Origin of the sequence: Planktophila warneckei (SeqCode) (assembly GCF_965234675.1) — a bacterium.
GTDB classification, from domain to species: Bacteria; Actinomycetota; Actinomycetes; order Nanopelagicales; family Nanopelagicaceae; genus Planktophila; species Planktophila warneckei.
Genome location: NZ_OZ248350.1, coordinates 856,880 through 972,222 on the forward strand (window position 1 = coordinate 856,880; position 115,343 = coordinate 972,222).

General features: G+C 46.7%; 114 protein-coding genes and 3 tRNA genes (2 of these 117 running past the window's edge). 24 read left to right on the forward strand and 93 right to left on the reverse strand.

The window, feature by feature from the left end; genetic code table 11:
* The 4 genes from AC8GFU_RS04500 to leuC form a co-directional block, all read right to left on the reverse strand.
* On the reverse strand, positions 1–290 hold the start of the coding sequence (locus AC8GFU_RS04500; RefSeq protein ID WP_506625954.1) for a lysophospholipid acyltransferase family protein. It extends 493 nt beyond the left edge of the window; only the first 290 of its 783 coding nucleotides appear in the window; it begins with the start codon at positions 288–290; its stop codon lies off the left edge, out of view.
* 75 nt (positions 291–365) lie between these two features.
* Positions 366–830 (reverse strand): HU family DNA-binding protein, encoded by a 465-nt coding sequence (locus tag AC8GFU_RS04505; protein WP_506625955.1) that lies wholly within the window; start codon positions 828–830, stop codon positions 366–368.
* 238 nt (positions 831–1,068) lie between these two features.
* On the reverse strand, positions 1,069–1,668 hold the full coding sequence (gene leuD / locus AC8GFU_RS04510; protein WP_506625956.1) for a 3-isopropylmalate dehydratase small subunit: 600 nt from the start codon (positions 1,666–1,668) through the stop codon (positions 1,069–1,071).
* Positions 1,669–1,680: 12 nt separating this feature from the next.
* Positions 1,681–3,072, reverse strand: coding sequence for a 3-isopropylmalate dehydratase large subunit (leuC, locus tag AC8GFU_RS04515; RefSeq protein ID WP_506625957.1), 1,392 nt, complete (start codon positions 3,070–3,072; stop codon positions 1,681–1,683).
* A gap of 64 nt (positions 3,073–3,136) precedes the next feature.
* On the opposite strand from leuC, the gene AC8GFU_RS04520 reads away from it, so the two are divergent.
* A complete protein-coding gene (locus AC8GFU_RS04520) occupies positions 3,137–3,853 on the forward strand; it encodes an IclR family transcriptional regulator (RefSeq protein WP_506625958.1) in 717 nt (238 codons plus the stop codon).
* Here AC8GFU_RS04520 and AC8GFU_RS04525 read toward each other — a convergent pair.
* Complete coding sequence (locus AC8GFU_RS04525) at positions 3,813–4,319, reverse strand: regulatory protein RecX (RefSeq protein WP_506625959.1); 507 nt, start codon at positions 4,317–4,319, stop codon at positions 3,813–3,815. The two genes, AC8GFU_RS04520 and AC8GFU_RS04525, sit on opposite strands and share 41 nt — an antisense overlap.
* Before the next feature lie 6 nt (positions 4,320–4,325).
* The gene (gene recA, locus AC8GFU_RS04530) at positions 4,326–5,420 is read right to left on the reverse strand and encodes a recombinase RecA (RefSeq protein ID WP_506625960.1); all 1,095 of its coding nucleotides are present in this window, start codon (positions 5,418–5,420) and stop codon (positions 4,326–4,328) included.
* A gap of 233 nt (positions 5,421–5,653) precedes the next feature.
* Between recA and yaaA the strand changes: the two genes are divergently transcribed.
* Positions 5,654–6,199: a peroxide stress protein YaaA gene (gene yaaA, locus AC8GFU_RS04535; RefSeq protein WP_506625961.1), complete on the forward strand. Its 546-nt coding sequence runs from the start codon at positions 5,654–5,656 to the stop codon at positions 6,197–6,199.
* Here yaaA and AC8GFU_RS04540 read toward each other — a convergent pair.
* The 13 genes from AC8GFU_RS04540 to thyX form a co-directional block, all read right to left on the reverse strand.
* Positions 6,182–7,093, reverse strand: coding sequence for a DMT family transporter (locus AC8GFU_RS04540; protein WP_506625962.1), 912 nt, complete (start codon positions 7,091–7,093; stop codon positions 6,182–6,184). The genes yaaA and AC8GFU_RS04540 overlap by 18 nt on opposite strands.
* Positions 7,094–7,095: 2 nt before the next feature.
* Positions 7,096–7,890, reverse strand: coding sequence for an alpha/beta fold hydrolase (locus tag AC8GFU_RS04545; RefSeq protein ID WP_506625963.1), 795 nt, complete (start codon positions 7,888–7,890; stop codon positions 7,096–7,098).
* Complete coding sequence (locus AC8GFU_RS04550) at positions 7,890–8,090, reverse strand: DUF3046 domain-containing protein (RefSeq protein WP_506625964.1); 201 nt, start codon at positions 8,088–8,090, stop codon at positions 7,890–7,892. The genes AC8GFU_RS04545 and AC8GFU_RS04550 overlap by 1 nt, the downstream gene beginning before the upstream one ends.
* Positions 8,077–8,598, reverse strand: coding sequence for a TetR/AcrR family transcriptional regulator (locus AC8GFU_RS04555; RefSeq protein WP_506625965.1), 522 nt, complete (start codon positions 8,596–8,598; stop codon positions 8,077–8,079). Before AC8GFU_RS04555 ends, AC8GFU_RS04550 begins: the two co-directional genes overlap by 14 nt.
* A complete protein-coding gene (locus tag AC8GFU_RS04560; protein ID WP_506627169.1) occupies positions 8,588–8,854 on the reverse strand; it encodes a helix-turn-helix domain-containing protein in 267 nt (88 codons plus the stop codon). The genes AC8GFU_RS04555 and AC8GFU_RS04560 overlap by 11 nt, the downstream gene beginning before the upstream one ends.
* Before the next feature lie 40 nt (positions 8,855–8,894).
* Complete coding sequence (locus AC8GFU_RS04565; RefSeq protein WP_506625966.1) at positions 8,895–9,386, reverse strand: CinA family protein; 492 nt, start codon at positions 9,384–9,386, stop codon at positions 8,895–8,897.
* Between the two features lie 18 nt (positions 9,387–9,404).
* Positions 9,405–9,950, reverse strand: coding sequence for a CDP-diacylglycerol--glycerol-3-phosphate 3-phosphatidyltransferase (gene pgsA / locus AC8GFU_RS04570; protein ID WP_506625967.1), 546 nt, complete (start codon positions 9,948–9,950; stop codon positions 9,405–9,407).
* Entirely contained in the window at positions 9,947–11,302 is a 1,356-nt protein-coding gene (rimO, locus tag AC8GFU_RS04575; RefSeq protein WP_506625968.1) for a 30S ribosomal protein S12 methylthiotransferase RimO, read from the reverse strand. The genes pgsA and rimO overlap by 4 nt, the downstream gene beginning before the upstream one ends.
* A gap of 28 nt (positions 11,303–11,330) precedes the next feature.
* A complete protein-coding gene (locus AC8GFU_RS04580) occupies positions 11,331–12,059 on the reverse strand; it encodes a helix-turn-helix domain-containing protein (RefSeq protein WP_506625969.1) in 729 nt (242 codons plus the stop codon).
* A gap of 127 nt (positions 12,060–12,186) precedes the next feature.
* Complete coding sequence (locus tag AC8GFU_RS04585) at positions 12,187–14,520, reverse strand: FtsK/SpoIIIE family DNA translocase (protein WP_506625970.1); 2,334 nt, start codon at positions 14,518–14,520, stop codon at positions 12,187–12,189.
* A gap of 52 nt (positions 14,521–14,572) precedes the next feature.
* Positions 14,573–16,255 carry a ribonuclease J gene (locus tag AC8GFU_RS04590; RefSeq protein WP_506625971.1) on the reverse strand — a complete coding sequence of 561 codons (1,683 nt, stop codon included), beginning with the start codon at positions 16,253–16,255 and terminating at the stop codon, positions 14,573–14,575.
* Positions 16,255–17,145 carry a 4-hydroxy-tetrahydrodipicolinate synthase gene (gene dapA / locus AC8GFU_RS04595; RefSeq protein ID WP_506625972.1) on the reverse strand — a complete coding sequence of 297 codons (891 nt, stop codon included), beginning with the start codon at positions 17,143–17,145 and terminating at the stop codon, positions 16,255–16,257. Before dapA ends, AC8GFU_RS04590 begins: the two co-directional genes overlap by 1 nt.
* Before the next feature lie 19 nt (positions 17,146–17,164).
* The gene (gene thyX / locus AC8GFU_RS04600) at positions 17,165–17,884 is read right to left on the reverse strand and encodes an FAD-dependent thymidylate synthase (protein WP_506625973.1); all 720 of its coding nucleotides are present in this window, start codon (positions 17,882–17,884) and stop codon (positions 17,165–17,167) included.
* A gap of 95 nt (positions 17,885–17,979) precedes the next feature.
* On the opposite strand from thyX, the gene AC8GFU_RS04605 reads away from it, so the two are divergent.
* Both AC8GFU_RS04605 and AC8GFU_RS04610 read left to right on the forward strand, forming a co-directional pair.
* Positions 17,980–18,606 carry an AzlC family ABC transporter permease gene (locus AC8GFU_RS04605; RefSeq protein WP_506625974.1) on the forward strand — a complete coding sequence of 209 codons (627 nt, stop codon included), beginning with the start codon at positions 17,980–17,982 and terminating at the stop codon, positions 18,604–18,606.
* Positions 18,603–18,911 (forward strand): AzlD domain-containing protein, encoded by a 309-nt coding sequence (locus AC8GFU_RS04610; protein WP_506625975.1) that lies wholly within the window; start codon positions 18,603–18,605, stop codon positions 18,909–18,911. Before AC8GFU_RS04605 ends, AC8GFU_RS04610 begins: the two co-directional genes overlap by 4 nt.
* Here AC8GFU_RS04610 and AC8GFU_RS04615 read toward each other — a convergent pair.
* The 38 genes from AC8GFU_RS04615 to ilvD form a co-directional block, all read right to left on the reverse strand.
* On the reverse strand, positions 18,908–19,165 hold the full coding sequence (locus tag AC8GFU_RS04615; protein WP_506625976.1) for a glutaredoxin domain-containing protein: 258 nt from the start codon (positions 19,163–19,165) through the stop codon (positions 18,908–18,910). The genes AC8GFU_RS04610 and AC8GFU_RS04615 overlap by 4 nt on opposite strands.
* Positions 19,166–19,174: 9 nt before the next feature.
* Complete coding sequence (dapB, locus tag AC8GFU_RS04620; protein WP_506625977.1) at positions 19,175–19,912, reverse strand: 4-hydroxy-tetrahydrodipicolinate reductase; 738 nt, start codon at positions 19,910–19,912, stop codon at positions 19,175–19,177.
* A complete protein-coding gene (locus AC8GFU_RS04625; RefSeq protein WP_506625978.1) occupies positions 19,909–21,186 on the reverse strand; it encodes a M16 family metallopeptidase in 1,278 nt (425 codons plus the stop codon). Before AC8GFU_RS04625 ends, dapB begins: the two co-directional genes overlap by 4 nt.
* Positions 21,187–23,382 carry a polyribonucleotide nucleotidyltransferase gene (locus tag AC8GFU_RS04630; protein ID WP_506625979.1) on the reverse strand — a complete coding sequence of 732 codons (2,196 nt, stop codon included), beginning with the start codon at positions 23,380–23,382 and terminating at the stop codon, positions 21,187–21,189.
* A 172-nt stretch (positions 23,383–23,554) separates the two neighbouring features.
* On the reverse strand, positions 23,555–23,824 hold the full coding sequence (gene rpsO, locus AC8GFU_RS04635) for a 30S ribosomal protein S15 (protein WP_506625980.1): 270 nt from the start codon (positions 23,822–23,824) through the stop codon (positions 23,555–23,557).
* A gap of 128 nt (positions 23,825–23,952) precedes the next feature.
* Positions 23,953–24,825 (reverse strand): bifunctional riboflavin kinase/FAD synthetase, encoded by an 873-nt coding sequence (locus AC8GFU_RS04640; protein ID WP_506625981.1) that lies wholly within the window; start codon positions 24,823–24,825, stop codon positions 23,953–23,955.
* A gap of 18 nt (positions 24,826–24,843) precedes the next feature.
* Positions 24,844–25,680 carry a tRNA pseudouridine(55) synthase TruB gene (gene truB / locus AC8GFU_RS04645; RefSeq protein WP_506625982.1) on the reverse strand — a complete coding sequence of 279 codons (837 nt, stop codon included), beginning with the start codon at positions 25,678–25,680 and terminating at the stop codon, positions 24,844–24,846.
* 44 nt (positions 25,681–25,724) lie between these two features.
* Positions 25,725–26,156 (reverse strand): 30S ribosome-binding factor RbfA, encoded by a 432-nt coding sequence (gene rbfA, locus AC8GFU_RS04650; protein ID WP_506625983.1) that lies wholly within the window; start codon positions 26,154–26,156, stop codon positions 25,725–25,727.
* Positions 26,157–26,159: 3 nt separating this feature from the next.
* The gene (infB, locus tag AC8GFU_RS04655) at positions 26,160–28,853 is read right to left on the reverse strand and encodes a translation initiation factor IF-2 (protein WP_506625984.1); all 2,694 of its coding nucleotides are present in this window, start codon (positions 28,851–28,853) and stop codon (positions 26,160–26,162) included.
* A 122-nt stretch (positions 28,854–28,975) separates the two neighbouring features.
* Positions 28,976–29,242 carry a YlxR family protein gene (locus AC8GFU_RS04660; protein ID WP_506625985.1) on the reverse strand — a complete coding sequence of 89 codons (267 nt, stop codon included), beginning with the start codon at positions 29,240–29,242 and terminating at the stop codon, positions 28,976–28,978.
* A gap of 14 nt (positions 29,243–29,256) precedes the next feature.
* Complete coding sequence (nusA, locus tag AC8GFU_RS04665) at positions 29,257–30,249, reverse strand: transcription termination factor NusA (RefSeq protein WP_506625986.1); 993 nt, start codon at positions 30,247–30,249, stop codon at positions 29,257–29,259.
* On the reverse strand, positions 30,249–30,719 hold the full coding sequence (rimP, locus tag AC8GFU_RS04670; RefSeq protein ID WP_506625987.1) for a ribosome maturation factor RimP: 471 nt from the start codon (positions 30,717–30,719) through the stop codon (positions 30,249–30,251). Before rimP ends, nusA begins: the two co-directional genes overlap by 1 nt.
* A gap of 47 nt (positions 30,720–30,766) precedes the next feature.
* On the reverse strand, positions 30,767–31,540 hold the full coding sequence (locus tag AC8GFU_RS04675; protein ID WP_506625988.1) for a TSUP family transporter: 774 nt from the start codon (positions 31,538–31,540) through the stop codon (positions 30,767–30,769).
* Positions 31,541–31,542: 2 nt separating this feature from the next.
* Positions 31,543–33,267: a proline--tRNA ligase gene (locus AC8GFU_RS04680; protein ID WP_506625989.1), complete on the reverse strand. Its 1,725-nt coding sequence runs from the start codon at positions 33,265–33,267 to the stop codon at positions 31,543–31,545.
* Between the two features lie 9 nt (positions 33,268–33,276).
* The gene (gene ispG, locus AC8GFU_RS04685) at positions 33,277–34,428 is read right to left on the reverse strand and encodes a flavodoxin-dependent (E)-4-hydroxy-3-methylbut-2-enyl-diphosphate synthase (protein WP_506625990.1); all 1,152 of its coding nucleotides are present in this window, start codon (positions 34,426–34,428) and stop codon (positions 33,277–33,279) included.
* A gap of 56 nt (positions 34,429–34,484) precedes the next feature.
* The gene (locus AC8GFU_RS04690) at positions 34,485–35,630 is read right to left on the reverse strand and encodes a M50 family metallopeptidase (RefSeq protein ID WP_506625991.1); all 1,146 of its coding nucleotides are present in this window, start codon (positions 35,628–35,630) and stop codon (positions 34,485–34,487) included.
* 68 nt (positions 35,631–35,698) lie between these two features.
* Positions 35,699–36,697, reverse strand: a complete 999-nt coding sequence (gene speB / locus AC8GFU_RS04695) for an agmatinase (protein WP_506625992.1) — start codon at positions 36,695–36,697, stop codon at positions 35,699–35,701.
* Positions 36,694–37,533, reverse strand: coding sequence for an ABC transporter permease (locus AC8GFU_RS04700; protein WP_506625993.1), 840 nt, complete (start codon positions 37,531–37,533; stop codon positions 36,694–36,696). The genes speB and AC8GFU_RS04700 overlap by 4 nt, the downstream gene beginning before the upstream one ends.
* Positions 37,530–38,390: an ABC transporter permease gene (locus AC8GFU_RS04705; protein WP_506625994.1), complete on the reverse strand. Its 861-nt coding sequence runs from the start codon at positions 38,388–38,390 to the stop codon at positions 37,530–37,532. Before AC8GFU_RS04705 ends, AC8GFU_RS04700 begins: the two co-directional genes overlap by 4 nt.
* Positions 38,387–39,535, reverse strand: a complete 1,149-nt coding sequence (locus tag AC8GFU_RS04710) for an ABC transporter ATP-binding protein (RefSeq protein WP_506625995.1) — start codon at positions 39,533–39,535, stop codon at positions 38,387–38,389. The genes AC8GFU_RS04705 and AC8GFU_RS04710 overlap by 4 nt, the downstream gene beginning before the upstream one ends.
* Positions 39,535–40,713, reverse strand: coding sequence for an ABC transporter substrate-binding protein (locus tag AC8GFU_RS04715; protein WP_506625996.1), 1,179 nt, complete (start codon positions 40,711–40,713; stop codon positions 39,535–39,537). The genes AC8GFU_RS04710 and AC8GFU_RS04715 overlap by 1 nt, the downstream gene beginning before the upstream one ends.
* Positions 40,714–40,818: 105 nt before the next feature.
* Complete coding sequence (locus AC8GFU_RS04720; protein ID WP_506625997.1) at positions 40,819–42,246, reverse strand: gamma-aminobutyraldehyde dehydrogenase; 1,428 nt, start codon at positions 42,244–42,246, stop codon at positions 40,819–40,821.
* A 44-nt stretch (positions 42,247–42,290) separates the two neighbouring features.
* On the reverse strand, positions 42,291–43,421 hold the full coding sequence (gene rlmN, locus AC8GFU_RS04725) for a dual-specificity RNA methyltransferase RlmN (RefSeq protein WP_506625998.1): 1,131 nt from the start codon (positions 43,419–43,421) through the stop codon (positions 42,291–42,293).
* The gene (locus AC8GFU_RS04730) at positions 43,418–44,263 is read right to left on the reverse strand and encodes a phosphatidate cytidylyltransferase (RefSeq protein ID WP_506625999.1); all 846 of its coding nucleotides are present in this window, start codon (positions 44,261–44,263) and stop codon (positions 43,418–43,420) included. Before AC8GFU_RS04730 ends, rlmN begins: the two co-directional genes overlap by 4 nt.
* A gap of 11 nt (positions 44,264–44,274) precedes the next feature.
* Positions 44,275–44,838: a ribosome recycling factor gene (gene frr, locus AC8GFU_RS04735; RefSeq protein ID WP_506626000.1), complete on the reverse strand. Its 564-nt coding sequence runs from the start codon at positions 44,836–44,838 to the stop codon at positions 44,275–44,277.
* 43 nt (positions 44,839–44,881) lie between these two features.
* Positions 44,882–45,604 carry a UMP kinase gene (pyrH, locus tag AC8GFU_RS04740; protein WP_506626001.1) on the reverse strand — a complete coding sequence of 241 codons (723 nt, stop codon included), beginning with the start codon at positions 45,602–45,604 and terminating at the stop codon, positions 44,882–44,884.
* 76 nt (positions 45,605–45,680) lie between these two features.
* A complete protein-coding gene (gene tsf, locus AC8GFU_RS04745) occupies positions 45,681–46,511 on the reverse strand; it encodes a translation elongation factor Ts (protein ID WP_506626002.1) in 831 nt (276 codons plus the stop codon).
* A gap of 1 nt (position 46,512) precedes the next feature.
* Positions 46,513–47,319: a 30S ribosomal protein S2 gene (gene rpsB / locus AC8GFU_RS04750; protein WP_506626003.1), complete on the reverse strand. Its 807-nt coding sequence runs from the start codon at positions 47,317–47,319 to the stop codon at positions 46,513–46,515.
* A gap of 232 nt (positions 47,320–47,551) precedes the next feature.
* Positions 47,552–48,244, reverse strand: a complete 693-nt coding sequence (locus tag AC8GFU_RS04755; protein ID WP_506626004.1) for a polyprenol monophosphomannose synthase — start codon at positions 48,242–48,244, stop codon at positions 47,552–47,554.
* Positions 48,241–49,155: a tyrosine recombinase XerC gene (locus AC8GFU_RS04760; protein ID WP_506626005.1), complete on the reverse strand. Its 915-nt coding sequence runs from the start codon at positions 49,153–49,155 to the stop codon at positions 48,241–48,243. Before AC8GFU_RS04760 ends, AC8GFU_RS04755 begins: the two co-directional genes overlap by 4 nt.
* A 9-nt stretch (positions 49,156–49,164) precedes the next feature.
* Positions 49,165–50,754: a citramalate synthase gene (gene cimA, locus AC8GFU_RS04765; RefSeq protein WP_506626006.1), complete on the reverse strand. Its 1,590-nt coding sequence runs from the start codon at positions 50,752–50,754 to the stop codon at positions 49,165–49,167.
* Entirely contained in the window at positions 50,754–51,833 is a 1,080-nt protein-coding gene (locus AC8GFU_RS04770; protein ID WP_506626007.1) for a branched-chain amino acid aminotransferase, read from the reverse strand. The genes cimA and AC8GFU_RS04770 overlap by 1 nt, the downstream gene beginning before the upstream one ends.
* 2 nt (positions 51,834–51,835) lie before the next feature.
* Entirely contained in the window at positions 51,836–52,870 is a 1,035-nt protein-coding gene (locus tag AC8GFU_RS04775) for a 3-isopropylmalate dehydrogenase (protein ID WP_506626008.1), read from the reverse strand.
* The gene (gene serA / locus AC8GFU_RS04780; RefSeq protein WP_506626009.1) at positions 52,870–54,462 is read right to left on the reverse strand and encodes a phosphoglycerate dehydrogenase; all 1,593 of its coding nucleotides are present in this window, start codon (positions 54,460–54,462) and stop codon (positions 52,870–52,872) included. The genes AC8GFU_RS04775 and serA overlap by 1 nt, the downstream gene beginning before the upstream one ends.
* Entirely contained in the window at positions 54,455–55,480 is a 1,026-nt protein-coding gene (gene ilvC, locus AC8GFU_RS04785; RefSeq protein WP_506627170.1) for a ketol-acid reductoisomerase, read from the reverse strand. Before ilvC ends, serA begins: the two co-directional genes overlap by 8 nt.
* Before the next feature lie 48 nt (positions 55,481–55,528).
* Positions 55,529–56,083, reverse strand: coding sequence for an acetolactate synthase small subunit (gene ilvN, locus AC8GFU_RS04790; RefSeq protein ID WP_506626010.1), 555 nt, complete (start codon positions 56,081–56,083; stop codon positions 55,529–55,531).
* Entirely contained in the window at positions 56,083–57,822 is a 1,740-nt protein-coding gene (locus tag AC8GFU_RS04795; protein ID WP_506626011.1) for an acetolactate synthase large subunit, read from the reverse strand. The genes ilvN and AC8GFU_RS04795 overlap by 1 nt, the downstream gene beginning before the upstream one ends.
* Positions 57,823–58,016: 194 nt before the next feature.
* Entirely contained in the window at positions 58,017–59,690 is a 1,674-nt protein-coding gene (ilvD, locus tag AC8GFU_RS04800) for a dihydroxy-acid dehydratase (RefSeq protein WP_506626012.1), read from the reverse strand.
* Between the two features lie 55 nt (positions 59,691–59,745).
* On the opposite strand from ilvD, the gene AC8GFU_RS04805 reads away from it, so the two are divergent.
* On the forward strand, positions 59,746–61,209 hold the full coding sequence (locus AC8GFU_RS04805) for an MFS transporter (RefSeq protein WP_506626013.1): 1,464 nt from the start codon (positions 59,746–59,748) through the stop codon (positions 61,207–61,209).
* On the opposite strand, the gene gatB is transcribed toward AC8GFU_RS04805, so the two are convergent.
* From gatB to AC8GFU_RS04825, 4 genes are read right to left on the reverse strand one after another with little or no spacing between them, the layout of a single operon-like run.
* Positions 61,210–62,718, reverse strand: a complete 1,509-nt coding sequence (gene gatB, locus AC8GFU_RS04810) for an Asp-tRNA(Asn)/Glu-tRNA(Gln) amidotransferase subunit GatB (protein WP_506626014.1) — start codon at positions 62,716–62,718, stop codon at positions 61,210–61,212.
* Entirely contained in the window at positions 62,715–64,211 is a 1,497-nt protein-coding gene (gene gatA, locus AC8GFU_RS04815) for an Asp-tRNA(Asn)/Glu-tRNA(Gln) amidotransferase subunit GatA (RefSeq protein ID WP_506626015.1), read from the reverse strand. The genes gatB and gatA overlap by 4 nt, the downstream gene beginning before the upstream one ends.
* Positions 64,208–64,504: an Asp-tRNA(Asn)/Glu-tRNA(Gln) amidotransferase subunit GatC gene (gene gatC, locus AC8GFU_RS04820; protein ID WP_506626016.1), complete on the reverse strand. Its 297-nt coding sequence runs from the start codon at positions 64,502–64,504 to the stop codon at positions 64,208–64,210. The genes gatA and gatC overlap by 4 nt, the downstream gene beginning before the upstream one ends.
* Positions 64,505–64,530: 26 nt before the next feature.
* The gene (locus tag AC8GFU_RS04825; protein WP_506626017.1) at positions 64,531–65,799 is read right to left on the reverse strand and encodes a glutamate-5-semialdehyde dehydrogenase; all 1,269 of its coding nucleotides are present in this window, start codon (positions 65,797–65,799) and stop codon (positions 64,531–64,533) included.
* A 33-nt stretch (positions 65,800–65,832) separates the two neighbouring features.
* On the opposite strand from AC8GFU_RS04825, the gene AC8GFU_RS04830 reads away from it, so the two are divergent.
* Positions 65,833–66,969 (forward strand): serine hydrolase domain-containing protein, encoded by a 1,137-nt coding sequence (locus AC8GFU_RS04830; protein WP_506626018.1) that lies wholly within the window; start codon positions 65,833–65,835, stop codon positions 66,967–66,969.
* Here AC8GFU_RS04830 and proB read toward each other — a convergent pair whose 3' ends face one another.
* The 18 genes from proB to AC8GFU_RS04920 form a co-directional block, all read right to left on the reverse strand.
* The gene (gene proB, locus AC8GFU_RS04835; protein WP_506626019.1) at positions 66,970–68,085 is read right to left on the reverse strand and encodes a glutamate 5-kinase; all 1,116 of its coding nucleotides are present in this window, start codon (positions 68,083–68,085) and stop codon (positions 66,970–66,972) included.
* Complete coding sequence (gene obgE / locus AC8GFU_RS04840; protein ID WP_506626020.1) at positions 68,082–69,590, reverse strand: GTPase ObgE; 1,509 nt, start codon at positions 69,588–69,590, stop codon at positions 68,082–68,084. Before obgE ends, proB begins: the two co-directional genes overlap by 4 nt.
* A gap of 93 nt (positions 69,591–69,683) precedes the next feature.
* A complete protein-coding gene (gene rpmA, locus AC8GFU_RS04845) occupies positions 69,684–69,938 on the reverse strand; it encodes a 50S ribosomal protein L27 (protein WP_445821026.1) in 255 nt (84 codons plus the stop codon).
* 14 nt (positions 69,939–69,952) lie between these two features.
* Entirely contained in the window at positions 69,953–70,267 is a 315-nt protein-coding gene (rplU, locus tag AC8GFU_RS04850) for a 50S ribosomal protein L21 (RefSeq protein WP_506626021.1), read from the reverse strand.
* Between the two features lie 78 nt (positions 70,268–70,345).
* Complete coding sequence (gene holA, locus AC8GFU_RS04855; protein ID WP_506626022.1) at positions 70,346–71,296, reverse strand: DNA polymerase III subunit delta; 951 nt, start codon at positions 71,294–71,296, stop codon at positions 70,346–70,348.
* Positions 71,297–71,307: 11 nt separating this feature from the next.
* Positions 71,308–73,467: a DNA internalization-related competence protein ComEC/Rec2 gene (locus AC8GFU_RS04860; RefSeq protein ID WP_506626023.1), complete on the reverse strand. Its 2,160-nt coding sequence runs from the start codon at positions 73,465–73,467 to the stop codon at positions 71,308–71,310.
* A 62-nt stretch (positions 73,468–73,529) separates the two neighbouring features.
* Positions 73,530–74,138, reverse strand: coding sequence for a ComEA family DNA-binding protein (locus tag AC8GFU_RS04865; protein ID WP_506626024.1), 609 nt, complete (start codon positions 74,136–74,138; stop codon positions 73,530–73,532).
* 45 nt (positions 74,139–74,183) lie between these two features.
* Entirely contained in the window at positions 74,184–76,673 is a 2,490-nt protein-coding gene (gene leuS / locus AC8GFU_RS04870) for a leucine--tRNA ligase (protein ID WP_506626025.1), read from the reverse strand.
* Positions 76,674–76,676: 3 nt separating this feature from the next.
* A tRNA-Ala gene (locus AC8GFU_RS04875) sits at positions 76,677–76,749 on the reverse strand.
* Between the two features lie 46 nt (positions 76,750–76,795).
* Positions 76,796–77,446 carry a histidine phosphatase family protein gene (locus tag AC8GFU_RS04880; protein ID WP_506626026.1) on the reverse strand — a complete coding sequence of 217 codons (651 nt, stop codon included), beginning with the start codon at positions 77,444–77,446 and terminating at the stop codon, positions 76,796–76,798.
* Entirely contained in the window at positions 77,436–77,813 is a 378-nt protein-coding gene (gene rsfS / locus AC8GFU_RS04885) for a ribosome silencing factor (protein WP_506626027.1), read from the reverse strand. Before rsfS ends, AC8GFU_RS04880 begins: the two co-directional genes overlap by 11 nt.
* Positions 77,803–78,351, reverse strand: coding sequence for a nicotinate (nicotinamide) nucleotide adenylyltransferase (gene nadD / locus AC8GFU_RS04890; protein WP_506626028.1), 549 nt, complete (start codon positions 78,349–78,351; stop codon positions 77,803–77,805). The genes rsfS and nadD overlap by 11 nt, the downstream gene beginning before the upstream one ends.
* A gap of 1 nt (position 78,352) precedes the next feature.
* Positions 78,353–78,475: a hypothetical protein gene (locus AC8GFU_RS04895; RefSeq protein ID WP_506626029.1), complete on the reverse strand. Its 123-nt coding sequence runs from the start codon at positions 78,473–78,475 to the stop codon at positions 78,353–78,355.
* 13 nt (positions 78,476–78,488) lie between these two features.
* Positions 78,489–80,510: an NAD-dependent DNA ligase LigA gene (gene ligA / locus AC8GFU_RS04900; protein WP_506626030.1), complete on the reverse strand. Its 2,022-nt coding sequence runs from the start codon at positions 80,508–80,510 to the stop codon at positions 78,489–78,491.
* Positions 80,507–81,580: a tRNA 2-thiouridine(34) synthase MnmA gene (gene mnmA, locus AC8GFU_RS04905; RefSeq protein ID WP_506626031.1), complete on the reverse strand. Its 1,074-nt coding sequence runs from the start codon at positions 81,578–81,580 to the stop codon at positions 80,507–80,509. Before mnmA ends, ligA begins: the two co-directional genes overlap by 4 nt.
* The gene (locus tag AC8GFU_RS04910; protein ID WP_506626032.1) at positions 81,577–82,719 is read right to left on the reverse strand and encodes a cysteine desulfurase family protein; all 1,143 of its coding nucleotides are present in this window, start codon (positions 82,717–82,719) and stop codon (positions 81,577–81,579) included. Before AC8GFU_RS04910 ends, mnmA begins: the two co-directional genes overlap by 4 nt.
* A 10-nt stretch (positions 82,720–82,729) precedes the next feature.
* Positions 82,730–83,683, reverse strand: coding sequence for an electron transfer flavoprotein subunit alpha/FixB family protein (locus AC8GFU_RS04915; RefSeq protein WP_506626033.1), 954 nt, complete (start codon positions 83,681–83,683; stop codon positions 82,730–82,732).
* Positions 83,680–84,465 (reverse strand): electron transfer flavoprotein subunit beta/FixA family protein, encoded by a 786-nt coding sequence (locus AC8GFU_RS04920; protein WP_506626034.1) that lies wholly within the window; start codon positions 84,463–84,465, stop codon positions 83,680–83,682. Before AC8GFU_RS04920 ends, AC8GFU_RS04915 begins: the two co-directional genes overlap by 4 nt.
* Positions 84,466–84,556: 91 nt before the next feature.
* Here AC8GFU_RS04920 and glgX point away from each other — a divergent pair, with 91 nt between their 5' ends.
* The 6 genes from glgX (at position 84,557) to AC8GFU_RS04950 (ending at position 91,620) form a co-directional block, all read left to right on the forward strand.
* Positions 84,557–86,665: a glycogen debranching protein GlgX gene (glgX, locus tag AC8GFU_RS04925; protein WP_506626035.1), complete on the forward strand. Its 2,109-nt coding sequence runs from the start codon at positions 84,557–84,559 to the stop codon at positions 86,663–86,665.
* Positions 86,666–86,694: 29 nt separating this feature from the next.
* The gene (locus tag AC8GFU_RS04930; protein WP_506626036.1) at positions 86,695–87,603 is read left to right on the forward strand and encodes an ACP S-malonyltransferase; all 909 of its coding nucleotides are present in this window, start codon (positions 86,695–86,697) and stop codon (positions 87,601–87,603) included.
* Positions 87,600–88,619 carry a beta-ketoacyl-ACP synthase III gene (locus AC8GFU_RS04935; protein ID WP_506626037.1) on the forward strand — a complete coding sequence of 340 codons (1,020 nt, stop codon included), beginning with the start codon at positions 87,600–87,602 and terminating at the stop codon, positions 88,617–88,619. The genes AC8GFU_RS04930 and AC8GFU_RS04935 overlap by 4 nt, the downstream gene beginning before the upstream one ends.
* Before the next feature lie 114 nt (positions 88,620–88,733).
* Positions 88,734–88,982 carry an acyl carrier protein gene (locus tag AC8GFU_RS04940; protein WP_506626038.1) on the forward strand — a complete coding sequence of 83 codons (249 nt, stop codon included), beginning with the start codon at positions 88,734–88,736 and terminating at the stop codon, positions 88,980–88,982.
* Between the two features lie 10 nt (positions 88,983–88,992).
* On the forward strand, positions 88,993–90,228 hold the full coding sequence (gene fabF / locus AC8GFU_RS04945; RefSeq protein WP_506626039.1) for a beta-ketoacyl-ACP synthase II: 1,236 nt from the start codon (positions 88,993–88,995) through the stop codon (positions 90,226–90,228).
* Complete coding sequence (locus AC8GFU_RS04950; RefSeq protein WP_506626040.1) at positions 90,229–91,620, forward strand: acyl-CoA carboxylase subunit beta; 1,392 nt, start codon at positions 90,229–90,231, stop codon at positions 91,618–91,620.
* Here AC8GFU_RS04950 and AC8GFU_RS04955 read toward each other — a convergent pair.
* Together AC8GFU_RS04955 and AC8GFU_RS04960 are read right to left on the reverse strand one after the other, a co-directional pair.
* Positions 91,617–92,375, reverse strand: coding sequence for an SIMPL domain-containing protein (locus AC8GFU_RS04955; RefSeq protein ID WP_506626041.1), 759 nt, complete (start codon positions 92,373–92,375; stop codon positions 91,617–91,619). The genes AC8GFU_RS04950 and AC8GFU_RS04955 overlap by 4 nt on opposite strands.
* A 16-nt stretch (positions 92,376–92,391) precedes the next feature.
* Positions 92,392–92,901 carry a DUF3145 family protein gene (locus tag AC8GFU_RS04960; protein WP_506626042.1) on the reverse strand — a complete coding sequence of 170 codons (510 nt, stop codon included), beginning with the start codon at positions 92,899–92,901 and terminating at the stop codon, positions 92,392–92,394.
* A gap of 271 nt (positions 92,902–93,172) precedes the next feature.
* On the opposite strand from AC8GFU_RS04960, the gene AC8GFU_RS04965 reads away from it, so the two are divergent.
* A complete protein-coding gene (locus AC8GFU_RS04965; protein WP_017956305.1) occupies positions 93,173–93,376 on the forward strand; it encodes a cold-shock protein in 204 nt (67 codons plus the stop codon).
* A 53-nt stretch (positions 93,377–93,429) separates the two neighbouring features.
* On the opposite strand, the gene AC8GFU_RS04970 is transcribed toward AC8GFU_RS04965, so the two are convergent.
* Together AC8GFU_RS04970 and AC8GFU_RS04975 are read right to left on the reverse strand one after the other, a co-directional pair.
* Complete coding sequence (locus AC8GFU_RS04970) at positions 93,430–94,020, reverse strand: M23 family metallopeptidase (protein ID WP_506626043.1); 591 nt, start codon at positions 94,018–94,020, stop codon at positions 93,430–93,432.
* Positions 94,021–94,024: 4 nt separating this feature from the next.
* Positions 94,025–94,858, reverse strand: a complete 834-nt coding sequence (locus AC8GFU_RS04975) for a Brp/Blh family beta-carotene 15,15'-dioxygenase (protein ID WP_506626044.1) — start codon at positions 94,856–94,858, stop codon at positions 94,025–94,027.
* Between AC8GFU_RS04975 and AC8GFU_RS04980 the strand changes: the two genes are divergently transcribed.
* The 3 genes from AC8GFU_RS04980 (at position 94,833) to AC8GFU_RS04990 (ending at position 95,789) form a co-directional block, all read left to right on the forward strand.
* Positions 94,833–95,369, forward strand: coding sequence for a lycopene cyclase domain-containing protein (locus tag AC8GFU_RS04980; protein WP_506626045.1), 537 nt, complete (start codon positions 94,833–94,835; stop codon positions 95,367–95,369). The two genes, AC8GFU_RS04975 and AC8GFU_RS04980, sit on opposite strands and share 26 nt — an antisense overlap.
* Complete coding sequence (locus tag AC8GFU_RS04985; RefSeq protein WP_506626046.1) at positions 95,369–95,701, forward strand: lycopene cyclase domain-containing protein; 333 nt, start codon at positions 95,369–95,371, stop codon at positions 95,699–95,701. The genes AC8GFU_RS04980 and AC8GFU_RS04985 overlap by 1 nt, the downstream gene beginning before the upstream one ends.
* Positions 95,702–95,715: 14 nt before the next feature.
* Positions 95,716–95,789, forward strand: a tRNA-Ile gene (locus AC8GFU_RS04990).
* A gap of 14 nt (positions 95,790–95,803) precedes the next feature.
* On the opposite strand, the gene katG is transcribed toward AC8GFU_RS04990, so the two are convergent.
* Positions 95,804–97,957 (reverse strand): catalase/peroxidase HPI, encoded by a 2,154-nt coding sequence (katG, locus tag AC8GFU_RS04995; RefSeq protein WP_506626047.1) that lies wholly within the window; start codon positions 97,955–97,957, stop codon positions 95,804–95,806.
* Positions 97,958–98,042: 85 nt separating this feature from the next.
* On the opposite strand from katG, the gene AC8GFU_RS05000 reads away from it, so the two are divergent.
* The 4 genes from AC8GFU_RS05000 to AC8GFU_RS05015 all read left to right on the forward strand — a co-directional run bounded on the left by AC8GFU_RS05000 (position 98,043) and on the right by AC8GFU_RS05015 (position 101,557).
* A complete protein-coding gene (locus AC8GFU_RS05000) occupies positions 98,043–98,888 on the forward strand; it encodes an ADP-dependent NAD(P)H-hydrate dehydratase (RefSeq protein WP_506626048.1) in 846 nt (281 codons plus the stop codon).
* Between the two features lie 91 nt (positions 98,889–98,979).
* Positions 98,980–99,645, forward strand: a complete 666-nt coding sequence (locus tag AC8GFU_RS05005) for a response regulator transcription factor (protein WP_506626049.1) — start codon at positions 98,980–98,982, stop codon at positions 99,643–99,645.
* Between the two features lie 41 nt (positions 99,646–99,686).
* Positions 99,687–99,944 carry a hypothetical protein gene (locus AC8GFU_RS05010; RefSeq protein ID WP_506626050.1) on the forward strand — a complete coding sequence of 86 codons (258 nt, stop codon included), beginning with the start codon at positions 99,687–99,689 and terminating at the stop codon, positions 99,942–99,944.
* The gene (locus tag AC8GFU_RS05015) at positions 99,941–101,557 is read left to right on the forward strand and encodes a glycoside hydrolase family 25 protein (RefSeq protein WP_506626051.1); all 1,617 of its coding nucleotides are present in this window, start codon (positions 99,941–99,943) and stop codon (positions 101,555–101,557) included. Before AC8GFU_RS05010 ends, AC8GFU_RS05015 begins: the two co-directional genes overlap by 4 nt.
* Here AC8GFU_RS05015 and AC8GFU_RS05020 read toward each other — a convergent pair.
* A complete protein-coding gene (locus tag AC8GFU_RS05020; RefSeq protein WP_506626052.1) occupies positions 101,547–103,208 on the reverse strand; it encodes a glycerol-3-phosphate dehydrogenase/oxidase in 1,662 nt (553 codons plus the stop codon). The genes AC8GFU_RS05015 and AC8GFU_RS05020 overlap by 11 nt on opposite strands.
* Positions 103,209–103,271: 63 nt before the next feature.
* On the opposite strand from AC8GFU_RS05020, the gene glpK reads away from it, so the two are divergent.
* Positions 103,272–104,762, forward strand: coding sequence for a glycerol kinase GlpK (glpK, locus tag AC8GFU_RS05025; protein ID WP_506627171.1), 1,491 nt, complete (start codon positions 103,272–103,274; stop codon positions 104,760–104,762).
* Here glpK and AC8GFU_RS05030 read toward each other — a convergent pair.
* Positions 104,759–106,861 carry an alpha-galactosidase gene (locus AC8GFU_RS05030; RefSeq protein WP_506626053.1) on the reverse strand — a complete coding sequence of 701 codons (2,103 nt, stop codon included), beginning with the start codon at positions 106,859–106,861 and terminating at the stop codon, positions 104,759–104,761. The two genes, glpK and AC8GFU_RS05030, sit on opposite strands and share 4 nt — an antisense overlap.
* A 20-nt stretch (positions 106,862–106,881) precedes the next feature.
* Here AC8GFU_RS05030 and galT point away from each other — a divergent pair, with 20 nt between their 5' ends.
* The 3 genes from galT to galK are packed head-to-tail and all read left to right on the forward strand — an operon-like array spanning position 106,882 to position 110,087.
* Positions 106,882–107,994, forward strand: coding sequence for a galactose-1-phosphate uridylyltransferase (gene galT, locus AC8GFU_RS05035; protein ID WP_506626054.1), 1,113 nt, complete (start codon positions 106,882–106,884; stop codon positions 107,992–107,994).
* Positions 107,994–108,947: a UDP-glucose 4-epimerase GalE gene (galE, locus tag AC8GFU_RS05040; RefSeq protein WP_506626055.1), complete on the forward strand. Its 954-nt coding sequence runs from the start codon at positions 107,994–107,996 to the stop codon at positions 108,945–108,947. The genes galT and galE overlap by 1 nt, the downstream gene beginning before the upstream one ends.
* Positions 108,948–108,950: 3 nt before the next feature.
* A complete protein-coding gene (galK, locus tag AC8GFU_RS05045; RefSeq protein ID WP_506626056.1) occupies positions 108,951–110,087 on the forward strand; it encodes a galactokinase in 1,137 nt (378 codons plus the stop codon).
* Position 110,088: 1 nt separating this feature from the next.
* On the opposite strand, the gene AC8GFU_RS05050 is transcribed toward galK, so the two are convergent.
* The 7 genes from AC8GFU_RS05050 to dusB all read right to left on the reverse strand — a co-directional run.
* A complete protein-coding gene (locus AC8GFU_RS05050; protein ID WP_506626057.1) occupies positions 110,089–110,325 on the reverse strand; it encodes an ACT domain-containing protein in 237 nt (78 codons plus the stop codon).
* Between the two features lie 51 nt (positions 110,326–110,376).
* Complete coding sequence (locus AC8GFU_RS05055; protein ID WP_506626058.1) at positions 110,377–110,760, reverse strand: Rieske (2Fe-2S) protein; 384 nt, start codon at positions 110,758–110,760, stop codon at positions 110,377–110,379.
* A gap of 3 nt (positions 110,761–110,763) precedes the next feature.
* Positions 110,764–110,835, reverse strand: a tRNA-Asn gene (locus AC8GFU_RS05060).
* Positions 110,836–110,884: 49 nt separating this feature from the next.
* Positions 110,885–112,723: a DNA primase gene (gene dnaG / locus AC8GFU_RS05065; RefSeq protein ID WP_506626059.1), complete on the reverse strand. Its 1,839-nt coding sequence runs from the start codon at positions 112,721–112,723 to the stop codon at positions 110,885–110,887.
* Positions 112,724–112,732: 9 nt separating this feature from the next.
* Complete coding sequence (locus tag AC8GFU_RS05070) at positions 112,733–113,947, reverse strand: deoxyguanosinetriphosphate triphosphohydrolase (protein WP_506626060.1); 1,215 nt, start codon at positions 113,945–113,947, stop codon at positions 112,733–112,735.
* Complete coding sequence (locus tag AC8GFU_RS05075) at positions 113,944–114,597, reverse strand: YdcF family protein (protein WP_506626061.1); 654 nt, start codon at positions 114,595–114,597, stop codon at positions 113,944–113,946. Before AC8GFU_RS05075 ends, AC8GFU_RS05070 begins: the two co-directional genes overlap by 4 nt.
* On the reverse strand, positions 114,598–115,343 hold the 3' portion of the coding sequence (gene dusB / locus AC8GFU_RS05080) for a tRNA dihydrouridine synthase DusB (protein ID WP_506626062.1). The gene runs 421 nt beyond the window's last position; only the last 746 of its 1,167 coding nucleotides appear in the window; its start codon lies off the right edge, out of view; it ends in the stop codon at positions 114,598–114,600.

A 115,343-nucleotide genomic window follows, 5' to 3' on the forward strand; every position in this document is an offset into this window, starting at 1 on the left:
ATAATTTTTCCTATGACTGGAACCTTAAATACTCCCTCTTTACCTATGTAACGAGGAGCTCTGCCGTTTCTATAGAGAAAATGAGTAAAGAACAAAACATCTAAATAAGAAATATGGTTACTAGCAACAATTATTTTGCCGCTCCTGGGAAGTTTTTCGCCCCCTTGCCACTGCTTCTTACCAACAAGATTAAGCAGCGGAATTACTACCTTGGTTCCAATTTTGAAAGCGAAATTTGTTCCAAGAGGTTTTCCGGTTGGTGGAGCATATGAAACCTTGTACTCCGTCATGGGCTCAATATTAGTGCGATAGATGCAAAAAACGGGGCTAGCGTTAGCCAGCCCCGTTTTTTAAGTTAAAAAGAATTACTTCTTCTTAGCCTTCTTCACAACCTTCTTTGCTGCTGGCTTCTTCTTAGCAGGTGACTTCTTAGCCGCCTTCTTTGGAGCTGCCTTCTTCGCAACCTTCTTAGCAGCCTTCTTTGGCGCTGCCTTCTTTGCTGCTGGCTTTGCAACAACCTTTGGCTCTGGCTTTGGAGCTGGAGCTAGCTTGCGATCTCCTGAGATAACTTCCTTAAGTGCCTTTGCAGGTAGGAAGCGAGCCTTCTTTGAAGCCTTGATCTTGATTGTCTCGCCTGTGAATGGGTTACGTCCCATACGTGCCTTGCGATCAACCTTCTTGAACTTACCGAAATCGTTGATCATTACATCTTCGCCCTTTGAAAGGTTACGAACGATTGTGTCAAAAACGATATCTACAGCGTGAGCTGCTTCCTTCTTGCTGTCGTTGAAGTGTGGTGCTAACGCAGCAATGAATTGGGCCTTATTCATTGAATTCCCCTTATTTACGCGTAAATGTTAAGCAACCGCTTAACGTGTTCATAAACTTACGCGCACATAAGGGGTGATTACGCTATTGAAATGCGCGTGTCGCATTTTTTATTTTTCAATAAAATAGCGAAAAACACCGTTTTTTATGCGTAGAAAACCCTAAATCTTTGATTGAGAGTTTTACCGATCACATCTCACCCATGCGTAAAACCTGCGATTTACGCTTGTTTTAACGCTCCTATGAACGAACTGGAAGTGTTTTTGGCTTGTAGGCAGCGCGATTTTTCTCAAAAGAGTCAATGGAATCAGTCTGTTTCAAGGTCAAACCGATGTCATCCAACCCCTCCATTAAACGCCAGCGGGTGTAATCATCGATCGCAAATGGCAAACTCTTTGATCCATAGCTAACTGTGCGGGTTTCAAGGTCAACGGTGATTGAGGTCGTTGGATCTGCATCCAATGTCTCCCACAGCGCTTCTACCTCGGCCTGATCAAGAATGATTGTGAGCAATCCACCTTTGAGCGAGTTACCGCGGAAGATATCTGCAAAACGGCTTGAAATAACAACTTTGAAACCATAGTTCTGTAGCGCCCACACTGCATGTTCGCGAGATGAACCTGTTCCGAAATCTGCACCTGCAACAAGAATCGTTCCATTCTTAAATGCTGGCTGGTTCAAAACAAACTCAGGGTCATTGCGCCATGCTGCAAATAAACCATCTTCAAAGCCGCTACGTGTAACACGCTTCAAATAAACAGCCGGAATAATTTGATCTGTATCAACATTGCTGCGACGTAGTGGAACACCAGTACCTGTGTGCTTAATAAATTTTTCCATTGTGGTTGCTCCTTACAAATCCGCAGGTGATGACAGGGTTCCACGCAACGCTGTTGCAGCTGCGACAAGTGGACTTACCAAGTGGGTGCGACCACCCTTACCTTGGCGACCTTCGAAGTTTCGGTTAGAGGTAGAAGCTGAACGCTCTCCTACTGCCAATTGATCTGGGTTCATACCAAGGCACATTGAACATCCTGCATTGCGCCATTCAGCACCTGCATCAAGAAATACCTTGTCTAAACCTTCAGCCTCTGCCTCAAGGCGAACTCGTGCAGAACCAGGTACCACCAACATACGAAGTGATGAAGCGATCTTCTTACCCTTCAAAATATCTGCAGCAGCTCGTAGATCTTCGATGCGACCATTGGTGCAGGAGCCCAAGAAAACAGTGTCAATCGCTATCTTTTTCAGCGGTGTTCCCGCTTCAAGACCCATGTACACAAGTGCACGTTCTGCTGCTGTGCGCTGTTCAGAATCTGCGAAATCAGCAGGGTTAGGAACAACTGCGTTTAATGGCAAACCTTGTCCTGGGTTAGTTCCCCACGTAACAAATGGTTCTAGTTCATCAGCGTTGAGATTTACTTCGACATCAAACTTTGCATCCGTATCTGTAAAGAGCGTCTTCCAGTAAGCAACCGCAGCATCAAAATCTTCTGGTGCATGTGGCTTGCCCTTGATGTAATCAAATGTTGTCTGATCCGGAGCTATAAGTCCTGCGCGTGCGCCAGCTTCAATTGACATGTTGCATACCGTCATACGTGATTCCATAGACAGTGCACGAATTGCGCTTCCGCGATATTCGATGACATAACCCTGGCCACCACCGGTACCGATCTTTGCAATGATCGCCAGAATGATGTCCTTGGAAGTAACACCAGGCTTTAGCGAACCTTCAACATTGATCGCCATTGTCTTTGGACGTTGCAACGGCAATGTCTGTGTTGCAAGAACATGCTCAACCTCAGATGTTCCAATTCCAAATGCAAGTGCACCAAATGCACCGTGTGTTGATGTGTGCGAATCTCCGCACACAATTGTCATGCCTGGTTGTGTGATACCTAGTTGTGGGCCAACGACGTGCACAACGCCTTGGTCCTTATCCCCTAGTGAGTGAATACGAACTCCAAATTCAGCACAGTTTGCGCGCAAGGTATCTACCTGCAGCTTTGACACTGGATCTGCAATTGGCTTGTCAATATCAATTGTTGGAACGTTGTGATCTTCTGTTGCGATCGTTAAATCAGGACGACGCACTGGTCGGCCAGCAAGACGCAGTCCATCAAATGCTTGTGGGCTGGTTACCTCGTGAATTAAATGTAGATCGATGTAAATCAGATCTGGTTCGCCATCTGCTTGGCGAACAACATGCTCTGCCCAAATCTTCTCGGCTAGCGTTTTACCCACGATGTAGTGCTCCTTTTTTCTGCCCAGATTGTCATTTCATATAATGAGATGCTAATATCACTCTGTGAACAGAAATAATAGCGGAGTTGGCGTATTAGACAAAGCGGTGTCGATTTTAAGCACACTTGAGGCAGGTCCTCACTCACTTGCTGAATTAGTTGCTGCAACCGGTATCGCTCGTCCTACGGCGCACCGCTTAGCTGTTGCGTTGGAGTTTCATCGCTTAGTTGCCCGTGATTTAACGGGACGTTTTGTTTTAGGTGCACGACCTGCCGAACTTGGTGCCGCTGCTGGTGAGGATCGTTTACTTGCCGCTGCTGCCCCAGCATTAGCTGCGTTGCGTGATGCAACAGGAGAAAGTGCGCAGTTGTACCGCCGTCAAGGAGATCTCCGTATCTGTGTTGCAGTTGCTGAACGTTTATCAGGTTTGCGCGACTCTGTTCCAGTTGGTGCTGCGCTAACGATGCAGGCCGGATCTGCTGCTCAAATTTTATTGGCCTGGGAGGATTCAGAAAAGATCCATCGTGGATTAACAAATGCTCGATTTACAGCTGCGCAACTTTCTGCTGATCGTCGTCGCGGATGGGCACAATCTGTTGGTGAACGTGAAGCGGGTGTTGCATCGGTATCTGCGCCAGTGCGCGCACCTAATGGCAAGGTAATTGCCGCTGTAAGCATCAGCGGCCCGATCGAACGTCTAGGACGTCAACCAGGCCGCATTCATGCCGCTGCAGTGGTTGCTACCGCTGCTCGTCTGACTGAACACCTAACTCGCGAATAACCCGCGAGATTGTAGAAAAGGAAAACCCTTTTCGTTGTAGTAGAGATTGAATTCTGCGCACCTGAACATCTGATTCCAAACGACTCATGGTGCTGTACTTTCGCATCGCCAAAGAAAATGCGGTGCGATACTCAGACTCGTCATCAATCTCATCAAGTGCCTCATCTATGCTCTGTTGATCTACTCCCCTAATGCGAAGCTCTGAGGCGATAATTCGCTTTGATAACTTCTTGGAGGTGTGACGTGATTGGGTCCACTCCTTTGCAAACTCAGAGTCATTGATTAACCCTTTTTCCTGAAGTCGAAAGATGGTTGCATTGGCAACATCATCTTCTACTCCGCGCTTTTTTAGGTGAGCCAGTAGCTCACCCTTACTCTTGGCCCGCGCAACCAATGCATTTAAAGCGATGGTATTTGCGATTGAGTAAGGGTCAGCCTCGTGGTCAACCTTTACGAATTCAAGCATTGGAGCTTAGAAATCCACCTCTGCGGCAGCCTCATCGATCGCAGCAACGAGTGCAGGATCAACCTCAACTGGAACAAAGTGTTCGCGGATCTTATTTTCAATATCATTTGCTAGATCTGGGTTATCAAGTAGGAATGAACGAGCATTCTCCTTGCCCTGTCCTAGTTGATCAGCCTCGTATGTGTACCAAGCGCCAGACTTCTTGACGATACCGATATCAACACCCATATCGATCAATGAGCCTTCACGTGAAATACCAGTTCCGTAGATAATGTCGAACTCAGCCTGCTTGAAAGGTGGAGCCATCTTATTCTTGACTACCTTTACGCGAGTACGGTTACCAACAGATTCTTGGCCATCCTTAAGTGTTTCAATACGACGGATATCAAGACGAACGGAGGCGTAGAACTTAAGCGCCTTTCCACCTGTTGTTGTCTCAGGTGATCCGAAGAAGACACCAATCTTGTCGCGCAGCTGGTTAATAAAGATAGCTGTTGTCTTTGATTGGTGAAGTGCGCCAGTAATTTTACGAAGCGCCTGTGACATCAAACGAGCTTGTAGACCCATGTGTGAGTCACCCATCTCGCCTTCAATTTCTGCGCGAGGAACAAGCGCTGCAACTGAGTCAACTACAACAAGATCAAGTGCGCCTGAACGAACAAGCATGTCCATAATTTCAAGTGCTTGCTCACCTGTATCTGGCTGAGAAACTAATAGCGCATCAATATCCACACCAAGCTTCTTTGCATACTCTGAATCAAATGCATGCTCCGCATCGATGAATGCGCAGATTCCGCCAGCCTTTTGAGCATTTGCGATTGCGTGCAAGGTAAGAGTTGTCTTACCTGAAGACTCTGGTCCGTAAATTTCAACAACGCGACCGCGTGGAAGTCCACCAATACCTAGAGCGATATCTAGTGCGATTGAACCAGTTGGAATAACTTCGATAACTGCATTCTGTCGCTCTGACATCTTCATTACTGCGCCTTTACCAAATTGACGTTCGATCTGGGCTAGGGCTGTGTCCAACGCTTTGTTGCGTTCGCTGTTGGCTTTATCTTGCGCTGCTTCATTTGCTTTGTTGCTTTTTTCAGTAGCCACGTACATTCCTTTCGATAGAACGTCCTGCGATATGCAGTTCGTTTGGTGTGCGGCCCAGAAGGTACGGAGACCCAACGACGGACTACAGAAGCTCCACATCAAGTGTGGAGAAGAGCTGTAGGCGGAGGTTGGAACCGCTCTGGTTGTACTCGAATAGTTTATCCGAACATCTGTTCGAAAGGTAACAGGTGCCACTGACAAGAATCGCGCGTGTCGCCCACCATACTGAGCCGGTGTTGATCCTCCTACCCCCTTCCGAGAAGAAATCCGCCGATCCGGGGGCTGCGATTCAGGTCTACACGGGGGTCTTATACGCCGCCCTAGGGTGGAACACCCTTTCTAAAGCGCAGCAAAAGCTGGGCCAATCTTCGATCGTGATTATTTCGGCCAAGTACGGAGCCTTGCGTCCACTTGATCCAATCGAACCGTACAAAGAGAAGATCGTTAATAAAGAGATGGCTCCAAAAGTGGCCGCGGTTCTAAATCCAATCCTGAGCGAATTAATCATCGACTGTCGTTCCTCGACGTATCAAACTGTGTGGCAATCCCCCATTGAAAAGACCGTTGAGGTGAAGGTTTTCACCACAGTTGAAGATGAAAAAAAGGTGATCACTCACATGTCTAAAAAGAGTCGTGGAGAAGTAACACGACACTTACTTCAATCAGATGACCCGATTACAAATCCGCAGCAACTTTACGCATACGTTTCACAGGTCTTTACCTGTAATTTGATTGCAGCGACTCCGAAAGAGCCTTGGGTACTAGAGGTTTACTGCTAAGCCTTTTTCGCGATGTGCAGTTTCAATTCGTTGTCCCCAAAATGTCGAAGCTAAAATCAAAATTGCACCGATAACACCAAGTGTTGCCAAGGTTTCTCCACCAACTGTAATTCCAACTACAACCGCCCAAATAGGTTCAGTTGATAGCAGCAATCCTGCGCGTGATGCCGATGTTCTGCGGATTGCCCACAAGTTTGCAAGGAATGAAAAAAGCCCACACAACAAACTTAAATACAACAATCCATACCATTGTGCCGGTGCAAAATGAGATACCGCTTCAGCCATATCTTTGTAGCTCAACACACTAAAGATAACTCCGCAGGTAAGACTCTGAACTAAGGTCATATTCACAGTGCTATAGGTACGTCCTCGTGTTACATGACCCATTGCGGTTACATGAATAGATCGAATCAATGCCGCTAGCAGCATCAGCCAATCCCCTAGCCCGGGTGCAGAAAAGCCCTCGCCTGAAACAAGCAGAGCGACACCAACCACAGCAACAACGGCTGCGATAAAGAATCCGCGGGGCAACCAATTCTTGGACGCAATTGATTCCAAGATTGGAGTCATAACTATCGTTAGCGAAATGATCAATCCGGCGTTAGTTGCCGTTGTCTTCGAGACGCCAGCGGTTTCGCAGAACAAAATAAAGGCCTGGCTTGCCCCCAGAATTGAGCCCAGAATCCATTCAGGTTTTTGAAAGCGATCTCGCCTGAATAACCACACAACAACCATGCCTATAGATGTCACAGCAAAGCGAAGACCCAGGACCGACAAAACTGGTGTGTGTTCAGTTAACACCTTTGCAGCTAAGTAACTTGAACCCCAAAAGAATGCGACCAGCAGCAAAACAAGATCTACTTCACGCTTCTTAATTGTGTCGGTAAAGGCCATGATCAAACCTTGGCAGTTCGTTTGATGAAATCAACTGTCATGTCTGGGTAGTTCCACATAATTACGTGGGCGCAGTTATCAACTACAACCCAATGCGAATGTGCAGGTGCCACAGTCTTTTCCTGTGCAATCTCTTCAGGCAGAGTTAAATCGTAATCTCCGAAAATAATTGAAACATCTACATGTGCGGGTACAACTGATTCAAACTTTCTGCCCCTTAATCCATTCCATAAGGGCATATAGCCCTTTGAGTTGGCCATCGCTAACACTGAATCGCGACAGGCTTCAAAACTTAACTCTCGCCATAAGTGCGTGATCTTCTTATAGCCAATAGCTTTCAGCGGTGGCAGGTGATACGCGATTCGCATAAAGTGCTGCGAAATTTTCGCAAGAAAGCGAGCATCTAAACTTGGTGGATACTTGCCCATCGGAAGATCGTGCCATAACCCTGCAGGGGCAAGTGCGGTAATACTTTTTACCTTATCCGGAGCAACCGCTCCCATTTCAAGTGCAATCCAGCCACCTAATGAGTTACCAGCTACATGCATCTGCGAAATATTATGAGCACGAGTTACCTCTTCAACGATCGCACGTGCCAATGAAGTTGGATCAACAGCTTCATCCTTATAAATTTTAGAAACACCATGGCCAGGTAGATCTACGGCGATAACACTAAAATCTTTTGTTAGTTGTGGAATCAAACTCTTCCAGATATTTCCGGCAGAACCTAAGCCGTGCACCAATACAAGTGCCGGACGTTTAATGTCATCGGTAAATAGATGTGCAGTAACTGGCATTAATACTTGTACTTTTCAGTTTCCGTTGGGTGTGCCTTGCACACCGCTTTCCAAATAACATCTGGCTCAACACCTGAAGCTAAAGCCTCATTAACACTCTTACTTCCTAATTCAGATAGAGCTATATCTGATGAAAATGAGGGCGCCCATGCATCACCAAATGACAAGGTAATGCGTTCGCGAAGATCAGAGATTCGCAATGCCGGCGATTGCTTCTGCTTGTGAATGTGATTGTTCGGCGGTCAATGGATGCAAAGCTTGTCCCAATAACCAACGAAGTGCCAGTGCACCTTGTGCTTGGCCTAGTAAATGATTTAAAGCGATTGCAAAGGCTTTCCAAAGGTTGTCATCATGCTTTGTTAGCGCCAATGAGAGTTGATCTGGATCCTGAACGCGCATCGCAGCCAGGGCGGGATCTGAAGAAACTTGCAGTGAAATCTGCTGTAAAGCTGAAGTTGAATCCGGTGCATTCTGTGCAATTTCAACTAAACGGGCCAACTCGGCTTCGCACAGTGCGCGAATCACGCTCTCTTTGTCACGGTAATGGTTGTATAACGTTGCGCGAGAAACTTCAGAAACATCTGCAATTTCAATCATCGACATTTTCTTAATGCCGGTAGTTGCAATTAATTGTTTTGTTGCTTCAAGGATTGCGTTTTGCGTACGGCGGTGAGTTGCTACTTGTGGCGCGTACTTATTAAGCGGCATCGACAACAGTGAGAGTTACGCCCTCACGGCTCTTGAGCTCTGCAGATACATCGCTGAACACACCTGACAGTGAGAGACCTAGCGCTGTGCAAATTGCGTTGAGAAGCTCTGATGATGCTTCCTTCTGACCGCGCTCAACCTCAGAAAGGTATCCGAGCGATACTCGTGCATCACGAGCTACATCGCGAAGGGTGCGACCTTGAGATGTGCGAGCAGCACGAAGGGTCTGACCAACAGCTTCACGTAATAGAACCATTGTCATACTCCCTTCAGATGTCGATCTCTAGATTAAGCCTTTAACTGCGATGTCTAAGGATACGCGCAAAGGTGGCAATCGCGCTCGATGTAGCTGCGTTTCGCACAGATTCACGTTCACCTGAAAGTGAGAGTTCGATGGTCTGGCTAATTGGGCCTTCAATTGCAACCCACACGACACCTACGGGGTGGCCATCTAATGGGTTAGGTCCTGCAACTCCTGTTGTGCCGATCGCCCATGTAGTTCCGAAGGATTTAATTGCACCCTTTGCCATTGCAACAGCAACCTCTTCGCTGATAACTGTGTGCTTTTCGATTAGCGCGGGATCAACATTTAAATGTGAAACTTTAATTTCATCGCGGTATGCGGTGACTCCCCCGACAAACACATCAGATGCACCAGAAATTGTTACGATCGCAGAGCTCACCGCTCCTGCAGTTAAAGATTCCGCGGTACTAATTGTTTCACCACGTTGGCGCAGGTGATCAACGATCTCGGCTGCAAAGCCCAGAATTTCGTTTGATAGCGCCATGGTGCTTCTCTCTGTGATTTAAGAACTTTTGGTGAATGCTGATTTTACATAGTACGCACCAGTAACGATAGTGAGCACAACCGCTAGATACATGAATCCGTCACGGAACCAGTACAAGCTCTCGCTTAATGGCAGCACGTAGAAGCCTGTTCCAAAGTTTTGCATCATCGCTTTAACTTTGCCGCCCTTATTTGCCGGAATCACTCCACGCTTAATGACTGAAAGTCGAAACAGAGTGATGCCGACCTCTCGGACCAAAACCACAATTGTGATCCACCAAGGCATGCGACCCAAGATTGAAAGCGAAACCATCGCCGTACCGATCATGAATTTATCGGCAACTGGATCTAGGAACTCTCCAAATTTTGTAATAGTGCCTCTGCTGCGGGCCAACTTTCCATCAAGTACATCTGACATTCCTAGAATAAAGAAAACGCACCAAGAAATGTATTGCCAGGTTGGATCATCTCCACCATTTTTAAATAATGTGTATGCGCCAACAGGAACAAAAAGTAGCCGCAAAACGGTGATGAAGTTTGGAGTTATGAAGGCCGGAAGATTCATAGCGGCTTTGCCACCAAGTCGGCGCCCATCGAATCGATAACCACCGCATCAACATACTGCCCAACTTTAAATTGAGTGCCCACAAAAGAGGTTGTTCCATCAACTTCTGGGCCTTGATGGGCTGCACGACCTTCTTGCAGCTCCTCATCTTCAATCAATACTCGAACTGTTTCACCGATTCGTGCCTGAGCGCGCAGCGAAACCATTTCGTCAGCAAGAGAAGACAAGGTTTCAACTCGCTGAGCAATTACATCTGCATCGACCTTGTCTGCAAGATCTAGCGCCTCGGTGTTGTCCTCATCTGAATATCCAAATACTCCAACAGCATCAAGCTTTGCTTGGGTTATAAAGTTTGCAAGATCATCAAAATCTTCTTGAGTTTCACCCGGGAAACCAACAATAAAGTTGGATCGAATTCCGGCTTCTGGCGAAAGAACACGAATCTGATTAATTAGATGTAAAAATTTTTCACTATCTCCAAAGCGTCGCATTCTGCGCAAGACAGTTGGGCTTGTGTGCTGGAATGAAAGGTCAAAGTAAGGTGCAGTTTTTTCAGTTGCAATCATTGCTTGCAATAAAGTTGGACGCATTTCAGCTGGTTGTAAGTAGGACAAGCGAACTCGTTCTACACCTGGCAAGGCCGCGATTTCAGGCAAAATCTTCTCCATCAACTGAAGATCGCCTAAATCTTTTCCATACGAAGTTGTATTTTCGCTAACTAAGAACATCTCCGTAACGCCATTTTCTGCAAGCCAACGTGCTTCTTTAATAATCTCAGTTGGCTTTCGTGAAATGAAAGATCCACGGAAGTATGGAATTGCGCAGAAGGAACAGCGACGATCACATCCTGAAGCGATCTTGAGAGGTGCCCAAGGAGCAACACCTAAACGCTTTCTGGAAAACTCTTCGACCTCGCGTGAATCAGCACGATCTGCTGGTGCAATCGGTAGCAAAGCACGACGATCGCGAGGAACGTGTGCCTTATGTGATTCGCCAGCAACAATTGATTGCAAGCGGGCAGAAATGTCTTTGTAATCATCAAAACCTAAAATCGCATCAGCTTCTGGAAGCGCTTCTGCTAATTCATTTCCGTAACGCTCCGCCATGCAACCAACGGCAACTACCGCACGCGTTGTTCCGTGGCCTTTCAGCGAGTTTGCTTCAAGTAAGGCATCTACTGAATCTTTTTTAGCGGATTCGATAAAACCACAGGTATTTACTAAGGCGACCTCGGCTGATTCAACATCATCGACCAGGGTCCAGCCATCGGCTGCTAAACGGCCTGCAAGCTCTTCAGAATCAACTTCATTTCGTGCGCACCCTAAAGTGACTACTGCAACTGTGCGCTTCATTTGCGCGATCTTACCTTGTTTAGGCTGTTTAGGAATCTACTCCGTAAGAAACGCTTACTACTTCCCCGTCGCCACCTATTGAATCGACCTTCTTGCCATTAACCACTAGGTCCACACCTCCGGCATTACCGATTTTGAAGTTAAGGGAAGCGTCCGATGAAAAAGTCTTTGTTGTCCCAGCTGAAATCTGTCCGCTAAATAATATGCGTCCTGTCGCATCTGAAACAAATAACCAACTCTTTGCACGGCTTGCTGTGATTACAACTTCGACGCCTGTTCCGGTAGAAACAGTTGGCTCATCTGATGGGGTTGCCTCAGCGCTTGCAGTTGGAGATGCACTGACAGATGTAATTGGAGTTGGAACCGTTGGAGAAGATGTATTTGAAACAATGATCTGCACGAGTCCTGCAATACCGAGTGAGCCTATAGAAATTGCTGCAAGCACCTTCCAGGAAATTTTGCGAGCTTCCTCTGGTTGTCTCATTGCATTTGTTTCGACCAACATATCCTGCATTGATCTATCCACATGCATCTGTTCATCTTCAAAGACGGTTAAGAAGATTTGCGGATCAATGCCCAAACGTTGCGCAATATTTCTAATGTGACCACGGGCGTAGGTATCCCCACCACAGGTTGAAAAATTATTGGATTCAATATCTCGAAGTAACTGAGGGCGAATATTGGTTGATGCTGATAGATCTTCAATGCTAAGACGTGCATCAATGCGCGCCTTAGAAATCATCGATCCCAGAGTCATCTAATTTTCCCCAATATAAGCCGGCAGGTAAGTTCCTAGTGTAAGTCTTGTAGGTATCTGATGACTAGAGAGCGGTATGAGATGCAGGGGTGAAAGTAGAGGCACCTCTTCGGGAATTCACCCTGTGTTAATAATCGCGCAAGGTCGCAAGGACGGAATCCAGTTCATCAGGCTTCACCAAAACCGTTCGGGCCTTAGATCCTTCAGATGGCCCAACAATTCCGCGAGACTCCATTAAATCCATCAACCGTCCTGCTTTTGCAAAACCAACTCGCAACTTTCGCTGCAACATTGAAGTTGAGCCAAACTGTGTACCCACTACTAATTCCACCGCTTGGCACAAAATATCTAAATCATCACCGATTTCCTTATCAACCATTTTCATCTGATTGACAGGTGCAGTTACATCATCGCGATAGCGTGGCTTTAACTGCTTCTTTACATGCGTTGTTACCGCTTCAATTTCGCGCTCTGAAACATAGGCACCTTGAATACGAATCGCTCTGCTTGCGCCCATTGGGATAAACAAACCATCGCCTTGGCCAACAAGCTTTTCAGCACCAGGACTATCCAAAATAACTCGGCTATCTGCTAGCGAACTAGTTGCAAATGATAAACGTGAAGGAACATTTGCTTTGATCAAGCCTGTAACAACATCTACAGATGGTCGCTGCGTTGCAAGTACCAAGTGAATTCCGGCCGAACGAGCAAGCTGAGTGATACGAACAACCGACTCTTCAACCTCTTTTGCTGCAACCATCATCAAATCTGCAAGCTCATCGATAATCACAAGTAGGTAAGGGTATGGCTCAACTGTGCGATCACTTCCGGGAGGAACAGTTACCTTGCCTGCGCGTACCGCCTTATTAAAATCATCGATATGCCTAAAACCAAATGTTGAAAGATCTTCATAACGTAGATCCATTTCACGAACTACCCAAGTAAGTGCATCTGCGGCCTTCTTAGGGTTTGTAATGATTGGAGTAATAAGGTGAGGAATACCTTCATACGCTGTTAGCTCTACGCGCTTAGGGTCAATTAAGACCAAGCGAACATCGTCTGGTGTTGAACGCATCAAGATAGAGGTAATCATTGCGTTAATCATTGAAGACTTGCCTGCACCAGTTGCACCTGCAACTAATAGGTGAGGCATCTTCGCAAGGTTTGCACACACGAAATTTCCTTCAACATCTTTACCTAGTGCTACCAACATTGGGTGCAGGTCCTGACCTGCAACTGTTGAGCGCAAAACATCACCTAATGCGACGATTTCACGATCTGCATTTGGGATTTCAATTCCTACAGCCGACTTTCCAGGAATAGGCGAAAGGATTCGAACATCGCTGCTTGCAACCGCATATGAAATATTTTTCGCTAACGCCGTGATTCGTTCAACCTTGACAGCGTTTCCAAGTTCGACTTCATAACGGGTTACTGTTGGTCCCCGCATAAAGCCGGTTACTTGTGCATCAATATCAAACTGTAAGAAAACTTCAGTTAACGCGGCAACTACAGTCTCGTTAGCCTTACTCTTTGCCTTTGCGGCCGGTCCTGCGCGCAAAATATCCGGGGCTGGAAGTTCATACTTAACATCTGCAGTTAATAACAGTTGCTCTGGACGCTTTGCAGCCACAGTGTTTTCATTGGCGTGATTTACAGGTGCAACAGGAACTTCAACTGTGAACTCTTCATCAAAACTTTCTTCATCTAATTCAGGCTCATCCTCTTCCTCGGGCTCATTCCAAGCAGCAACCACAGGAGTATCAAAAGCCGGTGTATCGGTAATTTCGAAATCCTCTTCAACTCGCTCACGCCGCTCAGGTTTCTTAGCCCATAACCAACTAGCAAGAGTTGTGATTCGTGTTATTACTTCGGAAACTGGTGTAGCTGTTGCAACTAATAATCCGAAGATAAAGAGAATCACAAGGACTGGATAAGTAAGTACCGAGGTCATGAGCCCAACTAATGGTTTTGTGACTCCATAACCAAGCCAACCGCCTCCGTGGCGCATCGCTGTAGCACCTGTGCCTACGGAGCCATTAAGAAGATGTGATAAGCCCGTTGATGAAAGTAACAGTGCAAAGGTGCCAATAATGATTCGACCGGTTGCCTTCGAATCCTCTGGGACTCTAAATAATCTAAATGCAAAGTAGATAAGTACTACTGGTGCAAAAAATCCGATTCGACCAAAGGCGCCGTAGATTACGGAGTAAACAGCGCGCCCGACTAAATTATCTGAGTTGAACCAGGTACCAGCCGCTGCAATTAAAGCGACAATCAAAATTAAGAATGCGATTCCATCGCGCTGATGTGCTGGATCTAAATCACGAGCACCACGTGCCAAAAAGCGAACAATCTTTCCCAGAGTTTTGGAGATCAACCGCCAAGTTGCGCCGACTCCACGTCCAAGTGCTCCGCCTACCGCACCTGACTTAGATTTCGTTTTTTTTCTTTTAGCCACACGCCCGATCGTAAAGGAAGTGCAATTTCTAACCTACTAGGCGCGCCGCGCGCTAAACCTCTATAACCACAGGGACAATCATCGGCTTTCGACGATGCTCTCCCCCAACCCAACCACCAATAGTCTTTCGAACAATCTGAGACAACTGATGAGTTCCGTTGATTCCATCAGTAACCGCGGTTGCAAGTGCTTTCTCAATTCGAAGCTTTACCTCATCAAACATCGCAGCATCTTCATTAAATCCACGTGCATGAATATCTGGCCCAGCAACGATTTTTCCACTTTGAGAATCAATAACAACTACGCAAGAGATAAATCCTTCTTCACCTAATATTCGACGATCCTTCAAAGAGCTTTCGGTGATATCTCCAATACTTTGGCCATCAACAAAAACAAAACCAACGGGAATCGCGCCAACGATTTCAGCTTCATGGTTAACAAGATCGATTACAACGCCATTATCAATAATGAATGTATTGCTGCGCGGAACACCAGATTGAATTGCTAGCTCTGCGTTAGCTTTCAGGTGTCGCCATTCGCCGTGGATTGGCAAAACATATTTAGGTTTAACGATGTTGTAGCAGTACAGCAGTTCACCTGCAGCAGCATGTCCCGATACGTGAACCATCGCGTTTGCTTTATGAACTACCTTGGCACCAAATCGTGTGAGCTCATTGATAACACGGAAAACAGAGTTTTCATTTCCGGGAATCAATGATGAAGCAAGAATGACGGTGTCACCCTCGCCCACTCGTATCTGGTGATCTCCATTTGCCATGCGCGACAACGCCGCCATTGGCTCGCCTTGAGAACCTGTGCAAATCAAAACAACATTGTCATCGTATTGATCTAAATCTTTGGCATCCATAACAAGATCAGCTGGAACATTTAAGTAACCCATGTCTTCAGCGATCTTCATATTACGAACCATCGAGCGTCCAATAAATACAACCTTGCGACCGTGTTGAGCAGCGATATCAATTACCTGCTGTACTCGGTGAACATGTGAAGAAAATGAGGCAACGATTACACGGCGTCGCGTAGATGAGATAACTCGATTAAGTGCGGGCATGATTTCACGTTCAGATGGTGTGAAACCTGGGATATCAGCGTTAGTTGAATCAACCATAAAGAGATCAACACCTTGTTCACCAAGGCGCGCAAAGGTACGAAGATCTGTAATGCGACCATCTAATGGAAGTTGATCCATCTTAAAGTCGCCAGTTGCAAGAACGCGTCCAGCATCGGTGTTAATAACAACTGCAAGTGCATCTGGAATGGAGTGGTTTACTGCAACAAACTCCAATGTGAATGGACCAATATCTTCGGTACCGCCCTCTTTTACTTCTCGAGTCAGCGGGGTAATGCGGTGTTCCTTTAACTTTGCGGTGATTAAAGCAAGAGTCAATGCAGAACCATAAATCGCAATATCGCCACGCTCGCGCAATAGATATGGAACAGCGCCAATATGATCTTCGTGGCCGTGAGTTAAAAAGATTGCCACAACATCATCTAGGCGATCACGAATGTAAGAAAAATCAGGCAAGATTAAATCGATGCCGGGTTGATTATCTTCAGGGAAAAGAACACCACAATCGACAATAAGCAGCTTGGATTTATATTCAAAGACCGTCATGTTGCGGCCAATTTCAGTTAATCCGCCAAGTGCGACGATACGCAAACCGCCATCAACGAGTTTTGGCGGAGTACTTAAGTTTGGATGTGGATGATTCATTAGTTAACTGCAACGCCACCGGCACGAAGATCTTCACGCAGTTGCGCGATCTGTGCTTCAGTAGCATCGACTAGAGGAAGACGAGTGTGGCCGCCAGGAAGACCCATCAATGTGAGTGCAGCCTTTGTGAGGATTGCTCCTTGCGTGCGGAATGTGCCGGTATAGATAGGCAACAACTTCTGGTGAATTTCTAGTGCGCGAGCAGAATTACCTGCAAACCAGGCATCAAGGAGCTCGCGAAGATCTTTTCCAACTGTGTGTCCGCATACCGAAACAAATCCAACCGCTCCTACAGAAAGTAGTGGCAGGTTAAGGATGTCATCACCTGAATACACTGGAATTCCACAACGTTTAATGACCCATGAAGTTGAAGCGACATCACCCTTTGCATCCTTAAGCGCAACAATGCGTGGATGTTCTGAAAGTCGAACAAGAGTGTCTGGCTCAATTGGCACGCCTGTGCGACCAGGAATGTCGTACATCATCATTGGAAGATCTGTTGCATCTGCAACAGCGCGGAAGTGTGCTTCGATTCCTGCTTGTGGTGGCTTGTTGTAATAAGGCGTAACTACCAGCAGTCCATCTGCGCCAGCTTTTTCTGTTCGCTTGGCTTGATTGATCGAATACTCAGTTTCATTGTCACCAGCACCAGATAAAACCTTAATTGTTGGACCAACTGTGTTCCGAACAACTCGAATGATCTCCTCTTTTTCTGAGGATTTAGTTGTTGGAGCTTCACCTGTTGTTCCATTAACCACAATTCCATCGTGGCCGTTGGCAACTAGGTGAGCGGCAAGAGTTTCAACACCTGCCCAATCGATCGCGCCATCTTTTGTGAAGGGCGTGACCATTGCGGTCAGAAGCCGTCCAAATGGAGCTGCGGTTGTCATGCGGTGAACTCTACCCGTATTAAGGGGCGATTCGTCCAGACTTTTCAAAGGCTCCGTATGTAAGTGGCATTAATTTCGCAAATTCCGCTTCCATTTTCTCTGCAACCATCTCAATTTCACGTTGAGGATAGCTTGGGAAATGTGAACCTTCGCGGGCTGTGCGAAGGGATAGGAAATTCATTAATGCGCGGGCATTCATAGTTACATACATGGATGAGTATGTTGCTACCGGCAAAACGGCACGTGCAACTTCGCGCGCAACGCCGGCCTCGAGCATCTTTTGATAACTCTCGTAAGCGGCAACATATGCAACCTTCATAGAAGAAACTGTTACATCAAACTGTTCAGTCGTTCCATCAATAAATGTGTACGCGCCCGTCTTTCCAACTTGAACAAGTTTGCGCTCTTTAGATGGAATGTAAAAAACAGGTTTCAATTCGCGGTAACGACCACTTTCTTCGTTGTATGAAGCGATGCGGTGACGCATAAATTCGCGGAATACAAAGATCGGAGCTGACACAAAAAATGTCATCGATGTGTGCTCGAAAGGAGAGCCATGGCGCTCACGTGCGAGATAGTTAATCAATCCGGCAGAACGCGCTGGATCCTCACCAATCTCCTCCATTGATTGTTCTCCAGCTGTAGACACACGAGCAGCCCAAATAACATCTGCATCGCTGGCACTGGATTTCACCAATTCAACGGTCACATCGTCGCGATAAATAATCTCTTCACTCATGGTCGCACCCTATCCAGTAGCCCCTATGGGCTCATGGATTTATACGGCACAATAGCCGCGTGTCCAAAGTTGTCTCCGCCACTTTCAGAGATTCCATGAGCGTTTCCCTGACTGTGGGGGCTTATGGCGTCGCCTTTGGCGCGGCAGCGGTTGCGAATGGATTTTCAGTCCTGCAAAGCTGTTTGCTTTCATTATTAACTTTCTCCGGTGCTTCTCAATTTGCAGTTATCGGAGTACTGGGTGCTGGTGGATCTGCACTCAGCGGAATTGCAACCGCATCATTACTTGGAGTTCGCAATGCTTTATATGGAGTCATTATGGCTCCTCGTTTAAAGGTTCGTGGGCTAAAGAGAGTTATTGCTGCTCAAGTAACAATTGATGAATCGACTGGCGTTGCTCTAGGACAAGAGGTTCGCGGAGCCGATGAAATGCGAAAAGGTTTTTGGTACACAGGTATTGGAGTCTTTGTTTTTTGGAACTTATTTACTCTTGCAGGTGCATTAGGCGCACAAGCAATGGGTGATATTCGCGCCTTTGGATTGGATTCTGCGGTTCCTGCTGCATTTCTAGGTCTTGTCTGGCCGCGCTTAACCGGTAATTTTGAGCGAGTCCTTGCAGTTGGTTGCGCGGTATTTGCAATTGTGATGACGCCGATTCTGCCGGCCGGCCTTCCCATCATCGCAACAGCATTTATCGCAATCGTGGTGGGGTTAAAGCGATGAACTCATTGTGGATCGCAACTATAGGAACTAGCGCGATAGCTTTCTTGCTGAAGTACTCCGGACATTCAGTGCCAGAAAAATGGCTTTCACATCCCAAGATTCAACGGGTTAACGCACTCATTCCTATTGCACTATTGAGCGCTTTAGTCGCAGTTCAAAGCTTTTCGGAAAAATCAAAGCTGATGATTGATCAGCGCCTTGCAGGATTATGCGTTGCTGTCATCGCATTGCTGCTGAAAGCACCGTTTCCGATTGTGGTTATCTCTGCTGCCGTTTCATCCGCAGCAATATATAACTGGCTTTAGATAATGTTGAGTGACTGAAGCTTTGCCTTCAGATCAATATCTGATGGCTCAGTTAAGTGTGTTCCATCTGAGAAAACAATAACTGGAATTGACTTGGCTCCACCATTGATCTCGATGACCTTGTCAGCGGCTGTTACATCTGCATCGGTATCGATCAATGTGTATTCAACATTGAGCTCTTCGAGTAAACGCTTTGAGCGACGGCAATCTCCACACCAATCGGCACCGTACATTGTGATTTGATCTTTAGACATCATCGCTCCTTACATGAACTTATCTAGGCCATGCGTCAGGCCTGGATGATTGATTATTTTACGTACGCCAAGAATAACGCCTGGCATAAATCCTGCACGGTCAATCGAATCGTGACGAATAGTTAAGGTCTCCCCTAGCCCGCCAAACAAAACCTCTTGGTGTGCAACTAAGCCACGTGCGCGAACTGAGTGCACTGGAATATCGCCAACAACTGCGCCACGTGCACCATCTAAAGCTGATGTTGTTGCATCTGGCATTGCACCAAGCCCAGCTTCTTTACGAGCAGCTGTCATTAATTCAGCTGTACGAGCAGCTGTTCCTGATGGCGCATCCACCTTTGCTGGGTGGTGAAGTTCAATAATTTCTGCTGATTCAAAGTACTTCGCAGCCTTTGCCGCAAACTCCATCATAAGGACAGCGCCGATGGCAAAGTTTGGTGCAATCAGCACGCCCACTGATGGATTAGCCGCTAGCCAGCCTTTAACTGTTGCAAGCTTTGAATCATCAAAACCAGTTGTTCCGACTACAACATTGATTCCATTGTTAATCAGAAATTCGAGGTTACTCATAACGCTATCTGGCGTCGTGAAATCAACGACTACATGGGCCGCAGATCCCTTGAGTTGCTCAATCGAATCACCCATATCTAAGGCGGCTACGAGAGCTAAACCATCTGCTGCTTCAACAGCTTTAACAACTTCAGATCCCATTCGACCACGAGCACCTAAGACGGCAACATTGATCATTTGCTTAACACCTTCTCAAACTTTGACTCTGATTTGAATGGACCAACAAGTGCAAGGGTAGGCGTTTTTGTCAGGAAGGCGCTAGCAATTTCCTTAATGTCTTGTGCATTCACCGCTGATACCGCCTTCAAAATATCGTCGAAGCCCATCACATGGCCATACACAATCTCATTCTTACCGATTCGGCTCATTCGCGAGCCTGAATCCTCCTGGCTCAATACCAATGAGCCACGGACCGCACCTTTGGCACGTTCAATCTCTTCATGAGACATTCCATTATCTGCAACATCAGCTAAAACTTCGCGAATGATTTCTACAACTTCAATAGCCTTTGTTGGATTACATCCAGCGTAAAAACCAATTTGTCCGCTGCCTGCGAATTGTTGTGCATATGCATATACAGAGTAAGCAAGCCCGCGCTTTTCTCGGATCTCTTGGAATAATCGTGAAGACATTCCCCCACCAAGTGCTGATGCCAAAATTCCCATAGCAAAGCGTCGATCATCATGACGGGCTACGCCCTCCATGCCATAAAACATATGCGCCTGTTCAGTTGGTCGATTGATTAATCCGACAGATTGCTGAGCGCTCTTTCTGACAGGGACGTTAGGTCGAATTACAGGCGCACCCTTAACATCCAAGAAACTATCCTGCGACAAAGCTGCCTCAACCATTGCTACAACTTTTTTATGCTTAATATTTCCAGCCACCGCTACGACTAAATCCTGTGGCAGGTAACGCTTCTTATAGTAGTTAAACACTGAATTGCGAGACATGTTATTAATTGACTCAATGGTGCCAAGAATCGGACGACCTAATTGAGTATCACCATAATATGTTTCGGCGTACAGGTCATGCACTAAGTCGCTGGGATCATCATCGCGCATTGCAATCTCTTCAAGAACAACTTTGCGCTCTGCATCAACATCTAGCGCTGATACAACAGATGATGTAATTAAATCGGAAACAACATCGATCGCCATTGGAAGATCTGTATCGATGACACGTGCATAAAAGCAGGTGTACTCCTTGCTGGTGAAGGCGTTCATTTCGCCACCAACAGATTCAATTGATGCTGAAATCTCTAATGCATTGCGACGCTTTGTTCCTTTGAACAATAAATGCTCTAGAAAGTGAGAAGCCCCAGCAACTGCCGGGGTTTCATCACGAGAACCAACATTCACCCAGATACCGATCGCGGCGCTGCGTACCGAAGGAACTTCTTCAGTAACGATACGCAGACCGCTAGGTAAAACTGAACGACGTACGCTCATTTATTCTGAGAGACTTCCATCTTCAAGAACAGGAACCAAAGACAACTTGCCCTTTGGATCAATCTCACCGATCTCAACCTGAATCTTGTCGCCAACCTTCATGACCTCTTCAAGGTTTTCAATGCGCTTTCCGCCATGCATCTTGCGAATCTGAGATACATGTAGCAAGCCATCCTTACCTGGCATCAATGAGATGAATGCACCAAATGCTGCAAGCTTCACGACCGTACCTAGGTAACGCTCGCCAACCTCTGGCATCTGTGGGTTAGCAATTGCATTGATCTGTGCGCGTGCAGCCTCAGCTGATGGACCATCGGTTGCACCGATGTAAATAGTTCCATCCTCTTCGATTGAGATATCTGCGCCAGTTTCATCTTGAATCTGGTTAATAATCTTTCCCTTAGGTCCGATTACTGCGCCGATCTGATCTACTGGAATCTTTACAGAGATAATGCGTGGAGCAAATGGGCTCATTTCATCTGGAGCATCAATTGCTTCAGCCATAACATCAAGAATCGCAAGACGCGCTTCCTTTGCCTGGTGAAGTGCGCCAGCAAGAACTGAGGCAGGGATTCCATCAAGCTTTGTATCTAGCTGTAGCGCTGTAACAAAGTCCTTTGTTCCCGCAACCTTGAAGTCCATGTCTCCGAATGCATCTTCTGCACCCAAGATATCTGTCAAAGCAACGTATTCAACCTTGCCATCAACATCATCTGAGATTAGACCCATTGCAATACCTGCAACTGGTGCGCGTAGTGGAACACCTGCGTTGAGAAGTGCAAGTGTTGATGCACATACTGAACCCATTGATGTTGAACCATTTGAACCAAGTGCTTCAGAGACCTGACGGATTGCGTAAGGGAACTCTTCGCGGCTTGGAAGTACTGGAATCAATGCGCGCTCTGCAAGTGCACCGTGACCGATTTCGCGGCGCTTTGGTGTACCAACTCGACCTGTTTCACCAGTTGAATATGGTGGGAAGTTGTAGTTGTGCATGTAACGCTTGTGATTTTCAGGGTTCAAGGTATCGAGCTGTTGCTCCATCTTTAGCATGTTAAGAGTTGTGATTCCAAGAATCTGTGTCTCTCCACGCTCGAAGATCGCTGAACCGTGTACGCGAGGAATAACTTCAACCTCTGCAGATAGCGCACGGATATCGCGAAGACCGCGACCATCGATGCGAATCTTGTCACGCAATACGCGCTGACGTACAAGCTTCTTTGTTAATGAACGGAACGCTGCAGAAACTTCCTTTTCGCGTCCTTCAAATTGTGCATTTACAGATTCCTTTGTTGAAGCAGAGATCTCATCGATCTTTGTTTCGCGCTCTTGCTTTCCAGCAATTGTTAGCGCCTTTGCAAGATCGTCCTTTGCTGTCTTTTCAACAGCCGCAAATACATCATCCTGGTAATCCAAGAACACTGGGAACTCTGCAGTTGGCTTTGCAGCCACCTTTGCAAGAGCTGACTGTGCATCACAGAGAATCTTGATGAATGGCTTTGCTGCATCAAGTCCTTGTGCAACAACCTCTTCAGTAGGAGTTGGTGCGCCACCCTTGATTAATTCAATTGTGCGTTCTGTAGCTTCTGCTTCAACCATCATGATTGCAACATCATCATTATTTACGCGACCTGCAACAACCATGTCAAAGACTGCGTTAGCAACCTGTGAGTGGTTAGGGAATGCAACCCACTGACCATCAATCAAAGCAACGCGAACGCCACCGATTGGACCAGAGAATGGAAGACCTGCAAGTTGTGTAGACATTGATGCCGCGTTGATAGCGATGACGTCGTACATGTGATCTGGATCGAGTGCCATTACTGTCACAACGATCTGAACTTCATTACGAAGACCCTTAACGAATGATGGACGCAACGGGCGGTCGATCAAACGACAGGTAAGAATTGCATCCTCTGATGGGCGTCCTTCGCGACGGAAGAATGATCCTGGAATACGACCAACTGCATACATCTTCTCTTCAACATCAACTGTTAATGGGAAGAAATCAAATTGATCCTTTGGAGTTTTTGATGCTGTTGTTGCTGAGAAGATCATTGTTTGATCATCTAGATAAACAGCTGCAGCTCCAGCTGCTTGGCGCGCTAGGCGACCTGTTTCAAAACGAATCTCTCGTTTTCCGAATTTTCCGTTATCAATAACTGCAACGGCTGACTGAACCTCTTGACCCTCCATGGGTCCTCCTCTTTGTAGATTGAAAGCGCAACAGAATTGTTGTGCTTTGTAATCTGCTCAAGAAGCAAGAATCTTCGATCGAAGTTCACGCGACTTGTTTCCTTAGAAAGGATGTCGTGCGCGGAAACCACTACCGAGGACCATTGCTCTACGGCAGATTGGTTTTACTTAATTAGCGGCGAATACCGAGCTTCTCGATAATTGCGCGGTAACGGTTGATATCTGTCTTCGCAAGGTACTGAAGGATGCGACGACGACGACCTACTAACAACAAAAGACCACGACGGTTGTGGTGATCATGTGGGTTAGCCTTCAAGTGATCAGTGATCTGATCAATTCGCTTTGATAGGAGCGCGACCTGAGCTTCAGGTGATCCTGTGTCAGTAGGGGTAGAACCGTACTGAGCAATGATTTCCTTCTTTACTTCTGGTGTTAATGCCATTTCTTGTTCTCCTTATGTACTGAGCACGAGGGCTTCTCGGTTTGACTCACGAGAAACTCGCTAACTCGATTGAAGGGCTAGGTTATCAGCCGACGGTGCAATAATTGAAATCGAGGTAAATCCCCCGCTTAGAGCTCGGTCAATCTGCGAGCTTCTAGACAATCCTTGGCCATCTGCTCCAAAAGTGGCTCCAGACCATCAAATTTCAATGTGTCTCGAAGTCTCCAACCAAATTCAATAGTTGCCGGTTTTGTATATAGATCCAGACCAGTTTGATCCAATGCATAGGCCTCGACCTGTCGCCCACGGATACCTTCAAATGTTGGATTTGTTCCAATTGAAATCGCAGCTGGCCAGCGATCAATTCCAACAGTTAGCCAACCTGCATACACACCATCGGCAGGGATCGTTTGATTATCAAGATTTCCAAGGTTTGCAGTTGGATAACCGATTTCACGACCACGCTTTTCACCGTGCACAACAATTCCATCTAAGCGATGAGGACGGGTCAACATTTCACGAGCAGACTCAACATCGCCATTTACGATCGCCTTGCGAATTCGTGTTGAAGAAATCGCATCAGCTTCATCAGTTTGTAGATCAAGCACGATTGTTTCAAATTCGGTGTGAGCCTTCAAGGAATCTACATTACCTGCTGCTTTGAACCCATATGTGAAGTTTTGTCCAACGATTACTGTAGTTGCTTTCAACTGTTCAACTAACACCTTATTCACGAAGTCCTCAGGAGACATTGCTGCAAACTCTTTTGTGAATTTAATGACCGCAACTTGATCAGCGTTATGAATCTTGAGCAGTTCAATTTTGTCAGTCAGAATCGTCAAAAGGCTTGGTGCGCGCTCAGGAGCAAAAACGGAAACAGGATGTGGATCAAAGGTCAGGGCAACGATTTTTTCATCCCCGGCCAAAGCTTTGGCACGGTTAAGAATCTGTTGATGGCCCCTGTGAACTCCATCAAAGTTTCCGATTACAACGATGCTCATGCTCGTATTATCTCAGAATCATTGCGCTGCCGCGAACACAGCGATTGGCTTGGCCTTGCCATCAACATTCTGTAAGAGTGCAATCAGTTCATTTGCAGCTGATATGCCTGCATAAATCTGATCATCGGTGTTGGCCGACAATGTTCTTCCAAATGAAAGTTCAAGCTTTTCATCCAATGCGATTTCGCGTACAGGAAAGGTCGCCCGGGCAACATCTGCTAAATCTAGGGTGGAGAACTCGCCACTCTTTAACTGCTGCAAAGAGACCGCCCGATCAAGGCCAAAACCTGCAACCCTTGATCTACGTAATGAATTGAGATGCCCACCAACCCCAAGTGCGGATCCGCAGTCGCGCGCGATAGCGCGAATAAATGTTCCAGCTGAGCATGTCACTTCGATATCTATTTCGATTCCTTTTTCAAGGCGTCGAATAGCAAGTACATCTAGTTGCGAAATTGTTACTTCGCGTGCAGGCAGAACAACCTCTTCCCCTGATCGAACACGATCGTATGCGCGCTCTCCATCAATCTTTACCGCAGATACTGAACTTGGACGCTGCATAATTGTTCCGCGCATCTTTGCTAGTTCGGCGGTGATTTGCTCATCAGTCACAGCTGAAGTGTCGGCGGTACTAATTACTTCGCCTTCAACATCATCCGTAACTGTTGCAGCACCTAGAACAACGGTTGCTTGATAGGTCTTATCGCCATCTGTTATGTACTGCAGCAATCTTGTGCCGTTGTTAAATCCCAGCACCAAGATTCCGGTAGCCATTGGATCAAGAGTTCCCGCATGGCCAACTTTGCGTGTTCCTAATGCTCTGCGTCCAATTGCAACTACATCATGGCTTGTCATGCCTGGTTCTTTATCGACAACCAGAAATCCGTGCTGCATCACAATTAATCTTCGATTACACGTGGTGCTTTATAAGGATCTTCTCCCCCGGCGTATTGCGCGTTCTTGCGAAGTTCGGCTACCTGCGCATCTTGCTCATGAACCTTTTCAAGTAAGGAATCAAGAGCTAATGCGCTTTCAGGTAGACCATCTTCAAAGAATTCGATACTAGGAGTAATGCGAAGTCCAAGTTCGCGACCTAACGCAGAACGGATCGTTCCCTTGGCACTCTCGAGAGCCGCTGCCGTTGCAGCGCGCTCATCGAGGCCACCAAGAACTGTGTAAAACACCGATGCTTGTTGAAGATCGCCGGTAACTCGTGCATCTGTAACTGTTACAAAACCAAGACGTGGATCTTTAATCTTTGTCTCAAGTAGGTTTGCAACTACAACCTTGATGCGGTCAGCGACCTTCAGAGTGCGATGTGATTGACCCATTGCTTATGCTCGCTTTTTCTCGCGCATCTCGAAACACTGAACGATGTCGCCTTGCGCGATCTCCTTCATGTTTCCAAGGCCGATACCGCACTCGAATCCTTCACGGACCTCAGTGGCATCATCCTTAAAGCGCTTGAGTGAATCAATTGTGAGGTTATCAACCAAAACTGTTCCGTTACGCAAGATACGTGCCTTTGCGTTACGACGGATGATTCCATCCTTAACAACAGATCCTGCGATATTTCCAGCCTTAGAAGATTTGAAGATCTCGCGAACTTCAGCGTTACCGATGATCGCTTCTTCGTACTCTGGCTTCAACAGACCCTTGAGAGACATTTCAATCTCTTCAATTGCGTTGTAGATAACTGAGTAGAAACGAACTTCAACGCCTTCTTGATCAGCATAGATTGCAGTTTGTGGCTCTGGCTTAACGTTAAAGCCGATCACAACTGCAGTTGATGCAGATGCCAAGGTGATATCGCTCTTGGTAATTGCACCAACGCCGCGGTGAATAACGCGAAGATCTACTTCAGCGCCAACATCCAACTGCATCAATGCATCTTCTAGCGCTTCAACAGAACCAGAAACGTCACCCTTAAGAATAAGGTTGAGAGTAGAAATCTTGGATTGCTCCATGAAGTCTTCAAGTGAGACCTTCTTGCGTGCCTTAGCAAGCTGAGCATTACGTTCTGCTGCCTGACGCTTTTCAGCGATCTGACGAGCGGTACGGTCTTCATCAGCTACAAGGAAGGTATCTCCGGCACTTGGTACAGATGTGAAACCAAGAACCTGAACTGGACGTGATGGACCAGCGGTCTCAACATTGTCACCATTCTCATCCAACATCGCACGAACGCGACCAAATGCGCTACCGGCAACGATTGCATCACCGATCTTCAAAGTTCCGCGTTGAACAAGAACAGTTGCAACTGGACCACGACCACGATCGAGGTGAGCTTCAATAGCAACACCACGAGCATCATCATTGGCAACTGCACGAAGATCAATAGCAGCATCTGCTGTAAGAAGGATTGAATCGATCAACTGATCAATTCCCATTCCGGCCTTTGCAGAAACATTTACGAAGATTGTGTCTCCGCCGTACTCCTCAGCGATCAAGTTGTACTCAGTTAACTGCTGACGAACCTTGTCTGGGTTTGCGCCTTCCTTATCAATCTTGTTAACAGCAACAACGATTGGAACATCCGCTGCTTGAGCGTGGTTTAACGCTTCAATCGTCTGAGGCATGATTCCATCATCGGCAGCCACAACAAGCACAGCGATATCAGTTACCTTCGCACCACGTGCACGCATAGCGGTAAACGCCTCGTGACCTGGTGTATCGATAAAGGTAATCGCACGGTTTGTACCATCGTGATCATGGTGAATTTGGTAAGCACCAATGTGCTGAGTAATTCCGCCAGCTTCACCCTTCATAACTTCAGATTTACGGATCGCATCAAGAAGTGATGTCTTACCGTGATCAACGTGACCCATAACAGTTACTACTGGAGGACGTGCAACCAAAGTATCTGGATCTAGATCAGTTAGCTCGCCTGCAAGATCGATATCGAAATCAGATAGCAGTTCGCGGTCTTCATCTTCTGGGCTAACAATTTCGATGTTGTAACCAAGCTGAACGCCAAGAATTTCGAAGGTATCTGCATCTACAGACTGTGTAGCTGTAACCATTTCACCTAAGTGGAATAGCGCTGCTACTAATGCTGCAGGATCTGCACCAATCTTTTCTGCGAAATCTGCAAGTGATGCACCACGACGCATACGAATTGGAGTCTTTCCATCGCCGTGAGGAACAACCGCTCCACCCAATTGTGGAGCTTGCATATTGTCGAATTCATCGCGTAACGCCTTGCGAGACTTTTGTTTACGTCCCGACTTCTTACTTGCATTCTTTCCGAATGCTCCACCTGCACCACCGCGTTGTGGTGGACGACCGCCACCTGGACGTTGTGGTCCGCCAGTTGTTCCACCTGCACCAGGTGTATTTGATTTATATGGAGAAGATGATGATGGTGCTGATCCACCTGGACGCGGAGTAAACCCTGCACCAGCTGGTCCACCGGTGCGTGGCGCACCTGGTCGTGCAGCAAATCCTGGACGAACAGAACCTGGACGTGATCCAGCCATTCCTGGTCGTGGTGCGCCTGCACCCTGAGGACGTTGTGGTGGACGAGGTACCGCTCCACCAGTTGAAAATGGATTGTTTCCGGGACGAGGTGGACGTGGAACCGCGCCACCTGCAGAGAAGGGATTGTTTCCTGGACGAGGTGCTGGTGCTGAAGATGTTGGTGCAGCTGGTGTCGCGCCATTTTCTGCTGCGCGCTCTGCCGCTTCGTGCTTTGCTGCTTCCTCTTTATTTGCTTGCGCCTTAGCTTGTTCCAGCTTTAACGCTTCAATATCAACGCCTAGTTCTGCGGCAAGTTCAGCTGCTTGTTCAGCGCTTACTTCACCCTTTGGCTTTGCAGCGGCCTTCTTTGCTGCAGCCTTCTTAACTGGCTTTTTCTCCTCGACCGGTTTTGCATCGGGATACATTTCAATCAACTTACGGACAACTGGTGCCTCTACTGTTGATGATGCAGAGCGAACAAACTCGCCCATTTCTTGGAGTTTTGCAAGAACAACCTTGCTCTCCATACCGAGTTGTTTTGCCAACTCATGTACGCGGACCTTTGACACATTTCTCCTGTCTTGGCCCGCATTTACTCAAATGCAAGCCTTAGTTGAACGACCTCATAGTTCTAACGAGCTCATTTGAGTTTCATATCTTTCTTTTCCATTCTGGTTGTGTACTGCTTCGTTTAACCTTCTAGAAACTTCAGAAGTTCTGATACATCGACCGCTTCATTTTGCTTGAAAGCAAATCTAAAAGCGTTCCGAGCTATCGCAACTTCTGCACATTTCTTGTGAAGCCACGCGCCCCGACCTGGTGCGCCTGTTTTGATATCTGGAATTACTTTTCCATCTACCAAAGTCACTCGAATTAATGCTGAAGGATGATCCTTCTTTCGGCAGCTAATACAGCTACGTACCGGAAATTTCTTGTCCAACGGGCTTATGGTATCCAACTAGTGGCACCTTCTCATAATGCTGCGTCTGTGGGGGCGGGCACAACGGTGTCTGGATGGATATCAATACGCCATCCGGTCAAACGTGCAGCCAAACGAGCATTTTGCCCATCTTTGCCAATAGCTAGGGAAAGTTGGTAATCAGGAACAATTACCTTCGCACTGCGTGTGGCTAAATCAGTAATTTCTACCTTGCTCACCTTTGCAGGGGCAAGGGCAGCTGCAACAAATTCGGCAGGATCTTCAGACCAATCAACGATGTCAATCTTTTCGCCATGGAGTTCATCCATTACTGCACGTGCACGTGAACCCATTGGTCCGATTAAAGATCCCTTTGGACTTACACCCGCACGGTGAGTTTTGACTGCGAGCTTTGTTCGGTGACCTGCTTCGCGTGCCACAGCCATGATTTCAACAATGCGATCACCAATTTCTGGAACTTCAAATGCAAATAACTGCTTAACAAGTGCTGGGTGAGAACGAGACAACATAATCTCTGGCCCCTTTAACCCTTGCTTTACTTCAACTACAAAACACTTAATTCGATCTCCGTGGTTATACACCTCACCAGGAACCTGCTCTTGTGGCGGAATGCGACCTTCGACACGACCAAGGTTGACGTTAATCATCTTTGGATCGCGGCCTTGTTGAACAACTCCAGAAATTACATCTCCGACAGAGGCGGTGAACTCTCCAACGATTTCAGCATCATTGGTTTCACGCATTTTCATCTTAATAATCTGGCGTGCTGTAGATGTTGCTACTCTCGAAAAGCCATCGGGAGAATCCAACTCTTCACTTATGCGGGTGCCATCTTCACCAAAGACCGGAACCAGGATCTGAATTTCGCCAGTTTCGCGGTCTAAGTGTGCACGTGCATGACGCTTTGCAATATCAGTTTGGTTGTAAGCACCAAGAACGGCAATTTCAATCGCATAGATCAGCTCTTCCAGTGGAATATCTTTTTCAGTTGTTAGTGCGGCCAGCGCAGACATTTCTACATGCATTAGATCTCATCCTTACGGTTAAATTCGATCTCGACATTTGCACGTTTGATATCGGCAAAATTAACTTCATGAGTCTTCATTCGGCCCTTGATGTTCTCAATCAAGATCGCACGGTTTTCATCAAACTCAGTTAAACGACCAGATACTTCGCTGTCATCGTTAAGAACTACCTTTACGATGCGGGTTAGGTTCTTAGTCCAGTGACGCGGAAGAGTAAGTGGACGCTCAATTCCGGGTGAGGTTACTTCGAGGGTAAAAGCTTCAGTTAATAGTGGTGAATCATCAAGTAACGCAGAGATTTCTCGACTTACTACGGTGACCTCATCAAGGCTAAGCGGCTTCATGCCATCAACCATGCATGTAACGATGCGGTGATTACCAGGATTACTTGTGAATACATCTTCTAGAAAGAAGCCTGCATTTTCTACAGCAGGGCGAATTAAATCAGCAATTGAATCTTTAAGGGCCATCGGACTCTTCTTTCTATTAAGTTGTGGGGTAAGTGTAACGCGAGTATTTAGAAGGTTGCAATTCCTACCTTAATAATCAGAGCAACGGTAACAATAAGGAAGACTTTACGCACCAAAGTTGACCCGCCCTTGATGGCCAAACGCGAACCGATAATCGCTCCAGAAATATTAGCTACTCCCATGATGATTCCGATCTGCCAAATAACGGCGCCATGGATTCCAAACACAAGAATTGCACCAACATTTGTTGCAACATTGACCACCTTCGCAATTGCTGATGCGGTGATGAAGGCGTAGCCAAGGGATGCAACCAGAATTAACATCAAAAACGATCCGGTGCCAGGACCGAAAATTCCATCGTAAAACCCAATGACCGCACCTGCGATAGCGGCGATCTGAACGCGCCGCTTTGAATGGTGGCGAAGATTTTCAAACTTTCCAAGATCTGGCTTGAACCAGGTATAGATAGCAACGACTATCAACAACACCAACACCATTGGTCGCATACTGCTCGTTGGAATCTTTGAAGCAAGCACTGCTCCGCCGGCAGATCCTAAGAATGCCGGAACCCCCATTGCAATAAGTACCTTTGGGTCAGGTTTTATCTGCTTGCGATACAAGGCTGCAGCTGTTGTAGTTCCAAATACTGCCGATAACTTGTTAGTTCCAAGCACCTCTGCAGTTTCAGATTTTGGCAATCCAATTAAAAGTGCTGGAAGTTGGATTAATCCCCCGCCACCTGCAATGGAATCAACAAAGCCAGCAAAAAAAGATGCTGCAAGTAGAAAAATCCCGGTCGCTATAGAGATATCGTGAAACACAATTACTTCAGAAGTTCTGCGATCGCAGTAACTGCTTGAGTAAGTGGCACTTCTTGCTTGTCACCGCTCTTGCGAACGCGCACTTCAACATTTCCGTCAGCAAGGGCTTTTCCAACCACCACAATGATTGGGTTACCAATGAGCTCGGCATCCTTGAACTTAACCCCAGGGCTGGCATCTCGTCGATCATCCAACATCACGGTTATGCCTTGTGCTTCAAGCTCTGTTCCAAGTTTGAGCGCAGTTTCAAAGAGCAGATCATCCTTACCTGCAGCAACGATGTGAACCTTTGCTGGAGCTAACTCTGCTGGCCAATTCAGCCCGATTTCATCATGAGTTTGTTCAGCAATAGCTGCAACTGCACGAGTCACACCAATTCCGTATGAACCCATAGTGACGATTTGAGATTTTCCGTTGTGATCTAACACAGTCAGATTAAGTGCTTGTGCATATTTGCGACCCAGTTGGAAAATATGTCCAATTTCAATTGCACGATCAATTACAACAGCGGTTGCACACTCTGGGCATGCATCACCTGCGCGCACTTCAGCTGCTTCTACATATGCATCTGGTGTGAAGTCACGACCATTAACAACATTTCGGGCGTGACGATCCTTTTCATTGGCACCTGTTACCCATGATGTTCCTGGTGCAATGCGTGGATCTGCGTACACAGTAATTCCAGATTTCTTTGCATCCTGAGGTCCGATGTATCCCTTTACAAGTCCAGGGAACTTCGCAAAATCTGCTTCCTCAAATACACGTAGCTCATGAATTCCACCGATGTTTTCTTGGAAGCGCTTTAAATCAACTTCACGATCACCTGGAACCAAGACTGATACCGCTTTGTTATCGGCCATCAACATTACATTTTTCAAGGTATGTGCGCCGGTGTATCCCCCGCCGAACTTAGCGTTGAGCAATTCAACCAAAGTATCGATCGTTGGAGTATTCGGTGAATCAAATACTTCAAGTGCAGGGGTCGCTGATGAATCCTGCGCATCGACCTTTGTAACCATCGCTTCAACATTTGCGGCAAATCCACACTTAGGACATAAAACATAAGTGTCTTCACCTGTTGTACATGGCGCTAAGAACTCTTCAGATTTTGATCCACCCATTGCGCCAGACACAGCCTTAACAATGTTGTACTTCATGCCCAAGCGATCAAAGGTTTTTACATATGCATCACGGTGCTTTTGGTATGAAAGTTCAAGACCTGCATCATCAATATCAAATGAGTAAGAATCCTTCATCACAAATTCGCGTCCACGAATGATTCCACTACGAGGACGTGCCTCATCACGGAACTTTGTTTGAATCTGATAAATACTCAGCGGCAAATCCTTATAAGAGGAGTATTCGCCCTTAACCATGAGCGTAAACATCTCCTCATGTGTTGGACCTAGAAGGTAATCCCCACCTTTGCGATCTTGCAGGCGAAATAGTGACGGTCCGTACTCTTCCCAGCGATTTGTTGCTTCATAAGCATCACGTGGAAGTAGGGAAGGAAAGTTAACCTCTTGGAATCCAGCGTTATCCATCTCTTCGCGGATTACACGTTCAACATTGCGAAGTGTGATGACACCCAATGGAAGCCATGAGTAAATACCTGCAGCGATGCGGCGTACATACCCCGCACGAACTAACAACTTATGGCTTGCAACCTCAGCATCTGCTGGGTCGTCGCGAAGAGTACGCAAAAAGAGCGTAGACATTTTCAACATGTCGCTACCCTATCGAACATCAACTGAAGGTTGCCCTGAAGCAACTCCGGCGGCTTCCATTTCTTCTGCTAAACGCATAGCTTCTTCGATAAGAGTTTCAACAATCTGCGCTTCTGGAACAGTTTTGATGACCTCACCCTTAACAAAGATCTGTCCCTTGCCATTACCTGATGCAACACCAAGATCTGCCTCACGTGCTTCGCCAGGTCCATTTACTACGCAACCCATAACAGCTACGCGCAATGGCACTGTCATTCCCTGCAAACCCGCCTGAACCTTTTCAGCCAATGTGTACACATCAACTTGAGCGCGACCACATGATGGACATGAAACGATCTCAAGTTTACGTTGACGAAGGTTTAAGGATTCAAGAATTGAAATTCCAACCTTTACCTCTTCAACAGGAGGAGCTGAGAGTGAAACGCGAATAGTGTCGCCAATTCCCTCAGCTAACAAAATTGCAAAGGCGGTTGAAGATTTAATTGTTCCTTGGAAGATTGGACCAGCCTCGGTTACGCCAAGGTGCAATGGATAATCACACTTTGCAGCCAAGATTCGATAAGCGTTCACCATAGTTACTGGGTCATGATGCTTTACCGAAATTTTGATATCGGAAAAACCATGCTCTTCAAATAAAGATGCTTCCCATAATGCAGATTCTGCAAGCGCTTCTGGTGTGGCCTTTCCATACTTCTTGAGCAAACGTGGATCTAGTGATCCTGCGTTAACGCCGATGCGAATTGGAATTCCAGCATCTCCGGCGGCCTTAGCAACCTCTTTCACCTTGTCATCAAATTGCTTGATGTTGCCGGGATTAACGCGAACTGCGGCGCACCCTGCATCAATTGCAGCGAAGATGTATTTTGGCTGGAAGTGAATATCTGCGATAACTGGAATCTGAGATTTCTTTGCGATCTGCGCAAGTGCATCTGCATCATCTTGGCTAGGAACAGCAACACGAACAATCTGGCAACCAGATGCTGTTAACTCGGCGATCTGCTGCAATGTTGCGTTCACATCCGCTGTAAGAGTGGTGCACATTGATTGAACTGAAACTGGTGAATCGCTACCTACTCCTACTGAACCAACTTTGAGCTGCTTGGTCTTGCGACGGGGATGCAACGTTGCTGGAGGTGCACTTGGAATTCCTAGATCAACCATGGCTTTATTCTGCCTTACCTGAGCAAAATCCGCCGAATTAGAGCCAAATCGCTTGTTTAAAGATTGAGGGTGACGGGATTAATGACATCGGCAACAAGAAGGAGCAATGTAAGACAAGCAAGAATTACGAAAACCACCATAGTTACAGGGGTTAACACCGTCACATCAATAGCTGCTGGGCGGGGACGGCCACGAAGTCGGGCAAATACCGCACGAACTTCATCTGCGATCGCAACAGCCATATGTCCACCATCTAGTGGCAAAATTGGCAGTAAATTAAATATTCCAACAAAGATATTTAAACTCGCAACAATCAAAATAAATGTTGCTAATCGCTCAGAGATACTTAATTGGTTATCACCAACGGCTTGACCAGAAACGCGAGCAACACCAACAACACCAACCAAGCCATTGGCATCCCGCTCCTCCCCGCGAACTGTTTGACCCCATAAAGCAGGGACTTTTGATGGAAGAGCTACAAGTGATTTAGCGCTTTCAGTGACAAAGCTCTTTGTAAGGGTGAAAGCATAGGAAGCAGATTGCAGAATTCCTGAGCGTTTCATTCCGATGGTATTAACAATTCCTAATACATAACGCTTAGTGCCTTCAATATCTGTTAAACGTGGTGTGGCGGTAATTGTGAGTTGTTGGCCATCGCGATTGATTCCAAGAGTTAACTCTTTGCCTTGTGAATTTCTGATCGCTTCTACATCTTTGTACCAGCTCTTTACCTCAACACCATTGATAGAGGTAACTTCATCACCGACCTTGATGCCGGCAGCAGCTGCCGCTGAATTGCTAACGACTTCACCAATTACCGGTAGAACTTGATTTGTTCCGACACCTGCAAATAATGTGAACAAAAGTAGGTATCCGAGAACAAAATGTAAAAATGATCCCGCTCCAAGAACAACTAACTTCTTTCCTGAGCTCGCCTTGTAAAAGGCGCGATCCTCTTCGCCAGCTGGCATCTCATCATTTGGTGCCATGCCTTCAATGCGGCAGTACCCACCAGCGGGAATCGCCTTGATTCCAAACTCAGTTTCTCCGCGTTGTGTTGACCATAAACGTTTTCCAAAGCCAAGGAAAAACTCGGATATCTTCATTCCGTAATGGCGCGCAGTGAGGTAATGGCCAAACTCATGAACCATTACTGAAAAGAGCAGCGCGACAACAAAGGCCACGATTCCAAGAATTTGCATCACTTACCTATCGAGAGTTGGTGCTGATGAGTATGCACGATACCGCTGACACCTTGAGAATTTGGTAATTATCGGTCTAGAAGGTTCTGAGTGGCTGAATACACGCCACCAGATCTGCGCTTTGCGATTGCGCTGAGCGCTTCAAGGACAACGCGATTAGCAAGAATTGCAGTGATATCTGCGCTATCAAATGGAGGCGCAACTTCTACAACATCTATTCCTACAACTGGAAGTTCTAAACAGATACGGCGTACCGCTTCAAGAAGTTCGCGACTTGTCATTCCACCTGGCTCTGGAGTTCCCGTCCCTGGCGCCATTCCTGGATCAACAACATCAATATCGACAGAAAGAAAAACTCCATCGCAGCCATCGACCAAGGTTGCAAAAGATTCATCCAAAACAGCTTTTAATCCACGATGGTGAATTTCGGTCATCTCATATGAGCGCATTCCTTGATCGCGCATCCAATTAAGAGTTGCATCCTCCGGCCAATATCCACGAAGACCTAACTGTAGAAAACGATCGCCGCGAACAAATCCATTGTTAATTAAGTTGCGCATCGGAGTTCCGTGCCCAACCAAGGCTCCAAATTGATCTTCACCAGTATCGGCATGTGCATCAAAGTGGATCATTGAAACTTTGCCAAGACCGCGATGATTTGCAATACCTGCAACATCTGCTGAAGCGATTGAGTGATCTCCGCCAAGAACAACTGGAATGATTCCTGCTCGTGAAATTTTCTCAGTTGCTTCGCGCAGAACTGAAAGAGCCGCCACTAAATCTCCGCCCGGCATCATTAAATCGCCTGCATCAAAGACCTTTAAATCCTTTAGACCATCGGTACGAAGTGCAAGATGCGGACGTGATCCATCATGCGGCAGGTAATCTCCCCCGCGGATGGCTTGTGGTCCAAACTTTGCACCTGATCGATGTGATGTTCCGCTGTCGATTGGCGCACCAACAATGATTACATCCGCGCCTTCATAGCTTTTTGGATCATCTAAATCGCACGCTGGAATTCCTAAGAAGGTAAAGCTGGGGCCATACATATTGCCGTGGTTGGTCACTTAGCTACCTTTGTTTTACGGCCAACAAATTGACCTGCGATAACAATTGCTAGCGCGAGAATAAACATCGCAGACCCGATTACATTTGCCTGCGCTGGGATTCCACGAGCAGCAGAAACATAAACAAACTTAGGGAAGGTTGTTAGCGTTCCTGAGTTGAAATTAGTAATGATGAAATCATCAAAGGACAAGCTGAATGCAAGAAGTGCCGCACCTGCAATACCTGGGGCTACCAATGGGAAGGTTACGCGGCGGAAGGTTTCGAGTTCATTTGCGTAAAGATCCATCGCAGCTTGCTCAAGGCGTGGATCTAGGGATGCGATACGGGCTTTTACCGTCACAACCACAAATGAAATACAGAACATGATGTGCGCGATAACTGTTGGCCAAAATCCTGGGTTAATGTGAAACACCAAGAACATTGAAAGCAGAGAAGCTCCCAAAACAATTTCAGGTGTAGCCATTGGTAGGAAAATCAAGAGATTAGATGTAGAACGACCCTTAAATGCATAACGACCAATTGCAAAGGCAATCATCGTTCCTAAAATCGTTGAAAATGTAGTCGCTAGAAGACCAATCTTGATTGAGTTTCCAAGGGCAGAACAAACCTCTGGCGCACCACATGGATTCTTCCAGTTATTAAATGTAAAGCCCTTCCAGATGAGGTTGGACTTACCTGAATCATTAAATGAAAAGGCAAATGTGTATAAAACTGGAATGAAAAGATAAGTGAAACCAAATACCGCGTAGATGCGAATTAGATTGCGACCAAACCACCGTGAAATTCGAGCTTTAACTGGAATTGTTGGGATCGAGGCATCCTTTTGATGTGTCATACCAACTCCTCCGTTCCGGCCTTGCGAATATAAATCGTGACAAGAATCAGGATTGCAGCCATTAATGTGAATGAAAGCGCGGCAGCGGTTGGGTAATCAACGATCTTGAAGTAACGAGATTCAATAACGTTTCCGATCATCTTTGTATTTGGTGAGCCCAAAATAGCGGCATTTACATAATCACCAGCTGCTGGGATAAATGTCAGCAAAGTTCCTGCGACAACACCGGGCATTGAAAGCGGCAATGTCACCTTGCGGAAGGTAGTAATTCCATTGGCATACAGGTCGCCGGATGCTTCCATTGTGCGCGGATCAATGCGCTCTAAAGATGCGTACAAAGGCAAAGTCATAAATGGCAGGAAGTTGTAGGTCATTCCCATGACAACTGCAAAAGAAGTCGAAGTCAGAGTTGTACTTTCACTGATAATTCCGAGATTACGAAGTGTGGGAACGAAAAATCCTTCTTCACCAAGGATCTGCTTCCAAGCCACTGTACGCAACAAGAATGAAACGAAGAATGGTGCAACAACAAGAACGAGTAAAACATTTTTTAAACGTCCTGCTTTAAATGCGATTGCGTAAGCCAACGGGTAGGCGATCGCTAATGCCAAGATTGTTGCTAACAATGCAAAAACAAATGAACGGCCAAACTGCTCTTTATTTTCAGTAAATGCGTTGATGTAATTTGAAAATTGGAAGGTCTGCTCGTACTGGCCTGTATCTCCCCCAGCTAGAGGAGTCTGGGTTGAAGTCTGTGCCAGGTTTGCGATCGGCAAGACAAAGAAGGTAAAAAGAAATAGGAAACCTGGAAGCAACAACAGGTAAGGCATCTTCACCTTAGACAAGGCGTTGCTCATTCCTCGTCGAGATCCTCAGGGGTTACCTCAAGACCTGCTTCAACATCCTCATCTCCACGCAATGCAAAGGTGAAGTTTGGCTCCCAAGAAATGACAACCTCATCGCCCTTATCAAATGGTGGAACACCATCATCATTTTGCTCAAAGACCATTAGCTCTTGTCCCCAAGGCATAAGCACTTGGTACTGAGTTGAAACACCGATGTATGAAACATCTTCGATGCGACCACCAGTAAGAATATTTCCGCGAGTTGGGGTCCCAACTAAAGAAATGCGGAACTTTTCTGGGCGAATACCTGCATACATTGATTTATCAACTGCATGACTGCGGTTCTTTGGCATTGAAATCTTTTGACCAAATAGATCAACTACAAGGTTGTCGCCATCTGTGCCTTCAATGCGACCCTTGATCAAGTTTGATTGACCCAAGAAGTTGGCAACAAATGCTGTCTCTGGATTGTCATAGAGATCTGCAGGAGATCCCATCTGCTCAATCTCGCCCTCGTTCATAACTGCGATCGTGTCAGCCATTGTCATGGCCTCTTCTTGATCATGTGTTACGTGGACGAAGGTCAATCCAACTTCGCGCTGAATCCACTTGAGCTCGATCTGCATCTGACGACGCAGTTTCAGATCAAGTGCACCCAATGGCTCATCAAGAAGCAACAAAGCTGGGCGGTTAACAATTGCGCGGGCAAGTGCGATGCGCTGTTGCTGACCACCCGATAGCTGTGTCGGCTTACGTTGTGCCAAATGTGGAAGCTCAACTAATTCAAGAACCTTGTTTACATCTGCTGTTACATCTTTAATGCCGCGTCGACGCAGACCGAATGCAATATTTTCAAAGATTGTTAAATGTGGAAACAGTGCATAGTTCTGGAAAACGGTATTAATTGGTCGTTGGTATGGACGCTTTGTGGTGATGTCGGTAGCACCTAAATGAATGCTTCCAACAGTCGGCTCTTCAAGACCTGCAATCATTCGAAGAGTTGTTGTCTTTCCACATCCTGATGGTCCGAGCAATGCAAAGAATGAGCCTTCAGGGATGGTTAATGAAAGATCATTAACTGCCGTGAAATCACCGTACGACTTTGTAATGCGAGTAAGACGTAGATCTCCTCGCGTTGCAGATGAAACGTCCGCCACTAGTTTCCGGCTGCCTTCTGGAACGCTTCGCCCCAAGAAGTCTCTTCAGCAGGAGTCAATGAACGGAAAACGCTCAAGTTCTTTGATGTTGCTGCATCAGGGAAGATGAATGGACTACTTGCCAATTCAGGAGCAATCTTTTCCATCTCAGCTTGTGCGCCCTTAACAGGACATACGTAGTTCACATATGCAGCAACTTCAGCTGCAATTGCTGGCTCGTAGTAGAAGTTGATCAACTTCTCAGCATTTGCCTTTCCTTCTGCGGATGCTGTTGAAGGAATCATCATGTTGTCACCTGAAATAGTTCCGCCTGACTCAGGGATTGCGAAGTCAAACTTTCCTTCATTTTCAGATTTCAAAATAAACATATCGCCAGACCAGCCAATTACAGCTGTTGCATCACCTGATGTGAGGTCCTCTGCGTATTCATTGCCCTTTACGCCGCGAATCCAGCCATCGCTAATCTTCTTAGCCATGAAATCAACTGCGTTCATGAACTGATCTTCAGTAACTGTCTGAAGGTTTACGCCTTGCGAGCGCAAGATGATACCGATTGTGTCGCGCATTTCTGAGAGAACAACGATCTTTCCCTTGTTCTGTGGAGCAAACAGTTCATCAAGCGTGTGAATTCCCTTTGGATTCTTAGCTGTGTTCCAACCAAAACCGGACATGATTCCCTGCCATGTCAGTGATTGCTCACGGTTTGGATCAAATGATGGTGATGCAAGTGAATCAAGAATGTTCACCTTGTTAGGAATATTTGCTGCATCAAACTTTTGTGTGTAGCCAAGACGGATCCAGCGAGCTGCCATCCAGTCAGTTGGTGTAACAAGGTCGTAACCAATATCTTCGCCAAGCTTTAACTGCGCTTGAACTTTTCCAAAGAACTCATCGTTGTCGTTGTAATCTTCAAAGTACTTTGCCGTGATTCCAGATTCCTTTGAAAACTTTTCTAGTGTTGGGTACTTCTTTGTCTTCTCGTCGTAATCAAGGTACAACGGCCAGTTACCCCAACGAACGGTGTTCTTATCTCCAGCAGAAGATGAACCTCCGCCACCACAAGCAGCTAATAATCCTGCTGCACCTAAACCACCTGCGCCTGCGAGTACTCCGCGGCGAGAAACCATTGCACCTAATACTGAACGCGCTTCTGGTGAGAGTGAACTTTCTTTTGACATACTGATTTACTCCTTAAGGGTTAAGCACAAGCTAGTTGTCGGATTACCGAGCCTCAAGCTTTCTGTGGGTAGTGGGCGGATAGGTCTAACGAACAGGGGGAAATACTACGCCCCAAGATTAGTCATCACATGCTTGATTCGGGTGTAGTCCTCGAAGCCGTAACTAGAGAGATCTTTGCCATATCCGGAGCGCTTGAATCCTCCATGAGGCATTTCAGCAACCAGCGGAATGTGGGTATTGATCCAGACGCAGCCGAAGTCAAAGGCCTTAGCCATTCGCATCGCGGTTCCGTGGTTGGCGGTCCACACGCTTGAAGCCAATCCATATTCGACGCCATTGGCCATGGAGACCGCTTGAGCCTCATCGCTGAACTTCTGAACTGTAATTACCGGCCCGAAGATCTCCTTCTGGATCAGCTCATCATCCTGGCGCAGGCCAGCAACAACGGTTGCAGGGAAGAAGAAACCTGGGCGATCAAGTGCGCTTCCGCCGGCCATCACCTGGGCATGAGCTGGAACTCGTGACAGTAGATCTGACACGCGGGTCAGTTGATTAGCGTTGTTTACCGGTCCTAGGAAAACATCCTCATCGGCAGGTGCACCGATAGCAATCTGCTTTGCTTGCTCCGTAATGAGAGCAACAAACTCGTCATACACAGAGTCTTGAACAATTACTCGGGTTGCTGCCGTGCAATCTTGACCTGCATTGAAGTAACCCGCGATCGCAATCGCTTCTGCCGCCGCCGCTAAATCTGCATCTGCAAATACAACAACTGGTGCTTTACCACCAAGCTCAAGGTGAACTCGCTTAACCTGCTTTGCTGCAGATTCAGCAACCTGAATACCTGCACCAACTGAACCTGTAATTGAAACCATATCTGGACGTGCGTGGTTAACAAGTGATGCACCTGTTTCGCGCTCGCCGCACACAACATTGAAAACACCTGCTGGTAAAAACTCTGACATCAAATTTGCCATCCATACAGTTGATGCAGGAGTTGTATCACTTGGCTTTAGAACAACGGTGTTACCTGCAGCAATAGCTGGTGCCCACTTCCACACCGCCATCATCATTGGATAGTTCCACGGAGTTACCTGACCGATTACTCCAACAGGTTCGCGACGAATCATTGATGTCATTCCTGGCATGTACTCACCAGCTGATTTTCCTTCAAGATTTCGTGCCGCACCTGCAAAGAAGCGAATCTGATCAACCATTGGTGGAACTTCTTCGGAAGTTGTTAGCGAAATAGGTTTTCCTGTATTTTCACATTCGATACCAATAACCTCTTCGGCGCGCTCTTCAATCGCATCGGCGATCTTCAACAAAGCACGTTGACGTTGCGATGGTGTTGAATCGCGCCAATCAACAAATGCATCACTTGCCGCTTTAAATGCTGCATCAATATCAGCTGCATTTGATTTAGGAGCGGTGGCAAAGGGCTGCCCTGTCGCTGGATTTACAAGTGTTGTTGTTTCGCCAGAGGATGAATCGACTGACTTACCATTGATGAAGTTACTAAGCTTTTTCATGTGCAAGAGCCTAGCAATTACGCCTTAATCTAACTAGCCAAGAATTAGGCTGACGGGGAAGCCTTTTCTGCTGCCGCTAGCTGGCCACATGCACCATCGATTTCACGACCACGGGTATCGCGAACAGTTACTGGAACCCCGTAACTTTCGAGGATTCTGACAAACTCGGCTTCATCTTCGCGGCGGGACGCGGTCCACTTGGAACCCGGAGTTGGGTTAAGTGGAATCAGATTTACGTGCGCGTTGCGGTTTTTCAGTAAGCGCCCCAATAGATCTGAACGCCACGATTGATCATTAATATCGCGGATCAGGGCGTACTCGATTGAATATCGGCGGCCTGTCTTCTTTTCGTAAGCATCTGCTGCAGCCAATACTTCGCGAACATTAAATCGATTGTTGATTGGCACCAAGGAATCACGTAGTTCGTCATCTGGCGTGTGAAGCGAAACAGCTAAAGTGCAGTTGATTCCTTCATCCATCAGCTTTTCAATACCGTTAACAAGACCAACAGTTGAAACCACTACTGAGCGAGCAGAGATGCCAAGTCCGTCAGGGTTTGGTTCAGTGATATTGCGAAGTGTGCGAACGACCGCGTTGTAGTTAGCAAGCGGTTCGCCCATACCCATGAAAACAATATTTGAAAGTCGAGTTGGCCCACCCGGTAGTTCACCATTTGCACACACGCGCGCTGCGGCAACGATTTGATCTGTAATTTCAGCAGCTGAAAGGTTGCGAGTTAATCCCGCTTGCCCAGTTGCGCAGAATGGACAGTTCATTCCGCAACCTGCTTGAGATGAAATACAAACTGTTGCGCGATCTGTGTAGCGCATTAAAACGCTCTCAACTAATACTCCATCGTGCAACTTCCATAAATCTTTACGGGTCATTCCGTTATCTGTAGTACGCGTTGTAACTAATTCGATCATCTTTGGAGTCAGTGCTTCAGCGATACTGCTGCGCTCTGCTGCAGGAATATCAGTCCACTCATCAGGATTATTAGATAGGTGCGAGAAGTAGTGATTTGCTACCTGTGAAGCACGGAAGGGTTGAAATCCAAGCTCTTTAGCAAAGGCTTTGCGATCTGCAGGTGAGAAATCAGCTAGATGCTTCGGTGCCTTCTTGCGTTGAACAGGCTCATCGAAAACTAGCTTTACTTCAGGAACTTGGCCGCTCATAGGTAACGCTTCACAAGTTCAAGTGCCAACCACATGGCAGGGGCTGATAAAACTACAGAATCTAAGCGATCCAACATTCCGCCATGTCCCGGAAGCAGTGAGCCCATATCCTTCAAACTCATGTCGCGCTTCATGGCGCTTTCAATTAAGTCTCCACAGGTAGCGGTGAAAACAATCATCAAACCAACGATGATTCCGATCCACCAGTGCATATCCATGATGTATTTAAAGGCTAGGCAGCCACCGACAACTGTAAATACAGTTGAACCAGCAAGGCCTTCCCATGTTTTCTTAGGAGAAATTGTTGGAACCAAGGGGTGCTTTCCAAATAGAACTCCAACGATGTAACCAAAGGTGTCGTTGCAACCAACTAAAACCATAAAGGTCATTACGCGCTGAAAACCAGTGCTTGGAATTGCGAGCAAGATTAAAAAGCCTGCAAGAAATGGCAGGTAGAGCAATGCGAATGTTGTTCCAGTTGCCTTGGCCACAAATCCTTCTGGGCCTTGAATTAATGCACGAATGAGTAGAAGTGGGAATGCAATAGCTGTTGCAATTGCAAGACCTGCAACTCCCCCATTCCAGGCGGCATATGAAAGTCCAATTGTCGCTAACGCTAATCCATTAAATGAGACAGTAATCGAATGCGCAGCGAATGCTCGAACGATTTCGCGAACACCAAGTACAACGGCAATTGCCACCACAATTGCGAAAATTTCGCGCTGGTAAGAAAGTGCAAACCACACTAATCCAATCAATGACAAACCAACGCCAATAGAAGGCAGAAGCTTTCGCCCTGCTTTCTTATTGATCGCTTCGTTTATCGAATGTAGATCGGACATAAGTGAACCCCTTAAACCTCGAGGAGTTCGACCTCCTTGTGCTTGAGAAGCTCATCTACCTTTGCAACATGATCTGCAGTGATTTTTTCAAGCTCTTTTTCGCCACGTGCTAAATCATCTTTACCGATATCGCCATCTTTTTCCATCTTTTCCATCGCTTCTTTTGCAGCGCGACGGATATTTCGCATAGAAATCTTTGAATCCTCTGCCTTGCCCTTAACAACCTTGATGTACTCCTTGCGGCGTTCTTCAGTCAGTTGTGGGAAGTTAACGCGTATAACAACGCCATCATTTCCTGGGTTTACACCTAGATCTGATTCGCGAATCGCCTTTTCAATTGAAGCCATGGCGCCCTTATCAAATGGAGCGATAATCGCCATGCGTGCTTCTGGAACCTGGATAGATGCCAATTGCGACAGTGATGTGTACGTACCGTAGTAATCAACCATCACCTTGTTAAACAATGATGGGTGCGCACGACCTGTGCGGATTGAAGCAAAGTCATCCTTTGCAACCTCAACCGCTTTATTCATCTTAGTTTCAGCGTCCTTCAGGGCGCTTGCTACATCTGCCATGGTCTGTGCTCCTCTAACTACTTCTTAATACACAACTCATCGCTTATGCGACGAGAGTTCCAATTGTTTCGCCACGTACTGCGCGAGCGATATTTCCATTTTTCATTAGATCAAATACAACGATCGGTAACTTGTTTTCGCGGCACAGTGCAAAAGCTGCAGCATCTGCAACTGCAAGTGACTTAGAAAGTACTTCGTCGTATGAAATTGTGTCGTACTTAGTTGCTGCGGGATCCTTCTTTGGATCTGCGCTGTACACGCCATCAACACCGCTCTTTGCTAGCAACAGTGCTTCTGCACCGATTTCAAGTGCGCGCTGTGCTGAAACAGTATCTGTTGTAAAGAATGGCATTCCTGCACCTGCACCAAAAATAACTACGCGACCCTTTTCAAGGTGACGGATTGCGCGCAATGGAATGTATGGCTCTGCAACCTGTCCCATAGTGATCGCGGTTTGAACGCGGGTTGCTACACCCTCTTTTTCTAGGAAATCTTGAAGTGCTAGACAGTTCATAACTGTTCCGAGCATTCCCATGTAGTCGGCGCGAGAACGATCCATGCCGCGCTGTGAAAGCTCTGCTCCGCGGAAGTAATTACCGCCTCCAACAACGATCGCTACCTGCACGCCGCTGCGAGCTACATCTGCAATTTGCTTAGCGATATCTTGAACAACATCGGGATCAACACCAATGCCCTTTGCTCCACCAAAAACTTCTCCAGAAAGTTTAAGGAGCACTCTCCGATACGTTCCTCTTGTACCGGGCATGAGTGCTCCTTAATCTTCTAGGTTTTTAGGCCATTAATTACTGGATGAACTAAGTCTAAGCGATCAGACCTTGTCCTTATTGACCCACGCGGAAGCGATGGAACGCCTTAACAGCTGTTCCAGCCTCATCGAGGATCTGCTTTACAGTCTTCTTTGCATCCTTAGCGAATGACTGCTCGATCAAGGAAACTTCCTTAACGAAACCGGTCACGCGGCCTTCGATGATCTTTGAAAGTGAAGCCTCGGGCTTACCCTCTTCGCGCGCTGTCTCTTCTGCGATACGGCGCTCGTTCTCGATCAAATCAGCTGGAACATCTTCACGATTAACAAACTGCGGAGCAAATGCTGCAATGTGCTGTGCGATGTCCTTGCCAACTTCAGCTGCATCCTTAACAAGTTCAACCAATACACCAACTTGTGGTGGTAGATCTGGGCTTGTACGGTGCAAGTAAATTCCAACTGGTGAATCCTTGATTACTGCAATGCGACGAACTTCAATCTTTTCGCCCATAGTTGCATTTGCCTCATCAACAGTTGCCTGAACGGTGTTGCCGTTAGACATTGTTGAAGCAAGGAACGCCTCTAGAGAATCAGACTGTGCGTTTTGTAGATGTGCAAGAAGCTCATCTGCAAGTGCAACAAATCGCTCGCCCTTTGCAACGAAATCTGTTTCGCAGTTCAGTTCAAGCATTACGCCAAGGTTGCCCTCGACCTTTGCAACAACTGCACCATTTGAAGTTAGACGACCTTCGCGCTTTGTAATGCCCTTAAGTCCCTTAACACGAATGATGTCTAGCGCCTTGTTGTAGTCGCCTTCTGCTTCATCCAAAGCCTTCTTGCAATCCAGCATTCCTGCTGCAGTTGCTTCGCGAAGCTTCTTTACATCTTCAGCTGTGTAGTTAGCCAATTTATGCCTCCGGTGTTGTTGGTGCCGCTGCTGAACCGTCGAGAATTTCCTTCTCCCAATCAGCTAATGGCTCGCCCGCAGCAACAGCTGGAGCATCACTCTTTGTTTCAGCCTTAACATTTGCAGAACGTGCCTGAAGGCCAGCTGCAATTGCATCTGTGATAACGCGAGTTAGCAAGTCGATTGAACGAATTGCATCATCGTTACCAGGAATCTTGTAATCAACCTCATCTGGATCGCAGTTTGTATCCAAGATTGCGATAACTGGAATACCAAGCTTCTTCGCTTCCTGAACTGCAAGGTGTTCCTTCTTTGTATCTACAACCCAAATTGCTGAAGGCAACTTAGTCATGTTGCGGATACCGTCAAGGTTCTTAAATAGTTTTTCGCGTTCGCGACGTAGAACAAGAAGCTCCTTCTTTGTAAGAAGTAGATCGTTCTTCTCTTCAAGAGCTTCTAGCTCCTTCAGACGCTGAATACGCTTGTACACAGTTGGGAAGTTAGTAAGCATTCCGCCCAACCAACGCTCAGTCACTGTTGGCATTCCAACGCGTGCTGCGTGATTGATGATTGGCATATGTGCTTGCTTCTTTGTTCCAACGAACAAAACGTGGCCACCCTTAGCAACAGTGTCCTTAACAAATTCATACGCTGAATCGATAAGTGCAAGTGATTGCTGGATGTCGATGATGTAGATGCCATTGCGCTCTGTGAAAATAAAGCGCTTCATCTTTGGGTTCCATCGACGAGTCTGGTGTCCGAAGTGGACTCCGCTGTCGAGGAGCTCTCGCATTGTTACAACTGCCATGACGGCATACTCCTTCTTAGGTTTTTTCTGCGCAGCAGAAGAAAACCCGCTCGGTTTATGGCCAAACAATTTGTTGGGCCCGTCGCACTCAAAATCACCGACCACAATTTCTTGTGGACCGAGGTGGTTGTGCCGACCTAAGTCAGTGAGTGCTGAGATGTCACATCGATTATTCGGACGACCGAAAAGATCAACATGCAGGGGAAATCCTACCTGAGCGTGAGCGCAGAAATTACCGCCCGATTAGGCGCAAAGCTCCCCATGCAGTGATCCGAAGCACCGCTTCTAGCGCGATGGCGAAGGACATTTTGCTTACCCCATGGGCTCGTTCGATAAAGGTGATTGGAATTTCAGCAACAGATCCCCCACGAGTAATGGCCCTGCGGGTCATCTCAATCTGAAAGCAATACCCCTCGCTGCGAATCGTTGAGATCTCCATTTTTCGCAAGAGCTCAGATGTATAAATTCGAAACCCTGAAGTTGTGTCCTTAATACCCAAGGAAAGAAGAACATTTGCATACCGGTTTGCAGATTTCGATAAGTTTTCGCGGAACTTGCTCCAATTAGCAACTCCACCATCCTTTACATATCGAGAACCGATTAATACATCCGCACTGCCAATCCATTCCATCATCTTTTGCAAATCACTTACCTGGTGAGAACCATCGGCATCCATTTGAATCACATAGGTGTAGCCACGTTCAAGTGCGATTGAAAAACCAGTTCTGTACGCGCTGCCTAAACCTTGTTTTCCTTCGCGCTCAATTACCTCAATGCCATGCGTGCGAATGATTGATGCCGTTCCATCGGGCGAACCATCATCAATGACAAGGACATCACAATCCAAAAGCTTGAGCGAGGAAAGAAGTTCTCCGATGCTTTGTGCCTCGTTATAAGTAGGTATGACTACAAGTGCAGATCTCATGCGCGTGGATGCGCCTGCTTGAACGCTTTTTGTAAGCGCTCAGTTGATACGTGGGTATAAATCTGTGTTGTTGCTAAAGATGCATGGCCCAAAATTTCTTGCACCGTGCGCAAATCCGCACCGCCCTCTAATAAATGGGTCGCAGCTGAATGTCGCAACGCGTGTGGACCCATTCGTTCGATTCCTTCAATTGCTTGCAGGGCGTTGTACACAACGGTTCGAACTGTGCGTTGATCGATTCGTTTTCCACGAGCGCCTAAGAAAACTGCGTTAGCCGACTGTGCGTTTTTTAAAGAATCCCGCGCATCCTTTAGGTAGGCATTAAGAGCACGCATCGCCGGGTTTCCTAGCGGAATTGTGCGCTCCTTATTTCCCTTACCTAAAACCCGAATCGTTTGTCGATCGTAATCAACATCGCCTAAGTCCAAACCACATAGTTCGGCAACACGTGCACCCGATGCGTACAACATTTCAACCATCGCAACATCGCGCAATGAAATTGGGGTTTCTTCTTCGGCAGCCCTTGTTGCAAGTGAATCCATTGCCACCTTTGCATCGGCAATTTCTAAGACTTCAGGCAAGGTGCGATGTCCTTTTGGTGTTGCCAATGTTGCTGCAACATCCTTTGCTAAATACTTATTTTTAACCGCCCATTTTGTAAATAAGCGAACTGAAACCGCTCTGCGCGAAAGTGTTGTGCGCGCTCCCCCTTTAACTTGCTGATTTGCAAGCCAGGAACGAAGGTGAATAAGTTCTAATTGCGAGATATCTGCAACCCCAATATTTTGTAGGTGATCAACAAGACTTTCAAGATCACCGATATAGGCACGAATGGTGTGAACGGAAAGTGATCGTTCAACTTCTAAGTGGCGAGTAAAAGCTGCAATCAGCTTTTCATAATTTTCGCTCACGTAAAGAGTTTACTCGGGCTTGCGTCCTTGGCGTAGTAGGCCAAAGGTGACCGCATCTTCAAGAGCCATCGCTGAGGCTGCAATAACGTTTTCATGAACACCAACAGTGTTCCATTCACCCTTGCCATCGCTAGTTTCAACCAGAACGCGTGTAACCGCACCTGTTCCAAGACGACCTTCAAGAATACGAACCTTGTAATCGGTTAGTTCGAGAGATGAAAGCTCTGGATACAACTTCAACAGGCCTGTGCGAAGCGCGTTATCAAATGCGTTAACCGGACCATTACCTTCACCATTACATGTGATCTCTTGACCCATTGCTGTAACAGTGACCTCAGCCTTTGTTGTAATACTTTGATCCGCAGCACGAACTACAGATGTAACCCAGTGATTGATAGTAAAGAATGATGGACGCTTTCCTGACATCTCTTCATGAACCAACAGTTCAAATGAAGCATCTGCAGCCTCAAAGGTAAATCCGCGTGATTCCATTTCTTTTACGCGATCAACGATGCGACCGATTAGCTCTTTATCTCCACCAAGATCTACGCCTAGCTCTTGTGATTTCAATTCGATTGAAGCGCGGCCGGCCATATCTGAAACCAACATACGCATATCGTTTCCGACAGATGATGGATCTTCGTGTTGATACAACGATGGATCGACCTTAATCGCACTTGCATGCAATCCAGCCTTATGAGCAAATGCTGATACGCCTACATATGGTTGACGTGAACTTGGGGCGACATTTGTAACTTCAGCTACTGCGTGTGAAATTCTGAAAGCTTCGCGAAGTGAATCTGGAGGAAGCACTAACTGCTTCTTCTTAAGCTCTAGGTTGGCAATGATTGTTACTAGGTCGGCGTTACCTGTGCGCTCACCGTATCCATTCAATGTTCCCTGAACGTGTGTGGCTCCAGCAGCAACTGCTGCCATTGAGTTTGCAACTGCACACCCTGTGTCGTTGTGGCAATGAATACCTAAACGAGCGCTACTTGCAGTTAAAACATCATGAACTACCTGTGAAAGTTCATCTGGCAACATGCCACCATTGGTATCGCACAGTGCAATTACATCTGCACCTGCTTCTGCGGCAACGCGAACAACTTCAAGTGCGTATGCGCGATTGCTGCGGTAGCCATCAAAGAAGTGCTCCGCATCAAGAAATACACGCTGGCCCTCTTGAATTAAGTGAGTCACAGAGTCGCGGATCATTGCAAGGTTTTCATCCAGCGTTGTCTTAAGTGCAAGATCAACATGGCGATCAAAAGCCTTTGCGACAAGTGTTACAGCAGGGGCACCGCTATCGCGAAGCGCTCCAAGTAAAACATCATCTGCAGCTTTTGCATTTGGACGACGAGTTGCACCGAAAGCAACAAAAGTTGCGTTCTTTAGTTTTAACTCTTTTTTAGCAAGCGCGAAGAATTCGGTGTCCTTTGGATTTGCCCCTGGCCAACCACCTTCAATAAAGCCAACACCTAAATCATCAAGGTGGCGCGCAATATTGAGCTTGTCATGAACAGAAAGATTTAGACCCTCTTGCTGTGCCCCATCGCGCAGGGTTGTGTCGTAGATATGGAATGCATCATTAACTGGCATTACTTAACCGCACTCATCCAGTTGTGCTTGTCTGCAATTGTGCCGTGCTGAATTCCAAGTAAGTGATTGCGGATCTGCATAGTGATCGTTCCTGGCTGACCATCACCAGTTACCCAGGTACCCATTGCACTCTTTGCCTGACCAACTGGAGAAACAACTGCTGCGGTTCCGCATGCAAAAATTTCAGTGATCTCACCTGATGTAACTCCATCACGCCAATCATCGATAGATAACATCACTTCATCAACCTTGTAGCCAAGATCTGCGGCAACTGACAAAATTGAATCGCGCGTGATTCCAGGCAATAAAGTTCCAGTTAGCTTTGGAGTAATAACGGTTGCATCTGCGCCTTTTCCCTTTACGAAGTAAAGGTTCATGCCGCCCATCTCTTCAATCCACTTACGCTCTTTGGCATCGATCCATACAACCTGATCGCAACCTTCTTTTGCTGCAGCTTTTTGTGCAACCAAAGATGCTGCGTAATTTCCGCCGCACTTAGCCTCGCCTGTTCCACCTTGAGCTGCGCGAACATACTCTGTTGAGATCCATACAGAAACAGCCTTTGATGGATCAAAGTAAGCACCCGCTGGTGTTGCAATAAGAAGGTACGTTGCCTTATTTGTTGGGCGCACACCTAAACCGACCTCAGTTGCGATCATAAATGGGCGGATGTACAACGACTCCCCCACCTTGTTTGGAACCCAGCCTGCATCTTGCTTCACAAGTGCTTCTACTGTTTCCATAAATAATTCAACTGGCATTTCAGGCAAAGCTAAACGCTTTGCAGAGTTAGCAAAACGCTTTGCATTTGCCGTTGGACGGAACAATCCAATTGATCCATCAGGTTGGCGGTACGCCTTCATTCCTTCAAAGATCTCTTGGCCGTAATGAAACACAGCTGTTGCAGGGTCTAATGAGATTGGTCCGTACGGCATGAGGTGAGGTTCGCCCCAACCATCCGCTTCACTCCATTCGCACATCACCATGTGATCGGTGTAGTACTTTCCAAAACCACCTTCAGCAACTAGCGCATCACGCGTCGCTGCATCTTTAGCGTTGGGATTAAGAGTGATCTTCATGATTACAGAGCGCTTGCTAGCGCATCTCCAATTTCAGTAGTGCTTCGCTTCTTGTCTCCACGAGTTGCAAGATCTGCAGCAACTACTCGCTCAACATCGCGGGCAGCATCTGTTAGTCCTAAGTGATCAAGCATCATGGCAACCGACATTACTGTTGCAGTTGGGTCAGCTAAATTCTTTCCAGCGATATCTGGTGCTGAACCATGAACGGGCTCAAACATAGATGGGAACTTGCCGGTTGGGTTGATGTTTCCAGAGGCAGCAAGACCAATTCCGCCACAAATCGCAGCTGCGATATCGGTAAGGATGTCTCCGAAAAGGTTATCTGTTACAACAACATCAAAACGATCTGGATTAGTTACAAAGAACATAGAAGCGGCATCAACATGTAAATAATCAGTTGTGATCGCTGGGTATTCCTTTGCGACCTCGTTGAATGTACGAGTCCATAATCCGCCAGCACGTGTAAGCACATTGTTCTTATGTACAAGTGTTAACTTCTTGCGTTCACGCTTTGAAGCACGCTCAAAAGCATCACGGATTACACGCTCTGCCCCTCGACGAGTATTAAGGCTTTCCTCTGTTGCAATCTCTGCATCAGTACCTTCAGCAAGTACTCCACCAGCACCAACATATGGGCCTTCTGTACCTTCGCGAACAACAACAAAATCAATTGGAGCCTTAGTAGCAAGAGGTCCAGTAACACCAGGCATTAATCGAGCCGGACGCAGATTGATGTAGTGATCAAAGGCAAAGCGAAGCTTTAGTAAAAGTCCGCGCTCTAAAACTCCACTTGGAACCGTTGGATCTCCAACTGCGCCCAGCAAAATTACATCTGCCTTAGCAAGATCTGCCAATGTTGCATCAGGCAGAACTTCACCTGTGCGATGCCAAAACGCTGCACCAAGATCGTAAGAAGTTTTCTTGAATTCAACTCCGTACTTCTTCGCAACAACATCTAGAACCTTGAGGCCTTCACCAACAACCTCAGGGCCAATTCCATCGCCTGCAATTACAGCTAAATTAATTGTTGTCATTACCCCACCAAAGTTACGGAGCGAACTAGATCTGCTCCTGTTTCCTTTTTGATTGCCGTAGTTAGTTCGTCACTGATTTGTGAATCAACGGTGATCGCCATTAGCGCTTCTCCGCCAGCTGCACTTCGTGCAACCTGCATGCCCGCGATGTTTAGGCCAGCTTTTCCAAGTGCGTTACCGACAGCGCCAACAACACCTGGCTTGTCTGAGTAACGAAGGAACAAAAGATTTTCAGTTGGTGGAAGATCAAGATCAAAACCATCAATTGCAATGATCTTCTCAACCTTGCGAATTCCCATCAGAGTTCCATCAACAGTGACAATCTTTCCGTCAGCAAGTGCTGCGCGAAGAGAGATCATGCTGCGGTACTCAGGGCTTTCTGGATCTGTAGTTACAGATGAGGTAACTCCACGCTCTGCAGCAAGTGCTGGTGCATTTACGTAAGTAACATCTGAAAGTCCGCATCCAAGTAATGCACCCTTTAGAGCGCTTGTTGCAAGGATTGATGAATCGTGGCCAGAAATATCGCCCTTAACAGTCAGATCCATACTTACTGGAGCTTCTCCTGCGATCGCAGTTGCGATCTGAGCCATCTTCTCTACTAAAGGCAGGCTTGGACGAATCTCTTCGTGGATTGCTCCGCCCTTTACGTTAACCGCATCTGGAACAAGCTCGCCTGCAAGTGCTTTACGCACTGACACAGCAACAGCAATACCTGCACGCTCTTGAGCTTCATCTGTTGATGCACCCAAGTGAGGTGTTGCTACAACTTGATCCAAAGTAAATAGTGGTGAGTCTGTGCATGGTTCTGTTGAGAACACATCAAGACCAGCTCCTGCAACACGTCCTTCAGTGATTGCATCAAACAATGCAGCCTCATCAAGCACGCCACCACGAGCGGCATTAATGATGCGAACAGAAGGCTTAACCTTCTTCAGCGCTTCTACGCCGATTAGGTTTGCAGTTTCCTTTGTCTTTGGAAGGTGAATGGTGATGAAATCTGAAATCTTAAGAAGTTCATCAAGTTCAACTAAACGAACACCAAGTTGTGCAGCACGCGCTGGCTGTAGGTATGGATCGTAAGCAACTACATCCATTCCAAATGCCTGCATGCGGTGCGCAACTAATTGTCCGATGCGACCAAAGCCAACAATTCCAAGTGTCTTTTCAAAGATCTCAGCGCCTGTGTACTTTGAACGTGCCCACTTTCCATTACGCAATGCTGCGTGTGCTGGAGAGATGAAACGTGCAGAAGCCATCAACAATGAGATTGCTAATTCAGCTGCAGAAACAATGTTTGATGTAGGTGCATTAACAACCATGACACCAGCAGCTGTTGCTGCAGGAATATCAACGTTATCAAGACCAACACCAGCACGGGCAATAACCTTTAGGCCCTTTGCTGCTGCAATCGCTTCTGAATCCATCTTTGTTGCAGAACGAATCAAAACCGCATCTACACCTTTAGCAAGTGCTGCAAGAAGTTCTGCACGGTTTGCACCATCGCAGTTAACAACTTCAAAATCAGGACCTAGTGCTTCAAGTGTTGCAGGGCTGAGCTCTTCAGCGATTAAAACAATAGGTTTAGCCACGCGCTGCGCTGCCTTCCTTGTAATCGTCGCCCTTTGACTGCTTCATCCAAGAGAACATCTTGCGGAGTTCGCGGCCAACAGCCTCGATTGGGTGTGTCTCTCCCTTAGCGCGAAGTGACTTAAATTCAGGTGCTCCAGCCTCTTGGTCATCGATGAAGCGCTTTGCAAATGCTCCGCTTTGGATATCTGCAAGAACTGCCTTCATGTTTTCCTTAACGCGTGGATCAATAACGCGTGGACCAGAAACATAATCACCGAACTCAGCTGTGTCAGAAACTGACCAACGCTGCTTTGCAATTCCGCCTTCGTACATAAGGTCAACGATCAACTTAAGTTCGTGCAAGCACTCGAAGTATGCAACCTCTGGCTGGTATCCAGCTTCAGTTAGTGTTTCGAATCCGTACATAACTAGCTGTGATGCTCCACCACAAAGTACTGACTGCTCACCAAATAGATCTGTTTCAGTCTCTTCAGTAAATGTTGTAAGAATTCCGCCTGCGCGTAATCCGCCGATTGCCTTTGCATATGAAAGTGTCAATGGCCATGCGTTTCCTGTTGCATCTTGCTCAACTGCAACAATTACTGGAACTCCGCGACCTGCTGCGTACTCACGACGCACAAGGTGTCCTGGGCCCTTTGGAGCAACCATGCAAACATCAACTGATGCTGATGGCTTGATGTAACCGAAGCGAATGTTGAATCCGTGTCCGAAGAACAATGCATCGCCATCTTTTAGGTTAGGCAAAATTGAATCTGTGTAGATGTGGCGTTGTAGGTGATCTGGCGCCAAGATCATGATGACAGTTGATTCCTTAACAGCTTCAGCAACACTTACAACACGTAGGCCTTCTGCTTCTGCCTTCGCGCGTGATGGTGAACCGTCTTTTAGTCCAACTCGAACATCGACACCGCTATCACGCAAGTTAAGTGCGTGTGCATGTCCTTGTGAGCCGTAACCGATGATCGCGACTTTGCGACCCTGGATGATTGATAGATCAGCATCCTCTTCGTGATACATCGTTGCTGCCACGGTATTTCTCCATTCGCCTTATGTGTTTAGTCGTTACTAGTTTTGGTAATCAGCCTGACCGCTATCTGCGGTAGGAATACTTTGAGTGCTAAGGGTACGGTCTGCGAGCGAGCCGCTGCCACGCTCAATGGCGACAAGGCCTGATTGAGCCAGTTCGCGAATGCCAAATCGCTCTAAAGCGTTAAGTAGATCACTGATCTTGGTCGCATCCCCTGTGGCTTCAAGAGTTAATGACTCGAAATCCTCATCAACGATCGTTGCACCGTAAGTTTCACAAACCGCATCAACATCGAAGCGGTTCTTGGATGTTGCAGAAATCTTTACCAACAAAAGTTCTGCCTGAACAGAATCTGATGTCTTGAGCTCTGCAATATGAATCACGTTAATCAACTTATCCAATTGACGAATAACTTGTTCAAGTGAGTGACTTTCAACATTGATGACAATTGTCATTCTGGAAATATTTGGATTTTCAGTTGGTCCAACAGCCAATGAATCGATGTTGTAAGCACGGCGTGAGAACAAGCCCGCAACACGTGCAAGTACACCAGGTGAGTTTTCAACTAGAACGGCGAGTGTATGTGTACTCATTAGAGCTCCTGTGAATCCCAGTCAGGCGCTAGTTCGCGCGCGATCATAATGTCGTCATTAGATGTTCCTGCTGCAACCATTGGCCACACCATTGCATCTCGAAAAACTCTGAAATCAACAACAACTGGTTGATCATTAATTGAGTTTGCCTTCTTGATAATTGCATCTACATCTTCTGGGCGATCGCAGGTTAAACCGACGCAACCCATTGCATCTGCAAGCTTTACAAAGTCAGGAATGCGCTTTGATTCCAAAGATGTATTTGAGTAACGACCTTCGTAGAACAAGGTCTGCCACTGGCGAACCATTCCTAATGATTCATTGTTAATGATCGCTACCTTGATAGGAATGTTGTTTAGCGCGCAAGTAACTAACTCTTGGTTAGTCATCTGGAAGCAACCATCGCCATCAATTGCCCACACAGTTGTGTCTGGTGCTCCAACTTTTGCACCCATTGCAGCAGGAACTGCGTAGCCCATTGTTCCGAGTCCACCAGAGTTCAACCAGGTACGAGGCTTTTCATACTTTACAAATTGAGAAGCCCACATCTGGTGCTGACCAACGCCTGCAACATAGATTGCATCTGGTCCAGTAATTGCACTTAGTCGTTCAATTACATACTGAGGAGAAAGTGATCCATCCTTTGGAAGTTCATAACCCAGTGGATATGTCGCACGTAGCTTGTTCATAGATGCGATCCATGGCGCTAAATCAGGCTGATTCTTTGCAAATTCCGCCTTCACTGCAGGGATTAATGCAGCGATGGTGCGCTTTAGATCTCCAACAACTGGAACATCTGCGTAACGATTCTTACCGATTTCAGCAGGATCAATATCTGCGTGAATTACCTTTGCATTAACTGCAAAGGTAGAAAGCTTTCCGGTAACACGGTCATCAAATCGCGCACCAAGTGTGATCAAAAGATCGGCCTTTTGAAGTGCAGTAACAGCGGCAACTGTTCCGTGCATTCCTGGCATACCAAGGTGTTGTGGATGACTATCTGGGAAAGAACCAAGTGCCATCAAAGTTGTAACAACAGGTGCTCCAACTAATTCCGCTAACTGCATTAGCTCTTTAGAAGCGTTCGCCTTGATTACTCCGCCACCAACATAGAAAACAGGCTTTGCTGATTGCGCAATTAATGCAGCTGCATCTTTAATAGCTTGGTTTTCAGGATCTACTTGTGGGTGGTATCCAGGAAGTGAAACCTCCTTTGGATACACAAATTCAGTTTCCTTTTGCAGTGCATCCTTTGCAATATCTACAAGTACTGGGCCCGGACGACCTGATCCTGCAATGTAGAAAGCCTCTGCGATTGCACGCGGAATATCCTTTGGATCAGTAATTAAATAATTGTGCTTTGTAAATGGCATTGTGATTCCGCGAATATCTGCTTCTTGGAATGCATCTGTTCCGATTGCAACTGATGGAACCTGACCCGTGATTGCAACCATTGGAACTGAATCCATTGCAGCATCAGCGAGCGGAGTAACAAGGTTTGTGGCACCTGGTCCTGAGGTTGCAATACAAACTCCTACGCGACCAGTAACTTGCGCGTATCCAGTTGCAGCGTGACCTGCTCCTTGCTCGTGGCGAACCAAGATGTGGCGGATCTTGCTATCAAAGATTGGATCGTATGCAGGAAGAATCGCGCCACCTGGAAGTCCGAACATCACATCGACGCCGGCAGACTCCAAAGATTGCACGAGTGAACTAGCTCCACTCATCTTCTTGCTCATATCCATCTCCTTTCGCTTGTAGATCCATGGGGTGAAATGAAAAAACCCTCAGATAACTGAGGGTGGCGCATGATCAAATACCGATCACGCGCCTTTAAATCACCACCACAAATGTTGTGCTCATGGACTTATTCTCCAATGAATGAGCCTGTGCGTCAAGAGTTGAGATAGAGATCTCACAATTTGAGAGGGGGTTAGTCGCAGACCGCACCCTTTGAGGCAGAGCCCACTAGCTTTGAATACTTCGCCAATACACCGCGGGTGTACTTGTGTGGCAGAGGCTTCCAACCAACCTTGCGAGCTTCAAGTTCTGCAGGATCAACAAGCAAATCCAATGTGCGATTAGTGATGTCGATGCGAACTCTGTCGCCATCTTTAATAAATGCGATCGGTCCCCCGTCGACAGCTTCAGGTGCAACGTGTCCAACACATAGACCCGTTGAACCACCTGAGAATCGACCATCAGTTAATAGCAATGTTGATTTACCAAGGCCTGCACCCTTGATTGCGCCAGTGATCATTAACATCTCGCGCATTCCTGGTCCGCCCTTAGGACCTTCGTAGCGAATAACTACAACATCGCCAGCTTGAATTGTTCCATTTTCAAGGGCTTCCATTGCAGCTTGCTCGCGCTCAAATACTCGAGCAGGTCCTTCAAAACTTTCAATACCGATTCCGGCCGTCTTACATACAGCACCTTCGGTAGCAAGTGTTCCACCAAGAATTGTGATTCCAACATCTGTTGAAATTGGTGATGAAACTGCACGCAAAATTTGTCCATCAGGATCTGGCGGTGCAACCTCTTTAAGGTTTTCAGCCATTGTCTTTCCGGTAACTGTTAGAACATCACCGTGCAATAAACCTGCATCGAGTAAACCTTTGAGAACAACTGGAATTCCACCGACCTTATCAACATCGCTCATTACAAACTTTCCAAATGGCTTTAAATCACCAAGTAATGGAACCTTTGAACCGATTCGATGGAAGTCATGAAGCTCTAGATCTACGCGTGCCTCGTTAGCAATAGCTAATAAGTGCAGCACAGCATTTGTTGAACCACCAAGGGCCATCAAAATTGTGATTGCATTTTCAAATGCCTGCTTGCTCAAAATATCGCGGGTTGTGATTCCTTGACGGATCAACTCAACAACTGCAGCACCTGATGCGATTGCATAAGTGTCGCGACGGCGATCAACAGCTGGAGGTGCAGCAGATCCTGGAAGTGAAAGCCCTATAGCTTCACCAATACTTGCCATTGTGTTTGCTGTGTACATACCGCCGCAAGCACCTTCACCTGGACAGATTGCTCGCTCAATCGCATCAACGCGATCTTGAGTAATCAATCCACGTGCACAAGCACCAACTGCCTCAAAGGCATCAATGATCGTTACATCTTTGCCATCAACCTGACCTGGCAAGGTAGAACCTGCGTAAACAAAAACACTTGCGACATCAATACGTGCCGCTGCCATCATCATTCCGGGAAGTGATTTATCGCAACCGGCAAATGTGACCATGCCATCGAGGCGTTCTGCCTGCATAACAGTTTCAACTGAATCCGCAATTACTTCGCGGGATACTAATGAAAAGTGCATTCCTTCATGGCCCATTGAAATTCCATCAGAAACAGAAATGGTCCCGAATTGCATTGGGAAGCCACCAGCATCAATAACGCCTTGCTTCGAGGCCTTTGCTAAACGGTCCAATGAAAGGTTGCATGGTGTGATTTCATTCCACGAAGATGCAATTCCGATTTGAGGTTTAACCCAATCCGCATCCCCCATACCAACTGCGCGCAACATTCCGCGTGCTGGAGCTCTTTCGAGTCCATCTGTGACTACTCCAGAGCGAGGTTTCATCGTGGCCATGAGAGAATTCTACCCTCTTGATAACAAATCAATTAATCTGAACTGGAGCATTTGCGTGTCAAAAAACACCGAGATCGAAGGCCTTGACCCAACTAGATGGCGCACCCTTTTCGTCGTCGCTATTTCACAATTAATGCTGGTGCTCGATAGCTCCATCATGAATATTGCAATTCCCAGCGCGAAGATCGACCTTGGTATCTCAGATGCTAATCAGCAATGGGTTATCACTGCGTACACCTTGGCTTTTGGTTCACTACTGCTTTTGGGTGGACGAATCGGTGACTACATGGGCCGCAAGAAGATCTTCCTTATCGGTTTAATTGGTTTTGCCGCCGCTTCAGCACTTGGTGGAATCGCATCAACTCAGGGACTCTTGTTTGCATCGCGAGCACTGCAGGGTGTTTTCGGTGCACTTCTTGCACCAGCTGCTTTAGCGATTATTTCTGTGACATTTACAGTTCCTAAGGAGCGCGCAAAAGCTTTCGGCGTAATCGGTGCAATCTCTGGCGGTGGAGCTGCAATCGGTTTAATCCTTGGTGGAACATTGACTGAGTTCTTCTCGTGGCGCTGGTGCCTTGGTGTAAACACACCAATCGCAATCGCTGCTGCAATTCTTGCAATTAAGTTTGTACATGAATCAAAGGCAGAAGGAGATAACACCTACGACATTCCAGGTGTAATCACTGCAACCGCTGGATTATTCTCGCTTACCTACGGCTTTAATGAAGCTGCAAGCAAGGGCTGGAGCTCAACAACCACAATCTCATTCTTGGTGGCAGCGGTTGTTCTACTGGTTGTATTTGTATCGATCGAAATGCGTGTGAAGAATCCTTTGATGCCACTTCGTGTAATTACAGAGCGCAATCGTGGTGGTTCATACCTTGGCTCACTTGTAGTTGGTGCCGGACTATTCTCAATGTTCTTGTTCCTAGGACTTTACCTTCAGGTAGTTCTTGGTTACAGCCCATTGCGATCAGGTTTTGCATTCCTACCATTCACCTTTGGAATTATTACCTTCGCAGGAATTGCATCAGCCCTGCTTCCAAAGTTTGGGCCAAAGCCATTGATGGTTCCAGGTTTACTCGCAGCAAGCGTTGGCTTACTGCTTTTAACCCGTATTACTCCTGAAACTTCATACTTAACACATGTAGTTCCATCGCTTCTGATCATGTCTAGCGGCATGGCACTTGTGTTTATTCCATTAACTTCAACATCACTTCATGCGGTTTCAAACCATGACACAGGTGTTGCAAGTGCGATGGTGAATACAAGTCAGCAGATTGGTGGATCACTAGGAACAGCGTTGCTCAACACTATTGCCGCAACTGCGACAACTACATATGCAGCTGCTCATACCGAGCTAGGAAAAGCTGTAATGCCATTTGCAATGACTCATGGCTTTACAGTCGCATTTAAGTTCAGTGCAGGTTTGCTATTTATCGGAGCAATCGTGCTGTTCTTCTTTATTAATATCGGTAAAGAGTCACTCGTTGAAAACGAAGGCGCAGGCTTTCACTAATTAATTAGCAGCTTGTCCAAGGTGGCCAAGTAGAAGCTCTCGTACGCGAGCAGCATCTGCTTGGCCCTTTGTCTCTTTCATCACCGCACCAATCAATGCTCCTGCTGCAGGGATGTGTCCACCGCGAACCTTTTCAGCGGTGTCTGCTTGTTCAGCACACACCTTTTCAATCGCTGCCATCAGCGCACCGTCATCATTTACAACTTTGATTCCGCGCTTTGCGACAACATCTGAAGGCTTTCCTTCGCCAGCGATAACACCTTCGACAACTTGACGTGCAAGCTTGTCAGTTAGTTCACCTGCGTTAACGAGTGCAACAATCTCTGCAACATCTTGCGGTGTAATCGCAAGCTCAGCCAAGGCAACTTCCTTGTCATTTGCAATACGTGAAATTTCACCAAGCCACCAGCTGCGAGCCTTTGCAGGATCTGCACCTAACAACACAGTTGCTTCAACAATATCTAAAACATCTGCATTAATCATTGCTGCCATTTCCTTATCAGGAACAGCCCATGCTTCTTGCAGACGCTTGCGACGAATTGATGGTCGCTCAGGCAAAGCAGCACGCAATGTTTCGATCCATGCAGCATCAGGTGCAACCGGCACTAGATCTGGCTCTGGGAAGTATCGGTAATCCTCGGCTTGTTCCTTTGAACGGCCAGAACGTGTTAATCCGGTGTCCTCTTGGAAGTGACGAGTTTCTTGAACTACTCGCCCACCAGCATTCAGAAGCTCTGCATGACGAATCATTTCACCACGAACAGCACGTTCAACTGAGCGAAGTGAGTTAACGTTCTTTGTTTCACTTCGTGTGCCAAGCTTTTCTGCACCGATCAAACGTAATGAAACATTTGCGTCGCAACGCAATGAGCCTTGCTCCATCTTCACATCGCTAACGCCCAATGAGCGAAGGATGTCGCGAAGCTCAGCAACATATGCCTTTGCAACCTCTGGTGCGTACTTACCTGTACCAGGAACAATCTTGGTAACAATTTCAACCAATGGAATTCCGGCACGGTTGTAATCCAATAATGAGTATTCAGCGCCATGGATTCGTCCTGTTGCGCCACCAACGTGAAGAGACTTACCTGTGTCCTCTTCCATGTGTACGCGTTCTACCTCTACACGGAACTTCTTTGGACCCTCATCTGTTTCGATTTCAACATCTACATATCCATCAACACAGATTGGCTCGTCATACTGAGAAATCTGGAAGTTCTTTGGCATATCTGGGTAGAAGTAATTCTTACGAGCAAAGCGTGAAAATGGTGCGATTGAACAGTTAAGCGCAAGACCGATCTTGATCGTTGATTCGATCGCCTTTTCATTAACTACAGGCAGGGCTCCAGGAAGTGCTAAACAAACAGGACACGTCTGAGTGTTTGGTTCTGCACCAAATACAGTGCTGCAACCACAAAACATCTTTGAGTTTGTATTGAGTTCAACGTGAACTTCAAGACCTAGTACTGGTTCGTACTTAGCAACTACATCATCGTATGAAAGAGTCATCGCGCACCTCCCAACGCTGGGGCTTTATCCAGTAATGGAGCGCCCCACTTTGATAGCAGCGCCGCTTCAAGTGCCGCACCAACTGAGTACATGCGCTCATCCTTCATAACAGGCGACATAATTTGGAAACCAACTGGCAGACCATCTTCATCAGCTAATCCTGAAGGCAATGACATTCCGCCAATTCCCGCCATGTTTACTGGAATTGTTGCAATGTCATTCAAGTACATAGCTAGCGGATCATTAGCCTTTTCACCGATTTTAAATGCGGTTGTTGGACATGTTGGTGAAACAAGAACATCTGCCTTTTCAAAAGCATTTGTGAAATCTTGTGTAATCAGCGTTCGAACCTTTTGCGCACTGCCGTAATACGCGTCGTAGTAACCAGATGACAATGCATAGGTTCCCAAAATAATGCGGCGCTTAACCTCTTTACCGAAACCAACCTCACGGGTCAGGTTCATGACAGATTCAGCTGAGGCTCCATCAACATCACCAACGCGCAAGCCGTAGCGCATTGCGTCAAAGCGGGCCAAGTTAGATGAGCACTCTGATGGTGCAATTAAGTAGTAAGCAGCAAGTGCGTACTCAAAGTTTGGTGCTGAAACTTCAACAATTTCAGCGCCAGCCTTTGCTAATAGTTCAAGGGACTCTTCAAAGCGGGCACGAACTCCTGGCTGGTATCCATCGCCATTGAGTTCTTTAACAACACCAATCTTCATTCCTTTAACATCGCCAGATTTTGCTGCAGCGACTACCTGAGGAACTGGTGCATTAATACTTGTTGCATCCTTTGGATCATGTCCTGCAATCGCTTCATGTAATAGCGCTGTATCTAAAACTGTGCGCGCACATGGACCTGCTTGATCAAGTGATGATGAGAAGGCAACTAAACCAAAGCGTGAAACTCCACCGTAGGTTGGCTTCACACCAACTGTTCCGGTTACAGCAGCTGGTTGGCGAATTGATCCACCAGTATCTGTACCAATTGCAAGTGGTGCCTCAAAAGCTGCAAGGGCTGCTGATGAACCTCCGCCAGAACCGCCAGGGATACGAGTTAAATCCCAAGGGTTATGTGTTGGTCCGTATGCAGAGTTTTCAGTCGATGAACCCATCGCGAACTCATCCATATTGGTCTTACCCAAGATAATAATGTCATTCTTCTTTAGGTTTGCGACAACTGTTGAGTCGTACGGTGGTCGCCATCCCTCAAGAATCTTTGAACCACATGTTGTTGGAATACCCTTTTGCGCCATTACATCTTTAAGAGCAAGCGGAACACCAGCAAGTGGTGACATCTTTTCACCCTTTGCGCGCTTTGCATCTACTGCAGCGGCTTGAGCAAGTGCACCTTCAGTATCAACATGAAGAAATGCATGAACATCTGTATCAACCGCTTTAATGCGAGCTAGATGTGCCTGAGTTAAAGCAACTGATGTTGTTTCTCCGGCAGCAAGCTTTGCCGCCATTTCGGATGCGGTGTTACGAATCATTCTTCACCCAAAATCTGTGGAACGCGGAAGCGTTGATCTTCTTGCGCAGGAGCACCAGATAGCGCTTCTTCTGGAGTCAGACTTGGCACAACTACATCTGCGCGAAAAATGTTGCGAAGTGGCAATGGGTGGGATGTTGGTTCAACATCGGCTCCAGCAACTTCCTGTACGCGAGCAACCGCATCCAAGATAACTGTGAACTCATTAGACAGATTTACTAACTCTTCATCGCTCATTTCGATGCGGGCTAGGCCAGCAAGTTTTGCGACATCATCACGTGAAAGGCTGCTCATGCGGCTCAGTCTAATTAAAAGCAGGCTTAACTGCGAATTTGCCCATTTCCGGTAACGATCCAGGTTGTGGTGGTCATCGCTTCAAGTCCCATTGGGCCACGGGCATGTAATTTCTGATTTGAGATACCGATTTCAGCACCAAAGCCCATTTGCTCGCCATCTGTAAATCGAGTGGATGTATTCACCATAACGGCGGCGCAATCTGCCAACGCGATAAATCTCTTCACATTCTCTTTATTTTCCGAAATTATCGCCTCGGTATGTTGAGTTCCGTACTTGGCAATGTGGGCGCTTGCCGCATCAACTGAATCAACAATTGCCACATTCATCTCAAGAGTTCCGTACTCGGTGCAAAAGTTTTCATCTGTTGCCAAGGTTGCAGGGATGCCGGCGCTCTTTGCAAGCGCAAGGGTTGCAGCATCGGCGTGCACAATAACTCCTGCTTCATGAAGTGCCTTAAGTGCTGTTGGCATAAAAGAATCGGCGATCTTTGAATGCACCAATAATGTCTCAGCTGCATTGCACACACTTGGGCGCTGAACCTTTGAGTTGATAATAATTGGAACAGCTTTGGTTAGATCTGCAAACTCATCAATATAAACATGGCAAACACCTGCACCGGTTTCAATTGTTGGAACAGTCGATTCATCAACAACCATGCGAATCAGCGCTGCACTTCCACGTGGAATAACTAAATCCACCTTTCCGCGAGCATTCAGCAAAGCCTTTACCGTTTCGCGATCTTCAGATGGAACCAACTGAATCACATCTGGTGAAATTGATGTTGAAGCCAAAGCTTCGCGCATAACTCGAACTAAGACCTCGTTGCTGTGTGCCGCACTTGATGAACCACGCAATAAAGCCGCGTTTCCTGACATCAACAAGATAACCGCTGCATCAACTGTGACATTTGGACGTGCTTCATAGACCATTCCGATAACACCAAAAGGAACAGAAATTTGCTCCAGTTCAATGCCGTTTGGAAGTGTTGATTGACGCAAGGTGATTCCAAGTGGATCTGGAAGTTCACTTACTTGACGCGCTCCCCCAGCGATTCCTTTGATGCGTTCTGGGGTAAGTAGTAATCGATCAAGCAGAGAAGAGTTCAGACCCGCCGAACGTCCAGCTTCCATATCCTTTTCATTTGCTGCCAAAATTTCAGCGCCTCTGGCTTCAATTGCATCTGCAATCGCAAGAAGTGCTGCCTTTCGCTGCGCGCCTGTGGCAACACTCAACGTTCGGCCAGCGATGCGAGCCGAATCAGCAAGATTAGAAATTAATACCTTGGCGTCCATGGGTTCAAGCCTAGCGGGAGTTAGCATGAGTTCGTGATCAAATTAATCCGCAGAGTTGCAATCATTCTTGTCGTTCTTTACGCCGCATTGTTCGGCCTTACAAAGGTAATTCACTACCCCGAACCAATCGCTGCCATAAAACTCGGATTAGCTCCGGCATCAAAAACTCCAGATTTAATGCCAGCTCATGTAATCAAGGCGGTGCCAGGAGCTCCACTGCCAATGGGAACTACCGAAGAAATCACAGAAGTTACTTGGAACGGGAAAAAGCAACCCTTTTCTACCTTCTTAGAAGATACAAACACCAATGCATTCTTGGTAATTCGTAAAGGAAAAATTACGTACGAAAAGTATTTTAATGGAAAGACACAGTCAACAGTTCTTCCTTCATATTCAGTTGCAAAGACAATGACCTCACTTGTTATTGGTCAATTAATCGATGAAGGGAAGATCAAAGAAAGCGATACTTTTGTAAGCATCTTGCCGCAGTTTAAGGCTGGGACATCCTTCGACAAGGTGACAATTAAAGATTTGCTCGACATGAATTCTGGTGTTGGGGTCTCAGATAACTACCCAACAGGTCCATCAGGATGGGGTGTAGCTATCGCACAGATGTATGCATCCACCGATATCGATTGGTTCTTGATGCACAATCGAAAGATGACTGAGGAACCAGGAACTTATCCTGAGTACCGATCTGTAAATACACAGATGCTTGGGTTGATTGTTCAAAAGATTACCGGCCAGAAATTAGCAGATGCTTTTAGTGAACGTATCTGGCAAAAGGTTGGCGCAGATTTCAACGCGACATGGAATGTTGATCGCGTAGGTGGGCATGAGAAAGCTTTTTGTTGTTTTAACGCAACCGCACGTGATTATGCTCGCGTTGGGTTAGCACTGATGACAGGTGAGCCCAAGATTGCAAGCACTTCATGGAAGGCGCGACTTTCGACTCCTGCAGTTACTTTGGATTACGGCTGGGGTTATGGCGCACAAATGTGGCATCCATACCCAGGAATTAATCTGATGCTAGGCTTACATGGTCAATACATCTATCAAGATGCTCTGCATGACACCATTATTGTGAAGTTGTCAGATATGCCAACAAGTGCGGATGGAATCAGTTCGAAAGTTGCCGCAGTTTTGAAGGAGATAGCAGAAAAAAACTAGTCAGAGAAGAACTAAGTCGTCGCGATGAACTAATTCGCGTTCGTACTCTGCACCAAGTGCTGCTGCTAGCTCCTTTGTGGAACGACCCAGCATCTGTGGCAGATCCTCTGAATCAAATGCGACTAACCCTCGCGCAATCACCTTGCCATCTGGACCAACTAGTTCCACGGCATCTCCTGAAATAAATTCGCCTTCGACAGCGGTTACTCCCGCTGGAAGTAAGGAAACGCCGCGTTCCAAAATCGCAGTTACCGCACCAGCATCCAAAATTAACTTGCCATGAGACTTTGTTGCATGTGCAAGCCACAACAACCGCGAGGTTGTCTTGCTCGCTTGAGCATGGAAATGGGTTCCAAATTTTTCACCAGCAAGTGACTTATCTGAATCTTCTAGAGAAGTCAGAAGCATTGGAATTCCAGCCGATGTTGCGATGCGCGCAGCCTCAACCTTGGTAACCATTCCCCCACTGCCAACACCTGCAGCGCCTGCTCCACCTAATGTGACGCCTTCAATATCTGCAACAGATGAGACTTCATGAATTTTTTGCGCACCTGCTTGTGATGGAGGTGCGTCATACAAAGCATCGATATCTGAAACCAGAACTAATAAATCAGCACCAATCAGCAGAGCAACTAATGCAGCTAAGCGATCATTATCGCCAAAGCGAATCTCTTGAGTTCCGACAGAGTCATTTTCATTAATGATTGGAACAACACCCAATTGCAATAAGCGATACAAGGTGCGTTGTGCATTTTGGTAATGTGAACGTCGCACAACATCTTCAGTAGTTAATAACACCTGAGATGCGGTAATTGAATGTCGAGCAAAGCTTTGTGTGTATTGAGCGACTAATAGCCCTTGACCAACAGATGCTGCAGCTTGTTGAGTGGCCAGATCTTTTGGTCGAGTAGTTAAACCAAGTGGAGCAAGACCTGCTGCGATTGCACCTGATGAAACAACAACAACTTCAGCGCCCCGTTTTTTACACGCTGCAACAACATCTACAAGTTTGTTTACCGCTTGAGCATCAAGTGCTGAACCAGCTTTACCCGTTAGAGAGGAGGAGCCAATCTTGATGACGATGCGCTTTGCAGAGGTGATCTGCTCTCGGCTCACTTGTCATCTCCATCCTCTTCGACTTCTTTAACAATCGGTGCTGAAAGTTTAGGTGTATGCGGGTCAACAACGTTGTATTCCCACTGCTGCGCGATTTCTTCATCGCTTAGGACATCTTCTACGCGCTCAGGCATATTCCAAGTGGTCTCAAGACGTGAATCTTCTCCACGACGGTGAAGGTGACCAGCAAGTTGTTCGGCGCCAGCTTCGATCGTTGGCTCCCAATCAAAGATAACTTCGGTATCTCCATCGCCAATTCGAACTTCACTTCCTGCGACAGCGCCTTGCTTGTACAACTCTTTTTCAACTCCAAGTTGAGCAAGACGATCTGCAAGGTATCCAATCGCTTCAGCGTTCTTAAAGTTAGTTTGGCGAACCCAACGTTCTACCTTCTTACCGCGAATAGTGAATGAACCATCTGCATTTGTACGAACGGTAAATCCAGAGTCATCAACTGCAACTGGTCGCAAAATAATTCGTGTGCGCTCAGGCACTCCTGCTTCAACTCGATTCTTATGAACTAATCGACCCATTGCATAAATGAGATCTTGCAAACCTTCGCGTGACGCAGCAGATACTGAGTAAACCTCGTACCCCTTATCGCGCAGCTCTTGTTCAACCATTTCAGCCATAGCTTTTCCATCTGGCAAGTCAATCTTGTTAAGCGCAACGATACGAATACGATCTTCAAGTCCGCCGTACAGTGCAAGTTCATTTTCAATCGCTTCAAGATCTGCAACAGGGTTGCGATCTGTTTCCAATGTTCCGCAATCCAATACATGCACTAGAGCAACGCAGCGTTCAACGTGGCGAAGGAATTCAAGGCCAAGGCCCTTTCCTTGTGAGGCACCTGGAATAAGTCCTGGTACATCTGCAACGGTGAATCGTGTTTCTCCTGCTTGAACAACACCAAGGTTTGGAACCAATGTTGTAAATGGATAATCAGCGATCTTTGGACGTGCAGCAGAAACAGCAGCAATTAATGAAGACTTTCCGGCACTTGGAAATCCAACTAATGCGATATCTGCAACGCTCTTTAATTCAAGGGTTAATGTGCGCTCTTCGCCTGGTTCACCAAGTAATGCAAAGCCTGGTGCGCGTCGCTTTGATGATGACAGTGCAAGGTTTCCAAGACCGCCAAAACCACCTTGTGCTGCGATAAAAGTTGTTCCATTGCCGATCAAATCTGCGATTTGTTCGCCCTTTTGATCATAAATAACTGTTCCATTTGGAACGCCAAGAATTAAATCCTCGCCTTGGTGTCCATCTTTACGATCGCCGTAACCCTGATGACCAGATGTTGCTTTGCGATGTGGTGAATGGTGGAAATCTAGAAGTGTTGTAACGCTTGGATCGACGATGAGAATGACATCTCCGCCGCGTCCGCCGTTACCGCCATCTGGTCCACCAAGTGGCTTAAATTTTTCGCGCTTAACAGAGACGCAACCATCGCCACCTTTTCCGGCAGCGGCGTAGAGAGTCACACGATCAACAAATGTTGTCATTGTTTAACTCCCTTTCTTTTCTGTGCAATTAACGCTGGAATGAAAAAAGCGAGCCGCATGATTACGGCTCGCTCTTTTACAAGAAACCTAAAATTAAGCTACCGGAGCCACATTCACTACACGGCGACCGCGAGCGCGACCGAATTCAACAACGCCTGCAGCTAGTGCAAACAGAGTGTCATCCTTACCGCGACCAACGTTCTTGCCTGGGTGAAAATGTGTTCCGCGCTGACGAACTAAAATTTCGCCAGCATTAACTTCTTGTCCGCCGAAACGCTTGATACCAAGGTACTGTGGATTGGAATCGCGACCGTTTCGTGTCGAGGAGACACCCTTCTTACTTGCCATTTACTTCGTCTCCCTTACTTCGCGCCGTTGATGGCGGTAATTTTTACACGAGTCAGTTGCGCACGGAATCCCTGGCGACGACGGTGACCTGTCTTGTTCTTGTAACGCAAGATGTCGATCTTTGGTCCCTTTAGCTCTTCGATAACTTCTCCAGTTACCTTTACGCCAGACAAAACCTTTGGGTCTGTTGTAACAGCTGCACCATCTACTACTAGTACGGCAGGGAATGAAACAGTTGAGCCAGCAGCAGCGTCGATATGATCAACGATTACTGTGTCGCCAACTGCGACCTTCTCCTGGCGTCCGCCAGCTTTAACGATTGCGTACACGTGTTACTCCAGTTCATGTTCTAAGCCTTGACCTAATCGAGGTCCGTGGGCAGAGGGTAAGCGTACGCAAGCGTGTGCTTAGCGGTCAAATTGCGATGAGACGATCCTGGTCACAGCCTTTTCAAGCGCATAAATAGGGTCACTGGCCGCTCCCTTTACTTCAGCATCTGCCAGGGCGATCGCCCCAACGGCATCAGCGATTTGGGCTGGGCTCCAACGGTTGAGCTGACGACGGGCCTTATCGATCTGCCAAGGCGCCATTCCAAGCTGACCGGCAAGTTCAAATGATTTTTGATTGCGGTTTGCGCCTGCCACCTTTGCGAGTGAACGCAAAGAGGATGCAATCGCACTGGTGATCATTACTGGATCAGTTCCAGTTTCTAGGGCACTACGTAACGAAATAAGTGCCGCCGATAAATTTCCATCCAATGTTGCATCTGCAACATCAAAGCCTGTTGTTTCAACTCGACCTTGGTGGTACTTATCAACCATCGCTTCATCAATTAATCCCGATGGTGCATCGGCTGCAATCTGTCCGACTGCACCCTGTAATTCGCGAAGATCATTTCCGAGTGCTCCAACTAATGCAGAGACAGCACCAGTTGATGCCTTACGCCCCAAATCTAAGAAAAGAGATTTAACAAACTCTTCCTTTTCTGCTTCCTTCTTTAAAGGATCACAAGCAATTAATTCAGGTTTAGCTTTTTTGATCGCATCAAGGAGTGCTTTACCTTTTACTCCACCTTTGTGAACAAAGATAACGGTGGTTGTTGGATCTGGTTGTTCGATATAGCGAGTGATCTCATCCCGATTATCTTCAGGCAGATCTTGAAGATCGCGAATAATTAATGCACGACGCTCAGAAAATAAAGATGGAGCTAATGCATCTGCAATGTCTCCAACAATTGTGTCGGCGGCGAATAATGTTGTGATCTCGCACTTTTCCTCTTTTAACTGTGCGTTCAATTTAGTGAGCGCTCGATCTGCAAGAGCGGTTTCTGAGCCAAGGATCAAGTACAACGCATTCATTGCTCTCTCCCTTAGCTCCAATAGAACAACCTGATTGTTCCCTTACTTTTTCGAACCCGTAAATGATGGGCTTTAGCGGTGATCGCCAGTGCGCCATCTCTATCTGTTCGAACAACTTGTGTGCCGAGTCTAGTCAAAGAGGCGATAGTTTCTGCAGCGGGGTGGCCATATGAGTTTTTAGCCCCCACGCTTATGACGGCAATTTGAGCAGAAAGAGATTTCATCAGCCCTGCATCTTGGTATTTCGAGCCGTGATGGCAGACCTTATAAATATCCACCGCACGCACATTTCCTAAAATTTCATGTTGTGCTGGAGGCTCGAGATCTCCTGCGGTAAAGATGCTCCAGTCGGTTGTAGAAACAATCATGGCGATACTTGAGTTATTGATGACCGAGCCTTCACCTGGCATTGATTCAAAGTTATGGGTACTTACATCTGGCCACAGAACTTCAAAGGTGATGCCCGCAATTGATGCTGTCATTCCTTTTTGTACAGTCGTGATCTGGCTATTTTGTAATAGTTGAAGAGAGTGCGTGCTTTCTAGTACTGGTTCTAAATTGTTACTAATCCAGGTTTGCTGAACATCGCGAGATTTAACCAATCCTGAAAGGCCACCGACATGGTCTGCATGAAAATGCGAAAGGATCAATAGCGGAACTTGATGTATTCCAAGTGCTCGCAAACATTTATCTTCAGCAACTGGATCTGGCCCGACATCAATAACAATAGCCTGACCATGATGCAGATTAATAACCATCGAATCACCTTGGCCTACATCGCAGTTTGCGATCTGCCAATCTCCTGCTGGCCATCGTTGTATCCACGTTAACGCTAGAACTGCAACAACAAAAATGGCTGTGGTTGTGCGCCAGCTCTTCTTAAAGAGCCACAGATACGCAATCACTATTGCCACAATGAGAAAACCGATTTTTCCATTGTGAATAGTTAAAACCGGAAACTCTGCAATGCGGCGGGCGATACCGGCAATTAACCCTGCTGGGATTCGAATTACTGCAACTAAAGCAACTGTTAGAAATGGTGCAACTGGGGACACTAATGCAGCAATAAACCCTAAGATCGTTATGGGCGCTACAAAAGGTGCCGCTAGTAGATTCGCGACAATGCTCATTGGAGATAAGTAGCCAGATAGCGCGACTAAAATCGGAGAACAAAAAAGCATGGCTGCGATGGGTGGGGCAAGCGCGCCTGCTAACTTTTTGTGCGTCGGTAACTTATCTCCAATTACTGGCGCCAGCAGCAACAGTCCTGCCGTTGCCAATACTGAAAGTGCAAAACCAGCATCTTGGGCCTGCCAAGGATCACCAATTACTACGGCAGCAATTGCAAAGCCCAACGCAGGCAATGAATCAGTGCGACGTTTACTCGCTTGTGCAGACAATAAGACTGCCGCCATAGCTGCTGCACGCAATACTGAAGGAGATGGTCTGACTAATGCAATAAAACAGCTCAGTGCGATTGCAGTTGCCAATAAGCGATGCTGTGTTCGTTTGATGAAGAACTGCATGCACCATAAAACAAAACTCGAAACGATTGCAAAGTTTGCACCACTGACAGCGACTAAGTGCGTCAGGCCCGAACGTTTCATTGCATCCTTGAAATCTGCGCTTTGCTTTGAGGTATCTCCCAGCACCATTCCTGGAATTAATGCACCTGCATCCCCTTCGCCTGAGTAATTTCTTAAACCCGATCTAATCGAGCCAAGGGTTGCAGCCCAGCGTGAAGGTTCAGTTGCAATCAAGAGATCCGCATCTACTAATAACAATGCAGCAACTCGAGACTCTGAACTTTTAATCACCCTTGCTTGCCCTTTAATCACCTGACCTGGCAAGGCGTTCAAAGATTTACGTGCAATTACTCGAACTGGAACGCGCAGCAAATAGGAATTATCAGTAACTGCGAACTCTGTTAACCGTGCAGTGAATGAGTACTTGCCCGTACTCGTTTTCATGGGGTCGGAAATTACTTGAGCTGAAAAATCAATCGATGAATTGAAATGCTGAGCAATTTCAGATCTCTCTAAGGAGGATTGCCGGATTGACATAGCGGTTGCGCCAACGAAGATCGCAATGACAACAACTAACAGGCGTGATTTCTTGAAGCACAACGGGATCAAAACAAGTGCGCCGATGCAGATTCGCCAGGTTGACACTGCGCTTTGCAGCAACGCACCGCACCACAATGCCGCTCCCAGGGCTATCGCCCTGTAATCAACTAAATCCTGACTTTTGCTTTGATCTGTGCGAATTTTGCCGCACCTATTCCGCTTACCTTTTGCAGATCATCGATTGTTGTAAATGAACCATTTGTCTTTCGGTATTCAACGATTCGTGCAGCGATGACCGGGCCAATTCCATCTAATGCATCTAATTGATGCGCAGTTGCTCGATTGATATTTATCGGTCCTGTGTGTACTGACTTTGAAACACGAACGCCTGCGCTGTTAATGACAGTTGAATCTACATAGATCTGTTCGCCGTCATTGACAATTCTTGCCAAATTAATTGTGCTCAGATCTGCACCAGGTGCGCTGTCTCCAGCAGCTTTGATGGCATCTATGACTCTAGATTTTCCGGTCAAGGTATAGACACCTGGCTTATTGACCGCACCAGTGACATCTACAAATATTTCTGGTTCGATCACAGTTATCGGAATAACTTCAGGTGCTGCACTTGATTGGGTATTTCCACGTAAGACTACAAAAAGGGAAATCAATAAGAGAAGTCCACCGAGAATTAAAAGGGCTCGTTTTTGAGTGCGTGAATAGTGAAGGTCAAACCACCAATTACTTATAGATTCAAAGGCTGTGCGCAACTGTTCCATTGCGCAAGTGTGAATTTATTGGGATGGCGCAAATACCAAAGCTAATTAGTTGTTGATAACAATATTTACAAGCTTTGGCGCACGAGTGATCACCTTAGCAACCGTTGCTCCAGCAAGGGCTTCAACAATGCTTGGTAGAGCAAGAGCCGCGGCTTCAAGATCGACATCTGAAATAGAAGGCGCAATATCAATACGATCCTTGATCTTGCCGTTAATTTGAATGACAGCGGTCACCGCATCGGCAACAAGTAACTTCTCATCAACAGCAGGCCATCCAGCAAGTGCAACACATGGCTTGTGACCAAGGCGCTCCCACATCTCTTCTGCGGTAAATGGTGCAACAAGTGACAACATGATCGCAATCGCTTCAACTGCTTCGCGAACTGCAGGATCTGCGGCACCACAACCAGAATCAATCGCCTTGCGAGTTGCATTTACCAGCTCCATCACGCGGGCAACTGCAACGTTAAATCGGAAGGATTCAACGGCAAAACCGGCATCGTGCAGCGCTTTATGAGTTGCTTTACGCAATGCAAGGTCACCAGTGCTGAAATCAACGCCAGCTGGGCTCGTTACATCACCAGATAATCTCCACGCACGGGTTAAGAATTTAACTGAACCTGAAGGTGAAACATCAGACCAATCCACATCATCCTCTGGTGGTCCTGCGAAAACCATTGATAGACGAATTGCATCGACGCCGTGATTTTCTAATTCATCGGAAAGGCGAACAAGATTGCCGCGGCTCTTAGACATTGCTGAGCCATCCATAACAACCATTCCTTGGTTAAGTAGACGGGTAAATGGTTCATTGAAATCAACCATTCCCATATCGTTCAAAACCTTGGTAAAGAAACGGCTATACAGCAGGTGCAAGATTGCGTGAGTTACTCCGCCAACGTATTGATCAACTGGCAACCAAGTATCAACATCTTTCTTAGAGAAAGGTTCAGTTGCATTTGTTGGATCTGCATACCGTAGGTAGTACCAAGAAGAGTCAACAAAGGTATCCATTGTGTCGGTGTCGCGCTTTGCATCCCCTGAACACTTAGGGCACTTCACATTTACCCAATCAGTTGCAGCACCAAGTGGTGATGTTCCCTTTGGCTTTAAATCTAAACCTTCAGCATCTGGCAAGGTCAGCGGCAATTGATCTGCCGGAACTGGAACCTCGCCACATGATGGGCAATGAATAATAGGAATTGGTGTGCCCCAATAACGCTGACGTGACACTAGCCAATCGCGCAAACGATAGTTGCGAGCAGCTACTCCCTTGCCTTCTGCTTCTAACTTCTTATTTATCGCAGCAATTGCTTCTGCCTTTGAAAGCCCATTCAAAGAATCTGAGTTAACTAACTTTCCATCACCCACAGTTGCAACGCCAGTTGAGTTTGGATCCTCTTCCCCGGTTTCAACAACTACGCGCACAGGCAACTTCATTGCACGTGCGAAATCTAAATCGCGCTGATCATGTGCTGGTACAGCCATGATTGCGCCTGTTCCGTAATCTGCCAACACGTAATCGCTAGCCCAGATAGGTAGTTTTTCACCATTTACTGGGTTAATCGCATAACGATTAAGGAATACGCCGCTCTTTGGTCGATCTGTCGCAAGACGATCGATATCACTAGCTGCCTTAATAGTTTCTAGGTACTTTGCAAACTCAGCTTCAACACCTGTTCCTTGAACAAGTTCAGCGGCTAACTCGCTATCGACTGCAACAACCATAAAAGTTGCACCAAACAATGTATCTGGACGAGTTGTGTAAATAGTTACCGGCTCGTCGCGGCCTTCAATTGCAAACTTAACGTTTGCACCGGTTGAACGACCGATCCAGTTGCGCTGCATAGTTAGAACTTTGTCAGGCCAGTGACCTTCTAATTGCTGCATGTCATCTAATAAACGGTCCGCGTAATCAGTGATCTTGAAGTACCACTGGTTCAACTTCTTCTTAGTAACAGTTGAATCACATCGCTCGCAAAGCCCAGCAACTACCTGCTCATTTGCTAAAACAGTTTGGCATCCTGGACACCAGTTAACAGCTGAATCCTTGCGATAGGCCAAGCCACGTTCGTAGAACTTTAAGAACAACCATTGATTCCACTTGTAGTACTCGGGGTCGCATGTGTTGAATACGCGATCCCAATCAAATGAACATGCATAACGACGCATTGAAGCCTTTTGCACCGCAATGTTTTCGTAAGTCCAAATGCGAGGATCAGAGTTTCGCTTGATCGCTGCATTTTCTGCAGGAAGACCAAAAGCATCCCAACCAATTGGGTGCATGACGTTGAAACCCTTTTGCGCCCAGTAACGAGCGATTACATCTCCAAGTGCATACGCCTCGGCATGACCCATGTGAAGATCACCAGATGGATACGGGAACATATCCAGTACATACTTCTTTTCACGTGGATCATCAGCACGGCCAGATTTAAATGGCTGTAGTTCATCCCAAACGGGCAGCCATTTTTCCTGCACGTAGGCAAAGTCGTATGCCGCGTGCTCGCGCTCTTCATTCACGTTGTTATTCATACGTGGAGCTAAGGGGATTTGAACCCCTGACCCCCTGCATGCCATGCAGGTGCGCTACCAGCTGCGCTATAGCCCCGATTTTCGTGCGAGTGCAGACCTTACCGCATTTGATGCGCCGGGCCTTAGACGGAAGTTGCACCGCTTTCTTCACCATAGACCGGTTCTGGAATAGACCCGGCGTTGTGTTCGACCAAATTCCACTGGCGAGGATTGCGTTCAAGGATCGACCACGATGCATTTGAAAGCCCGCCGATTACGCCCCAATGTGACATCGGAAGTTGTAGCAACGAGCCAAGAATGCAACGTGCTGTTCCACCATGAGTTGTGACCACTAAAACTTGATCCGTTTTATCTGCCAAAGCTTTTTTGATTGCACGAACTGCGCGATCTGCAACCTCGCTTCTGCGTTCACCTGTAGTGCCGGCAGGGTTATCTTCTCCATCAATCCAACGAATGAAATTGTGGAAATCTTCAGCGCGGTTTTCTGCGCCTGTTTTACCTTCCCATAATCCGCCATTTGTTTCGCGCAGATCTTCATCAACCTGCACAGTTAAACCCGCTAGATCGGCAAGTGCTTGAGCAGTATTTCGTGCACGACCCAGATCGCTAGAGATGATTCCTGTTGGATTCATTCCAGCCAAAATTTGTGCAGCATGCTTTGCTTGAAATTCGCCCACTTCATTCAATGCAATATCTGAATGTCCCTGAAAGCGATTTACAACATTCCAATCAGTTTGGCCGTGGCGCCAAAGAACGATTCTGTTAGCGGCCATTAACGGCAGCCTCCCTCACAGCTTCTAAATCAATTGCAGGGCAGTCATTCCACAAACGATCAAGCATGTAGTACTTGCGAAGCTCTGCGCTTTGAACATGTACTACTAAATCTGAGTAATCAAGAAGAATCCATTGGGCACCATGTTCGCGGCGAACTGGCTTATCTCCGATTGCTGACAGTTGGCGCTCAACCTCATCTGCGATCGCATCCACCTGAGCCTCGTTTTGTCCTGTAGCAATTAGGAAAACCTCGCTGAGCACCAATTGATCTGAAAGATCAAGTGCCACAACATCTACTGCAATTTTGTCGATTGCCGCTTTTGCCGCAACTTGGGTGATCTCTAGTGTTCTGCTGCTAATTGTCATAGAGGTTATTCTCTCGTATAAATGAGGCCACCGATGACGAAACATCTGCGCTCAAACCTTCACGAATTGTGGTCGCGGCAACATTTAATGCTCCTATATCAATTCCATCACCCTCGTAACCTGGACGAGCAATAACTACAAACTCCACCATTGTGCGAAGCTCATCAATTCGATGCCATTGATCTAACTTTTCGGCGGCATCTTGACCAATTACTAGAACAATTACGTCATCTGGAAAATTCTGTTTCACCGCTTCAACTGTGTCGATGGCATAGCTGGGGCCCATTCGAAGAACTTCTATTGGGTTGACCTGTACCTTTGAAGCAATCTGTGAGGCTAAATCAGAGATTGCCAGTTGGCACATAGTGCGACGTTGTAGTGCAGTTGCAATCGGTGAATGTTCGCGAAGTAATGGCTCGCCAGCAGGAACAACTAAAAGTTGATCGACGATTCTTTTTTCAAGAAGTTGGGTAATTACATGCAAATGACCCAAGTGAATTGGGTCAAATGTTCCGCCGTAAATACCTACTCGGGACAAATTAGTCTCGGTCTAGGCGAAGTACTAAGTAAAGAAGTAGTCCGAAAACTACAAATGCGGTAACACCAAAAAATACTGGTGAGGCTGGAAGCTCGCGGTGCATCTCTTCTGCAAGATTAATCATGGCTGTAATACTACTACTTACCAGCTAGAAGCTCTTTGAACTTCGCCTCGTCGATAACTGGTACGCCTAACTCTTGCGCCTTGGCCAACTTAGATCCTGGGTCGCTGCCCACCAAAACATAATCAGTTTTCTTGGATACCGAAGATGATGCTTTTCCGCCATGTGCAGCAATCGTTTCACTAATGCCATCGCGCGAAAATGATTCAAGTCCGCCTGTTACTACAAAGGTAAGTCCTGCCAAGGTCTGCGGAAGTGCCTCTGCAGGTTCATTAATCATACGAACGCCGGCTGCTTCCCACTTCTTAATAATCGCTTTGTGCCAATCAATAGAAAACCATTCAATAATTGAATCGGCGATGATCTGCCCAACTCCATCTACATCAGCAAGTTCGCCAGCTGTTGCTTGAGAAATTGCATGAATCGAACCAAGCGCTGCTGATAATCCTTGTGCAGCTGTTGGCCCTACGTGACGAATGGAAAGTGCAACCAAGGTTCGCCATAAAGGTCTAGTTTTTGCCTCATCCAGTGCTGCTAACAATTTTTCAACATTTGCTGCAGGTGTTCCATCTTTCTTGGTGAAGAAATCTGATGTGGCTAACTTCTTAGCGGTTAGATCAAATAGATCTGACTCATCGGTAATGATCTTTGCATCTAATAGCGCGACCGCAGCTTCGTATCCCAAGATATCGATATCCAAAGCTGCACGAGAACCTATGTAGTAAATGCGTTCACGTAGCTGAGCAGGACAACTTTGAGTGTTTGGACAGCGGATATCGACATCGCCCTGGCTCATTGCGCGAAGTTCAGAGCCACATTCTGGGCATTGCGTTGGCATTACAAAAGCTTTTTCTTTACCAGTTCGTTTTTCAATTACCGGACCAAGAACCTCAGGAATTACATCTCCTGCTTTTCGGATTACAACTTTGTCACCGATGAGTACACCTTTGCGAAGAATTTCTTCGGCGTTATGCAAGGTTGCATTTGTAACTGTTGAGCCGGCTACCTTTACGGGTTCCATAAATGCGAAAGGTGTCACTCGACCAGTTCGACCAACACTTACCTTGATGTCTAGTAACTTTGTTGTGACCTCTTCGGGCGGATATTTATAGGCAATAGCCCACTTTGGTGCGCGTGAGGTAAAGCCCAACTGTTGCTGTTGAGATAGCGAATCAACCTTAATTACTACGCCATCGATTTCGTGCTCAACATCGTGACGGTGATCTGCGTAGTACTGAATGAACTTTTCTACCTCTTTACGTGTTCCGCACACCTTAAAGCGATCACTTGTTGGCAGCCCAAGAGTTTTCAAGACTGCATAAGCACCACTTTGGGAATCAAATGAGATTCCATCCTTGGCTCCAACTCCGTGCACAACTACGGATAAAGGACGGGATGCTGTTATACGTGGATCCTTTTGACGAAGCGAGCCGGCTGCTCCATTGCGAGGGTTTGCAAAGAGTTGCTTGCCAGCTTCCTCTAATGACTCATTGAGTTCGTTAAATGCAGCAATTGGGAAAAATACCTCGCCGCGAATTTCAATAAGAGCAGGGTTATCTTTACCTTTGAGTTGGTGCGGAAGATTCTTTATTGTTTTTACATTTAGAGTGACATCTTCACCCGTTACTCCATTGCCGCGAGTTAAACCACGAGTCAGAACTCCCTTTTCATAAGTCAGGTTGATTGCAAGACCATCAACCTTCACCTCGCAAAGATATGAAGGCGCCGAGATATCCTTTTCAACGCGATCAAACCAGGTTGCTAGCTCCTCTAAATCAAAAACATTATCAAGACTCATCATCTTTTCGATGTGATCGCGCTGTTCAAACTGAGTTGAAAATCCCCCACCTACATGTTGAGTCGGTGAATCAGCCTCGCGGAGTTCAGGGTTCTTATCTTCCAGCTGCTGAAGTTCTTTTAATAGCTCATCAAATTGTGCATCAGTGATTGTTGGTTCATCTAAAACGTAATACTTGAATTGGTGATCTCGAATCTCGTTGATCAGCTCAGTCATACGGTGGCGAGCGTTATTTGTCATTGCGTCTCGCAGATTGTTGCCGAACCAACTACCCGATCACCATCGTAAATAACCATTGCTTGGCCAGTTGCAAGACCAAGTAAAGGTTCATCTAATTGAGCAACCAACAGGGTGCCATCAAAGAAATAGGTACAAGGAAGTGCGGCGCCATGTGCACGAACCTGTACAAAGCCGCGCTTTTCTTCATTAGTAACCGCAGGACCACACCACACTGGTCGTTCTCCGCGCATCGTGGAAATTGCAAGATCTTCACGAGCTCCAACTACAACTGTGTTTGTCACTGGCTCGATCTTCAAAACAAATCGTGGTGAACCATCGGCGGTTGGAACTGTCAGACCTAAACCTTTTCGCTGACCAATTGTGTATGTGTATGCACCGTTATGTTCGCCGATCTTCTTTCCATCTTGATCAACGATTGGTCCAACCTCGCTGCCTAAACGATCGCGAAGCCAACCGGCGTTATCTCCTGATGGAACAAAACAAATGTCATGGCTATCTGGCTTTTGCGCAACAGCCAAACCACGACGTTCTGCCTCGGCGCGAATATCAACCTTTGTTGTATCTCCTAAGGGAAAAATTGCGCCAGCGATTTGTTCGACGGTTAGTACTGACAAAACGTAGGACTGATCCTTTGAATGATCTACCGCTCGATGCAGAGTTTTTCCTGAATCTGAAATTTGGGTGCGTGCATAGTGACCGGTGACTACTCCATCAAAACCCATTGCGCGTGCGCGATCTAAAACCGCAGCAAACTTAATTTTTTCATTGCAACGCAAACATGGATTTGGGGTTCGACCTGCAGAGTATTCAGCTAAGAAATCTTCAACAACACCATCGTGAAACTCTTCAGCCATGTCCCAGATGTAGAAGGGAATTCCGATTACATCTGCAGCACGTCGTGCATCATGTGAGTCTTCGATGGTGCAACATCCGCGCGCACCTGATCGATATTTTTGTGGATTTGCTGCAAGAGCTAGGTGAACACCAATAACTTCATGCCCTGCTTCAACTGCGCGGGCAGCGGCAACGGCAGAATCAACTCCACCGCTCATTGCTGCAATTAATTTCATAGGTTGTTCGCCGCCCGTCCTCGGCTAATTACATCGGGCAACACCGACAAAACATAATCAACATCAGTCTGTGTTGAGCTAGAACCAAATGAAAAGCGAAGTGAAGACTGGGCTGTTACTTCATTGTGCCCCATGGCAAGCAATACATGACTTGCTTCATGCACACCTGCGCTGCAGGCAGAGCCCGTTGAAGCTGAAACATGGGCGCCATCTAGCAGCAATAACAAGGTGTCGCTTTGTGTTCCGGGGAATGTCACATTCACGATGCCGGGCAAGCGATCGGATGTTTCTCCATTTATATAAGCATCTGGTACTGCGTTTTTAACGCCGGCAATAAATGAATCTCGTAGATGTGAAACATTTTTGCTGGGATAGTTTTCATGTGCTGCTTGCGCAAAGGCAACGATGCTTGGTGCATTCAAGGTTCCACTTCTAATTTCACGCTCTTGTCCCCCACCATGCAACAGTGCAGGAATCTCAAATGCTCTGCGCAAAATTAGCGCTCCAATTCCTAATGGGCCACCAACTTTATGGGCACTTAAAGTTAAGGCGGTAACACCTAAATCTTTGTAAGAAAGCGCCACCTTTTTAAAACTTTGCACTGCGTCGGTGTGCACAGGTAAATCCCCTGCTATTTCGACAACCTCTTTAATTGGTTGCAGCACGCCAGTTTCATTATTGGAATGCATAATTGAAATGACAGCGATCTCAGAGCCACGAGCCGAAACCGTGTCACGTAAAACCTGTAGATCGATTACGCCATTCTTGGATGTCGGAATTGTGATTACTTCTGCACCTTCATGTGTATGCAGCCAATGTGCCGGATCCAAAATCGCATGATGTTCAATTTGCGAGATAACAACAACCTGCTTGCCATGCTTTTTTCCATTCCAGAACAAACCCTTGAGCGCAATATTGTTTGCCTCTGTTCCGGATGCGGTAAAAATGACTTCAGTCGGCAGACAATCAACCTGTTGTGCAATTAGTTCGCGTGCATCCTCTAACGCTTTGCGAGCAGCGCGTCCATGTGAGTGAAGACTTGAAGGGTTTCCCAGAAGTTGCATTTGCTGCGAAATAGCAGAGATTGCGGCAGGCGACATTGGTGTCGTTGCAGCATGGTCTACGTAGATCGAAGGCATAGGCCTAAGTCTATGACTTGTGGGCTTTTACGCCTTCCGTTGCCTGAGGCAGCACCGCAAATAGATCACCAATCACGCCAAAATCTGCGATTTCAAAGAGCGGTGCTTCGGGATCCTTGTTAACAACCACGATGCTCTTACTGGTCTGCATTCCGGCACGGTGTTGGATCGCACCTGAGATTCCACATGCAACATATAGCTGTGGGCTAACAGTTTTTCCTGTTTGGCCAACTTGATATGAATGTGGATACCAACCAGCATCAGTTGCAGCACGTGATGCACCAACTGCTGCACCAAGTGAATCTGCAAAGCCTTCAACAGCTGCAAAATCTCCGTTTGTGCCACGACCACCTGAAACAACAATGTTTGCTTCGGTAAGTTCTGGACGGCCACCTTGAACAGGAGGTTGTGAGGATGTCACCGTTGCTTTCTTTGAAGCGTCTGTTACTTGCAATGACAAGGTTTCAACTACAGCAGATGAATCAGCTGTGTTCGCATCAATTGAATTAGGACGCACTGTGATGATCGGCGTTCCGTGTGAAACCTTTGAATGCACCGTTGTAGATCCACCGAACACAAGTTGAGTAGCTGTTGCATCTGCAGAAACATCAACTGCATCGGTAATGATTCCTGAATTGCACTTAACCGCGGTGCGAGCAGCAACCTCTTTGCCAAATGCATGTGATGCAATTAAAACCGCGGCTGGAGATTGGGCAGCAATAACTTGTGCAAGTACATCTGCTACCGCTGCAACTCCGTTAGCAGCAAATGCATCTGATTCAACAACAACTATTTTTGAAATCGGCCCACGGTTTAAGGAGGCTGCATATGCTGCTCCTTGACCGGCAGGAGCAAGCACTACCGCTGTTACATCGCCAATACGAGCACCAGCCGTTGCTAATTCAGCATTTGTCTTGGTTGCCTTAGAGCCAACGAAGTCAGCAAGAATCAATACATTGCTCATATCAACTTCTTCTCTGCTAGGAATGAAACTAGTTGAGTTCCACCAGAACCATCATCTGTAACTTTGACACCTGCTGCACGAGGTGGACGTGGTGTTGCATCTGCAACAAGTGACCACGCACCTTCTGCTGAAACTCCAACAGCTGCTAAATCTTTACTTTCAATTGTTTTTTTCTTTGCAGCCATGATTCCCTTGAATGACGGGTATCGAGGTTCATTAATCTTTTCTACAACTGAAACCACAACTGGAAACTGACCATGCATCTCATCAACGCCAGCTTCTGTAACACGTGTAATTGAAACCTTGCTTGATGCTGGATCAACGGTGACCTTTGAAGCAAAGGTAAGTTGTGCAGCACCAAGTCGTTCAGCCAACATCGCTGGCACAACACTCATACGTGCATCTGTTGATTCAGTTCCACAAATAACTAACTCGTATCCACCCTGTGCAATTACGGCGGCAAGTACGGCAGAGGTTGCGAGCGCATCTGCGCCGGCAAGCTTTGGATCGGTTACCAAGATCGCATCATTTGCACCCATTGAAAGTGCTTTGCGAACCGCTTCAGTTGCGCGCTCTGGTCCCATTGAAATCACGGTGACGGTATTGCTGCCACCATCTTCATTGCCACCATGTGCTTCAGCAATACGAAGCGCTTCTTCAACGGCGTACTCATCAAGGTCGTTAAGAACTGCATCAACATTCTCGCGATCGAGAACTCCATTGACCATCTTCTTCTCGGCCCATGAATCTGGAACTTGCTTTACGCATACGGCGATTTTCATAAGCGAAATGTTACTGGTGAGTAACCCAATTGGCTACCTAATCACACCAAATCAACCCTCTTTTTACGCCTGTTCAGGGCAGGATAACCGCATGCTTCCAGCCGATCCCCGAACCCTTGGCTCTACCGTCACCGACGGTGGAACCAACTTCGCTATATGGAGCAACGCCGCCGATGCAGTGGAGCTGTGCCTCTTTAATGAGGTCAACGGCAAGATGGTTGAAACCCGCTTTGCGATGTCTCATCGCAACGGCCCCATCTGGCATGGCTACTTAGCTGGGGTGCGACCAGGACAGCGCTATGGATATCGCGTTTATGGTCCTTGGCTTCCTGAACATGGTGTTCGTTTTAATGCGGCGAAGTTGTTGCTTGATCCTTATGCGCATGCAACCGATGGAGAAGTGAATTACTGCCCTGAAATTTACGGACATGTTGCAGATGATGCTTTAGGCAATGGAGATTTAAGCAAGCGCGATCCACGTGACAGCGCAGGCAAAGTTCCATACTCAGTTGTAACAGATGCCGGTGTTCGCGAGATTAATCGTCCATTAGTACCTTGGGCCAAGACCGTTATTTATGAAGCGCATGTAAAAGGCCTGACCGCATTTAATAATGAAATTCCCGAACATGAACGTGGAACATATAAAGCACTTGGACACCCAAGCACGATTGCACATTTAAAGTCGATTGGAATTACTGCCCTAGAGCTACTTCCGATTGCGCAATCAGTAACCGAACCAACAATTTATGGTCGCGGACGAATAAATCATTGGGGCTATAACTCACTGTTGTTTACAGCTCCACATCGCGCCTATGCAGCATCACATGACCCTATTGCTGAACTTCAATGGGCGGTTGATCAACTCCACAACGCTGGCATCGAAGTCATCATGGATGTTGTGTACAACCACACAGCCGAAGGTGGCGTAGGTGGTCCAACTCTTTCTTATAAAGGTATTGATAACCACGGCTACTACCGACAAGATGCCAATGGAAATTATGTTGATGTAACTGGTTGCGGAAATACCTTTGCTGCAAGCAAGCCGCACAATGTTCGCCAAATTGTGGATTCGCTTCGCTGGTGGATTGAAGTTATCGGAATTGATGGTTTTAGATTTGATTTAACAACAGCTCTGTACACCAGCAATAGCGCCTTTAATTCATCACTGATGGCAGCAATTGGTGCTGATTCGGTGCTCCGTAACTTCAAAATGATTGCTGAACCATGGGATGTTTCTCGTTACTCACTAGGCGATTTCCCACACCCTTGGCGCGAATGGAACGATGCCTATCGTGACTCGGTACGTCAATTCTGGTTGGGCGATTTAGCTCGTGGGTATGGTGAGGGTGTTTCAGATATTGCATCCAGCATTAGTGGTTCTAGCCGTATCTTCCACTATCGCGGACCAACCTCATCGATTAACTTTGTTGCAGCCCATGATGGTTTCACTATCCATGACATGGTTTCTTACAACCATAAGCACAATGAAGCTAACCTCGAAGATAATAAAGATGGCAATGACTCAAATCGTTCGTGGAATGTTGGACATGAAGGTGAAACTAATGTCGCCACTATCAACGAGGTTCGTCATCGTTTAAAGAAATCCTTACTTGCAACATTAATGCTTTCTTCTGGTGTGCCGATGCTCAACATGGGAGATGAAGTAAGCCGAACGCAAAATGGTTCTAACAACGGATACTCACTACCCCTGGATCATTCAGTACCTTCTGTTGAATCATACGGAGGCGGATGGGCGCTTCCGTGGCAGCTCGATGAAATGCAAGCTGATACTTTGGCGGCGATGCAATCACTGTCACAGATTCGTGAAACTTATCTTGCTGATGTCGCATCAGAGTTTTTCACTGGCGCTTTAGACAAAGGTACAAATAGAAAAGATATTGCCTGGTTTTCGCTAGGCGGCAACGAGATGAGCGATGACCACTGGCGCGATGAAGAAAAGCGAAGCATTACTGTTTTTGTTGAAGCAGATCCCAATAAAGGTTTGCTCTTGATGCTGAACTCATCTGCCGAACAAACCACATTTACATTGCCAGATAGCAGTTGGGGTGAAACCTTTAGATGCATCTTTGATGCTTCAAAAAATACAAGTAGCTACGAACCTGTTATTGCTGCACCTTCTGCAAAGGTCCAGGTTCCTGAACACAGCGTTCTTGTTTGGCTTGTGTCGCGTACTAGATAGTAAGTAATAACTCGCACTAACATCTGTATGTGCTCGCAATCATCGCTCCTGGTCAAGGTTCGCAAACCCCAGGAATGTTCAATAGTTGGATTGAAGATCCAGCGCTGAAAGATTTAATCCTTTCGTGGTCGGATGCAATTGGTTTAGATCTTTTACGCCTTGGAACGACTGCGGATGCAGATGAAATTAAAGATACGGCCAACGCGCAGCCATTGATTGTTGCCGCTTCCCTATTGGGCGCACATGCCCTTGGAATCAAGAGTTGTGCAGTCACTTCTGGCCATTCAGTTGGCGAATTAGCTGCAGCAGCTCTTTCTGGTGCAATTTCCGAAAGTGATGCATTAACCATTGTTCGCGCACGTGGAATTGAAATGGCAAAGGCAGCCGCTTCTGCTCCTGCAGGAATGTCGGCTGTATTAGGTGGTGATCGCGCTGAAGTGTTAGCAGCGATTGCTGCTTTGAATTTAGTGCCCGCAAATGACAATGGTGCAGGACAAATAGTTGCAGCAGGCGAACTGCAAGCGTTAGCAACTCTGGGCGAGAATCCACCTACAGGTGCTCGGGTTCGCGCGCTAGCTGTAGCAGGAGCTTTTCACACCGATTTTATGAAACCTGCGGTAGAACCACTTAGAAATTTAGCATCTACGGTTTCAACGCACTCTGTTTCAATTCAGGTTATTTCCAATAAAGATGGCGAAGTTGTTACCGATGGCGCCGAAGTTCTTAACCGGATTGTCAATCAAATTGCTAACCCAGTGCGCTGGGATTTATGCATGGAACGATTGAAATCACTAGGTGTTACGGGTGTCATTGAACTTCCTCCAGCTGGAACTCTGGTTGGCTTACTAAAGCGCGCAGCAGCTGAGATCGAAACCTTTGCTCTAAAGAGCGCTGATGATTTAACCGCAGCACGAGAGTTCGCAGGAAGGCACGCATGAGCATCAAAGTTGCACCAGTAGGGCACAGCAGAATTTTATCTGTTGGTACTTATCGCCCTCACCGCGTTGTTCCAAACTCTGAAATTGTTGACCGCATCGAATCAACTGATGAATGGATTCAGCAACGTACTGGTATTGAAGCCCGTCGATTTGCCGGAGATGATGAAACTGTTATCTCGATGGCGAAGGCTGCCTGCGAAATGGCTCTGAAGCGTGCCAAGTTAACAATTCAAGATATCGATACTGTCATTCTTTCTACGATCTCCTATCCGTTTCAGGCACCAAGTGCTGCAACAGAGTTAATCAATGAACTCGGAAATCCAAAGGCTGCAGCCTTTGATATCAGCGCTGCATGTGCTGGGTTTTGCTACGGCGTAGGAATGGGAAGTGATCTTGTTCGTTCAGGAACTTCGAAAAATGTATTAGTAATTGGCGTCGAAAAATTGTCGGACTACACAGATCCTGATGATCGCGCTACCGCCTTTATCTTTGCCGATGGCGCAGGTGCGGTTGTAATCGGTCAAAGTGATCAACCTCGAATCGCTCAAACAATTTGGGGATCTGATGCAGATTCTCGTGATGCGATTACATTAACCCCATCATTTTTAGATTTTAAAAAGAATCCAGATAAAGGTGTCGGCGATTTAGGCTGGCCAAATATTTCACAACAGGGACAAACTGTTTTCCGCTGGGCGGTGTACTCAATGAGCAAAGTTGGATTGAAGGCGCTTGAAGCAGCAGGTGTAACAGTCGATGAGCTAGGCGCGTTCATTCCCCACCAAGCAAATATTCGCATTATCGAAACTATGGCCAAGGAAATGAAGTTGCCTGATTCTGTTTTGATCGCAGATGACATTCGCACAAATGGAAATACATCGGCTGCATCAATTCCACTAGCTATGGATCGAATTTTGGAACAACATCCAGAATTGCATGGCAAGTTAGCGCTTCTCATCGGATATGGCGCAGGATTGGTTTACGCAGGACAGGTTGTGGAACTCCCGCCTAAGCCCTAAAAATTATTGAGATTTAGACCACTTACGGCGAGCAATACTCGTAAGTAAGCGCAGAGTTGATACACAATAAACACCTTGCACAACACCGATCGATGAAGAAGAGGAAATACGACAATGGCACTTGCACAAGCAGATGTACTTGCAGGACTTAAGGAAATCGTTGAAGAGGTAGCTGGTATTCCTGCTGCATCAGTTGAAATGGATAAGAACTTCACTGACGATCTAGATGTTGACTCACTCAGCATGGTTGAGGTTGTAGTTGCAGCTGAAGAGCGTTTCGGCGTAAAGATTCCTGATGAGAGCGTGACAGATCTTGTGACTGTTGGCGACGCAGTAAATTTCATCGTTAACGCATCAAAGTAAGTTTTATTAAATGACTCGTCGTCGCGTTGTTGTCACTGGACTTGGTGCAACCACTCCTCTAGGTGGAGATGTAGCAACTACTTGGGCAGGCTTGTTGGCCGGCAAAAGTGGAGTGCGCTCTTTAACTGAGGATTGGGCACAAACAATTCCAGTGACCTTCGCAGCGCGGGTTGCTGTCGAACCAAGTGAGCAGATGGAGCGCGTTGAAATCAGACGCCTCGATCGCTCAGAACAATTTGGATTAATTGCCTCACGCGAAGCGTGGAAAGATGCTGGATCACCCGAGGTTGATAAAGAACGCCTTGGAGTCGTGGTCGCATCAGGTATCGGTGGAGTTACAACTCTGCTTGATCAATATGACATTTTGAATACCAAGGGTTCTCGTTTGGTCAGTCCCCATACAGTTCCAATGCTCATGCCAAATGGCCCTGCTGCAAATATTGGTCTTGAACTTCAAGCACAAGCTGGAGTTCATACTCCTGTTAGTGCATGTGCATCAGGAGCCGAAGCAATCGGATATGCATTCGACATGATTCGCAATAACCGCGCAGATATCGTTGTTAGCGGTGGAGTTGAAGCTGCCTGTCACGCATTGCCGATGGCAGCTTTTGCAGCGATGAAGGCGCTTTCTACACGTAATGATGATCCAGCACGTGCATCCCGTCCCTATGATCTCAATCGTGATGGCTTTGTACTTGGTGAAGGTGGCGGAATTCTGGTTCTCGAAGAGTACGAGCACGCCAAAGCACGCGGTGCAAAGATTTACTGCGAAATTGCAGGACAAGGTTTGTCTTCAGATGGTTATCACATCGCTGCTCCAGATCCATCTGGAGCAGGTGTACAGCGCGCAGTTAAGTTTGCTTTGAAGGATGCTGACCTAACTACTGCAGATATCGTTCACTTAAATGCGCACGCAACCTCGACTCCAGCAGGAGATGTTGCTGAGGCAAATGCACTTCGCGCAGCACTTGGAAATGACGCTGACCATGTTGCAGTCTCTGCAACTAAATCAATGACAGGCCACTTATTAGGTGGTGCTGGTGCAATTGAATCTGTATTTATTGTGAAGACCATGCAGGATCGAATGGCTCCCCCAACTATCAATATCGATGATTTGGATCCAGCGGTGACAGTAGATGTTGTTCGCGACAAGCCTCGTGCGCTACCTGCCGGTGACATCGCTGCCTTGAATGATTCATTCGGCTTCGGTGGCCATAACGTTGTATTGGTTTTTAAGAGCATCTAAATGTCTCCCACATCGCACGACCCTCGCGACCCAATTTCACGAATTGAGCGCCTGGTTGATGATGGAAAATTTGAATTCTTAGTTCCCCGCACAGAGTGTGGAATGCTCGCAGTTACCGCAACAGTTAAAGGCTGCAAGGTAGTTATTTTTGCATCTGATGCAACTATTAAAAGTGGTGCCCTGGGAGTAGATGGCTCCAAAGTTATTGTTACCGCTTACAAAGCGGCCATGGGTGCACAACTTCCGATAATTGGAATTTGGCACAGTGGTGGTGCGCGTTTAAGCGATGGTGTTGCTTCCCTTGATGCCTTTGGTGAAGTTTTCCAAGCAATGATTTCTGCAAGCGGTCGAATTCCGCAATTATCTTTAGTGCTTGGACCAACTGCAGGTGGCGGTGCATATGGACCAGCGCTTACTGATGTTGTTGTTCTCGCCCCTGAAGGTCGCATCTTTGTAACTGGACCAGATGTTGTTAAGAGTGTTACCGGTGAAGATATTGATATGGCTTTACTTGGTGGGCCAGAGGCGCATAAGAAAAATAGCGGACTTGCACATGTAATCGCAGCTAGCGAGGATGAAGCGATTCAGAACATTCGCGATTTAACCGCACTCTTTGCAAATCAAGGGTTTATGAATCCAGAGATTGAAGATGTAGACCTGTCGCAATTTGTTCCAGAATCAAAGGTTCGAACCTACGAAGTACATCCTTTAGTAGATGCAATTCTTGATCAGGATGCAGAACACATCGAACTGCTTTCCATGTGGGCACCTAACATGACAACAATTGTTGGACGCCTGGGTGGCGCCACCGTTGGAGTGCTTGCAAATAACCCTGCGCACATTGCAGGTGTTCTTGATGCCGCTGCTGGTGAAAAAGCTGCGCGCTTTGTCCGTACCTGCGATGCTTTCGGAATTCCACTAATTGTGATTGCAGATGTTCAAGGTTTCTTACCTGGCGCAGGTCAGGAATGGGAAGGCGCAGTGCGACGCGGCGCAAAGCTGCTGCATGCATTTGGCGAAGCTGTTGTTCCTCGCGTAACTTTGATCACCCGTCGCGCCTATGGTGGCGCATATGTTGCAATGAACTCGAAGTCATTGGGTGCAACTCGGGTATTTGCGTGGCCTGAAGCAGAAGTTTCAGTAATGGGCGCGGTCGCCGCGGTTCGAGTGCTTCATCGTCGCTTACTTGCTGACATCCCAGCAGAGCAACGTGAAGCTATGGAGCTAGAGCTAGCCGCTGAACATGAAAAGGTTTCAGGTGGCGTTGCAAAGGCGATTGAAATTGGTGCTGTTGATGAAATGATCACACCTGCACAAACACGAAGTGCGCTAGCAAAATCAATTGCTAACGCACCTCATCGCCGTGGTTCACACGGCAATATTCCGCTTTAAGACTTGAAGGTTACAGAAACCGTTGCTGTAACAGTCTTTTCAATTGTTGATGTGTCATAAGCACCGTAATCAGCTGTCATAGTTGAATCAGGTGTTGTGATCTGAATTGGTCCAGCCTTTACATTTACAAGTGCGCCAATGTTGCCACCGACAGCCTTTGTAAGTGCTTCTGCACGTACCTTTGCATCCTTCATCGCTTCAGACATTAACTGTGGGCGAAGCTCTGGAAGATTTGAAATGTAGTACTGAGGTCCGTAGTTGTTGGCATTAATTCCAGTTGCAAGCAGTGAACCAATTCCTTGGCTTAGCTTTGAAATTAATTGAACATCCTTAGAGCGCACTGTTACCTCGCGAGAAGCACGGTAGGAAAGGATTCGACCTGTTGCATTTCCGTTGCTGTACTCCTCGTTTGCAAATGTTGAAACTGCCCCAAGAGTTAAGCCATCGGCAGGAATTCCGCCCTTGGTTAAGTAGTCAGATAGTGCTGCGACATCAGCGTCAACCTTCTTTACCGCTGTTGCAACTGTTGGAGAAGAAAGACTTACATTGAGAACCCATACTGCGTTATCTGCAGTTGCTGTTGTCTTTGCAGAACCTGTAACTGTAATTCCGTCACTGCTACGTGAAGCAAATCCTGAACCAACCTTCATTAATCCGCCACCTAGTGCAAGTGAGATAATTACTGCAGCGATGATGATCGTTACCGCTTTGCGGCGTTCGACGGTGATGATTGGGCTTTCGTTGAGTTGAGTCATATGTATATCTTAGCGACTAGATTGCGTGAAGTCGTGGTAGTTCTTGAAGGTCAACACTCCTGAACCGCTCTAACTCTAACTCCCATGAACTTCCCATTAATGCTGCAATTCCTTCGCGAATATTTTCCTCATCAAAAGCTGTAGCAAGCAAGGAGGTAATTTGATTTTCATTAAGAAGCACGGCACCTGACTGATCAACGATTGAACGATGAATTCCAAGTTCTGGAGTAAATCTAAATAACTCTCCCCCAGTTTCGCTTCCTTCAATCACTTCAAAATTTAAGTAATGCCAACTTCGCAACACAGATGCGATCTTTGCTGCTGAACCTTGTTCAGATCGATACTCGAGTTGTGTGCGAAAGGTTCCGGGCATAAGCGGTTGCGGATTCCATGACAGCTTTATCCAGTTTCCAAGCACCCCTTGGATCGCCCAATCAATGTGATGACGCAGAGCAGATGGTGCTGAGTGAATAGTTAAGAAACCTCGAACCTGCTGACGGTTTGAAGGCGTGGTTAAACGTTCCATGGTTCTCCTAGCAAGGTGCGCCAAATGCGACCTTCCCCAGCGGCATTTGCGACCAAACTTGCTTGTCGAACACCTCAATTAGACACCAGTGAGCCTAAAACTGTCTACTCCGCCTTTAGGCATACGGGGCGGTAGGCGGTACAGTTGACCTCAGTCGGACGCTTAATCAGTACCCGTTTCATGTTTTGCATAATCGGTATCGCTGGAGCAAGAGGAAGACCGTGAGTCGAGGATTTCTCGAATCACCCACATATCGAAGGAAAATAAATACATGGCAACAGGCACAGTTAAGTGGTTCAACTCTGAAAAGGGTTTCGGTTTCATTGCGGTTGATGGCGGCGGACAAGATGTTTTTGTTCACTACTCAGCAATCCAGGGTAACGGTTACAAGTCCCTTGAAGAGGGTCAGGCAGTTTCATTTGAGGTCGTACAGGGTCCAAAGGGTCCTCAGGCTGATGCAGTAAACCCTGCCTAATCAACACTAACTATTAAAAAACCCCGCCGGGTAACTGGCGGGGTTTTTTTATTTCACTTCTTAGGAAGCGGAGGAATTTCGCCGACCTTTAACTTGCGGGCATTTACTTCTTTAACTGGAGATAAATCTTTTCCAGCTTTCCACGCATCTAAATACTTCCAAGGCAATACTTCACCACGACGAACCCACCAAATATCTACAGGTGTTGGCCAAGAAATTCCAAAATGAAGGTGTGGCGCAGTTCCTCGCGCACTACCTGTAGCACCAACGGCTCCCAGAACTCTTCCAGCTTTAACTGAAACTCCAGGTTGAATGCTTGATGGAATTGACCGTAGATGCGAGCCGTAATATCGCACTCCATCTGTTCCAATGATTGATACATATAGGCCGCCACGATCAATTCCAAGATTAGTTTTACCGCTCCACAAATCTGTGCGGTTTACTTCATCTACAACTCCATCAATCGGTGCGATGAATTTACAACCAGCTTTAGTCAAAATATCTGTTGCCGCATAATCATGATGTGCACGTGCGTAATTAACCGCGCAATCTGCAACCGGGAAGAGATAAACAGGAGCAGCATTTGCCGGTACAAGAGTTGCACCAGAGAAAATCACAGTGAGCATTAATGCCTTTAACTTCATGTGATTAGGCTAGTGCTGCTTTATCCAATTTAGCGGTAACCGCCATATGAGGAACAGTGAGCGCCCACACAACAACTAGTGCCATCCAGAAGAACTCATCGGTGAAATCTTTACCGCTTAAAGCTAATCCCCCAGCAACTGCAAAGGTTCCAACAAGTGCTGGCAATCCAGGAATGACAGCGTTCAAAAAGGCTTTATTCATCTTTCCTTCACTGAGATTCTGCTTAGTAAGCGGTAACGACAAGGTAAGTCGGGCTGTATGTCGCATCGCATGCCAGCATCCGAAATACACAGCAAATGCGATTAGTGGCGGCGTAAATAGTGCAAGTGCCAGTAATAACATCAGATCAATTGCTTCTCGTACTCTGCGAGTTATTAGCAAGGCCACAACTGAAATCACAGCAAAAGATGTAACCACTACCAAAATTTCTTGATCAAGACCTTGATGCCAATTGATTAATGAAGAGTTCACCTTGGCAAGTGCATCGGTGCTAGCAGAATTAACAAGTGGAATAAATACAGGTGTAAACCCAGCTGCTGGGATATAAAAGAATCTCAGAAGTTTTGCTCTGGCGCTTGATCGCTTATCTATTTCGTTAATAAATGCGGCATCACCAATTCCAAAATGTACTGCGCTCATAAGCAAAACTAAGATGAAACCGATTATGTTGAACTTCAAAATTCCGATTACAGCAACGACCGCTACCGCCACATAGATGAGGACAAACAAAGCCATCTTCTTTGGTTCATTCTTGGGCAAGGTAATCAGGTGATCTAACGCCCCATGAGGAATTCCAATTGCAAGCGCGACGATGGCAAAAGAAATCTGCCAACCCATCGACTCTTTACCTAGTAAACCTGAAAACAGTATTGAGAGAAAAATGGCGGCAGCAACAGCGGCGCTAGAGAAGTTTCGCACCTTGTTAAATAGTCTTACCGCGTTTTCCTGCATGTCACCCCCGTTTTCGGCAACCCTATCAAAGGCAGTTGTGAGAGGATCTGTTGTGCAAAAATTTGGCTACATGGCGATGCTCGCCTTCACAGTTTGTGGCTCTTTTTGGCTTGAGTTTTTTCTAAAGACAAGCGTTGTGCGCCGCTGGAAACGAGCGTTGCTGAGCATTCTTCCTGTTAGCACCTTGTTTCTCATTTGGGATGCGTATGCGATCGCTCAAGGGCACTGGTTCTTTAATCGTGATCGAATGCTCGGGATTTATGGTCCGTTTGATATTCCGCTTGAAGAGTTTTTATTCTTCATCGTTGTTCCAATGGCAGCAATCCTGACCATTGAAGGTGTTACAACTGTTAAACCTCATCTGCGCGAAAAAGAGTTCGGGAAGGATGAGAAGTAATGATTTATAGCGATATTGCAATTGCAGCTTTCGGTATTTCAATCATGGTTGATCTTTTTCTTTTCAAGAACTCGTTGCTTACACGTCTTGCATTTTGGCTCTCTTACATGATCATTTTGCCCTTCCAACTTTTAACAAATTGGTGGTTGACCCACAACAGAAGTGATGGCAAGGCGATCGTTATGTATGACCCTAACTCAATAATCGGAATTCGGATCGCTGCAGCACCATTAGAAGATCTGCTCTTTGGTTTTGCCTTAGTGCTTTCAGTAATGGGCATGTGGGAGTTCTGGGGTCGCAGAGGATTCCAACGCGACAAAAAACTGCAGTAAAGTTCAGCACGCAAGGGGCGGTAGCTCAGTTGGTTAGAGCCCGGAACTCATAATTCCGTCGTCGTCGGTTCGAGCCCGACCCGCCCCACTTCGATATATATATTACTTCAGATCGAAACGATCTGCGTTCATCACCTTGGTCCAAGCAGCAACAAAATCCCTAACAAACTTTTCCTTGTTATCGTTTTGTGCATAGACCTCAGAGTATGAGCGAAGAATTGAGTTTGAACCAAAGACTAGATCTACGCGAGTTGCGGTCCAATCAACAGCACCGGTCTTGCGATCGCGGATGTTGTAAAGGTTCTCCCCTGTCGGCTCCCATACATATTTCATATCGGTTAGGTTCACAAAGAAGTCAGTTGTAAGTGCTCCAACATTCTTTGTAAATACTCCATGTGAAGTGCCTGCATGGTTTGTTCCAAGCACGCGCATTCCACCCATCAGTACTGTCATTTCAGGAGCTGTTAGCCCCATCAACTGTGCACGATCTAGAAGCAACTCTTCTGGGGACACTACATAACTCTTTTGAACCCAGTTACGGAAACCATCGTGAATTGGCTCTAAGACTTTATAGCTATTTACATCGGTCTGCTCTTGCGTTGCATCACCGCGACCTGGAGCAAATGGAACTGCAATCTTTACACCTGCTGCAGCTGCTGCTTTTTCAACTCCAATGTTTCCAGCTAAAACAATTACATCGGCGATGCTTGCGCCGGATTCCTTGGCGATTGGTTCAAGAACAGCCAAAACCTTGTTCAAGCGTGCAGGTTCATTACCCTCCCAATTACGTGCAGGTTCTAAACGAATTCGAGAGCCATTTGCACCACCACGAAGATCTGACCCACGGAAAGTACGTGCGCTATCCCATGCAGTAGCAACTAACTCTGAAACAGTCAGACCAGTTGCTTCAATCTTTGCTTTTACTGCTGCAACATCATAAGAAGTTGTGCCTGCAGGAATTGGATCCTGCCAAATCAAATCTTCTTGAGGAACATCTGGTCCGATGTAACGAACCTTTGGACCCATGTCGCGGTGGGTTAACTTAAACCAAGCGCGAGCAAATGCATCATCGAGCAAGGCTGGATTTTCGTGAAACTTCTTTGAAATTTCTAAATAGATTGGATCTTTGATCATCGCCATATCTGCATCAGTCATCATTGGGTTATAACGAATTGATGAGTCTTCAACATCTACTGGCTTATCTGCTTCTTGAATATTTGTTGGCTCCCATTGGTGCGCACCAGCTGGTGACTTAACAAGTGCCCATTCATGTTTAAAGAGCATCTCAAAATAACCGGAATCCCACTTTGTTGGCTCACTAGTCCAAGCACCTTCTATTCCGCTAGTCACAGTATTGCGACCAACGCCGCGCTTTGAGTGGTTGTTCCACCCCAAACCTTGTTCAAAGATATCTGCCGCCTCTGGAGATGCACCGAGTAGAGAGGCATCACCATTTCCATGTGCTTTACCTACAGTGTGTCCACCTGCAGTAAGCGCGACAGTCTCTTCGTCATTCATCGCCATGCGCGCAAAGGTTTCGCGAACATGTTGAGCGGTCAACAGTGGATTTGAAACTCCGTTAATACCTTCAGGGTTGACATAGATCAGACCCATCTGCACTGCGGCTAATGGGTTTTCAAGAGATGCAGCATTTGTGGTGTCTGCATATCGCTCATCACTTGCCATCATTAATTCTGCTTCAGGTCCCCAGTAAATATCTTTTTCTGGGTGCCACACATCTTCACGTCCGAAGGCGAAACCAAAAGTCTTAAGCCCCATGCTTTCGTAAGCGATTGTTCCGGCCAAAATAAATAGATCGGCCCAACTCAATTTGTTTCCGTACTTTTGCTTAATCGGCCACAGCAAACGTCGAGCCTTATCTAGGTTGCCGTTATCTGGCCAAGAATTTAGTGGTGAGAATCTAAAGCTGCCGGTGCCTGCGCCGCCACGTCCATCTGCAACTCGGTATGTACCTGCAGAGTGCCACGCCATACGAATCATTAATCCGCCGTAGTGACCCCAGTCTGCTGGCCACCACTCTTGCGTCTGCGTCATAAATTGATGCAGATCCTTTTTCAAAGCAGCGACATCTAGGGTCTTGACCGCTTCACGGTAATCAAAATCTTCTCCGAGGGGATTTGTCTTGCGATCATGTTGATGCAATATGTCTAGGTTGAGGGCGTTTGGATACACGTAGGTATTTGTCTCGGCTCCGTGAGTGATTGCACCATGAGCAACTGGGCACTTTCCATCCATGATTTCCCCCTGTGTTAAGTATGACGACGCCTAAGTATGGGTTGCTCTGTGTGTGCCCGCAAATTAAAAGAGATAGGCTTGAATTATGACTAGATCACTTAAGAAATGGACCGCAAAAGATGCAGCAAAGTGCATTATCACCCCTTCAGATTTAGATCATAAGTACAGTCGCGGAGTTCTTGGAGTAATAACAGGTTCAGCACGTTTTCCGGGTGCTGCAGTTCTTTCAACTTCTGCAGCTTCTGCAACTGGATTAGGAATGATTCGCTTTCACAGCTCTTCAGGTCTGGCTCACCTTGTTTTGCACTCAACACCTTCTGTTGTTGTTCAACCAGGCAAAGTAACTGCCTGGCTTGTCGGAAGCGGAATTGAAGTAAAAAAGTATGCAGATATAACTACCTGGCTTCGTCATCGTTGGTACAAACTCACAACGTTGCAATCAGTCCCAACTGTTTTAGATGCAGGCGCACTTCATTTAGCAGGATCTTTAGAACAACCAACACTCATTACCCCTCATAGCGGAGAACTTTCCAAATTGATGATCGCTCGTGGAGTTCTTGTATCGCCAGAGGCAATTGAAGGCGATTCCAAGAAATGGGTACAGGAAGCTGCCGACACGTTAGGCGTTACCGTATTGCTCAAGGGCTCAACGACATATGTAGCAAATGACTCTGTGTTGATTCAACTTCCTGTTGCAACGCCATGGCTTGCTACTGCTGGAACAGGTGATGTTTTAGCAGGAATTATTGGAGCACTAGTTGCTACCAATACTGTTGAAATTCTTAATGATTACAACCATTTGGCATATGTTGCCGCAACAGGTGCGCTGATTCACGCACGTGCGGCCGAGACCGCTTCGAATGGTGGACCAATAAATGCCGAGGCAATTATTGAATTCATCCCGAGAGTTATCACTCAGCTCATTAAGTAATCTGCATACGGGGTAACCCCTATGAAATGCCATCTCTCAATTCACTCTCACAATGGTGTCAATTAGCTGCATGCAAGCGTAACTTTGCAATGTGAGCGATCGAGTTTTAATCGTCATGGACGATGCTTTTGAACTATCTACTATGGGTGCGGCTTTAAAGCTTCATGGCACCAACGTTATCGGTGAAGCACGAAAAGAATCCACCGCTATTTCCTTAATGAGAAGCATGCAACCAAATGTCTTACTCATCGATATGCATTTAACAGAAGAACACTCAATTGGAATAGCCCAAAAGATTCGCAAGGAATCTCCCACAATTGGAATCGTGATGTTGGTTGCCTGCGCAGATTTACGGCTACTTGGCGAAAATAACTCTCATGTTCCTCATGGCACCAAAATAGTTATCAAGAAGTCCATGAATAGTGTTGCCGCATTATGCGAAATTATTACCGAATCTAGAGAGCTCGCCGCCGAATCTCCAGTTACTTGGGTAAATGGAACTGTTTCTTTACATGAAAAAGCGCTCCAGAACATGATGTCTCAATTAACAGATATTCAGATTGAAACTTTACGGCTAGTTGCTAATGGCTTAACAAATGCTGAGATAAGCAGGGTCAGATTTGTCAGTGAAAAATCGGTGGAACAGATAGTTTCTCGAATTGCACAAGTGTTGAATGTGCAACCCGATCGCGGAAAGAACATGAGAGTTCAACTAGTTGGCGAATACTTTAAATGGATTGGCGCGCCTAGGCACTAGCAAGCCTGTTCTCTAATCTCGCACAGGTAATCTTTGCCGCTATGGAGCTAGGGCAGATCAGGTCGCGGTGGAACGAGGTTTTGGATGCCCTCGAGGCGAAGAATCGCATCGCATGGATCGCATACTTTGATGCACGCCTGAGCGAACTCGATGGAAATACTCTCACCTTAGATTTTTCCGATAGCCGTAAGTTTGCTACCTCCCACGAATACTCTGAAACACGTCCAAATTTGAAGGCGGATTTAATCCAAACTATTTCCGAAGTCTTAGGAATCGAAGTGGAGATCGTTGAGCGATGAAATTCAAAATCATCGCCTTAGTTTCTTCGTTGGCGCTCTCGCTCTTCATTTCTCCGGCGACTGCTGTTGCCTCATCACTAACCATGAATTTAAGGCAGACACCTAGCGCATCTGAAGTTCTTGTAACTTTGTACGGAAGTTTAAAGCCAACTAAATCTGGAACAACTGTAACTATTCAGGTTGATACCGCTGGAAAGTGGACGACAACTAGATTTTCTACCAAAGTATCAAAGGTTGGAACGTGGCGTGTAACTGCACTTGCAACTGCGCTTGAAGCAAAGGTGCGATATCGCGCAGTGGCAGTTGTTTCAGGAAAGAGTATTTACTCCCCTATTCGTGGCATTGAAATCAAACAACTTCCCGAGATTTCCAATGTAGATCCTGCCTTGTTTATCGATCTGCTTGGACCTGGTGGTCGTATTCACGGTGCAGATATAAGTCGCTGGCAACATCCCAATGATGCCCAAATTGATTTCGCAAAGATGTATGCAGCTGGTCTTCGCTTTGTTTTCATCAAAGCCTCTGATACCCGCGACTCTGCAGACCAACTTGCTGTGAAATACGCTGCGATGGATCACAACGCGGCACAAGCTGCCGGAATTTATACAGGTTTTTATCATTACGCAGTTTTACCTGATGTAACCGATCCTGAAGATATTAAGAAGGATGCTTTAGCTCAGGCACAAAAGGTGGTCTGGCGTTTAGCATCCCTAGGTGGTTATGGGGAAAAGGATCTTCCTTACGCTTTAGATCTCGAGAATAAGTGTGTGCGTCTTTCAACTTCAGGTGCTTGTCAAAAGTATGCAACTCGAAGCGCTGTAACTTTATGGGCTACGACTTTCTTGGCGTCTGTTAAGGAAAAAACTGGCCGAACACCAATTCTTTACTCATATGCAAACTTCCTTGAGGGATCTATGGTCAGATCCAGCGAGTTAACTCAATATCCATTGTGGTTGGCGCAATATGCAATTGATCCAGCAAATCCAATCAATCAACCTGGTATCAAGGTTGGCGGTTGCTACGTGCACTCGTGGACGGGTGCGAATTGTGATTCGCAATGGACGGTATGGCAGTACACCTCGTGCGGCATTGCAGATAAGTACGGAGTACCTGGTTCACGTTTAGATCTCAATATTTTCCGCGGAACTCCATATGCATTTTTGGATCTAGCAAAAGGAACCTGGTCGCCCACTGTCGTTGATTTAATGCCTTCGCAAGAGCCATCAACGCTTACAGTGCTTGATCAATCTGCATCGACTACAAATAAATTAGTGACCTTCAAGGTATCCGTAGTACGCCCAAATGGTTCTCCTGTTGTAACTGGTGGAGTGAAATTAGTATTTGATAAAACCACAGTCCCAGATCCAAGGCCTGTGCAAACTATTTTGCGTGAAACAAGTGGCGTGTGGACGTTGGCAATTAAAGGCGTTCCTGCAGGAAGTTACATCGGTAAGGTTTTATATCAAGATGTTTCTGGCACACATGCAGATTCAACATTTCCTGTGACATTTACAGTTGCACAAGGTCCAACACCAACTCCAAAGCCAACGCCTTCACCAACAGCTACGAAGAAGCCAACAAGCGATGGCTGCCGCGGTCAGATTAAGAATTAACCTCGAGCATCTGATCTAAGGCTTCTAATTCACGATCTACCAAAGCTTCATAATCTGCAACAGATTGCTTCTTGTCTTTTGCGCTCCAACCAAGCACTGGTGCAATTAATGAGGCAACCTCATCAGCTAAATGAACACCATGTTCCTGCGCTTCAAAGGCCAAGCGTGTGCGACGAGAAATAACATCATCAACTGTGCGCGCACCTTCATGGCTTGCGGCATACACAATTTCAGCCTTGATATAGGGAAGATCGGCAGCTAACTTCTTAGCCAACTTAGGTTGTTCCGCAATCATTTCTAGAATCTCGCTGATGAGTGAGCCATATCGATTCAGTAAGTGGGTAACTGTTTCTACTTCAAGACCAGATTCTGTCGCGATTCGTTCCTTTTGTTGTTCCAAAGCAAAGTAGCCATCTGCTCCAACTAAGGGAAGCTTTTCGGTAACTGATTCTTGAGTTAGGCGACGAAGTTCAATAACTGCGCGATCAATCGCATCCTTACCCATGACGCGGTAGGTCGTGTACTTTCCTCCGGCGATTGAAACAAAGCCTGCAGCAGGACGGTCCACTGTGTGTTCGCGAGAAAGTTTGGTGGTCGTTGCACTCTTTTTATTTGCAACAAGTGGGCGCAATCCTGCATAAACGCCAATTATTTCCTCAGCCTTAAGTTTTGGCTCTAGCACCCTGTTTGCTTGATCCAAGATGTACTGAACATCTTCACGTGAAGCAAATGGTTCTGCGCGATCGCCTTCGTATGGCGTATCAGTTGTTCCAACAATCCACTTGTCTCCCCATGGGATTAAGAACAACACTGATACAGGAGTCTTCAAAATGATTCCGGCATCTGACTTTATTGCAGAGCCAGGCATAACAATGTGAACACCCTTGCTCATGGTTACGCCATAGCCCGGAGTTAAACCAAAGTTTTCATGCAGTTCATCGCTCCAGATACCAGCACACATAACTGTGGCGCCTGCCTTAATTGCAATCTTCTTTCCTGATTCAAGATCGCGAGCATTCACGCCAACAACACGCTTTCCTTCGCGAATAAGTGATTCGGCGGTAACTCGAGTTGCGATAATCGCACCGTGACGTACAGCGGTGCGTGCAACAGACATTGTGTGGCGGGCATCATCTACCTGTGCATCAAAGTATTTGATCGCACCAGTAACAATGTCATGGCGAAGCGATGGTGCAATTTCATTAATCTGCTTTTGACTTAGGTGCTTATGCCATGGCAACGCGCGCTGAAATCCGCGAAGTGCATCGTATAGAGCTAACCCTGCGCCAACGTATGTGCGTTCTTTAAACTTTTCAGTCAGTGGAAATAAGAAACCAACTGGCTTAACAAGATGAGGACATAAAGTTGAAACCATTAACTCGCGTTCGTGCAAAGCTTCGCGAACTAATTTGAAATCGTATTGTTCAAGATAGCGAAGTCCGCCGTGAATCAACTTACTTGATCGGCTAGAAGTTCCTGCAGCAATATCTTGAGCCTCAATGAGTGCAACCTTGAGACCGCGTGATGCAGCATCTAAAGCCGCTCCTACGCCCGTAACTCCCCCGCCGATGACGAGAATGTCGAACTGATCTGAGGCTAATTGTGAGATGGCAGAGTCACGCTGGTCTGGACCAAGTTGTGACAAGAACATAAGCGTTGCATCTCCGTACTGACTGAGTACGCTAAGCCTAACTTACAGCGAGAGGTTTTGTGCATCGTGGCTTATATCGGCAGCTTGGATCAAGGAACCAGTAGTACTCGATTCATGATCTTTGATCACTCTGGCCAGGTTGTAGGTCAACATCAATTGGAGCATCGCCAAATACTTCCGCAAGCAGGATGGGTAGAACATGATGCCGCTGAGATTTGGGAGCGGGTCCAAGAGGTAATTACAGGTGCGTTGAAGCAAGCAAATATTCTGGGATCAGATTTAGCAGCGATTGGATTAACAAATCAACGAGAAACCACGGTCGTGTGGGATGTCGAAACCGGTCAGCCACTTTCTAACGCGATCGTGTGGCAGGACACCCGAACCACTGATTTCTTGGCAACGCTCACTGAAGAACAGAAAAAGAGCATCCGCCACAAGACTGGACTGACAATCGCTCCCTACTTTGCAGGCAGCAAGATGAGTTGGTTCCTCAAGAATGTTCCAGCAGCAAGTTCTGCAACTGCACGTTTTGGAACTATCGATTCATGGCTTTTGTGGAATCTTTCCGGCGGAGTGCGCGGCGGCGTACATGCAACTGATGTAACTAATGCAAGTCGAACCTTATTAATGAACCTTGAAACCCTTGATTGGGATGATGAATTACTTAATATATTTGGGGTATCGCGTTCTGCACTACCCGTAATCAAATCTTCATCAGAAAAGTATGCGCTGACAGATCCACACGGTCCATTTGGAACTGCGGTTCCTATCGCTGGAATTTTGGGAGACCAACAAGCAGCGATGGTAGGACAGGTGTGTTTTGATCGTGGTGAATCAAAGACTACATACGGCACCGGAAACTTTGCATTGCTCAACACCGGAACAGAGATTGTCCGTTCTAAAAATGGATTGCTAACAACTGTCTGTTTTAAGTTAGGTGACCAACCTGCGCATTACGCACTAGAAGGATCAGTTGCGGTCACAGGATCTGCAATTCAATGGTTGCGTGATCAACTTGGAATCATTACTAATGCTGCAGAAACGGAAGGTCTCGCCTCATCAGTTACAGATACAGCAGGTATTTACTTCGTACCTGCATTTTCTGGATTGTTTGCTCCTTACTGGCGCAGCGATGCACGTGGCGTAATTGTTGGTTTAACTCGCGCTGCAACTAAAGCTCATCTTGCACGTGCTGCGCTAGAAGCAATCTGCTACCAAACGCGCGATGTTATGGATGCGATGGTCGCCGATAGTGGCGTCCCAATGAAAGAGATGAAGGTTGATGGCGGAATTACTGCAAACTCTTTGTGTATGCAGATGCAGGCAGATGTAATGGGAATTGATATCACTCGCCCATTAATCGGTGAAACAACCGCACTAGGTGCTGCATATGCTGCAGGTCTTGCCGTTGGTTTCTGGAGTTCAACTGATGAAGTGCGAAAGCAATGGCAGCAATCTCGTCGTTGGAGTGCAACTAGCACACCAGAACAACGTGCAACTGGTTATGCAGGCTGGAAGAAAGCTGTTGAAAAGACCCTTAACTGGGTTGATTAAAGCTTTGTAACTTCAATTAAGAAGGCGTTAGCAGGCGCAAGAATCGGCGCAGTCACACCAATAGCAGCTAACGCCGAACCAGAGAGTTGAATTCCGCTCATCCATTCAGGAGGCGTAATCAACATAAAACGTGGTTTGCCGGCTGGGAAAACCGCTTTCACCGAATATGTTGCTGCAGGATCTAAATCTGGGAACTTAATAGGTGATGGGTGAATTGACACAGTTGGAGTTAATTGAACATAAGCAAAAATCGCTCGCGATAAATCATGTGCAGTTACACCATGCACATATGCATGAGCTTCAGGATAATCAACGCGAACCATCATTCCTGAATGCAGGTGCGCTCGGTTCTCCTTGTAGTACTTAGCCCATGAAGCAAGATGCTTGCGCTCTTCAGCGGTTGCCTCTGTGATGTTCCATTCAATTCCTGCGTGGCCAAAGAGTGCCGTAGTTGCACGCATTGAAAGCTCTAAAGTGCGGCCTGTTTGATGTCCATGAGTTGGTCCAATATGTGTACCCAGTAGCTCGGGTGCGATCACTTGTGCGGTCCAGCGCTGAATTGTTTGACGCTCAAGTGCATCATTGTTATCGCTAGTCCAGAAGCGATCAACTAAATCAATTACTCCAAGATCGATTCGAGCACCACCTGATGCACATGATTCAATTTCCAGACCTGGATGTCGTTGCTTTAACTCAGCAAATAATTTGTAAATAGCTTGTGTCTGTCGATGCACACCTGCACTGCCAAGGTGTCCGGCATCAACAAGAACTCGATTGTGATCCCACTTTATGTAGGCAATGTTGTGCGCACCCAACACCGCTGAAGTTTGCTCCAGCACATGGTTGAAAGCACCTTCATGACCCAAATCAAGAACTAATTGATGACGCCACAATGGTGGGGTTCGATCACCTTCATGCAAAATCCATTCAGGGTGTGCACGATATAGATCTGAATCTGGATTGACCATCTCGCCTTCAAACCACAGGCCAAACTCAATTCCCTTGTCATTGATGTATTGAATGATCGGAGATAACCCGTTGGGCCAGACCGCTGGATCAATGACCCAATCTCCAAGTCCTGCTCGATCATCTCGGCGTGAGTGGAACCAGCCATCATCTAGAACTACACGTTCAATTCCAATTTCAGCTGCGACATCAATGAGCGCTTTAATCTTTACTTCATCATGATCAAAGTACAGTGCTTCCCACATGTTCAGGGTTAATGGACGTGGACGCTTTGGATGAACTTCGCGTGCTCGTAAGTACTGATGATAAGAAGCTGCAACTCCATCTAGTCCTTTTGAAGAAAAGACTGAAATGAGAGCGGGAGCTTCATAGCTCTCACCTGAGGCCAAAATTACTTCACCTGGGAGTAGTAATTCTCCGGCACCAATTGATTGAGAGCCATCAAATAGTTTTTCAACCAAGTACTGAGAGTTTCCGCTCCAAGCAATGCTAGTTGCCCAAGCATTTCCATTGTGGAAACTAGTTTGTGCAGTTAGTGCAATATCTGCAATTGAAAAGTTATGTCCGCTACGACCTTCGCGAGATTCACGAATCCAAGTACCAGTAGCAATCTCTTTGCGTTGAGGGTTGCGCTCATTTGACCAACGACCTGCAAAATCCAAAGTCTGTGTTGCTTCTTTAGGAAGTGGTAACCAATGAATGTATTCATTGAGTGAGTAGTCAGCATCGCCTAAATTCTTGAGCGTCGCTCGTTGTTGCAAAACACCATGTACATCTAAATCAAATGTATTTACTACTTCAAGCTGCGCATGAAAATCGGTAAAGGTGATCGCGACATGGTTACCGACATGGTGAAAGTTTGAAACCTCAAACTTAGTTGACCAAGCTTTTCCATTGCGATGTCCAGAAACTGTTGGGCGACCTAGAAAACCTCGCGAGCTCTCTCGCATAATTCCTGGAAACTGCGGAACATCCCATGAGCTGTTTGCAATAGATGGGCGAATAGCACTCTGCGCAGAAGCAAGATCTCCAGATAAAGGTGCGCCCCAATGTTGAATTACTAGGGCTCCATCGACAACTTCGAGCAACAGCGATGAAGAAGGTGCGCTCAATAGTGCAGATTGCTTACTCACAAAGGTAGAGTAACGACACTATGGGTGAGAGTAAAAAACTAAAGGCTGGCGTCATCAGAAATGATCGCCAGATGGCTGATGGCCGCACAATTCGTTACTACGACACCGCTGGCCAAGCCCGAACCATCGAAGATGCTCGCCCACAAGAAGAACAACCCGGTATCGGAGAACTTCGACTAGATCCATTAGTTAACGAATGGGTTGCCATGGCAGCGCACCGCCAAGGTCGCATCTTCTTGCCCCCAAAGGAGTTATGCCCGCTGTGTCCGACCACAGGTGAACTACTTACTGAAATACCAGAGTCGGATTTTGAAGTTGTTGTTTTCGATAACCGATCACCATCATTGCGTCCACCAGTTGGTGATTGGGCGCTTCCCGACATGGTTGGTCCAGATACAGATTTAGGCACCGCTGCAGGAAAGTGTGAAGTTATTTGCTTTACCGCAGAGCACGGAAATGCTTTCAAAGATTTAACGCCTCAACGAGTACGCACATTGCTTGAGGCATGGATTGATCGCACAACTGAACTATCCCAAGAGAGCTTTATTGAACATATTGCTCCCTTTGAAAACCGTGGTGAAGAGATCGGTGTAACTCTGTCTCACCCACATGGCCAGATTTACGCCTATTCATACATTCCACCACGCGTTGAAAAGATGTTAGCTGCAGCAAACAAGTACAAGGAACAGACCGGAAAAGTTTTGTTTGACGAGATCGTGGCCCGCGAGATTCGTGACAATGAAAGAATCATTGCCAAGAATGATCGCTGGATCGCTTACGTTCCATATGCTGCGCGATATCCATTTGAAATTCACATAACTCCCCTCAATCCAGTTGCAGACCTAACGGGATTAACCGATGCTGACCGTGATGCTTTTCCAGAGATCGCATTAGAAGTCACTCGACGTTTAGATGGTGTTTTTGGAATTGAAATGGCGTACATCGCTGCTTGGCATCAAGCACCTGTTCGAATTGGACGCGATGTCATGCGACTACATTGGCAAATCACCAGTGTGCGTCGCGCACCTGGAAAGCTTAAGTATTTAGCAGGATCTGAATCTGCAATGGGTGCCTTCATCATGGATATGCGCCCAGAGCAATCCGCAGCACAGTTGCGAGAGGTTGTTTTGTAATGCGCGTATTAGTTACTGGCGGAACTGGCTATATCGGATCTACCGCTGTTGATATTTTATTGACGCAGGGTTATGAAATTTCGATATTAGATGATTGCAGTATGGGTCATGCTGACACGGTGCCTGCAGGTGTGCGCTTTGTCCAAGGCTCTCTCCTGAACTCCACAGATGTAGCTAGTGCACTTGAAGGTTGCGATGCGGTTATGCACTTTGCCGGAAAATCTCTAGTGGGCGAATCTGTTGAAAAGCCAGATCTGTATCACTCAGTAAATGTTGATGGAACCCGTATTTTGCTTGACGAGATGCACAAGCAATCAATCACAAAGATTGTTTTCTCATCATCTGCTGCAACATACGGCGAGCCAAAGGTTGTTCCAATTCTTGAAAGCTCTGAAACAAAACCTACAAATCCTTATGGTGCAACAAAGCTCGCAATTGATCACATGATCACCGCTGAAGCTGCTGCCCGTGGAATTTCAGCGGCATCATTGCGCTACTTCAATGTTGCTGGCGCTTTAAAGGCAGAGCGCGGATGGTTGGCAGAACGTCACAACCCAGAGACTCATTTGATCCCAAATGTTTTGCGCAGCACAGCCGATAATCCAGTAAAGATTTTTGGAACAGATTGGCCAACAGCAGATGGCACATGTATTCGTGACTACGTGCATGTTATTGATTTAATCGATGCTCATATCAAGGCCCTACAGTCTTTAGGAAATCCAGGTCACGAGATTTATAACCTCGGAAGTGGCTCTGGTTATTCAGTCCGCGAAGTTGTGGCCGCAGCAAGTGCTGCTACTGGGACCAATATTCCTTTTGTTGATTCCCCTCGCCGTGCTGGTGATCCAGCTGTACTCATAGCAGATATTTCTAAGGCAAAGGCAAAGCTTGATTGGTCGCCAACCCGCGATATGAACACAATGGTTTCAGACACTTTAAGCTCTTTGGCATAAATCATGAGCACGATCGAAACAAAGTTCATTGAAACCTTTGGCGAGGAACCAGATCTCATAGCTGCAGCTCCTGGTCGCGTAAATTTAATCGGCGAACACATTGATTACAGCGAGGGATTTGTTCTGCCCTTTGCCATTAAAGACCGCACAACGGCAGCAATTCGTAAGCGCGATGATTCAGTAGTTCGTATCGCATCTGCTCAGCGCCGAAGCAAGATTGTGACTGTAGATATTAATAATGTGAAGCCTGGTCTAAAGGGCGAATGGGAGCGTTACGCCCTTGGCGTTTTATGGTCCATGGGAGTTAAGACCGGTGTAGATCTGATGATCGATGGACATGTTCCACTTGGGGCCGGTTTATCCTCATCTGCAGCGCTGGAATGTTCAGTCGCAACCGCGGTTAATCACTTATTTGATATGGGATTTAGCCTTGAAGATTTGGCTCGCCTGACGCAAAAAGCGGAAAACCAATACGTTGGTGTTCCGTGCGGAATTATGGATCAATCAGTGTCCTTGATGGCGACAAATGGATCTGCTCTTCTGCTTGATTGTCGTGATTTAACGACGCGAAATATCCCATTTGATGTTGCATCAAGTGGACTTGAGCTTTTAATTATCGATACCCAGGCTCACCATGCACTGACTGATGGTGGCTATGCCGAGCGCCGAGCATCGTGTGAATCTGTAGCTGCCAAACTAGGTATTAAGTCAATGCGCGAGTTAACTATGGCTCAATTAGCTGCAGCAAAGGATTCACTAACCTCGGTTGAATACATCCGCGCACGCCATGCGGTTAGCGAAATGAAACGAGTTTTGGATTGTGTTGAAGCGCTCAGTCAGGCTGATTTTGCAAAAGTTGGAGAATTGATTAATCAATCTCATGCCTCACTTCGAGATGATTACACCGTTTCATGTCCTGAACTTGATACCGCAGTTGATGCATCACTTGCAGCTGGTGCACTTGGATCACGCATGGTCGGCGGCGGATTTGGTGGAAGTGCGATCGCGCTGATTGAAGCATCGAAAACTTCGGAAACAATTAAAGCTATTGAAAAGGCCTTTGCAGATAAGAAATTTAAAGCGCCACGATTCTTTACCTCGCTACCAAGTCAAGGCGCAGAGGTAATTTTCCGCAAGTAATTTAAAGCGGATTAATTGAAAGAACTTCTACTCCACCGATCGCGCCAAGTACATTCAGTAGATCCGTTGGATCATTTCCTGGAACTGCAACGGTGATGTCATCGTAACCACGACCATCCTCGGCTTTGACAACTGCGAGCGCACGAATGTCTCCCCCAGCTGCACCGATTGCAGATGCTAGAAGTCCCAATGAACCAGGACGATCTGGAAGAGCTACGTTTAATTGAAATAGTGCCATGTGAAAACCTTATCCTTAATTTATTTCAGCGCGATTACAATTAGCTTACGTTTACGCCAAAACGATCCAGCTGCCCTTAACGGCAACCTTCACGATGGGTAGTGGGTTTGTTGCAGGACCTGACACAACCGCGCCTGACTTAAATGGGTCAAATGAGGCGTTGTGAACTGAGCAGACAATTAACTTCTTCGCGCTGAAGTACTTGGTCATTCCACCTTGGTGGGTACAAATCGCTTGATAAGCAAAGACACCTGTCTTTGTGCGAAAGAGAATCGCTGGCGCACCATTGCTTAACTGGAATGGGTAGGTACCGCCGACCTTAACTTTGGCTAATTTCACGATCTGGTTATTGGCGGCAACAGCACGCGTGCCTGTAACTGAGGTGATGGCGCTAATCAGTGCCAATCGAAGTGCTGATCTGCGGGAGATATTCATATGCTCCCTGACTTGGATTCGAACCAAGAACCTGTCGATTAACAGTCGACTGCTCTGCCGTTGAGCTATCAGGGATTACGCGTGCAAGCGCAAACTCTAGCGCACACACGCTGAAGGGCAAAAATTAGAGGCTGCCTAGCGCCAAATCATGCAGAGATCGGCGGGCAGATTCCAAGGCCACCAACTGGGCAAAGGCTGCGTTGTACTCAATCTCATTTTCAACTGGATTGAGCCGTTGGAGTGAAGATTTCAATTCGGCGATAGAGCGAGAAATAGCAACCTCTCGCAGTCGAGCAACGATGCTGGCCACGTACACCTGGGTTGGCTTTCCATCTGCGCGAATTGGTTCAACTGTTAATTCGGTAAATAGTGCGCGAAGATTTTCATCGGTGATCGATTCTGGAGTTAATTTCTCGCTGACATCAATTGCAGTGCGCATTGCAATATATGCGGGATGGGTAAATGCTCCACCCTCAATTGCGCTCCACAGCTCACCTGCAAGAAGTTGTGGCTCTTGTAAGCGTGCCTTCAAAACTTCTCGTTCCAAAATTAATCGTGCTTCATTGGGATCTGGTCGGAAATTAGGAGCGGCAGTTGTTTCTTCAACGTCATTCTGAATCTTTGGCATCGCCTTAACGCCTTGTGCAACTGCGCGAGTTACGAGCTCTACTTCGACGCCTAACCAACCAGCAAGCAAACGTGTGTACTCGGGACGCAACGACTTATCTCGAATCTGAGCAACCACAGGTGCGGCAGCGTTTAATGCGTTAACACGACCTTCCGGTGTATCAAGTTTGTGGTGTGCAAGCTCTGCACGGATCGCAAACTCAAATAATGGAACTCTGCGTGCGATTAAATCGCGAAGAGCAAGATCACCCTTTTCTTGGCGCAGTTCACAAGGATCTAAACCATCAGGTTCGACCGCAACAAATGTCTGAGTTACAAACTTTTGATCCTCGCTGAATGCGCGTAGTGCTGCTTTTTGTCCTGCCGCATCGCCATCAAAGGTAAAGATAACTTCTCCGCGGAATGAATCATCATCCATCAATAAACGACGAAGGATGCGAATATGGTCAGTGCCAAATGCGGTTCCGCAGGTAGCAACTGCTGTTGTAATTCCTGCTAAATGTGCAGCCATCACATCTGTGTAGCCTTCAACAATTACAGCTTGGCGCTTCTTGGCAATCTCTTTCTTTGCCACATCAAGTCCGTACAAAACTTGGCTCTTTTTGTAGATCGGGGTTTCAGAGGTATTTAAATACTTTGGACCTTGATCCTCTTCATCACTTGCTAACTTTCGCGCACCAAAACCGACAATGTCACCTGAAATATCTTTAATCGGCCACATCAAACGGTTACGGAACTTATCAATTGGTCCGCGCTGACCCATCTTTGAAAGACCAGCTAATTCAAGTTCATCAATTGTGTAACCAAGTGCGCGCAGGTGCTTCGTAAGGCCGTCCCACTCATCGGGTGAATACCCCACACCAAACTGCTGGCACGCAGCCTTATCAAAACCGCGCTTTGTCAGAAGCTCGCGGCCATGCGCTGCTGTTGGCGATGTGTTGAGCAACTCTTGATAGAACTTAGCCGCTTCAACATGGGCTGCGATTAAACGATTGCGAGTACTTGATGTAACAACAGGTCCTGATGAATTTTCATCGTAACGAAGTGTGTATCCGATGCGATCTGCAAGGCGTTCGATAGTTTCGGTAAATGTCAGGTGATCGATCTTCATTAGGAAGGCGATGACATCTCCACCTGTTTGGCAACCAAAGCAATGAAAATATCCCTTGCTTGGTGTCACATGGAAGGAAGGTGATTTCTCATCATGAAAAGGGCACAACCCTTTTTTCTGTCCGCCACCAGCGCTCTTTAATTGAACGTAATCGGCGACAACTTCATCAATGGGTGCACGATCGCGGATGTATGCAACATCCTCATCTCTAATGCGACCGCTCATGTTCGTACCTTACCGATTAGCAAGTAGGCGTGCATGTAAGGCATAAGCGCCAGGGTCAGTTAAGGCTGCAACCTGGTCAATAATCACGCGCATTTTGGCGATTTCATCCGCCGCCTCATTCCATGGCTTCTGGAAGTAAGAATCTAGTTCGGATGGATTGGCTAATAGCATCTCAACTAATTCAGCGATGATGATTTGCTGCTTTGCATAACGATCTTGTGAGTGCGCTGCATTAATTAAGTAATGTCCAGCAATTGCCTTAAGGAAATCAACTTCGATCTTTTGCTCACGTGGAATCTCAAGATCTGCGCTGTACCGTGAAAGTGGGCCATCGCCATGCACTTTACGTGTTTCAACCTCTGCAGCTAAAACGAAGCGACCAATTAGCTGGCTAGTTGAATCCTTCAAACGAGCAAGGCTGCGGTGACTGCCATCGTAATAATGTGGCCACGCAGATAGCGATGACAATCGAGCTAGTGCATCGAGCGCCTCTTGTTGTGTTGCATCACTCTTGTAATCTGTTGTCATAACCTTATATAGATCAGCAAAATCATTATCAAAGTTCTTTACCGATACCTGTCCTGCAAAAATGGCATCCTCTAAATCATGAACAGAGTATGCGCAATCATCAGACCAGTCCATAATTTGGGCTTCTATACATTTCTTACCGACCGGTGCACCTTTGCGCATCCATGTGAAGATCTCGACATCATCGTCATACACACCAAATTTGCGCGGATTTTCAGCGCGAGGCCATGGATACTTAGTTGCACCATCTAGCGATGCACGAGTTAAGTTAAGTCCAATACTCTTTCCATTTGCATCGACAGTTTTTGCTTCCAGCCGAACTAATAATCTAAAACTTTGAGCATTTCCTTCAAAGCCGCCATGATCTTTTGCAATTTCAGCTAATGCTTCTTCTCCGTTGTGCCCAAATGGTGGGTGACCTAAATCGTGGGACAAGCAAGCGGTGTCCTGCAGATCTGGATCTGCGCCTAATGATTCACCTAGCTCGCGACCAATCTGTGCACACTCAAGTGAGTGTGAAAGACGCGTACGTTGAAAATCATTTTCCCAAGGTACCGCGACCTGAGTTTTTGCAGCTAAACGTCGCAATGATGCTGAGTGAATAACGCGTGCACGATCGCGCATGAACTCTGTGCGCCCTGGGCGCTTTGCAGGTTCATCAAGAAAACGTTCTTGATCATGGGCGTTATAGGTCACGGGATTACCTTAGTAACAATATCTGCGCCAGGTAAGTGATCGCTAACCTGAATCCCCCGCCGACCAACTGTTATATAGACAAGGTAGGCACCAGCCTCGCGAAGTAGGTATTTATAGCCACTATTTGCGATTGTGTTGGGCCCTGTTTGTACGGGAGAACATGTACTAATTACACCTTGATCATTAGCCATCGTCATTGCGCGTTTGCAATGAAATGGATCGGTCACGATGATGACATCACTTACGTAACGCTTCTTCATCACAGCCGCATAGGCCTTTGTACTAACTAATGTGTCACGGCCTTCTTCAATTGCAGTAATTTTGCGTGAAGGAACACCATGAGTTCGTAACCAATACTTTCCTGATGCTGCTTCAGTTGTGCGATCCCCAGGAGCGCCTGCACCCACGGTAATAATTGTTGGCGCATATCCAAGATCATAAATACGCTTCGCTTCAACTAAACGAGCTTCAAGCGCTTCACCTGGTCGACCATTCAACTGTGCCGTTCCAAGAACAACAATCACATCTGCTTGTCGAACAACAGGGTTATTGGCGGCTCGCCATACCTGAGAAATTCCATAGGCAGGGCCAAGCAGAGCAAGAATTAAAATGATTGTGATTGTTCGACGAATCCATCTAAATAAAAACATTTATCCGCCCGAAAACGCATCCTCTAGCTCAACATGAACTAGTTCATCAGGGTCGTTAAGCCACCCATCAGGCAATGTTGGTGGACGTCCATGAGATGTGCGGCCGCGAGGTTTTTCGCCTACTTCTGTTGGGTATGGCTGATCCTCTAATTGATCTAAGAGATCACGCATTTCTTGAAGAGAAGAGACCATTCCAAGATCATGTCTAATTTCGCGTGCGACACGGAAACCCTTTAAATACCAGGCCATATGTTTTCTCATGTCGCGCATACCGCGATCTTCAGATTCCAAATACTCAACGATCAGATTTGCATGGCGAAACATCACTTCTCGAACCTCATGCAAGGTCGGCGTAATTTGCCTACCTTCACCTTTCAGGGCTGAGACGAGATCGGTAAATAACCATGGTCGCCCTAAACATCCGCGACCGACAACAACGCCTGCACATCCACTTTGCTCAACCATGGAAACCGCGTCAGCTCCAGACCAGATATCGCCATTGCCCAAAACAGGTACTCCGGTTGGCTTTAAATGCTCAACCAGGCGTGCAATTGCAGACCAATCCGCTTTACCTTCATACATTTGCGCAGCTGTACGTGCATGTAATGCAACCCATGCGACACCTAAATCAGCTGCAGATTGTGCCGCCTCTAAATAAGTTTCATGATCACTATCAATTCCAATGCGCATCTTTACCGTCACCGGAATTCCAAATGGTTTTGCCGCTTCAACCGCTGCGCCGACAA

Coding starts and splice junctions, on each gene's coding strand:
- AC8GFU_RS04505 (WP_506625955.1), bottom strand. CDS start 830: ATGAATAAGGCCCAATTCATTGCTGCGTTAGCACCACACTTCAACGAC.
- leuD (WP_506625956.1), bottom strand. CDS start 1,668: ATGGAAAAATTTATTAAGCACACAGGTACTGGTGTTCCACTACGTCGC.
- AC8GFU_RS04525 (WP_506625959.1), bottom strand. CDS start 4,319: ATGCTTGAATTCGTAAAGGTTGACCACGAGGCTGACCCTTACTCAATC.
- AC8GFU_RS04540 (WP_506625962.1), bottom strand. CDS start 7,093: ATGGCCTTTACCGACACAATTAAGAAGCGTGAAGTAGATCTTGTTTTG.
- AC8GFU_RS04545 (WP_506625963.1), bottom strand. CDS start 7,890: ATGCCAGTTACTGCACATCTATTTACCGATGACATTAAACGTCCGGCA.
- AC8GFU_RS04555 (WP_506625965.1), bottom strand. CDS start 8,598: ATGCCGCTTAATAAGTACGCGCCACAAGTAGCAACTCACCGCCGTACG.
- AC8GFU_RS04560 (WP_506627169.1), bottom strand. CDS start 8,854: ATGGTTCTATTACGTGAAGCTGTTGGTCAGACCCTTCGTGCTGCTCGC.
- AC8GFU_RS04565 (WP_506625966.1), bottom strand. CDS start 9,386: ATGGCGCTATCAAACGAAATTCTGGGCTTTGCAGCCGAGATCGTTGAT.
- pgsA (WP_506625967.1), bottom strand. CDS start 9,950: ATGAATCTTCCGGCCTTCATAACTCCAAACTTCATCACCGTTTTGCGG.
- rimO (WP_506625968.1), bottom strand. CDS start 11,302: ATGAAGCGCACAGTTGCAGTAGTCACTTTAGGGTGCGCACGAAATGAA.
- AC8GFU_RS04580 (WP_506625969.1), bottom strand. CDS start 12,059: ATGACTCTGGGATCGATGATTTCTAAGGCGCGCATTGATGCACGTCTT.
- AC8GFU_RS04590 (WP_506625971.1), bottom strand. CDS start 16,255: ATGAATCATCCACATCCAAACTTAAGTACTCCGCCAAAACTCGTTGAT.
- dapA (WP_506625972.1), bottom strand. CDS start 17,145: ATGACAACCGCAGCTCCATTTGGACGGCTTCTGACCGCAATGGTCACG.
- thyX (WP_506625973.1), bottom strand. CDS start 17,884: ATGAGTGAAGAGATTATTTATCGCGACGATGTGACCGTTGAATTGGTG.
- AC8GFU_RS04605 (WP_506625974.1), top strand. CDS start 17,980: ATGAGCGTTTCCCTGACTGTGGGGGCTTATGGCGTCGCCTTTGGCGCG.
- AC8GFU_RS04610 (WP_506625975.1), top strand. CDS start 18,603: ATGAACTCATTGTGGATCGCAACTATAGGAACTAGCGCGATAGCTTTC.
- AC8GFU_RS04615 (WP_506625976.1), bottom strand. CDS start 19,165: ATGTCTAAAGATCAAATCACAATGTACGGTGCCGATTGGTGTGGAGAT.
- dapB (WP_506625977.1), bottom strand. CDS start 19,912: ATGATCAATGTTGCCGTCTTAGGTGCTCGTGGTCGAATGGGATCTGAA.
- AC8GFU_RS04625 (WP_506625978.1), bottom strand. CDS start 21,186: ATGAGCGTACGTCGTTCAGTTTTACCTAGCGGTCTGCGTATCGTTACT.
- AC8GFU_RS04630 (WP_506625979.1), bottom strand. CDS start 23,382: ATGGAGGGTCAAGAGGTTCAGTCAGCCGTTGCAGTTATTGATAACGGA.
- rpsO (WP_506625980.1), bottom strand. CDS start 23,824: ATGGCATTAACACCAGAAGTAAAGAAGGAAATCATTGCTCAGTACGGT.
- AC8GFU_RS04640 (WP_506625981.1), bottom strand. CDS start 24,825: ATGAGCATCGTTGTAATCGGAAACTTTGATGGAGTTCACAGGGGCCAT.
- truB (WP_506625982.1), bottom strand. CDS start 25,680: ATGACAAGCCATGATGTAGTTGCAATTGGACGCAGAGCATTAGGAACA.
- rbfA (WP_506625983.1), bottom strand. CDS start 26,156: ATGGGTCAATCACATCGCACTCTGAAGGTCGCTGACCGCATCAAGGTT.
- nusA (WP_506625986.1), bottom strand. CDS start 30,249: ATGCATGTAGAAATGTCTGCGCTGGCCGCACTAACAACTGAAAAAGAT.
- rimP (WP_506625987.1), bottom strand. CDS start 30,719: ATGGCCCTTAAAGATTCAATTGCTGATTTAATTCGCCCTGCTGTAGAA.
- AC8GFU_RS04680 (WP_506625989.1), bottom strand. CDS start 33,267: ATGTTGAAAATGTCTACGCTCTTTTTGCGTACTCTTCGCGACGACCCA.
- ispG (WP_506625990.1), bottom strand. CDS start 34,428: ATGGTTGATCTAGGAATTCCAAGTGCACCTCCAGCAACGTTGCATCCC.
- AC8GFU_RS04690 (WP_506625991.1), bottom strand. CDS start 35,630: ATGCAAATTCTTGGAATCGTGGCCTTTGTTGTCGCGCTGCTCTTTTCA.
- AC8GFU_RS04700 (WP_506625993.1), bottom strand. CDS start 37,533: ATGACACATCAAAAGGATGCCTCGATCCCAACAATTCCAGTTAAAGCT.
- AC8GFU_RS04705 (WP_506625994.1), bottom strand. CDS start 38,390: ATGAGCAACGCCTTGTCTAAGGTGAAGATGCCTTACCTGTTGTTGCTT.
- AC8GFU_RS04715 (WP_506625996.1), bottom strand. CDS start 40,713: ATGTCAAAAGAAAGTTCACTCTCACCAGAAGCGCGTTCAGTATTAGGT.
- AC8GFU_RS04720 (WP_506625997.1), bottom strand. CDS start 42,246: ATGAAAAAGCTTAGTAACTTCATCAATGGTAAGTCAGTCGATTCATCC.
- rlmN (WP_506625998.1), bottom strand. CDS start 43,421: ATGAGCGGCCAAGTTCCTGAAGTAAAGCTAGTTTTCGATGAGCCTGTT.
- AC8GFU_RS04730 (WP_506625999.1), bottom strand. CDS start 44,263: ATGTCCGATCTACATTCGATAAACGAAGCGATCAATAAGAAAGCAGGG.
- frr (WP_506626000.1), bottom strand. CDS start 44,838: ATGGCAGATGTAGCAAGCGCCCTGAAGGACGCTGAAACTAAGATGAAT.
- pyrH (WP_506626001.1), bottom strand. CDS start 45,604: ATGCCCGGTACAAGAGGAACGTATCGGAGAGTGCTCCTTAAACTTTCT.
- rpsB (WP_506626003.1), bottom strand. CDS start 47,319: ATGGCAGTTGTAACAATGCGAGAGCTCCTCGACAGCGGAGTCCACTTC.
- AC8GFU_RS04755 (WP_506626004.1), bottom strand. CDS start 48,244: ATGAGATCTGCACTTGTAGTCATACCTACTTATAACGAGGCACAAAGC.
- cimA (WP_506626006.1), bottom strand. CDS start 50,754: ATGCCAGTTAATGATGCATTCCATATCTACGACACAACCCTGCGCGAT.
- AC8GFU_RS04770 (WP_506626007.1), bottom strand. CDS start 51,833: ATGAAGATCACTCTTAATCCCAACGCTAAAGATGCAGCGACGCGTGAT.
- AC8GFU_RS04775 (WP_506626008.1), bottom strand. CDS start 52,870: ATGACAACAATTAATTTAGCTGTAATTGCAGGCGATGGAATTGGCCCT.
- ilvC (WP_506627170.1), bottom strand. CDS start 55,480: ATGTATCACGAAGAGGATGCTGATCTATCAATCATCCAGGGTCGCAAA.
- ilvN (WP_506626010.1), bottom strand. CDS start 56,083: ATGAGTACACATACACTCGCCGTTCTAGTTGAAAACTCACCTGGTGTA.
- AC8GFU_RS04795 (WP_506626011.1), bottom strand. CDS start 57,822: ATGAGCAAGAAGATGAGTGGAGCTAGTTCACTCGTGCAATCTTTGGAG.
- ilvD (WP_506626012.1), bottom strand. CDS start 59,690: ATGGCCACGATGAAACCTCGCTCTGGAGTAGTCACAGATGGACTCGAA.
- gatB (WP_506626014.1), bottom strand. CDS start 62,718: ATGACTCTTTCATACGATGATGTAGTTGCTAAGTACGAACCAGTACTA.
- gatA (WP_506626015.1), bottom strand. CDS start 64,211: ATGATTCGTAACACCGCATCCGAAATGGCGGCAAAGCTTGCTGCCGGA.
- gatC (WP_506626016.1), bottom strand. CDS start 64,504: ATGAGCAGCCTTTCACGTGATGATGTCGCAAAACTTGCTGGCCTAGCC.
- AC8GFU_RS04825 (WP_506626017.1), bottom strand. CDS start 65,799: ATGGACGCCAAGGTATTAATTTCTAATCTTGCTGATTCGGCTCGCATC.
- obgE (WP_506626020.1), bottom strand. CDS start 69,590: ATGACAACATTTGTTGATCGTGTGACTCTCTACGCCGCTGCCGGAAAA.
- rpmA (WP_445821026.1), bottom strand. CDS start 69,938: ATGGCAAGTAAGAAGGGTGTCTCCTCGACACGAAACGGTCGCGATTCC.
- holA (WP_506626022.1), bottom strand. CDS start 71,296: ATGAATGCGTTGTACTTGATCCTTGGCTCAGAAACCGCTCTTGCAGAT.
- AC8GFU_RS04865 (WP_506626024.1), bottom strand. CDS start 74,138: ATGGAACAGTTGCGCACAGCCTTTGAATCTATAAGTAATTGGTGGTTT.
- leuS (WP_506626025.1), bottom strand. CDS start 76,673: ATGAATAACAACGTGAATGAAGAGCGCGAGCACGCGGCATACGACTTT.
- AC8GFU_RS04880 (WP_506626026.1), bottom strand. CDS start 77,446: ATGGCCGCTAACAGAATCGTTCTTTGGCGCCACGGCCAAACTGATTGG.
- rsfS (WP_506626027.1), bottom strand. CDS start 77,813: ATGACAATTAGCAGCAGAACACTAGAGATCACCCAAGTTGCGGCAAAA.
- AC8GFU_RS04895 (WP_506626029.1), bottom strand. CDS start 78,475: ATGATTAATCTTGCAGAAGAGATGCACCGCGAGCTTCCAGCCTCACCA.
- ligA (WP_506626030.1), bottom strand. CDS start 80,510: ATGACAAATAACGCTCGCCACCGTATGACTGAGCTGATCAACGAGATT.
- mnmA (WP_506626031.1), bottom strand. CDS start 81,580: ATGAAATTAATTGCAGCAATGAGCGGTGGAGTTGATTCTGCCGTTGCC.
- AC8GFU_RS04910 (WP_506626032.1), bottom strand. CDS start 82,719: ATGCCTTCGATCTACGTAGACCATGCTGCAACGACACCAATGTCGCCT.
- AC8GFU_RS04915 (WP_506626033.1), bottom strand. CDS start 83,683: ATGAGCAATGTATTGATTCTTGCTGACTTCGTTGGCTCTAAGGCAACC.
- AC8GFU_RS04920 (WP_506626034.1), bottom strand. CDS start 84,465: ATGAAAATCGCCGTATGCGTAAAGCAAGTTCCAGATTCATGGGCCGAG.
- glgX (WP_506626035.1), top strand. CDS start 84,557: ATGCTTCCAGCCGATCCCCGAACCCTTGGCTCTACCGTCACCGACGGT.
- AC8GFU_RS04935 (WP_506626037.1), top strand. CDS start 87,600: ATGAGCATCAAAGTTGCACCAGTAGGGCACAGCAGAATTTTATCTGTT.
- AC8GFU_RS04940 (WP_506626038.1), top strand. CDS start 88,734: ATGGCACTTGCACAAGCAGATGTACTTGCAGGACTTAAGGAAATCGTT.
- fabF (WP_506626039.1), top strand. CDS start 88,993: ATGACTCGTCGTCGCGTTGTTGTCACTGGACTTGGTGCAACCACTCCT.
- AC8GFU_RS04950 (WP_506626040.1), top strand. CDS start 90,229: ATGTCTCCCACATCGCACGACCCTCGCGACCCAATTTCACGAATTGAG.
- AC8GFU_RS04955 (WP_506626041.1), bottom strand. CDS start 92,375: ATGACTCAACTCAACGAAAGCCCAATCATCACCGTCGAACGCCGCAAA.
- AC8GFU_RS04960 (WP_506626042.1), bottom strand. CDS start 92,901: ATGGAACGTTTAACCACGCCTTCAAACCGTCAGCAGGTTCGAGGTTTC.
- AC8GFU_RS04965 (WP_017956305.1), top strand. CDS start 93,173: ATGGCAACAGGCACAGTTAAGTGGTTCAACTCTGAAAAGGGTTTCGGT.
- AC8GFU_RS04970 (WP_506626043.1), bottom strand. CDS start 94,020: ATGAAGTTAAAGGCATTAATGCTCACTGTGATTTTCTCTGGTGCAACT.
- AC8GFU_RS04980 (WP_506626045.1), top strand. CDS start 94,833: ATGGCAAAAGAAATCTGCCAACCCATCGACTCTTTACCTAGTAAACCT.
- AC8GFU_RS04975 (WP_506626044.1), bottom strand. CDS start 94,858: ATGGGTTGGCAGATTTCTTTTGCCATCGTCGCGCTTGCAATTGGAATT.
- AC8GFU_RS04985 (WP_506626046.1), top strand. CDS start 95,369: ATGATTTATAGCGATATTGCAATTGCAGCTTTCGGTATTTCAATCATG.
- katG (WP_506626047.1), bottom strand. CDS start 97,957: ATGGATGGAAAGTGCCCAGTTGCTCATGGTGCAATCACTCACGGAGCC.
- AC8GFU_RS05000 (WP_506626048.1), top strand. CDS start 98,043: ATGACTAGATCACTTAAGAAATGGACCGCAAAAGATGCAGCAAAGTGC.
- AC8GFU_RS05010 (WP_506626050.1), top strand. CDS start 99,687: ATGGAGCTAGGGCAGATCAGGTCGCGGTGGAACGAGGTTTTGGATGCC.
- AC8GFU_RS05015 (WP_506626051.1), top strand. CDS start 99,941: ATGAAATTCAAAATCATCGCCTTAGTTTCTTCGTTGGCGCTCTCGCTC.
- AC8GFU_RS05020 (WP_506626052.1), bottom strand. CDS start 103,208: ATGTTCTTGTCACAACTTGGTCCAGACCAGCGTGACTCTGCCATCTCA.
- galT (WP_506626054.1), top strand. CDS start 106,882: ATGGGTGAGAGTAAAAAACTAAAGGCTGGCGTCATCAGAAATGATCGC.
- galE (WP_506626055.1), top strand. CDS start 107,994: ATGCGCGTATTAGTTACTGGCGGAACTGGCTATATCGGATCTACCGCT.
- galK (WP_506626056.1), top strand. CDS start 108,951: ATGAGCACGATCGAAACAAAGTTCATTGAAACCTTTGGCGAGGAACCA.
- AC8GFU_RS05050 (WP_506626057.1), bottom strand. CDS start 110,325: ATGGCACTATTTCAATTAAACGTAGCTCTTCCAGATCGTCCTGGTTCA.
- AC8GFU_RS05055 (WP_506626058.1), bottom strand. CDS start 110,760: ATGAATATCTCCCGCAGATCAGCACTTCGATTGGCACTGATTAGCGCC.
- dnaG (WP_506626059.1), bottom strand. CDS start 112,723: ATGAGCGGTCGCATTAGAGATGAGGATGTTGCATACATCCGCGATCGT.
- AC8GFU_RS05075 (WP_506626061.1), bottom strand. CDS start 114,597: ATGTTTTTATTTAGATGGATTCGTCGAACAATCACAATCATTTTAATT.